Origin of the sequence: Chromobacterium sp. IRSSSOUMB001, from assembly GCF_023507765.1 — a bacterium.
In the GTDB taxonomy this organism is placed as follows: Bacteria; Pseudomonadota; Gammaproteobacteria; order Burkholderiales; family Chromobacteriaceae; genus Chromobacterium; species Chromobacterium haemolyticum.
Genome location: NZ_JALCYU010000002.1, coordinates 1 through 113037 on the forward strand (window position 1 = coordinate 1; position 113037 = coordinate 113037).

Consider the following 113037-nt stretch of genomic DNA (forward strand, 5'->3'; position numbering starts at 1 on the left):
CGAATATCCATAAAGGGTATTTACCAACTCCTACCCCATGACCCGACTATCCATAAAAAACGGGCCAAAGCTTAGCTTCGACCCGTGTTCGACTCCATCCTAAAGGATGGAAGTCACGGCAAAACCGGCAGCCTTTCCAAAGCCTGGACCAACTCCACCTCGCTCAGACACCAATCACTGCCTTTATCCATTACCTTGCCCAGGGAAAGCTGAAAATGCTTGCCCTTGGCCGTCATGTAGAACTCTTTGCCCAATACATATAGAGAGAGTGGTAGCAGCAAAGCATTGACCACCTTGCCAGAACGCTGGCAAGGGACGAACAAGGCGATATGACCTGCCAGCCAAACCTGCTCAGGAGGCAGCGTCGGATCAATCAATCTCACATCGGTTGGTCGCAATGAAGCCGCCACAGGTCTTCGACTCAGGGTTTCAACCCCCAGATAGATCTGATCCGTCGAGTTCCGCTTCACCCGGCGCACTACGCCGAGACTCCAACCGTCCACCGATTTCTCGCGAAAACCGATCAGCGCACCCAACCCCACCCATTCATTTCCCATCGCACCAAGGGTGACGCCAAGCCCGGTTTGGCTGACATTGTCTACCTCCCAACGCGAAAACTCCTCTTTGGCCGGCTGAGAAACCCCCTCCCCGCCCGAGGCCAGCCCTGGCATGGGTACCCCCTTGTCCCGCTTCCTCGTGGTCACGAAGCCATAAATACGTATATTGGCTGCGTCATCGAAGTTGCCATCTTCTAGCGCGCCTGTTTGCTTGGCCTCGTCTACCCCCCGAATCAAACGGTGCAGCACCGGTAGGCGATACGCCACTTCTATGCTCTGCCCGGAGACAGGCACCCGTTCAGCCCTCTCGAAACGCATTTGCTGGGGAGACCACTCACGCATCAAAGCACGCAGAGTATTGGCATCAATGCCAGGCTCCATCATCCTTTTGATTTCGGGCGGCACTCTGCCGGCATCTAGCACGATACTCCAGCCGTGCAGGATCTCGACCAAGTCCGTCGTCCCCCAGTAGCGGGCCGCCTCGTCCACCAAACCGCCTGTCGCCCTCGTCGCGGGATGGGGTCCTTTTAAAGAAACCACAAAACTCGAATATTCCGCGCATGCTCGTGTCAAAGACATACGGTTACTCAGCACCTGCAGCAGTTGATAGGCAAAGTGCAACTGTCTGGCGCTGAGATTGCCCCCGGTCAATACGGCGAGCATGTGCAAGATGAGAAATTGATCCTGAACCGTGGTGGCCGGCTGGCCATCGCCGAATAAAAACACCGGCACGGAATCGCAACCATGATGCTCTGCAAACCAATAGAGTTGGTTCACCCCCAGCCAAAAAGCCTCCTCCGGATTAAAGCTCCGGATCCAGTGCCAGCGCGCATGTTCGCCAAGGTAGAACATCATTCGCGACAACACGATGGGCAACAGGGTCAGCACCTTGGCGCCTTCGACCGAGTCGGCGTCGACCGTCAGCACATGCTGATAGCTGTCGATAAAACATTTTCCGTAGGCCAGTATCTGGCTTCTCAGCTGCGCTTCCAGCGCTTTGGGCATGCGCGTATTCAGCAAGTATTGCGCGCAGAGGTTTTCATGCAGCGACTCCGTCTCTTGGTTGAGAGCCAGCAGCGCTTCGACGCGATCCACTGAAATATTGTGCCAATCCAACTCCAATGGCGACAGCAATGCCACCACGCGCTCATGCGCGGCCGCACCGTGCTCCTTCTTCAAAGCCGCCACAAACTCCCTGGCCGCTTCCGCGCTAGCCAATGGGTCGGAGCGACCTTTAGCCCCTCTTGAAAAAAAATCCAGCATAGCCGCCCACTCTCAAGACAATGTCAGCACATTTCAATCACTATACGAAACAGCTTGAACGCTACATCCATTTATAGCAAGCCTCAAGCCGGACCGCTGGCCGTCAGACAAAGAAAAAGCGCCCATGACAGGCGCTTTTGAAATTCATTGCAAACCCGCAGTTTGCTTAGATAGCCAGTGCTTCCAGCGCTTTGCCGCTGGAGATCCACTCTTGTACCCACACCGGCTTGCGGCCGCGCCCGGTCCAAGTCAGTTCCGGGCTAACCGGGTGACGGTACTTGGCTTCCACCGGCTTGCGCACGCCGCCGGTTTTGCCCAGCACTTCTTCCACGCTCAGGCCGTAAGCGCGAGCAAGCTCAATGATTTGTTTCTTGGCTTTGGACTTTTCTTCGCTTTCGCGGCGCTTGATTTCAGCTTCGACATCGGCGCGCAGAGCCACCAGCTGGGTAAAATCCAATTTCGACAGTTCCATTAGCATGTTCCCAAATATATTGTAAGAGTAGTGGTGCATTACAGATGATAATGTAGCCAAGCCTTTCTACTCAAGTCAAGGAAACAAAACAGAAATTATCAATTAATTCTCAAGCCCCTCATTCAAGGAATAGGGCAGGTCCAGTTGCAGAAGCCTTATTGTATAGGCCTCGTCAGCATAAATACCCTCTTCCCAAGCTTGAAATTGAACAACGGCCAAACCTTCATATTGTTCCGGAGCCACTTGGCAAACCGCCGACAACATGCCAATCGACTGACCCGCTACAGATGGGCTATAGAGTTTAGCGCCGATGGCAAGCGGCTGTTTAAATGCTACTTTGAACAAACGACGCTTCAATTTTCCCAAATACTGCGATCTGGCGACGATTTCCTGCCCCGGGTAGCAGCCTTTCTTAAAGCTCACCCCTCCAATCAACTCCATATTCGCCATCTGCGGCACAAATTGCTCCTGAGTCGCCAGATGGACCCAAGGAATACCCGCGTCAATATCCCGCCATTCCCAAACACCGGAAGAAATCAGGCTGGCGTCGTCCGTCAGCTTTTCCCCCACCCACTCTGCGCCTGCCTCGTCCACAACCAGCACCCAGCCTGTCCCAGGCAAGCCTATCAACAGGCCCGGCTCAACCCGCACCATCTCTCGCGGCCCTGGTGTTGACGCCAATGCGGACTCGATCGTCAGCGCCGCCAAGGCCGCCTTGCCCGCAAGGCCTATCAAGGTCAGGTTATCCGCAATCGATACCTTCACCTTGGAGCGCAGCACAAACATGCTCAAGCGCTTGGCCACGTAATCGGCCAAATCCGCAGATACCGCCAGGTAATAAGTTTCATCGCAACGCCAAACCAGAAAACTGGCTAGCATCCTTCCTTTGGCCGTAGAGTAACTGCTGTACTGAGCGCGGTTTTCATCCGACAACTCACGCACATCGCTAGAGAGTTGCCCTTGTAAAAAGGCCTCTGCATCCTCTCCCGCCACCTGGATGATTTTGTGCTTATCCAAAATCGATATTGCGACACCGGTGCGCAATGAGTCCAACTGCCGCAGATGAACATTCATTTCCACCGCATCTTTATTCGCCCGCTGCGCGCGCGCATCCAGCGCGAGCTTCCCGTCCAGATTCATTTAACCCACCTCAAAAACGCGGCTATTCCCGCATGGTCAACAAACGAAATTTTAACGCGCCGCAGCCCCCCTTCGCCAGCGATGAATTGCCGGCGCACGCCCCTCCTTCGCGCCGCTTGGCGGGCCCAAGCGATTTTCAACCGCGCAAGTGTTGACAGCCCGACAGGCTGAAGCTATAGTTCGCCCTCACTCAAATCCCTGATAGCTCAGTTGGTAGAGCGACGGACTGTTAATCCGCAGGTCGCAGGTTCGAGCCCTGCTCGGGGAGCCATTACGGCCCTGTTTGAGAATTGCTTGTTTTCCATTCCCTGATAGCTCAGTTGGTAGAGCGACGGACTGTTAATCCGCAGGTCGCAGGTTCGAGCCCTGCTCGGGGAGCCAAAACAAGACAGCATCACTGAATGATGATCCCTGATAGCTCAGTTGGTAGAGCGACGGACTGTTAATCCGCAGGTCGCAGGTTCGAGCCCTGCTCGGGGAGCCAAGTTTCCAAAAGCCACAATCGCCGGATTGTGGCTTTTTCCATTTCTGCTTCCGTTTTACAATCGGCCCACCTTCCCCATTGGAATAATAATGATTTCCAGACCGATTGCTTTTGCCGGCGGCGCTATCTTGCTATGGGCTTCGCTGGCCACGCTTGGCACCCAAACCCGCTCGCTTCCCCCATTTTTTGTGGTTGGCGTCTGCCTGTTGATCGGCAGCCTGCTCAGTATCCGCCATTGCCGCGACTGGAAAGTGCCGCCGCGCACCTTACTGGTCGGAATCTATGGCTTGTTCGGCTACCATTTCTTGCTGTTCTTCGCATTTCGGCACGCGCCGGCCATGGAAGCCAATCTGCTGAATTATCTATGGCCCCTGTTGATTGTGATACTCTCGCCCATCCTGGTTCCCGGCACCATACTGCACGGCCGTCACATTCTGGCCGGCGCGCTGGGTTTCAGTGGAGCGGCGCTGATTGTCAGCGGAGGCAAGCTCGCCTTGTCCAGCAACTATCTTGTCGGTTATCTGCTGGCCATCGGCGCCGCCGTTGTGTGGTCGACTTTTAGCCTGCTGACGCGCAGGCTGCCCAGCTTCCCCAATAGCGCGGTCGGCGGGTTCTGCCTGCTGTCCGGCTTGCTTTCCCTACTATGCCACTTCCTGTTCGAACCCAACGTCGCCCCCAGCGCTGGTCAATGGCTGGCCTTGATCCTGCTGGGCATCGGCCCGATGGGCGGCGCCTTCTTCCTATGGGACCGCGCGCTAAAGGAGGGGGACCCCAGACAGATAGGCTCCTTGTCCTATGCCACGCCCTTGCTGTCCACCCTGCTGCTGATAGGCACCGGACAAGGGCAATTGAACGCTATTGCAATAACCGCCATCGTGCTGATTCTTGGCGGCGCCCTGCTTGGCAGCCTGCCTGTTCGTCCACGTTCGCTTGCTTGAAAATGCACTTGAGGTGGAGTGCAGCCAATTGAATACTCTATAATCGTTAACGCTATTTAAACAGAGGTTAACCATGTCCATTATCAAAGAATTCAAAGAATTTGCCATGAAAGGCAATGTCATCGACCTGGCGGTCGGCGTGGTTATCGGCGGTGCCTTCGGCGCCATCGTCAAATCGCTGGTTGACGATGTGATCATGCCCCCCATCGGCTTGCTGGTAGGCAATGTTGATTTCTCCAATATGTTCTTCGTACTAAAAGAAGGCAGCAAGCAGCTTGGACCTTATGTGTCGGTGGCCGCGGCCAAGCAAGCTGGCGCCGTCACACTGAATATCGGCTTGTTCATCAACGCCATGGTCAGCTTCACCATAGTGGCCTTCGCTATTTTCATGCTGGTCAAGGCCATCAATCGACTGAAGCGCGAAGAGCCTGCCGCCGCCGCGCCGGCTCCCGCCACCAAAGAGTGCCCATTCTGCGCATCCAATATTCCGGAAAAGGCTTCTCGCTGCCCTCAGTGCACATCTCAACTCTAAGAGCCTGTTCAATGTCTGCTGCGCTTTAGCGATACGCAGCAGATCGTAAACAGGTTCCAAGCCCGCCGATTGCCCCGCTACGCCAACTGATTTAGAATCGGCTAGATCTGGGGGAGTAGCCTCGGCGCGGTTTTCAGCGCCGGCATGCATCAACAAGCTTGGCCGTCACGGCCATGGTGCATGCGACGAAAACTTCCGTTTGGCAAGACCCATGACATGTCTGCGCAATGCGGGGCTGCGGCGCGGGCTTGTCATGGCGTATGCGCAGCCCCCGGAGTCTTCATGGAAGCCTTTCTCATTTCCACCGGAATCGTCGCCCTGGCTGAAATCGGCGACAAAACTCAATTGCTCGCACTGATGCTGGCCGGCCGCTACCGCAAGCCGGTTCCCATCGTTTTCGGCATCTTCGTCGCCACTTTGCTCAATCATTTCGCCGCCGCAGCGGTGGGTCACTGGCTAATGAGCAAAATTGGCCCGGATCTCATGCGTTGGGGGCTGGGCCTTTCCTTTCTCGCCATGGCGGGCTGGATGCTGATTCCGGACAAGCTGGATGAAGATAGCCGGCTCCTAGAGCGGTTTGGCGTTTTCGGCACCACCTGTATCGCTTTCTTTATCGCGGAAATGGGCGATAAGACACAGTTGGCCACCGTCGCCTTGTCCGCGCGCTTTCCCGACGCCTTGCTGCTGGTGGTGGCCGGCACCACTTTGGGCATGATGCTAGCGAATGTGCCCGCGGTGCTCTTGGGCGAGGTGGCCGCGAAGAAGTTGCCGCAAAAAATGGTGCACACTATTGCCGCGCTGCTGTTTGCCGGCCTGGGCGTCGTCACTCTACTGACCCCCCTGCAAATTTGAAGCACAGCTCAAAACAAAACGGAGGCCGCGGCCTCCGTTTTGTTTTGCTTCCACCCGGCAACATATCAGTTCCGGCCGGCTCCGCGTCCAAGCGATTCCAGCAGTTCCTCCGGGTTGAAGCCCAGTCGGAAGCCGCCCCAATGCTTGCCTGACAGCATGATGGGCAGCACCACCTCCGACAACACTTCTCCAGTATCGCGGGTGTACGTCTGCAACAGGAAGGATTGTGTGCTGCGAGCCGCCCGCAGGCCGGCGACGTCGGCAAACTTGCGCTTGTCTCGGCTATTGATCAAGTCCTTGGCCGGATCCCCGCTCAAGGGCTGGCTATACCAACTATTGTGAGTCGGCGCGTAGCCATTGGTATCCACCGCCAGACAGAACACGCCGCCTGGCACGGACTTGGCGGCGCGGTCGTACACTGGCTGCATCAGCTTTTCCAGTTTGGCGTCGTACTGCGTGCGGAACTTGGCAGGCTTGGCGCCAGCGATGGGCTGGTAGTTTTGATCGAACAGCGGTACGCCCGCGGCCAGCTGCGCGGTCATGATGGCTTGCAACTCATCCCGCGCCCCCCTGGCCGTCTGCATGATCTGGTCGAACTCGCCCTCGCCCAAAATGAAGCGCGCCACTAACTGCTGCACCTGCTCCGCAGCGCCGGACAGCTTGGTGGCCGACTCTTCCGTATGGTTCAGGCGGTCCGTCACCTGATGACCTAGCTCGTGAATTTCCGCCACATGAAGATTGACCTGTCCATTAGAAGCGACGAACTCCGACATGGTGGCGGCGATCTGACTGAGACTATTCGCCGTTGTTTCAAAGTCTCCCATCATCTTGCTGAAATGCTCCGACGCCTTGGAGACGATTTCGCGAGCAGACTTGGTGTCCTCGGTGATCTGGGCGGTTTCCACCTGGGTTTCCGACACCAGCCCCAGCATATCGTCGATATTATGCGAAATCTCGTCCGTCGCTTTTTTGACTCGCTCCGCCAGCTTGCGCACTTCATCGGCCACCACGGCGAAACCGCGTCCGCTCTCGCCGGCCCGCGCCGCTTCGATCGCCGCGTTCAAAGCCAACAAATTGGTCTGATCCGACACATCCTTGATCAGATCCACAATGGTCTTGATGCTGGACGAGCGCTGGCTCAAATCATCCACAGTGTGGTTGAAATGGCCCACCTTCTGATTAATGCCGTAAATGCTCTCAGCCACGGACTTGAGCTCGGCGTAGGACTCCCGCGCCACGTCCAGGTTGGCCAGGGTGGTGGATGAAATCGCCTGGGTCTGCTCTGTGACCTGGCCCACGCCCTCGGTGCTCTGATCACTGGCGGCCCGGACTTGCGTCGCCAACTGATCCTGTTTGCGCGCCCCCTCCAGCGACTCAACCACATTCTTTCGGGTGCGCGCCGAATCCATCGCGATCCGCACCGTCATCAACCTCACATTGCTAATGATTTCGCGCATTTTCAGCAGAAAACGGTTATACGACAGCGACAGTTCGCGGATTTCGTCATGGGTGATGGTGGGAATGTCTCTGGACAGATCGCCCTCGCCGGCGCCTATTTCATTGAAAATCCGGATAATCATTTTTAGAGGCCGGACAATCAAAAAACGAAGATACCAGACCATAAAGGCAATGAAGACGAAGCTGATCATCCACAGCGCCATCGTCCAAAACAGGGCTCCGTCTATGCTGGACTCGATGCCCGCCAACACTTGGGGCGAAGCGACTTGCCCTTTCAGCAGGCTCCGAATGTCTTCCAGAACATAATAAACATAAGCCACCATGCCCAACTGAAACAGGCTGATAAAAAAGAAACTGCACAATTTCTTGGTCAACGTATCCCAGAAAGTCTTTTCCACCAGGGTATACACGCGCCAGAACCACTGCATGACTTCTCCTCTTGCTCCGCAATCCTGTTCAGCGCCTGATTCAGGCCCCGCGCCATCCGGCGCTTTGGACCTGATTGCCGCTGTTATCTAGAATTATTGTTGTTTATTGACTTCAGTCAGCCATCCTAAGCGATGGCGGCCTTGTTTTTGGAATAGTTGGCGGACTATTGATTATCATCAAATAGGCAATGCCAATGTATTACAAATCTTCGCTTCCGTGTTGCCTTCTCCACACCATCCAGAACTCCTGACCGCCAAATACCGGCACGCCGTCCTCCTGCGGCTGACAGCTCTCCAACGCGAAAGCCGGCTCCAGCAAAGCGCTTAAGGCCGACATGCTCAGGCCGAACGGCGGGCCGCGCGAGGTGTCCGCGATGAAGAACACGCCCGCCAGCGTGCCGCCGGGGCGCAGCAAACGAGCCATGTGCTCCGCATAGCGTGTATGCAGGCGGGGCGGCAGCGCGCAGAGAAAGGCACGCTCAAACACCGCGTCGAAAGGCGGCTCGTGCTCGACGGCGAAAAAATCCGCCTGCTGGATATGAGCGGCCGCCTGCGGCCATTGCGCGCGCGCGATCGCCACGGCCTGCTCGCTGAAATCGATGGCCAACACCTGATGGCCGCAGTCCAGCAACAAGGGTAAATCTCCGGCGCTGCCGCAGCCTGGAAGCAGGATTCGGCTGGCCGGCTGACGCTGAAAAAACGCCAAGGCCTCCGGACTGGTTTGCGCACCCTCCCAAGGGGTCACGCCATCGCGATAACGCACATCCCAAAACTCGGTCAAAGAACTATCCTGCGCCATCTCTCCTCCTAGTGATGCTCAGCCCCTGCCTGCTCTCTCAGGAAGGCGGCAACCTGCGCCGGGCTCCAGCCGGCGCAATCCCGCTGGCAAACCGCACCTTCCCTCTCTCGCCAAAACAGGCAGTCTCCATCCATGCGGAACCATAAGGACAGGCAAGGCACGCTCATCCACTCGCCGTCCTCAACTTGGTGAAGCTCCGGCAGGCAAGTGAAGACCGCGGCGATCTTCAACCCTCGCTGGCGCAGCGGCAGTTGCAACCAGACCCGTTCCCGCTCCTCCGCGTCCATAAAACACCAATTCGAGATTTCATCAAAGCTGCGCGCGCAGCCGCGGCAGATATCGTCGCCCACCGCGGTGGAACACACAGCGATGCAAGGCGAGTCAGGCCGTTCTGTCGTCATACCCGCCCCTTGAAACAATAATGTCATATTTCTTGACGCACCAAACTAAAGTGTCAGATAAATGAATAGTCATAAAAATAAAATATCCGCTGTCATGACCCGCAACGAAACCTTGATTTTCCGCACGCTGCGCCTGCTGCAGACCATGCACATCCAGTACCTGGACGAACACAAACTGTTTCTAGCGCTCTCTCGCGAATCCGGCGGCGAATACAGCGCGGACGACGTTCACGAGCATCTAGTCTACATGGAGCAAAACGGCTTGCTCAAACCCATCCGCACCGCGGACAACCATACCGCCTACGCGCGGGATTGGGGCGGCTACGATTATCTGGACCCCTCCTGAAAAGCAAAAAGGCAGCGCGAAGGCTGCCCATGATCCGCAACGCGTCAGCGCCGGTTCATAAATAATCCCGCATCCGGAAATAAGCCATGCCCAGCACCAAGGCCGGCGTGCGCAACCAGCGGCCGCCGGGAAAGTGATTATGACGAATCTTGGCGAACAGGTCGAAACGCGAAGCGTCGCCGGCCACCGCCTCCGCCACCACCTTGCCGGCCAAACCGGTGATGTTGACGCCGTGTCCGGAAAAACCCTGAAGGTAATAGATATTACCGTCCAAGCGTCCAAAATCAGGGGCACGGTTTGCCGTGATATCGCAGAATCCGCCCCAAGCGTAGTCGATCTTGACGTCTGCCAGTTGCGGGAACACCCGCAACATGTCGCTGCGCATGCCTGCGGCTAGATTGGTCGGCTCGCGTCCGGAATAGCTGACCTTCCCGCCGAACAACAAACGGTGGTCGGAGGACAAGCGATAGTAATCCAGCACGAAATTGGTGTCGCACACCGCCATGTCGTTGGCGATCAGAGCCTCGGCCCGCTCCTTGCCCAAGGGTTCGGTGGCAATTACATAGGTGCCGGCCGGCATGATCCGCCGCTCCAATTCCGGCACCAGCGCGCCAATATAGGAGTTGCAAGCCAACACCACCTGGGTGCAATTGACCACGCCCTGCTCAGTCGCCACTTGCGGCCGCGCGTCGCGGGTCAGGCGCAATGCCGGGCTTTGCTCGTAAATGGCGACGCCCGCCTCGCGCGCGGCTCGAGCCAGCCCCAGCGCATAGTTCAAGGGATGCAGATGACCCGAGCGCGGATCGTAAAGGCCTCCCTGATAGCGCTCGCTGGCTAGCCGCCTTCTGAGTTCGGCCTTATCCCACAGCTGCATGCCGCTGTAGTCATAGGTCTGCGCCGCCTCTCGCTGCCAGTCCTCCAATTCCTGCATATGCCGCGGCTTGACCGCCACGCTGACATAGCCGCGTCGCCAATCGCAGTCGATGCGGTGCTGGCTCACCCGCTGCTCAATGATCTCCACCGCCTCCACCGACATATTCCACATCTGCTTTGCCAGGCTGTCGCCCAGCTGCGCGCGCAACGTGTCAATGCCGCAGGCGAACCCGGCAATCACCTGTCCGCCGTTGCGCCCAGAAGCGCCAAAGCCTATCTGCGCGCCTTCCAACAAGACGACGGAAAATCCTCGCTCCCGCAGATTCAACGCCGCCGACAAACCCGCCAGCCCGCCGCCCACCACACAGACATCGCAGTCGACCGCACCTTGCAACGCCGCCCCGGGCTCCCAAGGCCGAGCGGTGGCGGCGTAATAGGATGGCGCATGGGCTTGATGGGCAAAACGAAGCATGGAAACCTCTCATGAAGACAAATGATGCGGCGGCAGGATCAAGGGATGGACAAACGCGTCAAAGCCTTCCCTTTCGCGATGGAAGATGAACAAAGTGGATGCCCGGCCGCGGGCATCCACTTGCGGGCAGTTCTTACCGGGTCAAAACCACTGGAACATCCTGCCGCCAGCTGACGAACACCGCGTCGCCCCAGGTTGGCGCGGTTTCGCCCGCGTCGTACCAGCGCGAAGACGGCACCACCGATTTGACGACCTTACCGCTGGCCAGTTTCACGTGATAGATGGAATAACTGCCCAGATAGGCAATGTCTTCCACCACGCCGGCTGCGACATTAGGCCCCGCCGGCAGCGGTTTGATGTCCAGCCGCACATCTTCCGGGCGAATGCTGGCCCAAACACGCATGCCCTTGGGGCCGGTAATCCCGTGATCGATGCGGATGTCCCCGCCCAGCTCCGGCGAGCGGACTTCCACTAGGTCCGGCTCGTCCACCACCACCGCGCCCTCGAAAATATTACTCTCGCCAATGAACTCCGCGGTGAAGCGGCAGTTGGGGTAATCGTAAATTTCAGACGGCGTGCCCACTTGCAACAAAGAGCCCTCGCTCATGATGCCGATGCGGCTGGCCATGGTCATCGCCTCTTCCTGATCATGAGTCACCATGATGCAGGTCACCCCCACCTGTTCTATGGTATTGACCAGTTCCAGCTGGGTTTGTTGGCGCAGTTTCTTGTCCAGAGCGCCCAAAGGCTCGTCCAGCAGCAGCAGCTTGGGGCGCTTGACCAGGCTGCGCGCCAGCGCCACGCGTTGCTGCTGACCGCCCGACAACTGATGCGGCTTGCGGTTGGCGTACTTGCGCATCTGCACTAGGTCCAGCATCTTGCCCACCCGCTCCGCGATCTCGTCCCGGGACACCTTATCCTGCTTCAAACCAAAGGCCACGTTCTGCTCCACCGTCATATGCGGAAACAGCGCGTAGCTCTGGAACATCATGTTAACCGGCCGCTCGTACGGCTGCAGGCCCTGCATGTCTTCCCCGTCGAGGATGATGCGGCCCGAAGTCGGCGCCTCCATCCCCGCCAACATGCGCAACAGCGTGGACTTGCCGCAGCCGGAACTGCCGAGCAAGGCGAAAATTTCATTTCTGCGGATATCCAGATCGACATGATCCACCGCGACATGATCGCCGAACTTTTTCAGCACGCCGGCAATGCGCAGATAAGCCTTGTCAGCGTCGGTTTGCGCCTCGGCGGCTTGGGCGTTGTGGGCGGAAAAAGCGGCTTGGGCCGGTTTGGCGGCAACAGCTTGCGTCATTGAGTCGTTCCCTCTATTGCAGTCCCGCAGCGGCGCGAGCCGGCTGCGTCCGCCGCGCGGCTCTCGTCTCGAGGCGGCGCGGCAGCAATCGAATGTCTTGCTTGATGGTCGCGCCGGCCGAGGCCCGCGCGCATGGATTCAAGAGTCCGTCCGGCTTCCCGCGCCGGCCGGCGGTCCCGCCGCGAGCGCGCGCGGCCATGCCGCCACCGCCTTGTCCGTTGCCAACATGATGTCTCCTCTGTGCGGCGCCGACGGCGGCCACGGCCGGGCGGCCGCGACGACGGCGGGCGCCTTTGTCGTTTTAGTCTTGAACAGAAGCCTATGCCACGTTTAATAAATTTGACAACATCTAGTGCAAGCGCTCTCGAAAAATTATCGCCGCTGTGGCGCGCGCGCCTCACCCCGACGGACCGTCCAGACCTGTCAATCCGGCCGGTGCGCGCAAGAGCGCCGGCCACCGGCGTTCAATCTTCATTGTTTAATTCGTCAAACACTTTACCCTTATTCAGGACTTGCCGGCCGACCGCGCCGGTCGCGCGTCGGCGCGGCCCCTTCCTCTTGCGCCCGCGTCGTCAGCAAATTGCCCCGCAAGCGCCGGCGCGCTCTAGAATGAAGCATGCATGTTGACGTCGCCCAACGCCTGACCAAAGGAAAAACGCCATGCCCTATGCCGAAATTTCCGGACACAATGTTTATTACGAACTCAGCGGGCAGGGCGCCCAAGTGTTGGTGCTATTCAACGGCATCACCATGTCCACCGCGGCCTGGGCTCTGCTCCAGCCTCAGTTGGAGCCGCATTTCCAGCTGTTGCGCTTCGATTTCCTCGGCCAGGGCCAAAGCGACCATCCCGGCGGCGACAAATATCCGCTCAACGAACAAGCCGACCTCGCCGCCGGTCTGTTGAATCATTTGGGCATTGCCGAGGTCTATCTCACCGGCTTGTCTTACGGCGGCATGGTGGCGCAGCACTTCGCACACCGTCATCCCAACCTCGTGTCGCGGCTGCTGTTGGCCGCTACGCTGGCTTGGGCCGACAGCGTCAACAATCACATCAGCGACAGCTGGATCGCGGCCAATCAAAGCGGCGGGCTGGACCTGCGCTACGCGGTCAGCGTCCCCTGGCTGTTTTCCAGCCGTTTTCTCGCCAGCAACGCCGCCATGCTGGACGATATGAAGTTGATTGCCGGCATGGTGGACTGGGATGCGGTGATCCGGCTGATCGCCGGCGTCACCGAGCACGACGCGCGCACCTGGCTGCACGAGCTGGCCATGCCCTGCCATATACTGGTTGGCGACGAAGACCGCCTGACGCCCTTGTATCAGGCCGAATTGCTGCGCGAACGCCTGCCCGGCGCGCAGCTGGAAATCCTGCCGGGCGCCGGCCATGTATTGCATATCGAGGCCGCGGACGCCTTTGTCCGCAGCATTATCCGTTTTGGCCACAGCTAAAACGCCCATTGTCAGAACAAGGAGAACCGAATGACCGTCGAGTCCGTTTTGCTTGCCGTTGATCCAAAGGGAATCGCCACCATCACCCTCAACCGCGCCGAACTGCTGAACGCGCTGGACGACAACAGCGTCGGCCTGCTGACCGCGATGCTGGAAACCCTGGCCGAAGACGCGAGCGTACGCGCCGTGGTGCTGACCGGCAGCGGCATCAGCTTTTCCGCCGGGCACGATATCGACTGGATGCGGCGGATGGCCGATTTCGGACGTGAAGAGCTGGAACGCCACGCCCGCCTTCTGGCCAAGCTGCTGCGCACGCTGGACACCTTGCCCAAGCCCACCATCGCCAAAATTCAGGGATCCGCTTTCGGCCTGGGCGCAGGGCTGGTCGCCTGCTGCGACGTGTCCATCGCCAGCTCGGAAGCGCTGTTCAGCTTTTCCGAAGTCAAACTGGGGGTCATCCCCGCGCTGGTTGCGCCCTATATGGTCCGCGCCATCGGCGAGCGATCGACGCGCCGCTACTTCATGACCGCGGAGCGCTTCAACGCCGGCAAGGCCAAGCGTCTGGGGCTGGTGCACCAAGTGGTGGAAAGCGACGAGCTGGACATGGCGGTGGACTTCCTGATCAACCATCTGCTGATCAATAGCCCGGCGGCCATGCTGGAAGCCAAACGCTTGCTGGCCGACATCGCGGGCCTGGGCGAGGGGGAAGACAGCATGGAAATCTGCATCCAGCGCATAGTCGCCATCCGTCTGAGCGAAGAGGGACGCGAAGGCATCCAGGCCATGCTGGAAACACGCAAACCCTCATGGATGGATTGAGCGCCGCGGACGCACGAGAACGGCGCGGCTGGCCCCGCCGCCCCGATGGATGCGACAATGCGGCCAACTTCACCGCATTGTTGCCGCCATGTCCAATCACAGCTTCTTTTGGCACGATTACGAAACCTTCGGCGCCGTGCCCCGCCAGGACCGCCCGTCGCAGTTCGCCGGCATCCGCACCGACGCCGATCTCAATGAAATCGGCGAGCCGGTCATGCTCTACGCCCGGCCGGCGCCCGATTACCTGCCGTCTCCGGTGGCCTGCCTGCTGACCGGCATCACCCCACAGTGGTGCTTGCAGCATGGCGTGGCCGAGCACGAATTCGCTGGCGTGATCGAACGCGAACTGGCGACGCCGGGCACGATCGGAGTTGGTTACAACTCAATCCGCTTCGACGACGAAGTCACCCGCTTTCTGTTCTGGCGCAATCTGATGGACCCCTACGCGCGCGAATGGCAGAACCAATGCGGCCGCTGGGATCTGCTGGACCTGGTGCGCGCCACCTTCGCGCTGCGCCCGGACGGCATTCAATGGCCGCAGCACGAAGACGGACGCCCCAGCTTCAAACTGGAACATCTAAGCGCCGCCAACGGCCTGGCCCACGAAGCCGCCCACGATGCGCTCTCCGATGTGCGCGCCACCATTGCGCTGGCGCGTCTGATCAAACGGAACCAACCCAAGCTGTTCGACTTCTACTTGTCGCTGCGCAAGAAAGACGCGGTCAAGGTCCAGCTCAGCCTTCACGACCCCAAACCCGTGCTGCACGTTTCCGGCATGTATGGCGCGGAGCGCGGCAATATGGCCGTGGTCTGGCCGCTGGCGGCTCATCCGTACAACGCCAACGAGGTCATCGTCTGGGATTTGTCCCACGACCCTCGCGAATTGCAGGGCCTGGGCCCGGACGACATTCGCGAACGCTTGTACACTCGCAGCGAAGACCTGCCGGAAGGCGTGCAGCGCTTGCCTCTCAAGACCGTGCACGTCAATAAATCGCCGTTCGTGGTCGCCAATCTCAAGGTGCTGAGCGCCGAACGCGCCGCGCACTGGGGGCTGGACATGGAGCAAGTCCATCGCCACGCCGACTACGCCGGCGCGCTGCCGGACCTGACCCCGGTCTGGCGCAAGGTCTACAAGCGCGAGGCTGGCGAGCCGCGCGACGTCGACGAGAACCTCTACGGCGGCTTCGTTTCCAACAACGACCGCAAAGTGCTGACCAAGCTGCGCCGCATGTCGGCCGACCAGCTCGCTGGTGAAATGGCTTTCTTCGAGGACCCGCAACTGGCCGAACTCTTGTTCCGTTACCGCGCGCGCAACTTCCCGCGTTCCCTGTCCGGCGCGGAGCAACAGCGCTGGCAGACATGGCGCCAAGCCAAGCTCAACGGCGGCCCCGGCCGGGATGTCCAGCAATTCCGCCAAGAAATGGCTGAAGCCCGCGCCGGCGAACTAAGCGAACAGGCACAAGGGGTGTTGGCCCAGCTGGAGGCCTACGCCGCGCAGCTGTGAAGCGGGTTCCAAGCCTGGAAGCAAGGGCGAGACCAGCCCTTGCGGCTGAGAACCTGTTTACGATCTGCTGCGCGTCGGCGATACGGCGTTGAAAACCACTTCGAAATGCTCATGTACCGTGTGTACACTCCGGTTTCTCAGTAGTTTTTGCCTTGTCTCACCTTAGCTCGCGAGATCGTAAACACGTTCTGAGAAAACGGAACGCGCGCTGCGGGCTTTTGCCTTCAGACCTATAGCGTCCTCACATAACGCCTGGCGACGAACAAAGCCGCCAGGCTCAAACTCACGATCACAACCATCGCCAGCGTGGATGCGCCTTCATAACCCCAATACCCGGACATGCCCTTCTCCTTAGAGCCTGTTCATAATCTGCTGCGCTGCGGCGATACGGCGTTGAAAACAACTTCGAAATGCTCATGTACCACTTGTACATTCCGCTTTCTCAGCCGTTTTCGCCTTGTCTCGCTCTTGCTCGCGAGATTTTGAACAGGCTCTGAGAACCTGTTTACGATCTGCTGCGCGTCGATAGAGCGATTGTGCGATGGGCGCCGGCTTCGAAACGCTGATGTACCACCTGTGCATTCCGCTTTCTCAACCGTTTTCGCCTTGCCTCGCTCTTGTCGGCGAGGCCGCCAACCGCTTCTCAGGCCAAACCGGTCTGGCGCATGCGCTCCAGCCCGAAATCGCTGACGCGATAGTTGAACAGCAGACGCGCCCCCTCTTCCTGCCAGCGCTCGCACAACGCCACCACCAGGCCGCTAGCGCTCAAATCCGCCAGGCAGGCCCGCACCATGCCCAGCCAATAGTCGTCTTCCGGCTTGCGGTACTCTCGGCAGATGCGTCGGGCCAGCTCGACATCCCACAAGCCCGGCTGCCCGGCCAGGGTCTGCAGAATGAACCCCTTGATATGCACCTTCATGCCTCCCCCCCCACATTGCGCACCGCGCCCGGATGGCGCTCGCTGTCCGACACCATGACGAAGCCGCCCAGAATCACCAGGGCCAGACCAATCAGAAAATGCCACTCAGGAAAGTTCAAGGTAAACGCCGCGGTGAACAGCGTCGCGAACAGCGCGTAGAAGGCGCCGATCGCCTGGCCGCGCCCAACACCGATCAAGGGGAAGGATTTGTACCAGGCCACCGCGCAGAAAGCGAAACTGAGCCCCCCCACCCCCAGGTAGAGCATAGGCCGCCACGACCATAGCTCGCCGGCCAGCGAATACACCGGCAAGGGGGTCAACCAGGCCAGAGCCGGCAAAATCAGCAGCACCCAATACAGGGCCTCGGCCAAATAACGGATCGCCACCCCGCAATCGGGATCGGTCACATCCATCGCCCGTCCAACGATGGCCCCCTCCAATCCCCAGCCCAGCGCAGCCAGCGCGCCGCCTAAATAGCCCAGCCAGCGCGCGGCGCCCTCTCCGGCCAGATCGCCAGACAGGCCAGGCGCGTAAATCGCCGCCCCTCCCAGCACGATCACCGCGATGCCCAGCGCCGCGCGGCGGCCTATCCGCTCGCGATACCACAGGCGCGCCAGCGCCGCGCCCACCACCGGGTACAACAGGCCAGCCACTGCGGCGAACACCGCGCCCACATAGCCCATCGCCAGGTAGGAGCCGAAGTTAGCCATCAAGCCGCCCAATACCGCAGCCAGGAAATACCACTTGGAAATGCCGCCGAAACGCCATAGCGTGCGAAAGAAGTCGGCCAGCTTGCCCAAGGCCGCCAGCCACAACAATTGAAACGCCGCCACTAGGCAGGCGTGAAAAGCCGTCAACACCGCGGCCGCCATCAGAAACTGCTCGGGCCGCCCTTGCGCCAGCCCGGCCAGCGGCGCCTCGTGCCACACCGCGGCGCCCGGCACATACCATGCGCCCCACAACACCGCCGCGCAAAGCGCCCAGCCATAACCCCAGCGGGTCCGGCGGCGGAGATACTGCTGTCTGTGCATGCTGTTCATAGCGCGTCAGCTCCGGTTATCGGACGCCGCTCACACTCTCCGCGACGCCTACTCTGGGTTCAAACGCAACAAGACTCTATCCATCTGCCTTGCCAGACGAGGCATAAAAATTACCATAAGTTAATTTTTTTACCAATAGTAAATCACAATACCGCCACCAACGCGTGACCGCAAAGCGGGCGCAAAAAAGCCCGCCGACAAGCGGCGGGCTCCGTGCCCCCCTTGGCAAACCGCCGGAATCAACGCGGTCCCAAGGCCCCTATCAAGCGATCCACAGCGCCGCCGCTTCCCCGCTGCGCCACCAAGGACAACACCAGCGGCAAAGTCTTGCCGCCTTCGGCATGCCACAGCACATCCAGCTGCGCGCGGCTGGAAATATTGAATATCGCCTCTAGGCTGTCCAACCAACCCTGCCTTGACGCGATGCGCAAGCCATCCAGAAAGCGTTGTTCAGCGGCGTCCTCCAAGGCCTCTCCGAACAGCAGCCGCGCAGCCTGCGGCGACAAGCGCAACCGCCCGGCGGCAAGGTCCCACTCCCAGCTCGCCATGCCTATGGACTGCAGCGCCAGTTCGCTGCGGCTCCGGGCCTCCTCCAGCGCGCGGCGCGCGGCGCGACGCTCGGCTACCTCCTCCACTACAGCAATCAAATGCCATGGCTCGCCGCTGACGGGATGACGGCTCAGCGAGACGCTGACATTCACCCAGACATGGCCGCCCTGTTTGCGCAGCAAACGCTTCTCCAGCGAAAAGCTGGCCACTTCCCCGCTCAGCAGCCTATCCAACCTCAATAGATTGTCTTCCAGATCCTCGGGATGGGTCAGTTGCTGAAAGCTCATCCCCTCCATCTCCTGCGGCGGATAACCGGCCATCTCGGCCAGGCGCCGGTTCACTTTGAGCCAACATCCGTCCAGACCCAGATGCGCCAACCCCAGCGCCGCCTGTTCGAAAATCTCCCGAAAGCGCTCCTCGCTCTCGCTGTAGGCCAGCGCGGCCTGTCGGGTGTCCGTCACGTCTTGAGTGGCGCCTATCATCGCCTCCGCCCGCCCTTCCCCGTACAAGACCTCGCCCTCCTCATGGATATGCCGGCGACGGCCGTCAGGCAGCAAGATGCTGTACTCCACGCAATAGGGTTGGCGCTCGTCTATCGCCCGTCGGATGGCCTGATCAATGCGCCCTCGGTCCTCCGGCACCATCGCGGCGAAGTAGCGCTCCATCGTTACTTTGAAGGCCTGCGGTTGCCAACCGAAAATCCGGTAGGCCTCGTCCGACCAGATACAGTCGTCCTTGCGCACGTCCCAAAACCAGCTTCCCAGATGGGCGATGGACTGCGCCTTGTCCAGAATGGCCTGGTTCTGGCGCAACGCCTGTTCCGCCAGGCAGCGCTGGGAGATGTCGAAGCTGACGCCTATCATCTTCACCGGCCGGCGGTCCGCGTCCGGCACGCAAGTGGCGCGCGAGGCGATCCAACGCGTTTCACCCGTCGGCCAGCGCACGCGGAACTCCGCCTCGTAAGCAAGGCCGGAACTTAAGCATGTCTCCAGTTTGGCGCGCAGCGCTGGCGCGTCGGCCGGCTCCAGGGCTAGCCAGAAATCCGTCAGCTCGCGGACGGGGCGGCCGAACAGCTGTTCCGCGTTGGCGGAATAGGCCACCGCATCGCTCAGGATGTTCCATTCCCAAGTCACAATGCCGGACACCTCCTGCGCAAACTTCATCCGCGCTTCGCTTTCCATGATCTCGGCCAGATGCTTGCGACGGATCTCCGTCAATTGCGCGTCCGTCGTTGCCGCCGTGGCGAGATCCAGCACCGCTTGTTCGCCGTAGCGCAGCCATATCCAGTTCACGCCTAGAAAGTCCGCCAATACCCGCAACTTGCGGTATTCGATCTCCCCCCCGCGTGTCCATTTGTGAACGGCCGCGGACGACACGCCCAGGGCTTCCGCCACTTGTTTGAGCATGACGCGCTTGCGTCCCAGCACGTCTTTCAGACGAACGGCGAAGGTTTCATCCCCGGCGGGAACTGCGGCTTGACTGAGTTGATTTGACGACACGGAACTGGTAGCGGCGGCGGGCCGCGCCTCCTGGGTAATTGAATGCGAACGGGACGCGGCGATGCGCGCGCGCCACAGCCTGCGGCTGTCGACCCGCCATGTTAACCCAGGCTGGAAAAATCCCGAAGCGGACAAAATAACCCGGCGCAGCCAAACCTCAGCGGGCCTCCGCCCTGGCGGAAACGCGAGCGATATAGCCAAAGCAAATCAAGCCATCGCCACCATAGCCGGATCTAGATTGCAGTCCATGGCTAATCGACACTACAATTAAACCAAAGGTAAATTAATTTACCAATAGTTAATTTTACAATCTGTGCGAGGCTGCCATGATCTCAACCCAGCTCTTCATCGATGGCCAATGGCGCGACGCCGCCAATAGGCAAACCCGTCCGATTCTCAACCCCTGCGATGAAAGCGTGATCGCCGCCGCCGCGGACGGCGGCCTCGCCGACACCCGAGCCGCCATCGCCGCAGCGCGCGCGGCTTTCGATCACGGCCCCTGGCGCTCCAGCACTCAGCGACAACGCAGCCGTCTGCTGCTGGACATCGCCCAACGGGTGGAACGCGAGAGCGAAAGCCTCGCCGCCTTGGAGACGCTGAACACCGGCAAGACCTTAAGCGAGAGCCGCACCGACATGGGCGACATCGCCGCCACCTTCCGTTATTTCGCTGGCCTGGCGGCCACCGAAAGCGGCCAGGTCAATTCCGCTCCTGAGCACGTGATCAGCCGAAGCTTGCACGAGCCGGTGGGCGTCTGCGGCCTGATCACTCCCTGGAACTACCCTTTGCTGCAAGCGGCCTGGAAGATCGCGCCGGCCCTGGGCGCCGGCAATTGCGTGGTGCTCAAGCCCAGCAGCCTGACCCCGCTCAGCAGCTGGCGCTTCACTCAGTTGCTGACAGAGCTGGACTTGCCTCCCGGCGTGTTCAACCTGGTCAGCGGCAGTTCCGAGGTAGGGGCTGAATTGGCGGAGCATGCCGATGTCGACCTGCTGTCCTTCACCGGCGGCGCCCAGGCGGGGGCCAGCATCATGCGCGCCGCCAGCGGCAACTTCAAACGCATCGCCCTGGAGCTGGGCGGCAAGAACCCCAACATCGTCTGCGCCGACGCCGATCTGGACGCCGCCGTCGACTACGCGCTGAACGCCGCCTTCTTTCACGCCGGCCAGGTCTGCTCGGCCGGTTCGCGGCTGCTGCTGCAAGACGAGATTCACGACGACTTCGTGAAGCGGCTGGCGGAACGGCTTCCGCGCATCGTCGTCGGCCCCGGCCAGCAGCCGGACACACAAATGGGACCAGTGCAGTCGGCCCAACAGCACGACAAAATCCTGAGTCTGATCGCCGCAGGAGTGAAAGAAGGCGCCCGTTTGGTCTACGGCGGCGGCCGCCCGGAAGGCGAGCGCTACAGCAAGGGCTACTGGCTGCAACCCACGCTACTGGTCGACGTCCACGCGGACATGCACATCGCCAAGGAAGAGATCTTCGGCCCGGTCATCACCGTGGAGCGCTTTCGCGACGAAGCCAAGGCGCTGCGGCTGGCCAACGACACCCCTTACGGCCTGGCGGCGGCGGTGTGGACCCAAGACCTGGCGCGCGCCAACCGCATGAGCCGCGCGCTGCGCTTCGGCACGGTTTGGGTCAACGACTACCACCCCTACTTCCCGGAAGCGCCGTGGGGCGGCTTCAAATCCAGCGGCATAGGCCGCGAGCTTTCGCGCATCGGCCTGGACGAATACACCGAGCTGAAGCACAGCTACATCAATCTGGCGCCCAAGCCCATGGGGTGGTTCGGCGCTTGAACCTCCCATCGCCCGGCCCCCGCCTTCGTTCACGTCCGAGGAGAATCAAGATGAGCACCACTCAGGAATACGACTACATCATCGTCGGCGCCGGCTCCGCCGGCGGCGTGCTGGCGGCGCGGCTGAGCGAGGACAGCGACGTCAGCGTGCTATTGCTGGAGGCGGGCGGCCCGGATTGGCGGCTGGACTGGCGTACCCAAATGCCGGCGGCGCTGGCTTATCCCTTGCAAGGCACCACCTATAACTGGGCCTATATGACCGAACCAGAGCCGCATATGGGCGGACGACGCATGGCCCAGGCGCGCGGCAAGGGGCTGGGCGGCTCCTCTCTGATCAACGGCATGGTCTATATCCGCGGCAATGCGCTGGATTATCAGGGCTGGGCCGAGCTGCCGGGTCTTGGCGACTGGAGCTACGCCGATTGCCTGCCTTATTTCCGCAAGGCGGAAACCTACGACAAGGGCACCAACGACTATCACGGCGGCGATGGGCCGCTTCACGTGACCACGCCCAAGGCCGGTATCAGCCCTCTGTTCGAAGCCTTCATCGAGGCCGGCGAGCAAGCCGGCTACCGCCGCACCGACGATCTCAACGGTTACCGCCAGGAGGGCTTCGGCCCGATGGACCGCACCACCACCACACAGGGACGGCGCTGCAGCGTGTCTCTGGCCTATCTGGACGCCGCCCGCGACCGCGCCAACCTTTCGGTAAAAACCCGTGCGCTGGCGGACCGCGTCTTGTTCGACGGCGCGCGCGCCGTCGGCGTGCAATATCTGCAGGGCGAACGCAGCCAACGCGCCCGCGCCTTGCGCGAAGTCATCGTCTGCAACGGCGCGATCGCCTCGCCGCAGCTACTGCTGCGCTCCGGCGTCGGCGACGCCGCCGAGCTCGGCCGCCACGACATCGCCGTGGTCGCCCACCTGCCCGGGGTCGGCGCCAACTTGCAGGACCATCTGGAAATGTATCTTCAGTATGAATGCCTGAAGCCGGTGTCGCTGTACCCGTCGCTGAACTGGTGGAACAAGGCCCGCATCGGCACCCAGTGGTATCTGAACGGCAGCGGCCTGGGCGCAAGCAATCACTTCGAAGCCGGCGGCTTCATCCGCAGCGACGAGAGCTTCGCCTTCCCCAATCTGCAATACCATTTCTTGCCGCTGGCGGTGAATTACGACGGCAGCCACGCTGTCAAGATGCACGGTTTCCAATGCCACGTCGGCTCAATGCGCTCTCCCAGCGTCGGCCACGTCAAGCTGGCCAGCCGCGACCCGCGCGACCCGCCTCAACTTCAATTCAATTACATGGCCCACGACACCGACTGGCGGGAGTTCCGCGCCGCGGTGCGGCTCACGCGCGAGATCATCGGCCAACGCGCGCTTTCCGCCTTCCGCGGCCGGGAAATCCAACCCGGCGCGCGGGTAAGCAGCGACAGCGAAATCGATCACTTCGTCAAAACCCACGCCGAAACCGCGCTGCATCCGTCCGGCACCTGCAAGATGGGCAGCGCCGACGACCCGACGGCGGTGGTCGACCATCAAGGCCGCGTGCACGGCTTGTCCGGCCTGCGCGTGGTGGACGCGTCCATCATGCCGCGCATCGTTACCGGCAATCTGAACGCGCCCACTATCATGATGGCGGAGAAGATCGCCGATCAGATCCGCCAACTGCCGCCGTTGCCGCGCTCGAACGCGCCGTTCTACCAGGCCGCCCGCAAGCAAGCCTCCGCGACGGACGATGCGCAAGCGCTTCCCCTATAGCCGTTTTCCCAGGAGCTTCGCCATGTACGACCTCATCGGCCTGGTCGGCGTCATCAGCTATCTGGGCGCTTACCTGGGCAGCCAGCTATTCGGCTTGCGCACATCGGATCTTCGCTATTTCGTCCTGAATCTGCTGGGTCCGGTCTGTATCCTGGTATCGCTGTCCAACCACTTCAACCTGGCGTCCTTCGTCAACCAGTGCATGTGGTTCCTCATCACCCTGGGCGGCTGGTGGCGCGCCAGCCGCCGCCGGGCGCTGCCGGCGCCCGAATCCGGCTCTTGAGAACGTGAACAGGCTTTAAGAACGTGTTTACGATCTCGGGAGCTAGGGCGAGACAAGGCGAAAACGAGCGAAAAAACAGATCGCAAACCGGTTCTGGATCATGGGCGGCGCTGTCCGCCCATGATCCACTTATGCGACAATTCGCCGATTGAACCGCAAGACCCGCTCATGAACGACATCCCGCACGCCATCCTGCTGATGGGCCCCACCGCCTCCGGAAAAACCGGCTTGGCGCTGGAATTGGCTCGACATTTTCCGGTGGAGATCATCAGCGTGGACTCCGCGCTGGTCTATCGCGACATGGACATCGGTACCGCCAAGCCCAGCGCGGCGGAAATGGCGCAATGCCCGCATCACCTGATCGACATCATCAGCCCGCTGCAAAGCTATTCCGCCGCTCAGTTCCACGCCGACGCCAACCAGCTGATCCGCGAGATCAACGCCCGCGGGCGGCTGCCCTTGCTGGTGGGCGGCACCATGCTTTACTACAAGGCCTTGCTGGAAGGCTTGTCCGACCTGCCGCGCGCCGACGCCGCGCTGCGCGCGCAATTGGACGCCGACGCCGCGCAAGCCGGCTGGCCGGCGATGCACGCGCGGCTGGCGCAGCTGGACCCGGACACCGCCGCCCGCCTCAACCCCAATGATTCGCAACGCATCCACCGCGCGCTGGAAGTCTGCCTGCTCAGCGGCGAGCCGATGTCGCGCTTGCTGGCTCGCGGCAAGGAAGCCGCGGCGGATTTCCGCCTGCTGTCGCTGGGTCTGGTGCCTGCGGAACGCGGCTGGCTGCACCAACGTATCGCACAACGCTTCGAACTGATGCTGGAACAAGATTTCCTGGCCGAAGTGCGGTGCCTGCGCGCCGATTATCCGGCGCTGACGCTGGAGCTGCCGTCGATGCGTTGCGTCGGCTATCGCCAGGCCTGGGAATATCTGGACGGCGCCGGCGATGAGCAAACCTTCATCGACAAGGGCGTCGCCGCTACCCGCCAGTTGGCCAAGCGCCAGCTGACCTGGATGCGCAGCCTGGACCTTGTGCCGGTCAACGCCCAGCGGGCCGACTTGGCCGAAGAGCTGGGCGCCGCCGTCGCCGCCTTCCAGGCCGGCGAGCCCATGCCCGCCGGCCTGCGTTTCAACGGCGTGTATTAATTGCTCACCAGGGCCGGCTGGCCGACGCGCACAGCGGCACCACCGGTCCGTTGCTTCCTGTGTCGAGGAAGCCGTCGCTGATCCAATCGCCTCCGCGGGTGCGGTTCCACACATCGGTGCGGCCCCATACGCCCTCCACCGCTTCGGCGCGCACATGGCACTGCAAAGCGACGCTCTCTCCACGATTGACCGTGCCGGTGACGCCGGCGCTCAGGCTAGGCGCGCTACGCAGATTCACCCTCCCCTCGCCCTGCGCCGGCGTCGCCACTCCACTGGCGCCCGCGGGCGCGCCGCCGCCGTAGTTGTTCAGCAGGCCGCCTACATTGACCCGCGTCCCGTTGCGCAAAGCGTACCCTTGGTAAGCGCGGTTGCCGGCGAAGAACTGCCAGCCGCCGAACAGCTTACCGTTCACCGGCTCGGCCCGGCCCTGATACAACAAGGAAAAATGCACATGCGGGCCGGTGGTGCTGCCGCCGCAAGGCAGGCCATTGCCGATGGTGCCCAGATAAGCGCCCGGATTGACCCGCGTCCCGTCCGCCAGCGTGTTCAGATTGATCATATGGTAGTAAGTGGACGAGAAGCCGTTGTCGTGCACCAGCTTGACCAAGCCGCTACCGCCGCGCACGCAGCTCTTGTAGATCACCCCTGCCTGCGGCGCGAGCACCCTGCCGTCTCCGCCGGCGAAATCGATGGAATCGTAAGGCTGGCTTTCGCCGCTATAGCCGTGCGGGCCGCCGGTCATGCGCCAGGCCGCGCCCTGCCGCCACGGCAGGCCCAGACCGGTGGCGTTGGGCGCGAACGGCAAGCCCGGCCTGGCCGACTGGCTGCCCCAGGCGCGGCGCTCGTCCGCGTTGAGCCAATCGGCCGGCGCCAGGCTCAGCATCGCGGCGAAGCCCGGGCTGCCTTCCAGTTCCAGCGTCCAGCCCTGCGCGTCGCGGCGCGCCAGGAACAGCCTGGACACCGGCACATGATCCATCGCCGCGATCGTGGTCATCGTCGGCAGGGGCTGGGTTACCGACCCCAGCACCCAGCCTCCGTCCTCGCTGTCGCGGTTGACCTCCACCAGCATATCCAGCGCCTCCCCCTTGGCCAGCGGCAACAAGGGCTGCAAGGCCTTGGCCGCCGCCTGACGCAACAGCGGGTCCGGCTGCTTCGATTCCGCCTGCGCGCCGCCGGCCAAGCTTGCCAATACCGCCATCATTAGAGCTGCTTGTTTCATTTTGGGCTCCATTCCTGGTTGGGAAAAACCAAAGCGACGCAATGCCAATGACATTACGCCGCGAACCATAGGGTTATAGAAAGACCCGTTCTTATTTCCTGCTGGCCTTTGGCCCAGCAGACAGCCTACAAAAATCAATAAAAAAGCCCACGTCGCATGACGTGGGCGGTGGCGGCGGCAAGGGCCTCTTAGAACCTGTTTACGATCTGCTGCGCGTCGGCGGGATGGATAGAAAGGGTCATGAAATCGGCCTCGAAATGCTCATCTAACGCGCGTACATTCCGCTTTGTCAGCCGCTTTCGCCTTGTCTCGCCTTAGCTCGCGAGATCGTAAACACGTTCTTAGCGTGCGGCCACCAGCTTGATTTCCACTTTCCAGGCCGGATTGGCCAGCTTGGCTTCCACCGTGGCGCGCGCAGGCACGCTTCCAGCCGGCACCCAGGCGTCCCAGGCGGCGTTCATCGCATCGTAATCGGCCAGGCTGGCCAAGAAGATGGTGACGTCGACGATCTTGCTCTTGTCCGAATCCAGCTCCGCCAACAGCGCGTCGATCTGGCCCAGCACGTTTTCTGTTTGCGCCTTGGCGTCGGCGCCGGTGTTTTCCGGCACCTGGCCAGCCAGGAAGATCAGGCCGTTGGTGACCACGGCTTCTGCCAGACGCGCGCCTTGCTTGTGACGATAAATGCTCATGCGGATTCCCCTTGGTGAGTCGGATCAAGACAAAGATTCTAACCCGGCCGCGCAGGCTATTGCCATGCCTGACGCAAGTCCTCGATCAGCGCAGCCTCGCCCTCGATGCCCACCGACAAACGGATCAGATTATCGGCAATGCCCAGCTCGCGCCGACGTTCAAGCGGAATCGACGCATGCGTCATCGCCGCCGGCAGGCACACCAGGCTCTCCACTCCGCCCAGGCTTTCCGCCAGCGTGAACAACTTCAAACGCGCCAGCACCCGCCGCGTTTCTTCGGCGTCGCCTTTCAAATAGAAAGACACCACGCCGCCGAAACCCTGCATCTGCCTGCGCGCCAGCTCATGTTGCGGATGGCTGGCCAGGCCCGGATACAATACCCGCTCCACCTGCGGCTGGGCTTCCAGCCAGCGCGCCACCGCCAGCGCGTTGCTGTTGTGGCGCTCCACCCGCAAGGCCAGCGTGCGCAAGCCGCGCAACACCAAGAAACTGGCGAACGGGTCCAGCACCGCGCCGACGGCGTTGTGCAGGAAAGCCAGCTGCTCGGCCAGCTCAGGCCGCCGCCGGCTCACCACCGCCGCGCCGGCGATCACGTCGGAATGACCGTTCAGATATTTAGTGGCGGAATGGACGACGATGTTGAAACCGAAAGCCAGCGGCCGTTGCACCACCGGCGAGGCGAAGGTGTTATCCGCCACCGTGATCAGGCCGTGCCGCCGTCCCAGCTCGGCCACCGCCGCCAAATCCACCAGCTGGTTCAGCGGATTGGACGGGGTTTCCACCCAAATCATGCGGGTGTTCGGTCGGATCGCCGCCTGCAAGGCCTCTAAGTCCTCCGACGCCACATAGCTAATCTCCAGCTGAGCGCTTTGCTTGCGCACCTGCTCGAACAACCGATAAGTACCGCCGTACAGATCGTTGACCGCGATCAGGTGGCTGCCCGCCGGCAGCAGCTCCAGCACCGTGGCGATGGCCGCCAGGCCGGAGGGAAAGGCGTAGCCGCGCACGCCGTCTTCCAGCTCCGCCAAAGCGCGCTCCAAGGCTTCGCGCGTCGGGTTCTGCGAACGTGAATACTCGTAGCCGCTGTGTTCGCCCGGCGCGTACTGCCGGTAAGTGGAGGTGGCGTAGATGGGCGGAATCACCGCGCCGAAGGCGTCCTGATGCAGTCCGGCGGTGATGGATAAAGTGTTGAAATCGGTCATGGCGTTTACTTTCAATACGGATGGCCGGTCCCGTTCGGACCGGCGCTTAATTAGGACTAAACGGAGCGCGAGCGCGGCTGACGGCGCCAGAAAGCCAGCAGGTCGGCCTGAGTGATCAGGCCCAGATAGCGCTCGCCGTCCACCATCAAGGCAACGTGGCCGTCGTTGAAAATATGCAGCAGATCCTGCAAAGAAGCCCGCGGCGACAGGGTGCGCACCTCGCTGGTCATCGCGCTGCGCACGTTCTGACGGAAGTTTTCCGGCTCGCCGTGCACTGACAGCAGCAAATCCCACTCGTCCAGAATGCCGACCACCTTGTCGTCGGCCAGCACCGGCAACTGCGACACATCGTGCAGGCGCATGCGTTGATACACCACGTTCAAGGGCTCGTCCGGGTGGCAGGAAACGGTGCTGCCGTCGGCATGGCGGCGCACGATCAAGTCGGTCAGATCGCCCAGCCGCGGCAGCTCCACCAAGCCGTTGTCCACCAGCCAATCGTCGTTGTACATCTTGGACAGATACTTGTTGCCGCTGTCGCACACCAGCGTCACCACCCGCTTGGGCTCGCTTTGGGCGCGGCAATAACGCAAGGCCGCCGCCAGCAGCGCTCCGGACGAGGATCCGGCCAGAATGCCCTCCTGGCTCAGCAAAAGGCGGGCGCTGTCGAAGCTTTCCTGATCGCTGATGCGATAAGCGCGCTTGACCAGGCTGAAATCGGTTTGCGGCGGGATGAAGTCCTCGCCTATCCCTTCGATCAGCCAGCTGCCGGCCTCGCCGTGCCGCCCGGTTTCAACATGGTCGGCCAATACCGAGCCCACCGGATCCGCCAGCACCAGTTCCACCTGCGGCGCCTCGCGGCTGAAAAAGCGCGTCAGGCCAGTCAGCGTGCCGCTGGAGCCCACGCCCACCACCACCGCGTCCAGCTCGTGGCGCATCTGTTCCCAGATCTCCGGACCGGTGCCGGTTTCATGCGCCAGCGGATTGGCCGGGTTGTTGAACTGGTCGATGTAATAAGCGTCCGGCGTTTCCTTGGCGATACGCGCGGCCAAGTCCTGGTAATACTCCGGATGCCCCTTGCCCACGTCGGACCGGGTCAGCACCACTTCCGCGCCCAAGGCCTGCAGATGCAGAATCTTCTCTCGGCTCATCTTGTCCGGCACCACCAGCACCAGCCGATAGCCTTTTTGCGAAGCCACCAGCGCCAACCCCAAACCGGTGTTGCCGGCGGTGGCCTCGACAATGGTTCCGCCCGGTTTCAGCTTGCCTTCGCGCTCGGCCGCGGCAATCATCGACAACGCCACCCGGTCCTTGATCGAACCGCCCGGATTGTGGCTTTCCAGTTTCAAATACAGCTCGCACAGGCCGGTGTCCAGATGCGCCACCTTTACCAGCGGCGTATTGCCGATCAAGGACAAAACGGATTGGTCTTGCATATTGAAATCTCCTAGCTACCGCATATAAATATTATTTTTAAAAACTTTTAGTTATATAGAGAGTAAAAAAACCGCCGCTTCACACCACGGCGGTGGCTTGCAGAAAACTATAGAAAAACACCAGTTCCGGATTGCTGCGCAATTGGCGCAGTTCCCGCGTCATCGCCGCCACCAGCGCGGCGTCCACTCGTCCGGCCTCGATCAGTTGATCCGCGGCCGACAACAACAGCTCGGTCCAATAGTCCAGCACTTGCTGTCGGCGGTGCGGGTCGCGGCTGTCCAGATGCCAGGTCTTGACCTGGGTTTCGACATGGCGGAAACCCAGCCGCAGCAGCATATTGCCCAGCTTGGCGCCAACGAAGGGATCCCCTCCTACCGCCAGTTGATGATCATTGAAAGCCAGCCAGTATTGCTGCAGATGGGAGGAATAAGGCGACAGGAAGAAAGAGGCGTTCATCGCCTCGGTGGCGTAGAGCCGAGCGCCAGGCTTCAAGACTCTACGCACCTCGGCCAACACCCGCTCCGGCGACAATACATGCTCCAGCACCCAGCACAGGAAGGCGGCGTCGAAGCTGGCCGGCTGGAAGTCCAAATCCTCGGCATCCATATGCAGCAGCCGAGCACGGTCCTGCCATGGGCTGCCTTGCAGACGCTGGCGGGCCACAGCCAATTGACGCTGGCTGAAGTCGACGCCGGTCACCTCCAGATCAGGATAGCGCCGCAGCAGAATCTCGGTCTGCGCACCGACGCCGCACCCTACTTCCAGCAATTGGCCGACGCCGGAGAAATCGATGTCCCGGTACACGACGGATTCTGAGAAGCGCGCCTGGCGCACCAAACGCGCCTGCTCGGTAGCGGAAAAACCATGAATATAGGGCAGCTCGCTCGCCCCGTCGGTCAGTTGCAGTGTAGCCATGTCCATCTCGCATAGTTGCATCAAGATGGTCCATTATATTTCCAAATATTATTACAAATATAAATTTTATTTCTTATTTTTATATAAAAAACAAATCTAATTGGCATGCAAAAAGCATAGTTGCCAACCCGCGCGGACGCAAAAAAACCCGCAGCACGCTGCGGGTTTTTATCGAATCAAACCGGCTTAAACCATTGCGGCCTGCCGCAAGCTTATCGAGAAACGCTGCAAGGCGGCGATGCCCGAAGCCTCGGCGCGGGTGCACCAGTCCTGCAGCTCCTTGAGCAGCTGTTCGCGGCTCAGCGTGGAGCGCTCCCACAAGCGGGTCAGCTCCTGACGCATCGAATACACCGTGGCCAGCACCTGGCTGTGTTCCATCAAAGCGGCCAACTGCATGCGCTCGGTTTCCGGCGTGTCCTTGGCGTCCTGCTTCAACCACACTTTCATCTTGCGGCTCAGCTTGCTGCCGGAAAAGTCCGGCAGATTGATCTTGTCCAACTCGCTGCGATACACCTCCTTCAACTCACGCGCGTAACGGGAAGCGATGGCGTAGCGGTTGGAAATGATGGCCTGCAAATGTTCAAGATCCAATTGCGGACGCGAAGCGTCCTCGGCCAAGCGCGGCGCCACCTTGCGCACCTTGGCCAGACCCAGGATTTCCAGAATGCGGATATACATCCAGCCGATGTCGAACTCGTACCATTTATACGACAGCTTGGCCGAGGTGCCGAAGGTATGGTGGTTATTGTGCAACTCTTCGCCCCCCACCAGGATGCCCCAGGGGAAGATATTGGTGGACGCGTCCTCGTTCTCGAAGTTGCGGTAGCCCCAGAAGTGGCCAATGCCGTTGATGACGCCGGCCGCCCAGAACGGGATCCAGATCATCTGCACCGCCCAGATCGTCAGCCCAATAGGCCCGAACAACACCAGATTGATCAGCAGCATCAGCACGATGCCCTTGGCGCTGTGACGAGTGTAGACATTGCGTTCCAGCCAATCGTCCGGGGTGCCGTGGCCGAACTTGTCCATGATGGCCTGATCCTTGCAGGCGCCGCGGTACAGTTCCGCGCCCTCCCACAATACCTTCTTGATGCCCAAGACCTGCGGGCTGTGCGGGTCATCCGCAGTCTCGCACTTGGCGTGATGCTTGCGATGGATGGCGGCCCACTGTTTGGTGACCATGCCGGTGGTCAGCCACAACCAGAAGCGGAAGAAGTGGCTGGGAATGGGGTGCAAATCGAGCGCGCGGTGCGCTTGGTGACGATGCAGAAAGATGGTGACCGCTGCGATGGTGACGTGGGTCAGCGCCAAAGCGACCACGATATAGCCCCACCAGGGGAGGTCAAGCACGCCGTTTATCCAATTCATGTACTAATCGCGCCTCGTAAATCAAACTAGAAGAAAGACTCTATTCTATACAAGCGGTCCGCCAATGTCAGACCGTTTTGCGTTTTCGCCGATTATCCATCCGCCGCAAACGCGAGTTTGGACCCCGCCAGCGCCCTTGGGTTCACTCGCCGGCAGTAACGCAAGCGGCGGACGATGGTGTACCATAGGGCCTCATTCCATCCTAGTTAAGAAAAAGCGCTAGTGTTGCCAAATCGTCGTCTGATCATTGCCGGCGCCACCCTCGGTGGCCTGTTCGTTCTGTATGGAGGCGCAACCCTGTGGGCCGGCGTCAAGGCGGAGCAGACCTTGCAGGAACAGCACAAGATGCTGGCCGACCTGCCGCTGTTCAAAGTCAAATCCCACAGCTACCAACGCGGTTGGTTCTCCTCCACGGAAACCACAGAACTGGTGTTCAACCGCCACTTGTCCGGCCCGTATGAAAACATGCTGCCCGACAATGTGAAGCCCTTGTTGAACGCCACCATCAAGTTCACCAACCACGTCAAGCACGGCCCCCTTCCCGGCATCGGCGATTTCGACTTCCGGCCCGGCCGTGCGCTGGTGCGCACGGAGTTCGCGATGAGCGACTCCACCCGCAAGACGCTGGCCAGCTTCTTCGGCGACAAGGAACCCATCACCATCTTCAACCGTCTGGGCTTCGGCGGCGGCGGCGAACTGGACGTCAAGGTTCCGGCCTTCGACTATGAGGAAGCGCTGTCCGGCGTGAAGATGAAATGGAAGGGCTTTGACCTGAAGCTCGACTACGCCAACGGCTACAAGGAATACAAGACCGAGGCGCTGTCGCCCGGCTTCCTGCTGGAAGCCGCCAGCAAGGGAACCGTCGCCTTCGACGGCGTGCGCTACGTTTCCGACATCCGCCCGGGCAGCACCGGCGTCAAGCTGGGCACCAGCGAGCTGACCGTGGGCAATGTCCGGCTCAACTCGCGCGAAAGCGTGCCCTACAGCATCAAGCTCAATGAGCTGGTCTATCTGATGACCCGCGTGCGCGTCGGCGAATTCATCAACCCCTCCGGCGAATTCAAGCCGTCCGCGGTGACTCTGAAGGATTTCCGCTACCAGATCGTCACCAGCGAGCAGGACGACTACGTCAACACCCGCGGCAAGTTGAACTTTGCCGAGTTCAACTTCAACGACCACCGCTACGGTCCGATGCGCCTGGACATTTCGGCCAACCATCTGCACGGCCCGACGCTGGTCAAGCTGGACCAGGCCATCGGTCAGATCCCCTTCGAAGGCGTGGACCCGGCGCTGCTGCGCAAGCAATACATCGACACCATCAAGAAGAACGGGATTCCGCTGCTGCAGAACGACCCCAAACTGGTGATCAACGAGTTCTACCTGAAAATGCCCAACGGCGAAGCCAAGCTGGAAGGCAGCCTGGGCGTCAAGGGCCTGCAGCCGGCCGATCTCAACGACGCCGCGCAGTTCATCAGGCGCTTCGAAGTGGACGCCAAGCTCAGCCTGCCGCGCCAGACGCTGGAAGACCTAGTGATCGCCCAGGCGCGCACCCTGTTCACCGTCGACCAGAGCGCCGAAGACCAGCCCAATATGAAGGAAGTGGAAGACCTGGCCAAGAACCTGCTGGACAGCCAGTTGGCGCAGTGGAAGAGCGAACAGTACCTCGTGGAGGACAAAGGCCAGCTCAACACCGAACTCAATTACGGCGGCGGCGTGCTGACCATCAATAAAAAGAAAGTGGCCCTGCCTTGGGAGGAAGCCGAGGTGGAACCCCCACGTGACGCTTCCCAGCCCAGCGCCGACAAGAATACGGACAAAAAGAAATAAGGCGGCGGACGCCGCGCGCAAAAAGGGCTGTCTTGCGACAGCCCTTTTTCTTTTCCGACCCGGTCGAAACCTGGCCGCGTTTAATCGTCGTGCATCTGGCTTTGCAGGTAGTTCTGCAGTCCCACGCTTTCAATCAAGCCCAGCTGCGTCTCCAGCCAGTCCACATGCTCTTCCTCGCTCTCCAGAATGTCTTCCAGCAAGTCGCGGGTCACATAGTCCTTGGCGCTTTCACAGTAGGCAATGGCTTCGCGCAAAACCGGCAGCGCGTCCATTTCCAGCTTCAAGTCGCATTCCAGCATTTCCTTCGGATTCTCGCCGATATGCAACTTGCCCAGATCCTGCAGATTCGGCAAACCTTCCAGAAACAGCACGCGCTCGATCAACGCGTCGGCATGCTTCATCTCATCGATGGACTCGTGGTATTCGTGCTCGTTCAGTTTCTTCAAACCCCAGTTCTTGTACATGCGGGCATGCAAAAAGTACTGGTTGATCGCGGTCAGTTCGTTCTTGAGGATCTGGTTCAGATACTTGATAACTTTTTTATCGCCTTGCATCGCGCTCTCCGGGAAGAAATGATTCTTCCATTATGACATAGCGCGCGCCAGTCTCAAGTTGTCAAAGCCAAAATAAGGGACTTCGCCCCGCTTGATGCGGTGCGTGGGGGATTTGCAGTTCGCCCGGCCTTGGCCGAGACTAAGCAACAGGCGGGGGTCAGGAATTAAGCGGCGCTGCGCGCGGTCGAAGCCGGACCAAGCGCGTGGACAGCCTCCTTGCGAAGTTGGTTAGCCATGCAGGCGCATTTGCCGCAATCGGTCGCCACCCCAAGCTCGCGGCTCAGATCGCACATGCGGGTCGCGCCGTTGTGCACCGCTTCGCGGATTTGCTTGTCAGTTACGGCGTGGCAGAGGCAAACGTACATGGCAGTTCCGGTGGTGAATTAACTCGTGATTGAGTTAAAGTAATCGAGAATCGTTATCAAGAATATAGATTCAAACAAGAATCATTGTCAACAAGAAAGCGCAGACCATGACGCAGTGGAAACCAAATGCGACAGTTGCGGCAGTCATTGAGCTGGACGGGCGCTACCTGATGGTGGAGGAGCTGACCAGCGACGGCATCTGCTTCAACCAGCCCGCCGGCCATCTGGAATACGGCGAAACGCTGGAAGACGCGGTGAAGCGCGAAGTGCTGGAGGAAACCGGCTGGCACTTCCGGCCCTTGGGCCTGGTGGGCATTTACCTGGTGGACCGTCCCAACAGCGACATCACCTATCTGCGCTTCGCCTTCTACGGCCACCCCTTGCGCCGCGAGGACTATCCGCGGCTGGACGAGGGCATCCTGTCCGCGCAATGGCTGAGCCACGAGGACATCGTCGCGCTGCGCGGCCAGCATCGCAGCCCAGTGGTGCAGCAATGCCTGGACGACTACCGCGCCGGCAAGCGCCACCCCTTGTCGCTGATCCACCATCTGGGCCGTTAGCGGCCGCCTCAGCCCACCGCCCGGAGCCGGCATGTCCTTGAGATCATTGTCTTTCCTATTGGCTCTGCTGGCCGCCTTCCCATGGGCCGCGCAAGCCAGCGCCATCAATATCTGCTACCATTACGGCTGTTCCAGACATGCCTACGTAGACATCTCCGCCGAGGCCGACGCCTGGCTGGCCGCCCGCCTGTCCGCCGCCGACAGCCCGGAAACCGAACGTTCCGCCGTCAGCGACGCCGTCACCGCGCTTTACCACATCGCCGCGCGCACGCTGCCGATCTGGCAGGACAAGGGCGGCAATTTCCGCGACGGGCCCGCCGAAGGCCGCATGGACTGCGTGGACCACAGCAGCAACGTCACCACCTTCCTCACCTATCTGCAGGATCACGGCTGGCTGCAATACCACACGGTGGGCAAACCGGCCTGGCGCGCGCCGCGCCTGCTCGACCTGCATTACACCGCGGTGCTGCGCGACATGCTCTCCGGCCAGAACTGGGCGGTGGACAGCTGGTTCAAGGACTTTGGGCAAGCCCCGGTGGTGCTTGCCCTCGATATTTGGATGGAAGGATATTCCCCGTGACGGGTAAGAAAAGAATTGTCGTCGGCATGTCCGGCGGCGTGGACTCCTCGGTGACCGCCTCGCTGCTGAAGCAGCAGGGGCACGAGGTGATCGGCGTCTTCATGCAGAACTGGGAAGACGACAACGACGACGAGTACTGCTCGATCAAACAGGACGCGCTGGACGCGATGAGCGTGGCCGACATCGTCGGCATCGACATGGAAATCGTCAACTTCGCCAAGGAGTACAAGGACCGCGTGTTCTCCTACTTCTTGAAGGAGTACTCCGCCGGCCGCACGCCCAATCCCGACGTGCTGTGCAACGCCGAAATCAAGTTCAAGGCCTTCCTCGACTACGCGATGGAACTGGGCGCCGACTGCATCGCCACCGGCCACTACGCGCGCAAGCTGGAACAGGACGGCACCCACTACCTGATGAAGGCGGTGGACCACACCAAGGATCAGAGCTACTTCCTGTACCGGCTGCAGCAACATCAGCTGGCCAAGGCCATTTTCCCGCTAGGCGACATCCGCAAGACCGAGGTGCGCAAGCTGGCCGAGGAAGCCGGCCTGCCCACCGCGGCCAAGAAGGACTCCACCGGCATCTGCTTCATCGGCGAGCGGCCGTTCCGCGAGTTCCTGAAACGCTATCTGCCCACCAAGCCCGGCGAGATGATCCTGCCGGACGGCAAGGTGGTGGGCGAGCACATCGGCCTGATGTATTACACCCTGGGCCAGCGCAAGGGGCTGAACATAGGCGGCGCACGCGACGGCACCGGCGAACCGTGGTTCGTCGCCGGCAAGGACATTCTCGGCAACAAGCTGATCGTGGTGCAAGGCCATGACCACCCGCTGCTGCTGAAGCCCGCCTTGGCGATGGCTGACCTGAGCTGGACGCTGCCGGCGCCGCCGGCGGCAGGCGAATACGCCGCCAAGAACCGCTACCGCATGGCCGACGCCAGTTGCAATCTATCCGCCATCGTCGACGGCCAGGCCACGCTGACCTTCCGCGACAAGCAATGGGCGGTCACCCCCGGCCAGTCCGCGGTCCTGTACGACGGCGATGTCTGCTTGGGCGGCGGCATCATCCAATAAGAAGCGGTTCAAAGTCCGCTGCGTGCCGACTGCACAATGAAAAAGCCCTGTGCCAAGCCGCAGGGCTTTTTCTTTCAGGCTCAAGGTTGCGGCAAGGGCTGCAGCCGCCTCAAGCCCAGGCTGATCGCCAGCATCGCCGCCAGGCTGGCCGCCAGCACCGCGGCAACGCCTTGCCAACCGCCCCTCCCCCACATCAGGCCGGACAAAGACCCCACCAAGCTGGAGCCCAGATAGTAGGCGCTCAGATAAATGGCCGAGGCCAGCGCCCGCCCCTGCCGCGCCCGCAGCCCCACCCAGCTGCTGGCCACCGAATGACCCGCGAAAAAACCGAAGGTGAACAAGGCGATGCCGGCTACCAGCAGCGTCACGCGGTCGCTCAGGGTCAAGCCCAGCCCCAGCAACATGGACAGGACCATCAGCCACAGCACATTGCGCCGGCCCAGGCGGTCCGACAACTTGCCTACCCAGGCCGATGACCAGACGCCGACGATATACAGCGAAAACACCAGCCCCAACAAGCTCTGGCTCATATTGAACGGCGCGGCCAGCAGACGAAAACCCAAATAGTTGTACAAGCTGACGAAACAACCGGACAACAAAAAGGCGCTGACGAACAACCAGGGCAGTCCTGGATCGCGGAACAAGCCCTTGGCTTCCCGCCACATGCGGCCGAAATCATGCCTGCGCGGCTGGAAATGACGCGACGGGGGCAGATTGCGCCAGAACAAGCAAGCCCCCGCCACGCCAAGCAAGGCCAGCGTCAGCAACGCCCAGCGCCAGCCTAGATGATCGGCCAGCAAGGAAGCGATGAAACGGCCGCTCATCCCGCCCAGCGCATTGCCGGCGATATACAGGCCCATAGAGTGGCCCAGTGACTTGGCGTCCACCTCTTCGCTCAAATAGGTCATCGCCACCGCAGGCAAGCCGGCCAGAGCCACCCCGAACGCCGCGCGCAGCCACAGCAGATGCTGGAAGCTGTCCGCCAGCGCAGACAGCAACATCAGCAGCGCGCCCAGCGCCAGCGCCGCGTTCATCAAGGGGCGCCGGCCCAGGCGATCCGCCAGCAGGCCGGCGGGAATCAGGCTCAGGGCCAGACTGCCGGTGGCCAGCGACACCACGCCGCTGGAGGCGGCCGGCGACAGGGTGAACTCCTGAGCGAACATCGGCATCAGCGGCTGCGCGCCGTAAAGCATGGCGAAGGTGCAATAGCCGCCGACAAACATGGCTCGCGCGGTGGCGCGAAATTCTGGGGTGCCTGCATGCAATTTGGCCGGGGGAAAGCTGGGTTCGGACGGTGGCGGCGCAAGGGCGCGAAGGCAAGGAGACGGCGAATCGGCGGACATGAAAAGCTTTCAATACGAAATATGGCTTTGAGCTTACGTCTTGGCCGAAAACGCAGTCCAATATATATTTAAATATCATTTGATACTTTTAAAATATCAATCATGGAACTACGCCATCTACGCTACTTCGTTGCGGTTGCCGAGGAGCTCCACTTCACCCGCGCGGCCCAGCGCCTGCACATTGGCCAGCCTCCGCTCAGCCAGCAGATCCAGGCCCTGGAGTCCGAACTGGGCGTGCGGCTGCTGCGCCGCCACCAGCGCAAGGTGGAGCTGACCGAGGCCGGCCGCCAATTCCTGGGCCGCGCCCAACGCATTCTGGCCGACGCGGAACTGGCCGCGATGGAAGCCCGGCGTGCCGCGCGCGGCGAAATCGGAGAGTTGAGCATAGGCTTCACCTCCTCTTTGCCGCTGTCCCCCATCCTTCACACCGGCTTGCACGATTATCGCCAGCGCTTTCCGGAGGTGCGGCTCAAACTGCGCGAGATGTTCACCACAGACCAATACCAAGCCTTGCAACAACGGCGACTGGACATCGGCTTCGTGCGCTTCAACGGTCTGGAGCCCATGGCGGACATCGCGATGGTGGAATTGCAGCGGGACGCTTTGCGGGTGGTGATCAGCGCCGATCATCCGCTGGCGGGCCTGCCGGCGCTGCGGCTCGAGCAATTGCGCGGGGAGAGCCTGATCGGCTATCCCCAGGAGGCCGGCACCGGCTTGAATACGGTGCTGCGCGAACTGGCGCGCCGCCAAGGCATGGACTGGCGGCCGCGACAGGAGGCGGGCGAGGCGATCACCCAAATCGGCCTGGTGGCCGCCGGACTCGGCATCGCCATCCTGCCCTCTCCGCTGGAATGCGTGCGGCTCCCCGGCGTGCGCTATGTGCCGCTGTTGGACGAGGGCGCTTATCTGGCGATGGGCTTGGCCACCCGTCTGGACGAAGATTCGCCGCTGGTGGCCCAGTTTTTCAATTTGATGCGCGAGCGCTGGCTCAACGACCGCCGCTGACGTCCAGCAAGCTGCCTGTACAGAAAGAGCTGGCGTCGGACAACAGCCAGACAATGGCGGCGGCCACCTCCTCGACCGCGCCGCCACGCCCCATCGGCACGCTGCCGGCCAGGCGCTCCACCCGGCCGGGCTCGCCGCTGGCGGCATGAATGCCGGTATGGATCAGCCCCGGCCGCACGGCGTTGACGCGAATGCCTTCGGCGGCCACCTCCCCCGCCAGGCCCAGGGTCAGGGTATCGATGGCCCCCTTGCTGGCGGCGTAATCGACATACTCTCCGGCCGAGCCCAGCCGCGACGCGGCGGAAGAGACGTTGACGATGGCGCCGCCAACGCCGCCATGGCGGGTGGACATCCGGCGCACCGCCTCGCGACAACAGAGAACGGGACCCAACACATTGCTGCGCAAGACTTGCTCCACCCGTTGCGCCGAGTAATCCTCCAGCCGGCCAATCGGCGCGGTGACGCCGGCATTGTTGACCAGCGCGTCCAGGCGGCCAAAATGCGCCGCCACCGCGTTGAACAAGCCCACGATGTCCGCCTCGAGCGAGACATCTGCGCAAAACGCTTCGGCGTCCGCGCCCGCTTGCCGCAGCTCGGCCACAACCGCCTCCGCTCCGGTTTGGTCAAGGCGGTAATTGACTGCAACGCGCCAGCCCTCCACTGCCGCCAGACGCGCGGTCGCCGCGCCTATGCCGCGCGAAGCGCCGGTAATCAACACCACTTTGACGCCCATCTTCACCCCTTGCGCATGAATTGCTGATGCCAGCGCGTGCGCGCGCCGCGCGCCGCGCCGAAACGCTCCGCCAAGCGCTCTCCGTCCCCCGCCGCCAGCATTTGACGCAATTGGTCCAAACCGGCGCGGTAGCGGTCGAGTTCCTCAAGCAAGGCGTCTCGGTTGGCCAGGCTGATGTCGGTCCACATTTCCGGATGGCTGCCGGCAATGCGGGTGAAATCGCGAAAACCAGTGGCGGCGAAATCAAAGCAGCGCTCGGCATCGGCCTTGCCCGCCACCATGTCGACATAGGCGAAGGCCAGCAAGTGCGGCAGGTGGCTGACGGTGGCGAACACCGCGTCGTGCTCCTGCGCCGTCATGCAGTGGATTTCCGCGCCGCAGGCGCGCCATAGCGCCGCCACTCGCTCGGCGACGGAAGGCAGGGTCTCCGGCAACGGCGTCAGCACGACTTTGCGGTTTTCGTACAAGCCGTACTGCGCGGCGGCGGCCCCGGATAGATCGGAGCCGGCAATAGGATGCGCCGGCACGCAATGCGCCAACTGGTCCGGCAAATGTCGGCGGTACAACTCCACCACGTCGCCCTTGGTGCTGCCGGCGTCGGTAACGACCGTCTCTGGACGCAGCCGCGGCGCCATCGCCGCCATCAGCGCGCCCATCTGCCCCACCGGCGAGGCCAGCAACACCAGATCGGCACGCCCGGCCACCTCGGCCAAATCCTGGCTGATTTCGTCCACCACGCCCAGTTCCAGCGCCCGTTCCAGGTTTTCCCGGGTGCGGCCGACGCCGATCACATGCCGCGCCATCCCGGCGCGCTTCAGCGACAGGGCGAACGAACCGCCAATCAGGCCCACGCCCACCACCACCAGGGTATCCATCCCTTGCTGCACCGCTTCTCCTCTATCCATCGCCTTGGAACCTAGAACGGCTATCATACCTGCCTAGTGTTGGCTGACAACCACTCCGTTGCGACGCATCAAGCGCGCGCCCTGCATAGGACACCCGATGAGCTACAGTTTTTATTGCTATTTCAAGGTCGACACGGACAACGCGCCCCTGCTTGCGCGGCTGCGGGCGCTGCAAGCCGGCGTCCTGGCCCGCGCTGGCGTCGCCGGCCGCCTACTGCGTCGACGCGACGACGCCGGCACCTGGATGGAAGTTTATGAGGAGATAGCCGACGCGGACGCTTTCCGCCGCATCTGGCAGGAGGTCAGCGCCGAATGCGGACTTGCGGCCTTAAGCCGCCATGAGGAGTGGTTTCAGCCGCTGGATTAAGGAGCTGTTCACGATCCGCTGCGCGTTGTGGAGCGTGACACGGTGAGTATCCCTTCGAAATGCACATGCACCGTGTCAGCCGTTTTCAAGGCGATATCGCCGAAGCACAGCAGACTTTGAACTGGTTCTAAGAGCCTGTTCACGATCTCGCGGGCAAGAGCGAGGCAAGGCGAAAACGAGCGAAAAAGCGGAATGTACACGTGGTACATGAGCATTTTGAGCTTGTTTTTAACGCCGTATCGCCGCAGCGCAGCAGATCGTGAACAGGTTCTAAGAAATCGGCCAGCTCAGGGTATCTGCCGGCCGCGCCAAGTGAAATCCCTGGACAAAGTCGCAACCGGCGGCGCGGGCGATGTCCAGTTGCATCTCGCTTTCTATGCCCTCGCCCACCACCTTGGCCCCGTGCAGCTTCAGGATGGCCACCAACTCGGCCAATTTGTCTCGCAACGCCGGCCGCATCAAAGCCCGCCGCATCAGCACCTTGTCCAACTTGACGTAATCAGGCTCCAGCAGCCACACCCGTTCCAGATTGGACGCGCCCTGGCCAAAGTCGTCCAGAGAAATCAGGAAGCCCAGATCGCGGTAGCGTTGCACCGCGCCATGCAGCCGCACCGGATCGCTGACCGCATCCTCGACAATCTCCAGGCACACATGGCTAGGCTGCACGCCCAGCAGTTGCAAGACCTCGGCGAAAAACTGCCCATGCGCCTCGCTGACATTCACCAAGTGCTGGGCATTGACGTTTAGCGACAGCACCAGGCCCGGCGGCGGCGCTTGCAACAAGAAATTGAGCAGATGCAGACAGCGCAGCTGTCGGTCCACATACACGGTGCGGCGCGGCGTGGTTTCCGCGGCGAACAGCACCGTGGGGATCAGCTGGCCGCCAAAACGGTCCGACACCCGCGCCAGCGCCTCCACCGACCACAACTTCGGCTCGCCGTCCTGCAAACGGAACACCGGCTGGAAGACGCTGCGAAAGCGCCAGTCCTCGTGCTGTCCGCGCACGCGCTCATCACGCCAGGACAAGGGCTCCGCCTCGAAGCCGTGCCTCGCCAGCATCTGATTCAGCTGCGGCAAGGCCGCCTGCACGCGCTGCGCGCCCAGATCCCAAACCGCCGCCTCACACTCCGCCATCGCCGACATCGCGCCTCCCGGCATGCGCCAAGAAAACCAAAACAAGAAAAAGGGCCGAACATCGTTCGGCCCAAACAGGATACGAGAGAAACCTGCATGCGGTTCCGTTGAACCGGCAAACAGAAAGAGGCCGGCTTCCCGGCGACAGCGCCGCCGAAGCCGCCAGCGCTCTACTGCGCCAGAAAGACCCGCTCAATATACATGGCGCTCTTTATCTCTAAAAATAATTAAATGCTCGTTGTATAGTTCACATAAATCTATGAGTCGAATTCAGGCTTGCTGCGAAGCCGGCTTGGCTTCCGTCTCATCCGTCTCCCCCGCCGGCCTTCCCATGATGCGGTCCAGCCACAACGCGATCACGCCGTCGCCGGTGACGTTGCAGGCGGTGCCGAAACTATCCTGCGCCAAATAGAGCGCAATCATCAGGGCCAGGCTGGCCTCGGGGAAATGCAACATGCTGGCCAGGATGCCCAGCGCCGACATCACCGCGCCGCCCGGCGCGCCCGGCGCCGCCACCATGGTCACGCCCAAGAGCAGGATGAAGGGGAACATCACATCCCAGCTAGGCACATCCAGGCCGGCCGTCATCAACATCACCGCGGTGGCGCAAGTCACCAGTGTGATGGTGGAACCGCACAGGTGGATCGTGGCGCACAGCGGCATTACGAAATCCGCCACCGGGCCGGAGACTTTCATCTGCTTGGCCGAGCGCAGCGCCACCGGAATCGTCGCCGCCGACGACATGGTACCCAATGCGGTCAGGTAGGCCGGCAGCATATTGCGGATCAAAGACCAAGGGTTGCGGCCGCTGGCGAGGCCCGTCACGGTGTACAGCAGGGTCAGCCAGATCCAATGCATGGCGATGGCCAGCACCAGTACCACGCCAAAGGTCTTCAGCGTGGAGAACACGGAGCCGTCGGCCGCCATCTCCGCGAAAACGCAGGCGATATAGGCAGGCAACAACGGAATCAGCACTTTTGCCAACACCAGTTCGACGATGTCCTTGCCTTGATCCACCACTTCCTTGAGGCGCTGCGCGCGGGTGACGGCGATGCCCAGGCCAAACACGAAGGCCAGCATCAAGGCGGTCATCACGTCGAACAGCGGCTTGATCTCCAGCGTGAACAAGGCCTTGATCGCCGCCGGCTTATCGGTGGCGTGCACGCCCTGAGCAATCAGCGACGGCAGCACGCCGGAGGAGACGGCGAAGGCCGCCAAACCGGACAGAATAGTGGAGCAATAGGCCAGCCCCACGGTCCAGCCCAGCATCTTGCCGGAGTTGGACTCCAACGCGGCGATGCCGCTCATGATGTAAAACACGATAATCAGCGGAATCATAAAGCCGATGAACTGCCCGAACAGGGCTTTGAAAGTCATCAGCAAGGCCAGCGGCCCATCCGGGGCCCATAGCCCCAGCGCCAGGCCAACCGCCATGCCGGCCAGTAGTTTAAGGATCAATTTCACGGCAACCTCTCTGAGCTTGGTCTTAATGTTGTTCGCGATCCGCGCATGCGCTTGCCGCCATGCCCGGTCCGGACACGGCGCGCCAGTCGGAAGAATGGAATCCGCCCGGCAAGGGCGGCTTGGACAAGAAAGCAGACGCGGTCTGGGCAGGCCTGCCGACAACGCCGGGAACTGCCCTCCCGGCGCCAGGCTTCAACCTTCAGGCTTGAAGCGACAGGCTGTGTTGCAGGGCGCTCAGCAGCGGATGAGGTGTCCAGCTGCGCTCGCCCAAGCGGGTAATCTGCCAGATACCCATCAGGCTATTGGAGAGAAACACCGCATCGGCGTCAATCAAGCGCGACGTGGAAAGTCGCGTTTCAGTAAAAGAGCGTCCGATATCCAAACAATACGCGGTCAACCAATCCCGCACCGCTCCGTTCACACCGCAACGGTCCAGCCTCGGCGTGACGATCGCTTCGCCTTCCAGCACGTAGACATTGCTCATCGTGCCCTCGGCCACCCAACCCTCCATGTCCAGCATCAGGCCCTCGGCGACGGCGGGATCTTGCCACTCAGAACGCGCCAGCACGTTCTCCAGCCGGTTTAGGTGCTTGATGCCGGCCAAAGCCGGCTGCAAGGCCAAGCGGGTTTCGCACCAGCGCGCCGTCACGCCCTGTTCAGATCGCTCCGGCGGATAGCCGTTCCAGGCCGCGGCGCTGACGATGCGAGTGCAGGACGGGGCCTCCGGCATCGCATAACCACGCGCGCCTGCGCCGCGGGTCAGCACAATCTTGGCCGCAGCGCGCGGCAGGCCGTCTCCCGCCGCGGCCAGTTCCGCCAGCAGCAAGCTTTCCTCCGGCGGGGGCAGGCGCAGCCTGCGCGCGTCGTCGCACAAACGCGCGTATTGCCACGCCCACAACCTGGGCTTGCCCTCTCTCAGCTCCAGCGTCCGAAACACGCCGTCGCCGTAGGCCAGGCCGCGATCCGCAGCGGCGATCCTCTCGTCGGACTGGCCGTTGATCAGCATCGCCATCAGGCCTGCTCCACGCCCAGCGCCCGCAGCAGGCCGCGCGCCTTGTGGCGGGTTTCCTGCAGTTCGCGCTCGGGATCGGAATCGGCGACGATGCCGCCGCCGGCGCGAAAACGCAGCGAGGCGCCCTCCTGCATGAAAGTGCGGATCAAGATGTTCAAGTCCATGCTGCCGTCGCGGTTGAGGTAGCCAAGGCTGCCGGTATAGGCGCGCCTAGCGCTGTTTTCCAGTTCGCGAATAATTTGCATGGTGCGCACCTTGGGGCAGCCGGTGATGGTGCCACCGGGAAACAACGCACGCAGCGTGTCAGCCGGACCCACCCCGGAACGCAGGCGGCCTCGAACATTGGATTCGATGTGATGGACATAAGCGTAGCTTGCCACGGCCATCAATTCGTTGACCTCAACGCTGCCGGGCAGGCAAATACGCCCCAGATCGTTGCGCTCCAGATCGATCAGCATCACATGCTCCGCCCTCTCCTTGACGCTGGAAATCAACCGTTGCTTCAAGGCGGCGTCTTCCACCGGGTCCAGCGAGCGCGGATGGGTGCCGGCGATCGGCCGCGTTTCCGCCCATCCCTCGCTCACCCGCACAAGTCTCTCCGGCGAAGAGCTGACGATCTGCGCGTCGCCAAAGTCCGCCAAGGCGGAAAACGGCGCCGGGTTGGCGCGGCGCAGAGCGGAGAACAGATCGACGGCGGCCACGCCGGCTTCCAGCTCGGCGCGCCAACCGCGCGAAATATTCACCTGGAACACATCGCCTTCGTAGATGTAGCGCTTGAGACGGACGACCGCGTCGGTGTACCACTGCGGCGGATCTTCCTCCAAACCTCGCAGAGCCACCGGACGCGGCGCGAACACCGGCGCAGCTTGGACCAGGCTCAACGCCCGCTGCCACAGTTCGGCGCTTTCCGCCACGATCCAGCCGCAGCCCTCGCGGCGATCCACCAGCACCGCGGCCGGGGTGCGCGCCAACGCCGCCAGCGGGAAGCTGTCCGGCAACGCTTCGGGCACGCTGGGCTCGAACTCGGACAGCAGATCGTAGCCCAGGTAAAGAAAATGCCCGCCGACAAAAGGCAGTTGGTGGCGGTTATCGACCTCTTGCGGCTTGAACTCCGCCAAGCGGCGCAGGAAATCGCCGCCTTCGCCCGCGTAAAACAGCTCGCGCCCGTCTTCCAGCAACAAAAGATCCCAGCCGGTGTCACCGGAGGACATCATCAAGTAGGGAAAGGTTTGCGGATCCGCCGCATGCATCGCCAGCAGGTCCGGCGCAAAATCCAGTTTCTGAGTGAACATCGAGAAAGTCCCGGGCCGGCAGCCCGGCGCAGCTTGCCGCCCGCTTTGACCCGGACGGCGTGAAAACAAAGAAAAACCGCTGCGAGTGTAGCGCAGCGGTTCGGGCTGTCAATCGACAAGACTACGATCAGACGCGCTTGAACACCAGCGTGCCGTTGGTGCCGCCAAAACCGAAGGAGTTGGAGATGCCGATGTCGATCTTCATCTCGCGAGCGGTATTGGCCACGTAGTCCAGATCACAGCCGGCCTCCACATCCTGATCGTGCAGGTTGATGGTGGGCGGCGAAACCTGGTTGTGCACCGCCAAAATGGTGTAGATCGCCTCCACGCCGCCAGCGCCGCCCAGCAAGTGGCCGGTCATCGACTTGGTGGAGTTGACCACCAGCTTCTTGGCGTGGTCGCCAAAGGCCAGTTTGAGCGCCGTGGTTTCATTGGCGTCGCCCAAAGGCGTGGACGTGCCGTGAGCGTTCACGTACTGCACTTGGTCGGCGTTGATGCCGGCGTCGCGCAGCGCGTTGCTTATGCCGCGCGCGGGCCCCTCGGCGCTGGGCGCCGTGATGTGGTGGGCGTCCGAACTCATGCCGAAGCCGATCAACTCGGCGTAGATCTTGGCGCCGCGTTTGACCGCGTGCTCATAGTCTTCCAGCACCAGCACGCCGGCGCCCTCGCCCATGACGAAGCCGTCCCGGCCCTTGTCCCAGGGACGGGAAGCCGTGGCCGGGTCGTCGTTGCGCGTGGACAAGGCCTTCATCGCGGCGAAACCGCCGATGCCCAGGCGGGAAACCGCGCCTTCGGCGCCGCCGGCCACCATGACGTCTGCGTCACCGTACTGGATCATCCGCGCCGCGTCGCCGATGCAATGCGCGCCGGTGGTGCAAGCGGACACGATGCCGTAGGTCGGACCCTGATAGCCTTTCAGGATGGATACCTGGCCGGCGATCAAATTGATCAGCGAGCCCGGAATGAAGAACGGGCCGATCTTGCGCGGGCCGCCTTCCTGCAAGGCCACGCCGGTTTCCTCGATCAGCGGCAAGCCGCCGATGCCGGAGCCGATGTTGACCCCGACCCGGGTCTTGTCCAGGCCCGGAATATCATCCAGCCCAGCGTCCGCCACCGCCTGCAAGGCGGCGGCGATGCCGTAATGGATGAACAGGTCGTTGCGGCGGGCTTCCTTCGGCGAGATATAGTCGCTGATCTCAAAGCCCTTCACTTCGCCCGCGATCTGGCAAGCCATGTCGCTGGCGTCGAAACGGGTAATCTTGGCGATGCCGCTGTGGCCGGCCAGCAAATTGGCCCAACCGGTGGCGACGTCGTTGCCGACCGGGGACACATGGCCCAGGCCGGTTACTACAACTCTGCGTTTTGACACGAAGAATCTCCGTGAGAGATGGGAGGGCAGTCTCCCGACGAGACCGTCCACGCATTACGATGCCCTACGGTTTGGCAGGGATCAAACGCGCGTTTGGCATCCTCTTGGCAAAAGACCTCTGCGAAGAGACCAGAAGGCTCCGGGCAGAGGTCCTAATACCCCTCGAAAGGGAAGGAATTACTTGTTCAAGTGAGCAGTGACGTAGTCGACGGCTTGCTGAACGGTGGTGATCTTCTCGGCCTCTTCATCCGGAATTTCGCACTCGAACTCTTCTTCCAGAGCCATTACCAGCTCAACGGTGTCGAGGGAGTCGGCGCCCAGATCGTCCACGAACGAAGATTCGATTTTCACTTCGGCTTCGTTCACGCCCAGTTGCTCGGCAACGATCTTCTTAACGCGCGCTTCGATGTTTTCCATTTGTTTAAACCCTTGACCTTTCTGATTCGGGATAACAAAACCCCGGTATTCTACAAAAAAAAATTAGAGCAGCCTACCTAAATCTCCAGGCGGGCCGCAAGCTCGTTCACGGCATCAACATGCCGCCATTGACATGCAGCGTCTGGCCGGTGATATAGCCAGCGCGATCCGACGCCAAAAACGCGGTGGCGTCGGCGATATCCTTGGCGTCGCCCAGGCGGCCCAGGGCAATCTGCTCGACCAGCGCCGCGCGTTGCGCTTCCGGCAGCGCGCGGGTCATGTCGGTGTCTATGAAGCCGGGCGCCACGCAATTGACGGTGATGTTGCGGCTGCCCACTTCGCGCGCCATCGACTTGGTGAAGCCGATGATGCCGGCCTTGGCCGCCGAATAGTTGGTCTGGCCCGGATTGCCGGACACGCCCACTACCGAGGCGATATTGATGATGCGGCCGAAGCGCGCCTTCATCATGCCCCGCAGCACAGCCTTGGACGCCTTGAACACCGATTTCAAATTGGTGTCCATGATGTCGTCCCAGTCTTCGTCCTTCATCCGCATCAGCAAGCCGTCGCGAGTGATGCCGGCATTATTGACCAGGATCGCGATTGCGCCGAACTCTTTCTCGATGGATTCGACCAGCGCGTCGATCGCGCCGGCCTCGGTCACATTCAGCACCCTGCCGGCGCCGCCCTGTGCGGACAGACGCTCATGGATGCTCGCTGCGCCGGCCTCGCTGGTTGCGGTGCCGATCACCACGGCGCCTTCGGCGGCCAGCGCCGCGGCGATCGCCGCGCCGATGCCGCGCGATGCGCCGGTGACCAATGCCACTTTGCCTTGCAGGCTCATTGCAGTCTCCTTATCGTTATTCCCGGCCCCGTCTTGGCGAGGCCGCATTGCATTCAGTTCAGTTCGCCGCGAGCGGCTTCCAGCGCCGCCACATCAGTCAGCGCCAGGCATTTGACGTTGCCGTCGATGCGCTTCGCCAAGCCGGCCAATACCCTGCCCGGCCCGCATTCCGCCATCTGCGTCACGCCATCGGCGGCCAGCTTCTGGATGGTCTCGGTCCAACGCACCGGCATGTACAACTGGCGCGTCAGCGCGTCGCGAATCTGCGCCGGCTCGGTGTAGCTGGCGACGTCTGCGTTGTGCAGCACCGGAATGGCCGGAGCGCTGATGTCCGCCTGTTCCAGCGCCGCGGCAAGCTGCTCCGCCGCGGGCCGCATCAGCGCGCAATGCGAGGGCACGGACACCGGCAAGGGCAGCGCGCGCTTGGCGCCGCGGGCCTTGCACTGCTCCATGGCCCGTTCCACCGCGCCTTTATGTCCGGCGATCACCACCTGGCCCGGCGAATTGAAATTGACCGCTTCCACCACTTCGCCCTGAGCCGCTTCCGCACAAGCGGCGCGGATGTCCTCGTCGGACAAGTTCAGGATGGCGGCCATCGCGCCGACGCCCACGGGCACCGCGGATTGCATCGCCTCGGCGCGCAGGCGCACCAGTTTCACCGCTTCGGCGAAGGGTAGTGCCGCCGCCGCCACCAAGGCGGTGTACTCGCCCAGGCTGTGACCGGCCACCAGCGTCGGCTGCCGGCCGTTCAACTCCTGCCAGGCCAGGTAAGTGGCGTAGCCGGCGGCCAGCATGATGGGCTGGGTGTTGACGGTGGCGTTGATCTCGTCGGCCGAGTCCGCCTGCAGCATCGCCCACAGGTCGACGCTCAAGGCGTCCGATGCTTCGTCAAAAGTGTGTTTCACCACGGGCAAATCGGCAAAGCCATCCATCATTTTCAAGCTTTGCGAGCCTTGGCCCGGGAACAGAAATGCAAACGCCATAGTCGACTCCTGAGAATTCGACGCAAGAATGACGCAAACCGGCGACGTCTGCCAAGCCTAACGATCAAATATCGCTCAGACTAGTGACCTCACGGTCAGCCGTCGGCGGCTTGCGCGCCAATGTTTGGATCAGATCTTCAACAATACAGCGCCCCAGGCGAAACCGCCGCCTATACCTTCAAGCAACACGGTCTGGCCTCGGCGAATGCGCCCGTCGCGCACCGCGCTGTCCAAGGCCAGCGGAATCGATGCGGCGGAAGTATTTCCCTGTTGCGGCAATGTGACGATCACGCGGTCCATCGGCAAGCCCAAATGCTTGGCGGTGGATTCGATGATGCGCAAATTGGCCTGATGCGGCACCAGCCAGTCCACTTCGCTCTTGTCGACGCCGGCTTCCGCCAGCGTCTTGACGGCGATGTCGGACAAGGCCTTGACCGCGAATTTGAACACAGCCGGGCCATCCATGTGCAGATAGGGCATGCCCTGGATCTTGCCGCCTGAAATCTGGGCCGGGGTGTTGAGAATGTCCTTGTAGCGCCCATCCGCGGCCAGCTTGGCATGCAGGATGCCCGGCTCGTCGGAATCGCCGAGAATCACCGCGCCGGCGCCGTCGCCGAACAGCACACAGGTGCGGCGATCGTCCCAATCCAGCACCCGCGACATGATTTCCGCGCCCACCACCAAGGCGCGACGGGCCATGCCGCTCTTGATGTAGTTGTTGGCGGTCACCAAGGCGAACATGAAGCCGGCGCATACCGCCTGCACGTCAAACGCCGCGCAGCCGGGAATGCCCAGTTTTTCCTGCAGCAAACAGGCGGTGCTGGGGAAGACCATGTCGGGAGTGGTGGTGGCGACGATGATCAGATCGATCTCGTGTTTGTCGATGCCCGCGCTCTGGATCGCGGCTTCCGCCGCCTTGAGCGCGAGATCGCTGGTTTTGTGTTCCTCTGCCGCAATATGGCGCGCGTGGATGCCAGTGCGCGAGACTATCCACTCGTCGCTGGTATCCACGCGTTCGGCCAACTGCGCATTGGTGAGCACCTGCTCGGGCAGAAAGCTGCCGGTGCCTAGAATGCGGGAATAGCCCATGGTTGTCAGTTCGCTTCCGCCTCGGACTGCTTGAGATTATTTAATTGGTGAGCAATCCGGTCGGCGATGTGACCAATCACGTCGGAGCCGGCTTCCTCGCAAGCCTGCTCCAGCGCGTAACGGAATCCTGTGACATCGGTCCCGCCGTGGCTTTTCACCACGATGCCGCGCAGCCCCAGCAAGCTGGCGCCGTTGTAGCGGCGAGGATCAATGCGTTTCTTGAAGAGCTTGAGCACCGGCAGCGCGGCCAGCGCGCACAAGCGCGTCCACCAACTGCGGCCAAACTCTTCTCTCAGGAACACGGCGAACATGTGAGCCAGCCCCTCAGCTGTCTTCAAAGCCACATTGCCGGTGAAACCGTCGCAGACTACCACATCCACCGTGCCTTTACAGATGTCGTCGCCCTCCACGTTGCCGTGGAAATTGAGTTCGGACTGGCGCAGCAGTTCAGCGGTCTTCTTGATATTGTCGTTGCCCTTGATCTCTTCCGAGCCGATGTTCAGCAGGCCCACGCTAGGAGTGGCGATGCCGCTAAGGCACACCACCAGTTCGGACCCCATGATGCCGAACTGCAACAGTTGTTCTGGAGTGCAATCGACGTTGGCGCCCAAGTCCAACACACAAGACAAGCCCTTGACGGTGGGCAGCATCTTGGCGATGGCGGGCCGGTCGATGCCGGGAATGGTCTTGAGCACGAAACGCGCGGTCGCCATTAGGGCGCCGGTATTGCCGGCGGACACGGCGGCCTGAGCCTCGCCTTCTTTGACCAGATTGATGGCCACCCGCATCGACGAGTCTTTCTTGTTTTTCAAGGCGAGCTGAGGCGCCTCATCCATGCCCACCACTTGGGTAGCGTGCTGGATGCGGATGCGTTCACGCGCGACGCCTTGGTGCGCGTCCAGTTCCGCCTCAAGGGCAGGCTGGTCGCCAACAAGAATCAAACGGGTGTCGGGATGGTTCTGCAGGAATTGGATCGATGCAGGGACGGTAACCTTGAGGCCAACGTCACCGCCCATTGCATCAACCGCGACGGTGATAGTCATCAACGAGTGCGGTAATAGTGCTGCCTAATCAGTGAGGAAAGTAGGAAAACGGGGAGATTACTCGCCCTTGGTCTTCACAACTTTGCGGCCGCGGTAAAAACCGTTCGGGCTGATGTGGTGGCGCAGGTGTGCTTCACCGGTGCTGGCTTCTACGGCCAATGCCGGGGCGGTCAGAAAATCGTGTGCACGATGCATGCCGCGCTTGGACGGGGACTTTTTGTTCTGTTGAACAGCCATGGTCGACTCCTAAGAAATTCAAGTAGATTCGGTTCGAATCCGGGTTTTACTCGGACTTGGGTCTCTTAAGCGCCGCCAGCACCGCAAACGGATTGGGCTTGTCAGCCTTGGCGAGCGAGAGAGTTTCCCTGCCGCAATCGTCGTGTTTCGGCGACAACGGCAAGCCCATAATGATTTCGTCTTCGATCAGCGCAGTCAGGTTCAGTTCCGGTTCGGCGATGATCGCGTCCAGCTCTTCGTCTTGCTCGCAAGCTTCTTCCAGCTTGTCCGGATCGGTAAACAAGGTGACCACCGAATCGGTGTCCAGGCTGTACGGCATGCTTTCCATGCAGCGCTGGCAAGTCACTTTGAGTTCCGCCGACAAATGAAGACGCAGCGACAAACGGTTCAACCGGTCGCGAAAACCGTCCAGGGCGTATTTTACTTCCCCGGAGGCGTCGGACAGGTCGCTGTGCACACGCTCATCCAGCTCGCCAACCGGCAGTTTGCCGGCTTGCGAACGCCCTTCCCGGGCGAACTTGAGCGGATCGATCAAAATCGGTTTAGACATAAACCTCGCATGGTACAATCCATTCCCCTGATTTGTCAAAAGAAACAAGGAGCCCTTCGCGCGCGCCGCCAGGCCGCCCCGGCTCCGCAACAAGCGACGTCCACATCATGCAGATCGTACTGGCCTCCACCTCCCGCTATCGCCAAGAAATCATCGCCCGTCTGGGCCTGCCCTTCCACGCCGAACCGCCGGTGTGCGACGAAACCCCGCTGCCGGGCGAAACCGCGCTGGAAACCGCGCTGAGACTGGCGCGCGCCAAGGCGCAATCGCTGGCGGAGAAGCATCCGCAAGCGCTGATTATAGGTTCCGACCAAGTGGCTTTGCTTGACGGACAGCAGATAGGCAAGCCAGGATCGTTTGAAAACGGCGTCAAGATGTTGCAATGGATGAGCGGCCGTACCGTGGTGTTCCACTCGGCGCTGGCCTTGTACAACAGCGCCGAAGGCCGCCTGCAGGAAACGGTGGGCATCACCCGCGTTACCTTGCGCGAACTGAGCGAAGCGCAAATCCGCAACTACCTGGAACGCGAACCGGACGCGCTGCACTGTGCCGGCAGCGCCAAGAGCGAAGGCCTGGGCGGCGCGCTGCTGGAACGCGTGGAATCCGACGACCCCAACGCGTTGATCGGCGTGCCCTTGTTCAAATTGATTACGATGCTGGCCAACGAAGGCGTGGAGATTTTGCGATGAGCGGCACCCTGTTTCTAATCCCCGCCCCCTTGGGCGACGAATCCATCGCCTGGCTGCCCGAAACCGAGCGCGCCAAGGTGCTGCACCTGACCCGCTTTGTGGTGGAAGCCGAAAAAACCGCGCGCAAGCATCTGAAGGCGCTGGGCGTCAGCGCGCCAATCCGCGAACTCGCCATGAGCACGCTGAACGAGCACACCCCGGCCGCCGACGTGGCCGCCTTGCTCCAACCGCTGCTGGACGGCCACGACCTCGGCCTGATTTCCGAAGCCGGCTGCCCGGCGGTGGCCGACCCCGGCGCGCAACTGGTGGCGCTGGCGCACGAACGCGGCTTGCGAGTGGAGCCCTTGATCGGCCCCTCCTCCATCCTGCTGGCGCTGATGGCCAGCGGCGCCAACGGACAGTGCTTCGCCTTCCACGGCTATCTGCCGGTGGACGCAGCGGACAAGGCCAAAATCGTCAAGGAACTGGAGCTGCGTTCGCGCCAGCGCAACGAAACTCAAGTCTTCATCGAAACGCCGTACCGCAACAATGCCTTGCTGCAACAGCTGCGGGACACGCTGTCCCCCGCCACCCGGCTGGCAGTGGCTTGCGACCTGACTTTGCCGAGCCAGACCATCGTCAGTCGCCGGGTCAAGGACTGGCCCAAAGACGCGCCGGATCTACACAAACGTCCGGCCATTTTCATCATTCACGCCGCCTGAGCCCGCCCATGGCCAAAATTCCGCCGCTGATCCACTCCCTGCTGGACACCGATCTTTACAAGTTCACCATGCTGCAAGTGGTGCTGCACCAATTCCCCGCCTCCCACGGCGAATACGAGTTCAAGTGCCGCAACCGTCCAGACATGCCGCTGACCCAGCTGAAGAAGGAGTTGGAAGCGCAACTGGACTGGCTGTGCCAGTTGCACTTCACCCAGGAAGAACTGGCCCACCTGCGCACGTTACGCTTCATCAAGAGCGATTTCGTCGATTACCTGGAACTGTTCCACCTGCAGCGGCGCTTCATCACGGTGTCCTGCCAAGACGAGGAACTGGTGATTCGCATCAAGGGCCCGCTGGTGCAAGCGATGTTCTTTGAAATCTTCGTGCTCGCCATCGTCAACGAACTGTATTTCCGCCGCCTCGATTCAGCCGAGGTCCGCGCCGAAGGCCTCCGCCGGCTGGAAGCCAAGATTGCCGTGCTGGAACGCTTCCGCGACAGCGAGGCCGAACAGCAACGCTTCCCCTTGCTGATCGCCGATTTCGGAACCCGCCGCCGCTTCAGCCGGGAATGGCAGCAGCACGTGGTGGAACGCCTGAACAACGCGCTGCCTGACATTTTCCGCGGCACCAGCAATGTCTACCTGGCCTGGAAACTGGGCATCACGCCGATAGGCACCATGGCTCATGAGTTTTTCCAAGCCTTTCAGGCGCTGGGGGTGCGGCTGCGCGACTTCCAGAAGGCGGCATTGGAATCCTGGGTGCAGGAATATCGCGGCGACCTCGGCATCGCGCTGACCGACGTAGTGGGCATGGACGCTTTCCTGGCGGACTTCGACCTTTATTTCGCCAAGCTGTTCGACGGCCTGCGCCATGATAGCGGCGACCCCTATCAATGGGGCGAAAAGGCGATCGCACATTACCGCAAGCTACGCATCGACCCGGCCACCAAAATGCTGACCTTCAGCGACGGCCTGAGCGTGGACAGCGCGCTGGACCTGCACCGCCACTTCAGCCCCAACATACAAGTCAGCTTCGGCATCGGCACTCATTTCACCAACGACATGGGGCTTGAGCCGCTGCAAATTGTCCTCAAATTGGTCAGCTGCAACGGCCAGCCGGTGGCCAAGCTGTCCGACAGCCCGGGCAAGACCATGTGCAGCGACGAAACCTTCCTCGCCTATCTGCGCCAGGTGTTCAAGGTGGCGCTGCCAACCTGAGAGCGTACTCAAAGTCCGCTGCGCGTCGGAAGGGAAATTGTGCGATGAGCGCCGGCTTCGAAATGCTCATGTACCATGCGTACATTCCGCTTTCTCAGCCGTTTTCGCCTGTCTCGCCCTGGCTCGCGAGACCTTGAACAGGCTCGGAGCCCTCCTCGAACGCCAGCGCGCTTAGCACTTGCCGGCGCGCCGGTTCTGGCAACCCTTCGCCGGCCAGCGCGACCGTCTGTCTGCCCAAGGCTTGATAGACGGCGCGCAACTCGCCATCGTCCATCGCCTGCAAATGCAGGGCCACCGTCGACGCGTCGCCCCGCGCGATCGGCCCGGTCAAGGCCGCTTGCGGCCCTAGCGCCAGCGCGTTCTCCAAGGTCTGCCGCATCAGACCGCCCAGCAAGGGCGTAATCAATTCTTCCGGCACACCGCCCTGCCCGGCCAAGTGCCGCGCGATGGCGGTCAGCGTCACCAGATAATTGGACGCCACCGACAAGGCCGCGTGATAGGCCGGCTTGCCGCCGTTGGTTAGTTCAAACGGCCGCCCGCCTATGGCCTGCGCCAGCGCCCGCAAAGCGACGCACGCCTCGGCGTCGCCCTCCAGCGCGCACAGCACGTCGGAAAACCCTTCAAGCGCGACAGCGGGATCGGCGAAGGAAAACGCCGGATGCAGGCTGCCGATATACGCGCCGCGCGCCGCCGTCGCCCGCAATAATTCGGACCCGCTAACGCCGCTGGCATGAAACACCACAGCGCCGGACGGCACGCCGGCCGCGGCCAGCCGCTGGGCGCAATCGGCGATCGCCGCATCCGGCACCGCCAGCAGATAAAGATCGGCGGCGGCCAAATCCACCCACTCCGTCACCGGCCGGCCCATGCCGATGAAGGCGCAGGCGGCGGCGGCGGAGCCCATATTGCGCGTCATCACGTCCTGCACGCTGTAGCGGCCGGAACGCCGCGCCAACGCCGCCAAGGTCTTGCCCAGGCGCCCCGCGCCTATGATGTTGATCCGAATCACGCTTCCCCCTGAACATCTCAACCGCCTGGGCGAGACCCGACCCGGGCGCAGACAAAAAAACATCGTTGCACGATAATGCGGTGCATGGTCGCCGCGCATCGGCGACGCCTGCCTCCGGAGAGATCCCACCATGAAGCTCGCCGTTTTTCTCGGCGTCATCGCCGCCGTCTTTCTCTACCTGATCACGCTATACAACGCGCTGATCAATTTGAAGCACCAGTTGACGCAAAGCTGGGCCAATATTGATGTCATCCTCAAACAGCGACACGACGAGTTGCCTAAGCTGGTGGAGGTGTGCCGGCAATACGCCCAGTTCGAACAGGAAACCCTGACACAGGTCATGGCCGCCCGCGGCGCGGTGGCCGACTCCGCCCGGGCCCGGGATCCGGAAGCCCTCGGCGCAGCGGAAGGCCGCCTGCACGGTCTGATCAGCCAGTTGTACGCGGTGGTCGAAGCCTACCCGGCGCTGCAGGCGGATCAGCAATTCTCGCAATTAAGCGCGCGCATCAGCCAACTGGAAGAAGCGTTGGCGGATCGCCGCGAACTTTACAATGAGGCGGTCAAACTCCACAACGCCCGCATCGAACAGTTCCCCGATGTGCTGCTGGCCCGATTATTTCACTTCCCGCCGGCCCGGCCGCTGCGTTTTGCCGCCGCGGAAACCCGCGACGTGGACATGAAAGCGCTGTTCGCGCGCGACTGACATGCCGGCGCTCCCCTCTGTGCTGCAAGTCCTGGGGCTGACCCTGTATCTGCTGGCCGCAGCCATATCACTCCTTGGCGGAGAAGCCCGCCACGGCCTGCTGATCGCGGCCATCGTCGGGCTGATAAGCTGGCGCATGAACTACCGTCATTATCGCCAGGTGGCGGACACGCCCACCTCCAGGCTGGGCAGCGCGGCGTTGGGTCAGGTCGAATTATGCGGCCGGGCCCGCTGCCATCCCGGCGCGCCCAACTACAGCCCCTTAAGCGGCCGGCGCTGCGCCTGGTATCGCTGCTGGCGCATAGACGAGCGCCGCAAGCTGGACTGGGATGACTGGCTGGCCTGGGCCTTGCAACGCTCCAACCGAATGGCAACCAGTACCAACCCGCCGGAAATCAGCAGCGACGACAGCTTCCTGCTAGTGGACGGCGACGCGGAAGCCACCATCCTCCCCGGCGCAGCGCAAGTGGTCGCCCGCCACCGGCGCCGCTGGCACGAGGATGGCATGCTGCTGATAGAGGAATGGATAGACGAAGACGAGGCCATCTATGTCCGCGGCCAGTTGCGACGCCTGGATTCTCGCGCCACCGCTCTGGACTTGCGCCTGGACATCGGCGCCAAACTGGCGGAATGGAAAAACGACAAGGAAGACCTGTTGCGACGCTTCGACCTGGATGGAGACGGCCAACTCAGCGGGCAGGAATGGTCGCTGGCGCGCGCGGCGGCTCAACGCGAAGTCATCGCCCTGCAGCAGGAACTGGCGCGACAGCCGGCCTCCTTGCTGCTGAGTGGCGATGAGCAAAGCGGGCCGCTCATCATCACCACCTTGTCGCCGGAACAAAGCGCGCGATGGTTCCGCCGCCGCGCCTGGCTCCACGCCGCCGTGGCGTTCGCCTGCGTATTGGGCTGGCTCAAGCTGGCTCGGCTCTAAATCACTATACTGAAGCCAGAGCACTCGCCACTTGGCAGGAGCGCACATGATCCGCTTGATCTACAGCAGTGCAGCCCACCACCCGGTTTCCGCCGAAACCATGCACAACCGCATCCGCCGTTTTCGCGACTACAACCAAAGCCAGGGCATCGCAAGCGTGCTGCTGATGCTGAACGACGACTTCCTGCAAATACTGGAAGGACCGGAAGAAAACATCGACGCGCTCTATCAACGCATCGCGCGCGACCCGCTGCACCATCAACTGACCTTGCTGTCGCGCGAGGAGATCGACCACCCCATGCTGGCGAACCATCCGCTGGAGTACCTTGCCCCTTCACCGCAAGCAGACGGCAAACCGCTGTCCGCGGCCGCCATCGCCCGAGACGCCGGCTGGACCCTGCACGGCAAGGTCCAGCAAGTAATCCAAAGCTTTCTCGACGGCAAATGGCATCACCACCTGCCCAACGGCATGAATCCGCAAGTACTGCGCCGCGGCTGAGAACCTGTTCACGATCTGCTTCGCATCCGAAACGCGACACGGCGAGCACGGCGTCGAAATACTCATGCTCCCTCAGCTCATTCCTCTTTCTCAATCGTAAACAAGTTCCAACCAAGGCTTAAGACGCGGCAGCCGCCAGCGCCTGGTCGACATCGGCCAGGATGTCGTCGATGTGTTCGATGCCTATCGACAAACGCACCATTTCCGGCCGCACCCCGGCGCGCAATTGCTCGTCGGCCGACAACTGGCGATGGGTGGTGGTGGCGGGGTGGCAGGCCAGCGACTTGGCGTCGCCGATATTCACCAGCCGGGTCACCAACTGCAAAGCGTCGATAAAGCGCCCGCCTGCCGCCGCGCCGCCCCGGATGCCGAAGGACAGTACGCCGGAAGCCTTGCCGCCGAAGTAACGCCGCGCCAGCCCGTGGTTCGGGTGATCCTCCAGCCCGGCGTATTCAACCCACTCCACCGCAGGATGAGCTCGCAGATGCTCGGCCACTTGCTGCGCGTTGGCGCAGATTCGGTCCATGCGCAACGCCAGTGTCTCTATGCCTTGCAAAATCAGAAAGGCGTTGAACGGCGCCAGCGCCGCTCCCATATTGCGCAAGGGCACCACTCGCGCCCGCGCGATATAGGCAGCCGCGCCCAGCGCCTCCACATAGTTGACGCCGTGATAGCTGACGTCCGGCGTGTTCAAGCGCGCGAAGCGCTCGGCGTGCTCCGCCCAGGGAAAGCGGCCGCTGTCGACGATGGCGCCGCCTATGCTGTTGCCGTGCCCGCCCAGATACTTGGTCAGGCTGTGCACCACGATATCGGCGCCGTGCTCGAACGGCCGGCATAGATAAGGAGACGGTACCGTGTTGTCGACGATCAGGGGCAGACCATGACGATGCGCCTGCTCGGCGAAGGCGGCGAAATCGACCACATTGCCTAGCGGATTGCCGATGGACTCGCAGAACACCGCTTTGGTGCGCGCGTCCACCAACTCCGTGATCTGCTCCGGCCGGCGATAGTCGACGAAGCGCACCTCGATGCCCAGTTGCGGCAAGGTGTGGGCGAACAGATTATAAGTGCCGCCATACAAGGTGCTGGTCGCGATGATGTTGTCGCCGGCCTCGGCGATGGTTTGTATCGCATAGGCGATCGCCGCCATGCCGGAAGCCACCGCCAAGGCGCCAATCCCGCCCTCCAGCGCCGCCACCCGCTTTTCCAGCACGTCGGTGGTCGGGTTCATGATGCGGGTGTAGATATTGCCCTGCACCTTGAGATCGAACAGATCCGCGCCGTGCTGGGTGCTATCGAAAGCGTAGCTGGTCGTTTGGTACAAAGGCACCGCCACCGCCTTGGTTGTCGGATCCGGCGCGTAGCCGGCATGCACCGCCAGGGTTTCCAGTTTCATCTCGTCAGTCCTTCCTTCTATAAAGTGAGTCGCGCGGCGTCCGCCCATGCCACCCGCCCACCTTAACCGGGAACCGAAACCAACAAAAGAAGCGAAACCTAAAACCGCCAAACCAAACAATCTATGCGGAAGCGAGCACAGACAATAGCCGAGACATTGATCATCAACCAGACCAAACAAATCAAATTATGTTTTTGCAAACAAGGAGTTGCCGCTCACACACGAAATCACAGCGATGCGTAAAAACGTCGGACCTCAAGCTATTTACATAGCCAATGCTTTCTATTATGATTCAGATACGAATTCATTTTGATGTGCTTCTTGCAGCATCGTGAATTCTCTTCAAGTCACGTTGATTTTTGAGCCCGCCTTCCGCGGGCTCATTTTTTTTCACTCCACACACTGCTCTCCTCTCGTCCAAACCCCGGCATACCCGCCCGTCATCACGCTTTCCGCTTGATAGTGTTTTTTTACAACAGTGACCGCCAATGAGTGAATTTCATAATTTCCCCATTTGCTTCATTGGCTTATGCAGACATTCGCATGTAAAACCACACATACAAAGCAACAATTGGTTGTTGATTTGCAACACAGCGTTTACCGAAAAGTTGCATTTAAACAACTTAGCCAATAGCATTTGCTCACATTCCTAAACCCATATAAAAGGATGACTTGACCATGAAAAAGAGTCTGATCGCCCTGCTGGTAGCTACTCTGCCGGCTGCAGCTTTCGCTGACGTGACCATCTACGGCAAAATCAAAGGCGGCGTTGAATACGTTGACGATGGTTCCACCAAGATCACCAACATCGACGACCTGGGTTCCCGTATCGGCTTCAAAGGCAAGGAAGACCTGGGCAACGGTCTGAAGGCTATCTGGCAAGTTGAAACCGGCTTCAGCGTTGACGGCGCTTCCAAGTCCAACTCCTCCACCGGCACCTTCGCTAACCGTAACTCCTTCGTAGGCCTGCAGAGCGATCTGGGCACCCTGCGTCTGGGCAACGTGTCCAACTTCCTGGACAGCGATATGGGCATCGTCGACAGCTGGGAATACGGTAGCGACGCACTGGGTCTGGGCGTGTTCACTCGTGACGGCACCCGTCTGAAGAACTCCGTACGCTACGACCTGCCGAGCATCGCTGGCTTCAGCGCTGCCCTGCAATACGGCACCAAAGAAGACAAGAGCAAGGACACCCAAGCTCGTGAAAGCGCTATCGTTGGCATCGGCTACGAAAACAGCGGCTTCTTCGGTAAGTACGCGTACATCCACGAGAGCAAAGCTCAGTCCGCCTACAACATCTATTTCGATGCTAACAACAAGTACTCCGTAGGCAAAGCTGCTGGCACAGGCCTGACTGCCGTTACTTCGGTTAACAGCACCGCCAATGACAAGCATCGTCTGGAAGTTGGCTACAACGCCAACAACCTGCTGGTTGCCTTCGGTTACCAGCAGCAAAAAGGTGGCCTGGACATCGTTGGCAGCACTTGGGCTAACGCAGTCATCAACGGCGTGCCGGCTTCCGATCTGAACAATGCTGGTCTGAACGACAAGTACAAGACTCGCGAGTACTCGTTGACCGCTGCCTACACCCTGGGCGCTTTCACCCCGAAATTCAGCTACGCCCACGGCGACAAGGTTGAGCTGGGTGGCAAGAAACTGGGTAACAGCGGCTACAACCAGTACGTACTGGGTGTTGACTACGCGATCTCCAAGCGCACCACCTTCGGTGCCCAGTTCGGTGTGTTCGACGTTAAGAGCGGCGACAACGCCATCAAAAACAACGACCTGAAGGCCGTTGGCGTGAACATGATCCACGCATTCTAATTTGTCGGTTCGACGCAAGAACCCACGAACAGAATGAGAAAAAGGCCCGCGCAAGCGGGCCTTTTTCATTGCGTCAAAAGCTCCCCAGCCGCCTACACCTGCGGCAAGCAAAGTGGAGACAGTCCCGGAAAAAGGATAAGAAGATCAACGCGAATACAGCTACAGCGGCGCACCCTCGCATCCATTTCACCATGTGGAGCAATGCTTGCTCCCACTCTTTAGCCCACCCAAAGCCTCATAAGCAAAAGCGCCGCCAAACCTTGCGGCGGAAGAAGAGGCACACACAACGCACGGGCATTCTTGACGACAGGCTCAACGCCCTAGCCCCCATCCCGCCACGGCGCAGCGGACATAGGACAGGCTCTTCGCCCCAAGTTGCAGGATGCGTGATCTGCGCCCTCCCGGCCCTCCCATGCATGCGGGCGCAAAAAAAGGGCAAGCTTGGCTTGCCCCCGATCTAAGACCTACCGAAACACCCTCAAGCCGAAGCGGCCTCGAACGCCCAGGTGTCCTCCAGCCCGAACTCCGCCCAGCACTCGCCGTTAGACCTGGCCTGCTGGCCAAAGGCGCGCAAACGCAGATCGCCATGCTGCAACAGGTATTCCCAGCGGTCGCCCAGATACATCGATGCGATCAGGCGCGCCGGCAGGCTGTTGCCGCCGGGCTCGTCCTGCACCCGCAGCCGCTCCAGCCGGATCACCGCCTCCGCCTGCTGCCCCACCTGCAATGCCTGCCGCGCGGTGGCTCGCAGCTGCCAGCCCTCGCCCTGCAGGGTCACGCTGTCGCCGTCCCGGGCCGCCACCTTGGCTTGCAGCGTGTTGTTGGCGCCCATGAATTGCGCGGTATAAAGGGAAGCCGGCGCGGAATACAGCTCGGTGGGACTGCCGGCCTGCTCGATGCGGCCGTTCTTCAACAACAAAATCTGGTCCGACATCGCCATCGCCTCGCCCTGATCGTGAGTGACGCACAAGGCGGACAAATTCATCGACACGATCAATTCGCGCAGCCAGGCGCGCGCCTCTTCGCGCAGCTTGGCGTCCAGATTGGACAAGGGCTCGTCCAGCAGAATCACCGGCGGGTTGTAGACCAGCGCGCGGGCGATGGCCACGCGCTGCTGCTGGCCGCCGGACAGTTGATGCGGATAGCGCTCGGCCAAATGCCCGAGCCCGAGCTTGTCCAGAATCTGCCTCACTCGCACGGCGATTTCCGCCGACGGAGTCTGACGCAGCTTCAAGCCGTAGCCGACGTTCTGCGCCACGGTGCGATGCGGCCACAAGGCGTAAGACTGGAACACCAGTCCCAGCGAGCGTTGCTCCACCGCCAGATTGCAGCCGGCGGACGCGTCGTACAAGGGGCGGCCGTCCAGCAGGATTTGGCCGGCCGACGGCTGCTCCAGCCCGGCGATGGCGCGCAGCAAGGTGGTCTTGCCGCTGCCGGAAGCGCCGAGCAGGGATACAACCTGGCCGGCGGCCAGATCAAAGGAAACGCCCTTCAAGATTGGATTCTGCTCGTAATTCAGATGCAGATCGCGCACGCTCAGCTTAGTCATGAAGTTTCACTCCCAGACGCAAGGCCAGCGCCAAGCCGGCGCCCACCATCAAGATATTGATCACAGACAGCGCCGCCACTTGGTCCACCGCGCCGGTGGCCCACAGGGACACCAGCAGGGAACCGATCACCTCGGTGCCCGGCGACAGCAAATACACCGCGGTCGAATACTCCCGCTCGAAAATCATGAAGATCAGCAGCCAGCTGGACAGCAGGCCGAAACGGATCAAGGGCAGCGTCACGTCCAGGCTGGTCCGCCGCTGGCTGGCCCCCGCGGTGCGGGCGGCCTCCTCCAGCTCCGGCCCCACCTGCAGCAAGGCGCTCTGCACCAGGCGCATGCCGTAGGCCAGCCAGACCACGGTGTAGGCCAGCCAGATCGACAGCATGCTGTTCTTGGCGCCCTGCAAGCCGGGCACGAACAGGAACACCCACAGGAAGGCCAGACCAGCCAGGATGCCCGGCACGGCGCGCGGCAACAGCACCAGATAGTCCAGCAGACGCGCGCCCCAATCGTGGCGGCGGTGGCCGGCGAACCCGACCAGGGTGTAGAAGCCCACCGCCAGCGCGCCGCCTATGATGCCGACGCCCAGGGTGTTGACGATGGCGCGGACGATGTTGTCCTCCTCGAACACCAGCGCGTAATGATCCAGCGTCAGCGTTTCCAGCAAGGACACGCCCTCGCCCCAGTGGCTGACCACGGAGCGCAGCGCGATGCCGGAAATCGGCACCACCACGGTGAGGAACAGCCACAGCAGCACGATGGCCAACGCCAGATAGCGCCACGGCCCCAGCGACAAGGGGTGCTGACGGCCGGCCTTGCCCTTGAGCGCGACGAAACGCTGGGCGCTGCGCAACAGCCGGCGCTGCAACAAGACCAGCGGAAAGGTGATCGCGATCAGACATACCGCCACCGCCGCCATCAGGTGATAGGACGGCACCCCCAGTTTATTGGTCAGCTTGTACAGATAGGTGGCCAACACCAGATGCCCTTCCGGGTCGCCCAGCACCAGCGGCAGGCCGAACACCTCGAAACCGAGGAACACCACCAGCACGCCGGCGAACAGCATCGACGGCATCACCATGGGCAAGCTGACGTCGCGCGCCACGCGGAAGGGGCTGGCGCCGGCCACCCGCGCCGCCTCCTCAACGTCCGAGCCCAGATTGCGCAGCGCCGCCGACGCGTACAGATAGACATGCGGCACATGGGTCAGGCCCGCCACCACCGCGATGCTGATCAGGGAATAAATATTCCAAGGCACCTCTTCCACGCCGAACCACTGCTTGAACCACAAGGAGTAAAAGCCCACCGGACCGGCCGCCACCACATAGCCGAAAGCCAGCACCATCGGCGACACGAACACCGGCGTCAGCAGCAAGGGCTCCAGCCAGCGACGGCCGGGCAAATCGGTGCGCGCCATCACAAACGCCAGCACGCCGCCCAACGGGATGGCGATCAAGGCCATGCCGGCGGCGATCACCAGCGAGTTGCCGAGCGCGGACCAAAAATCGGGGTCGGCGAACACAAAGCGGTAAGCGGCCAGCCCCATGCTCTTGTCCGCCATGAAGAAAGGCTGATCCAGCAGGCTTTGGTAGATCACCAGCGATAGCGGGGCCAGCACCAGCAGGGCCAGCGCGCCCAAGACCAGCCAGCGGCCGGCGGCGCTCCAACCCGGCCGGCCGCCGTGCGCGGCGGCGTCGGCGGCCGCGGCGAGGGCTGTCGGATTAATGGAGGAATTCATGCTTGCTCCCAGGCCTGCGCGCAGGCCTCTGCGCCGTCCGCGCGCGGCGGACGGCTGATTGAGTCATCGGAAACGACGGCCGCGGCGGCCGGAGGGAGTCGCTACTTCTTCAGCGCCTGCTGCCAGCTGCGCATGAAGTCCAGCCGCTTGGCCTGGTCCAGATAGACCAGCAGGCCGGTGCCCACCTGAATGGGCTTGGCGCTGCCGCCCAATTGCTGGTTCAAGGCGGCAATGGAAGTCGCGCCGCTCACATCGCTGCGCAGCGAGAACAGATCCGACTGGTTAGCCAGCACGGTCTGGCCGCGCTTGGACAATAGATAGTCCAGCCACAGTCGCGCCGCGCTGGGATTGCGCGCTTTCTTGGAGATGATGGCCAGCCGGCTGACCACCTGGGTGTAGTCCTTGGGATAGACGTAGCCGATGGCCGGGTCTTTCTTCGCCTTGGCGTAAGCGTAGGAGCCGAGGATGTTGTAGCCGATCAGGTTTTCGCCCGAGGAGATCCGCTCCATCATCGCCCCGGTGGACGTTTGCAGCTTGACGCCGCTGGCGCCCAGCATACGCGCCAATTCCCAGGCGCCGTTGGCGTTGTGACGCACGTCCTGGGTCAGGAAGTTGAAACCGACGCCGGACTTCTCCACATCGTAGGTGGTGACCTTGCCCTTGAAGCGGGCCGGGTTCGCCTTGAGGATGCGCACCAGGTCGGCGCGGGTCTGCGGGATTTCTTCCGGCTTCAGCAAGCGCTTGTTGTAGACGATGGCCACCGGCTCGTAGGTGGTGCCGTAGGCCTGCTGCTGATAATGCGCCCAGGACGGCAGATTGGCCGCCTCTGGTGAAGCATAGCTGGCGGCGTAGCCGTCATTGACGAACTTCACCTGCAGATCCATCGCCGAACTCCACACCACGTCGGCGCTGGCGCTGTTGGCCGCGTTCTCGCTGATGAAGCGGTTGTAGATCTCGGTGCTGTTCATATCGTGGTATTCCACTTTGACGCTGGGATACAAGGCCTGGAAGTCCTTGATCAGGGGCCGCGCTGCGGCGCTGTCGGTGGCCGAATACACCACCACCTTGCCTTCCTTGACGGCGGCGTCCACCAGGTTCTGGTAACTGGCGGGATAGCCGGCGGGCAATGCAGCCCAAACGGCGGCGGAACCCAGCGCACAGCACAGCGCGGACAGGCTTCTGACTCTATTCATGGTGTTGCTCCTAGGTAGATGAAGATGTTGGCGACATCTTTCGAATCGCGCAGCTCTATTGGCTTCGCTTGCCCAGCCATGATATTAGAGTAAAGCTTTCAATCCGCTTTCAGTGACTCAACCATGCGCCTGCTCTTGGTGGAAGACAATCCGGCCTTGTCCGAATCGCTGGCCCAGGCCTTGCGACAGGCCGGTTTCGCGGTGGACTGTATGCTCAACGGCAGCGACGCCGATCATGTGCTCCGCACGCAAGACTACGCGCTGGCCATCCTTGACTTGGACCTGCCCAAACTCAACGGCTGGGAAGTCCTGCGCCGGCTGCGCGGCCGCAAGCAAACGCTGCCGGTGCTGATACTGACCGCGCACGGCTCGGTGGAGGAGCGGGTGCGCGGCCTGGACCTGGGCGCCGACGACTATCTGGCCAAGCCCTTCGATCTCAACGAACTGGAAGCTCGGGTGCGCGCGCTGATCCGCCGCAGCCACGGCCGAGAGAGCCCTCTGCTGGAATTAGGCCCCCTCAGCTACGACAGCGTCGGACGCCAGTTTCAACTGAGCGGCGACGCGCTGCACCTGACCCCGCGCGAGCACGCGGTGCTGGAAGTGCTGATGCTGCAAGGCGGCAAGGCTATCGGCAAGAGCCAGCTATCGGAAAAGATTTTCGGCCTGGATGAAACCGGCAGCGCCGAAGCCATCGAAATCTATGTGCACCGCCTGCGCAAGAAACTGGCCGGCCAGCCGGTTTCCATCGTGACCCTGCGCGGGCTGGGCTATCTGTTGACCACTCCGTAAATGCGAACCGCCCTCTCCCGTTTCAAACCCGCCAGCTTGCGCAAGCAATTGCTGCTCGGGCTGTCCGCTCCACTGCTGCTGATGCTGGCGCTGGACGGCTGGATGACTTACAACCGCGCCTTGCAGGCGGCCAATACCGCCTTCGACCGCATGTTGCTCAGCTCCGGCCGCGCCATCGCCGACGGCGTCGCCGCCCATGACGGCGCCGTCAGCGTGGACATCCCCTATTTCGCCCTGCAGATGTTCGAGTCCAACGCTTCCGGCAAGGTGTTCTATCGCGTCAGCCGCGCGGACGGCGCGCTGCTCACCGGCTACGACGATTTACCGCTGCCGCCGCCGCGCCGGCGCGAGGGCATCCGCTACCAACCCGATTACATGGACATCCCCTATCACGGCGAAACGCTGCGCCTGCTGACCTTGCGGCTATCGGTGCGCGACATGAGCACGCTGCGCAGCCAGGACGTGTGGATACAGGTGGCGGAAACGCCTGAATCGCGAGAGCAACTGGCACGTACCTTGCTCATCGGATCCCTAGCGCAGGAAACGCTGCTCGGCATCCTCATGCTTGCCATCGTGCTGCTGGCGGTTGGCCATAGCCTGCGCCCTTTGCGTCGTCTGTCCCGTAATGTGGTGGCGCGCAAGGAAACCGATCTCAGCCCCCTGCCCAGCCGCGAGTTGCCCACCGAGTTGACGCCCTTGGTGGAGGCGCTGAACCAGCAAGGCGTGCGCTGGCATAAATTGCAGGCGGCGCGCCGCCGCTTCATCGACGACGCCGCCCATCAGCTGAAAACGCCGCTGGCAGTGATGCGGACGCAAGCGGAGTTGGCGCGTCGCCAAGCGCTCGAGCCCTCATTGCGCCAGCAATTGGACAAACTGCTCGCCTCTCTGGACAGCGCCAGCCACGGCGTGCACCAGCTATTGCAACTGGCGCGAGTGGAGCCGGACAACGGCCAAGCTATCGAACTGCACGACATGGACCTGGCAGCCTGGGTCAGGGAGTGGGCTCTGGAGCAAGCGCCCTGGGCGCACGGCCAAGGCGCGGATCTGGGTTACGAAGGGGAGGATACGGTGCGGATACGCGGCAACGCCGGTCTGCTGCGGGAATTGCTGGCCAACCTACTGGACAACGCCATCCGCTACCACCCCAGGGACCGGGACGCGCAAATCACGATCGCGGCCGGCGCGTTGCCGACGCCGTGGCTGCGTGTCGACGACAACGGCCACGGCATCGCAGAAACGGAACAAGACAAGGTATGGCTGCGTTTTTATCGCATCGCCGGCGCAGCCAGTAGCGGCAGCGGCCTGGGCTTGGCCATTGTCAGGGAGATCGCCCACCGGCACGGAGCGGCGGTGGAGTTGAGCCGCAACGCCGGGGGCGGGCTCTGCGTCAAACTGCAGTTCCCCCCGGCTGACAACGAAGCGGTTTAGAACGGGAGCTGGTACAACGGGTTACGGCTATCGGCGCCTTCCGCGCGGATGCGCTCCAGTTCGGTGCGCAAGGCGGTCAGCAACCACTGTTCGCGCATTTTGTCCCCTTCCGGATGCTCGTTCAGCATTCGGTACAAAGCCATGCCGTGGAAGGTAGTCATCATGGTCAGTAAAGTGGCGAAGAAGCCGGTAGAGATCGCGTAACGCGGAAACAGCGACGCCATCATCGCGACGAATCGATCGCGGAAGTAGTTGCTGGAGCTGGCCAGGAAAATTTCCCGCAGGTCGGCGGTGGTTCGCGCCGCCATCAGCAGTTCCATCAACACGATGTGGCGCGGCGACAGCACCAAGGCCTTCATCAGCGCGACGATTCTCTCCTCTTCCGGCATCGTCCCGGGCATTTCCGCCGCCAGCTTGAGGCCGGCCTCGAAAATATCGTCGACCACCTTGCGCCCCACCGGCAGCATCAGTTCGTTCTTGGTGGCGAAATGGCGGAATAAGGCCCCCTGGGAGACGCCGGCCCGGCTGCAGATCAACTGCACGCTGGTACCGTGATAGCCAAACTCCAGCAGACACTCGATGGCCGCTTCCACCAGTTTCCCTATGGTGGACTCCCTACGACTTTGTTGTGTTCGTCTAGTTTGCATTATATTCTTATGTCATGTTTATCCCAACCAAGGTTTGATGATACGCGAAACTTTTGCCATAAGCGAGGGTGAGCGCACGCTAAATAGGCCAGTGAGTAGTTTCAACTAGATACGACGGGGAAAATGATGTTCTTTTTAAGATTACTTCCCAATAACACTTAAAAAGAGAGCGCAAAAATTAGAATAATTATTATTAAATTGCGTAGTCCTGATGATTTGGAACATTTTGCATGGCAGACTGTCTTCCCTGCCGTATCCACGGGAGCCTGGCTGCCGGCGTGGCATCCGCGCAACGCGGTAAAATAGCGGCAAGATCGCCGCGGATATGGGAAAAACACTGCCACTGCCAAGACAATGGCTCTCACCGGCCTTTGGCTGCTCAGTCCTCTATCCACTCGTTCTCAGAGTACTAGGCTTCTTCCCAAGATAACAAGCACGCACTCAAGCAATGTCATCTTTAGGAAGCAGACAGTTTCTAATCGAAAAAATAAATACGCCAAAACAACATTTCAACAAAAATACGATGCTCAATTACTTGATACGGGAAAATATTCACTTATAGGTTCACATCCGAACATTACTCGGAGTCTAGCCCCCCGTGCTGACAAAACCTGACGGACCAGCCTCAAACAGCCAGTCCACCGGGCTCAATTCAACTGCGCTCGCCCAAAGTCCACACGTCCAAACGGGCTAACTGCATAGCCGCTCAAACTCTTGCTTGCCAATGCGTAAGCGGTTGGGTGCGCCAACGGCAGCCACAAGGCTTGTTCCTGGATCAACTTTTGCGCCGCCAGATACAGTTTGGCGCGCTGCGCGAAGTCGCTGCTCTTCTTGCCATCGCTGATGAACTTGTCCAGCTTGACGTCGCAGAAACGCGCGAAATTGGTGCCGGACTGCACCGCCGAGCAGGAGAATTGCGGTGTCAGAAAATTGTCCGGGTCGCCATTATCGCCAGCCCACCCCATGAACAATAGCTCATGCTCTCCGGCTTTGGCGCGCTTGATCAGCTCCCCCCACTCGATCACCTTGATCTGCACCTTAACGCCGATCTTGGCCAGATCCGACTGCAACAGTTCGGCGCCGGCCTTGGGATTGGGGTTCAGCGTGCTGCCGCTGGGTCGCACCCATACCGTGGTTTCGAAACCGTCTGGATAGCCTGCCTGGGCCAGCAGCTTCTTGGCTCGCGCCGTATCGTAGGGATAGGGCTTCACGCCCTTGTTATAACTCCACGTATTGGGCGGATAAGGCAGGTCCGCCGCGGTGGCGGTGTTGTCGAATACCGTTTTCAGGTAGCTGCTCTTATCGAAAGCCAGGTTGAGCGCCTGCCGCACCAAGGGGTTGTTCAGCGGCTTTTTCTGGCTGTTGAAGGCGATGAAGGCCGTCATGAAAGCAGGGGTCTGCAACACCTGCAGCTTGGAATCGACCTTGGCCGCCAACACATCCTGCGGCTTGGGTGACAAGGCTAGCTGGCACTCTCCCGCCTTCAATTTCTGCGCCCTCACCGCCGAATCAGGAGTGATAGCGTAGATCAACGCGCCGACCTTGGGTTTGGCGCCCCAATAGGCGAGGTTTGGCGCGTAGCGCACCACCGCGTCCTTCTGGAAGCTACGGAAGACAAAAGGGCCGGTACCGATGGGCTTGGCGTTCAAGTCAGCCTGACGACCGGCCGCCAGCAACTGCCCGGCGTATTCAGCCGAGTAGATCGACGCGAAACCCATCGTCAGGCTGGACAGAAAGGTGGCTTCCGGATAGTTCAGCTCGAAACGCACGGTATTGGCATCGACCTTCTGCACGGCCTTGATCAGCTTGGGAAACTGCATCGACTGCGCGTGCGGATAACCGTTCGGCGCGCTCTTGTACCAAGGGTGCGCGGGGTTGAGCATGCGTTCGAAGGTGAACACTACGTCGTCGGCCGTCAGCTTGCGGCCAGGCTTGAAATAATCGGTGGCGTGAAACGCGACATTGGGACGCAGCTTGAAGGTATAGCTGAGGCCGTCCTCGCTGACCTGCCAGCTTGCGGCCAGCCCCGGGGTCACTTTGCGAGTAGCCGGATCGTATTCGACCAAGCGGTTCATCAGCACGTCCGCCGACGCATTGGTGGTGACGAGGGAGTTGTACTGCACCACGTCGAAACCTTCCGGATTGGCGTCCGTGCACACGGTCAACGGGCGCGCAGCCAGTGCCAGGGTCGGCGCCAGGGCCAAAGCCAACATCGTCAATTGCTTGTTCATCGGCATTTCCTTATCAAACTGCATGGCATCTTCGGTATCAGAAACGAAGGTTAAGCGAATAAGCGCAAAAAACAAACCATCGATTATGCATATCCATATTCGCACCGCGGGCCAGACCGAAATTTGAGCCCTGCGCAAATTGCCGCTACAGTCAAAGCGAACAGCCAGAATACAAAGCGCCATCGACATGACCCGCCGCCACTGCCTGCTTGCTCTGCTTTTGACCTGCCTTGCCGCCACGCAACCGCGGGCCGCGCCAAACCCCACGCTGGACATCCTCACTGAGGATGATCCGCCTCTGACGTTTGAGCAAGACGGCAAGGCCTCCGGCCTAGTGGTGGAGGTGGTTCAAGGCATACAGCGCCGCGTCGGCAACCACGACCCCATCTCCGTTGTGCCTTGGGCGCGCGGCTACCGCCAAGCTCAACAGCAGCCGAACACCGTGCTGTTCAACACCAACCGCACCCCAGAACGGGAACGCATGTTCAAGTGGGTGGGCCCGGTTACCGAAACCCTGGGCTGCCTGTTCGTGCGGCGGGACAGCCCGATCAAGCTGCAGACGCTGGACGACGCCCGCAAACTGCCGCAGATCATGGTGGTTCGGGACTGGTATCTGCAACAGCTGCTAAGCGCGCAGAACTTCTCCAATCTGGCCACCGTGGCCACGCCGGACCAGTTGCTGAACATGTTGATGCGCAAGCGCGCCGACGTCATCGTTAGCGAAAACACCACCCTGCCCCACCAGCTGCGGCAACAGGGCTTCGACCCGTCCCAGGTGCGCAAGGCGCTGACCTTCTCCCACACTTACGGCTACATCGCCTTTTCCCGTCAGACGCCGGACGCGGTGATCAAGGCTTGGCAGCAGGCGCTGGATGAGATGAAGCGCGACGGCAGCTTCGCCGCGCTGTACCGGCACTGGCTGCCCGGCGAGGCGGTACCCGGCATTAACCCGCCTGCCCCCTGATCACTCGAAGCGGCTGCGCCACCAGGCCACCAGCTCCTCGGCCGGCAAAGATCGCGAATAGAGATAACCCTGACCGCTATGGCAGCCGCGCGCCAACAGCAAGGCGTGCTGGGACTCGGTTTCCACCCCTTCGGCCAGCACTTGCAGACCCAGGCTTTCCGCCATCGACACGATGGCCGCCACCATCGCCAGGTCGCGCTCGTCGCTATCCAGCCGGATGATGAAGCTGCGGTCTATCTTCAATTCATCAATGGGCAGCCGCTTGAGGTAGGACAATGAGGAAAAGCCGGTCCCGAAGTCATCCACGCTGACGTGAAAGCCCATGCGCTTGAGCATAGGCAGCGCCTTCATTGCGCTATCCGCGTCCATCAAGGTGCCCTCGGTGATCTCCAAGCACAGTTGCTCTGGCGGCGCCCCGCTTTCTTCTGCGATCACGCGCAAGCGCGACACGGCGTCCGGCAAACCGAAGAAGCGCGCCGACAGATTGACGCTGACTCGCCAGGGCGGCAGCCCCTGCCCTCGCCAGGCCACGACCTGCTTGCAGACATTGCGGAACACGTATTCGTCGATATCGATGATCAAGCCTGTTTTTTCAGCGATGGCGATGAACTCGGCCGGCGATTGCCTGCGCCCATCCAACTCCCAGCGCAACAAGGCCTCCACCCCCAGCATGTCCTGGCTGCGCAACGTCAGTTGCGGCTGGTACTCAAGCCTCAGTTCCTGCCGCTGCAGAGCCTGGCGCAGACCGGTTTCAATCTGCAGGCGCTGACGCACGCCGTCGGCCATATCCTCGGAGAAGAAACAATAGCCGTTCTTGCCCGCGTACTTGGCGCGGTACATCGCCATATCGGCGTCGCGCATCAAACCCTCCGGCGTGTCGGCGTCGCAGGGGCAGCAGCTAACCCCGATGCTGGCGGACAAAAAATAACGGTGATCTCCGTCCTGGCACGGCGTCGCCAGCGCCGCCAGCATCTGTTCGGCCAAGTGCTCGGCGTCGCCGTCCGCGGCGTTTTCGGCCAAAGCCACAAACTCGTCGCCTCCGATGCGAAACAAAAGATCATGCCCGCGCACGCAAGCGCGCAGCCGTTCTGCCACGATACGCAATAGGCGGTCTCCCACCTCATGTCCCAAGTTATCGTTGATAAGGCGAAAATCGTCCAAATCCACCAACAGCAGATACAAGCGCCGCCCCGAACGCTGATGATTCCTCAAGCTCCATTGCAGCCGCTCATTCAACTGCACACGGTTGGGCAGCTGAGTCAGACTGTCATGCTTGGCGAGAAACTCGATATCTAGCTGCGAACGCTTCAAGGTGGATACGTCTCGGGCAAAACCCATGGCGCGCCGCGGCCGTCCCTGCTCGTCTCGCCACAGGCTTGCGCTCACCTGCATCCATACCTGCCCCTGCTCCGGCGTGGCGATGCGAAACTGACATTCGTGCAGACTCTCTCCAGCCTCCGCCGGCAAAGCCAGCCACCGCCGGCGCAGCTCATCCAGATCCTCCGCATGGATTTGCCCCAGCAAAGCGTCCAGGCTGTCATGGCGATAATCCTCGGCCCGCCCGAAAATGCGCCCCACCGGCCCCTCCTCATGCAAGACGTCGTCGACCAGATCCAACTCCCAGGCAATCTGCTCCGCCGCGTACAACGCTTGCTTCAGGCGCATCGCCGAGCGGCGCCGCTCTCCAATCAATCGCCCCACCCGCGCCAGCAACTCCGCCACGGAAAACGGCTTGAACAAAAACTCCTGCACTCTGTTCTGCAGCATCCGCAGCCGCAGCGAGTCGTCGGCCCTCGCTGACAGCATCACCACTGGAATGTCCTCGGTCTGTCGATTGCCGCGCAGCGCCGACACCAGCTCTTCGCCGCCCATGCCCGGCATCATCAGATCGCTAATAATCAAGTCCGGCTGCTCGCTCAAGGCCAATTGCAAACCGCGGCCGCCCTCCGGCGCCGTCATGACTCGATAATGTTTGCCCAGCGCGCCGGCGATGAAGGCGCTCATATCGCGGTTGTCCTCCACCAACAGCACCAGCGCTTGGCCGTTTTTGTCCGGCAAGGCCGCGGTCTCGCCCAGTTGCGGCGCGGGCAAAGGCACCGCGCCGCCGGCCAGCAGATCGTCCAGCCGCAAGTATTCCGACACCACCGGCGTCCCCGCCGGCGCCTCCAAGGGCAGGCTCAGTTGGAACAAGGCGCCGCCGCCCTCCGCCGCGGACAAACACACTTCGCCATGGTGCAGTTCGATAAACTCCTTGACGATGGCCAGGCCCAGCCCGGTACCGCCATGGCGACCGTAATCGCCGTCCTCCACTTGCACGAAGCGCTCAAAAACCTTGTCGCGCATCTCGGCCGGCACCCCCGGCCCATTGTCACGCACCCGAATGTCGGCTTGCCGCCCTCGCAGTTCCAGCGCGATCTGAATATGACCGCCGTCCGGCGTAAATTTGAAGGCATTGGACAGCAGGTTCAACAAAACCCGCTGCAACTTGATCGCATCGACCTGAGCCGGGGCCGTTGTCGGTGCGGCCACTTGGTAATCGATGCGTCTGTCGCTGGCCAGAGAAGCAAAATAAGAGGCGACATGGCGCACCAACTCGGCCAGATCCAGCTGCACATAACGCAGCTTCAGCTCCCCCGCGTCCAGCTTGGCCACGTCCAGCAAATCGTTCACCTGCTGCAACAACATGCGCGCCTGCCTCTGGATCAAGGATAGATTGGGCGCCTCCCCCGGCTCGGCTTGCCCGGACAGGAAGCGTTCGACCTGCCCCAGAATCAGCGTCAGCGGGGTGCGCAGTTCATGACTGACATTGGCGAAAAATCGCGTCTTCATCTGGTCCAGCTCCCGCATTTGCTGATTCAAGCGGGCCAGTTCGCTATTCGATTCCTTCAAGTCGGTGTTGGCGCGAGCGATCAGCGCGTGCTGATTCACCATTTCGGCTTCTAAGACCGCCGCATTATTCTTCAACCATTCGACGGAAAAATCCCTCACCGCGCTCTCGCCGCGCAAGCGCACAAACTCGCTGACATCCTGAACGCTGTGGATGATGCAGCTGACGCTGCCGTCGGCGCGCTTCACCGGCCAATTTGTCGGGCTCCAGTAGCGCTCCTCGAAGCTCCCGTCCGGTCGGGGAATATCGTATTTCTGCATCGCCATGCTGTCCTCAACCCCGGTGGACAGCACACGCTGCAAAGAAATGCGCAGATTGCGCGAGCCCTCGCCTTCCGGGTCGTCGGGATTGACCGGAAAGATATCGAACAGATTGCGCCCCAGGATGGACTCGCGCCGGGTCAGCGTCGTCTGCAGATAAATATCGCTGGCGGCGACGACATTGAAATCGGTGTCCAGCACCAAGTACAGCCCTGGCGACCGTTCGAACAACAGCTGAAAATCCGGCGCGGCAACCGCAGCCGGCACGCTCAACGCCAACGCAGCCTCCTAATTGATAGGGTTTACATACCAACGGCAAGCAGCCTGCCGTCATATCCTCCATTAAATATGATAGTCGTATATTCACTCAACTCCAGTGTCAGATGGCCGCGTCTACACGCAAAAAAGCCCCGGCCAAGGCCGGGGCTGCTTTACGCTTGCCTGCGCGAATCAGGCGTAGCTGTCGGTGGACGGGCAACTGCACACCAGATTGCGGTCCCCGTAAACATCGTCGATGCGGTTGACGCTGGGCCAGAACTTGTTTTCCAGCACATAGGGCAGCGGGAACAAGCCGGTTTCACGGCTGTACGGACGCTGCCACTCGCCTGCGATGTCCGCCTTGCTGTGCGGCGCGTTGCACAGCGGATTGTCGTCCGCAGGCCACACGCCGTTCTGCACTTTGTCGATTTCCTGACGGATCGCCGCCATCGCCGCGATGAAACGATCCAGTTCCGCCTTGGGCTCGGACTCGGTCGGCTCAATCATCAGCGTGCCCGGCACCGGGAAGCTCATGGTCGGCGCGTGGAAGCCGTAATCCATCAGCCGCTTGGCTACGTCCACCTCGGTCACACCGCTGGCGGCCTTGAGCGGGCGCAAGTCGATGATGCACTCATGAGCCACCCGGCCGTTGGCGCCGGTGTACAGCACCGGAAAGTGCTCGGCCAATCGCGTCGCCACATAGTTGGCGGACAACAAGGCGTTCTCGGTGGCCTGCTTCATGCCCTCCGCGCCCATCATCGCGATGTACATATAGGAGATAGGCAAAATGGAGGCCGAACCGAAGGGCGCAGCCGACACCGCGGTCTGACCGGGCAGGGCGGTGGGCACCGACGCCACCACGTGGTTGGCGATGAACGGGGCCAAATGCGCCTTCAAACCAATCGGGCCCATGCCCGGGCCGCCGCCGCCGTGCGGGATGCAGAAGGTCTTGTGCAGGTTCATGTGCGACACGTCAGCGCCGATGTCGGCCGGACGGCACAAGCCCACCTGGGCGTTGAGGTTGGCGCCGTCCATATACACTTGGCCGCCGTGTTGATGGATGATCGCGCAGATTTCGCGAATGGGCTGCTCAAATACGCCGTGGGTGGACGGGTAGGTAATCATCAAGGCCGCCAGCTGCGCAGAATGCAGCTCGGCTTTCGCCTTCAGATCGGCAACGTCGACGTTGCCCGCCTCGTCGCAGTCCACCACCACCACCTGCATATTCATCATCTGCGCCGTGGCCGGGTTGGTGCCGTGAGCGGAACGCGGAATCAGACAGATATTGCGCTGGCCGTCACCGCGCGACTCGTGGTAGCGGCTGATTGCCAACAGGCCGGCGTACTCGCCCTGGGCGCCGGAGTTGGGCTGCATCGAGATGATGTCGAAGCCGGTGATCGCGCGCAGCTGCGTTTCCAGACCGGCGATCATTTCCAGATAACCCACTGTCTGTTCGCGGGGCGCGAACGGATGCATATTGGCGAACTCCGGCCAGGTGATCGGAATCATTTCGCTGGTGGCGTTCAGCTTCATCGTGCAACTGCCCAGCGAGATCATCGAATGATTCATCGCCAGGTCGCGGCTTTCCAGTTTCTTCATATAGCGCAGCATCTCGTGCTCGCTATGATGGGTGTTGAACACCGGGTGGCTCATGAAAGCGGATTCGCGCTTCAACCCGGCCGGAATCGCATCGGCAGCCGCGGCGTCCAAGGCGGCGATATCGGCGCTCTTGCCTGTGAAGATTTCAATCAGACGCGCCAGATCGGTTTCAGTGGCCGCCTCGTGGAAAGCCACGCCCAACACATTGCCGCCTGCGCGGCGCAGATTGTAGCCGGCGGCCAACGCCGCCTGATACACCGCGTCGGCCTTGGGAGCGTCAACTTGCACCGTGTCGAAGAAACGATCGAACACCAGCTTGCCGCCATCGGCCTTGACCGCGTGCGCGAAAATGGCGGCCAGACGGTGGATGCGGGCCGCGATGCGCTTGACGCCCTCCGGGCCGTGATACACCGCGTACATGCCGGCGATATTGGCCAGAAGCACCTGGCTGGTGCAGATATTGGAGTTGGCTTTTTCGCGGCGGATGTGCTGCTCGCGGGTCTGCAGCGCCATGCGCAGCGCGGTCTTGCCTTTGGCGTCCACGGACACGCCGATGATGCGGCCAGGCGCCGAGCGCTTCATTTCGTCCTTGAACGCGAAATAGGCGGCGTGCGGTCCGCCGAAGCCCATTGGCACGCCAAAGCGCTGAGTGTTGCCGATGGCGACGTCCGCGCCCATCTCGCCCGGAGATTTCAACGCCACCAAGGCCATGATGTCGGCGGCCACCACCGCCACCGCGCCCTTGGCCTTGACCGCGGCGATGTGCGGGGTCAGGTCGATCAAGTCGCCGGCCTCGCCCGGATACTGGAACAAGGCGCCGAAGTATTCGCCCTTGCCCGCCTCTTCCGGGTGGCCCAGTACCAGCTCAAAGCCGAAATACTTGGCGCGGGTCCGCATCACGTCCAGGGTTTGCGGCAGCACGCGGCTGTCCACGAAGAACTGGCCGGACTTGGCCTTGGACACCCGGCGCGCCATCGCCATCGCCTCGGCGGCGGCGGTGGCCTCGTCCAGCAAGGACGCGTTAGCCAGTTCCAGGCCGGTCAGGTCGATCACCATTTGCTGGAAATTCAGCAAGGCTTCGAGACGGCCTTGGGCGATCTCCGCCTGGTACGGGGTGTAAGCGGTATACCAGCCCGGGTTTTCCAGCAGGTTGCGCAAGATCACCGTTGGGGTCAGCACCGGGTAATAACCCTGGCCGATGAAGGATTTGTTGACCACATTCTTGGCGGCGACAGCCTTCAGCGCTGCCAGCGCCTCGGCTTCCGGCATGGGGTCCGGCAGCTCCAACTTGCGGTTCAGGCGGATGTCGGCCGGCAGCGTCTGCGCCACCAGTTCGTCAATGGAGGCCACGCCGATAGCGGCCAGCATTTGCTCGCGCTCTGCGTCGGACGGGCCGATGTGGCGGGAGATGAATTCTTTGCGGTTGAAAAGTTCGGAGAGAGACATGAGTACGAGACCTTCTGTGCTTGCCGTCCGCGCCGCGGCTTTCGCGGCCAATCGGGTGTTGCTGGATATCCGGGCGAAAAAAACGCCTCGCGGCCAATCAGGACTGCGAGGCGGTTTTCACCATCAGGCGCCAATTTCCTTGGCGTAGGCGGCGGCGTCCATCAGGGCGTCCAGGTCCGCCGGATTCGCCGGCTTGATCTTGAAGAACCAGCCCGCCCCGTAGGGTTCGCTATTGGCCAGTTCCGGTTCGGCTTCCAGTTCCTCGTTGATGGCCAGCACTTCGCCGGCAACCGGACAGTAAATGTCGGAAGCGGCCTTCACCGACTCCACCACGCCGGCCTGCTCTTCCTTGGCCAGCTTGGCGCCCACTTTCGGCAGTTCGACGAAAACGATGTCGCCCAGCAATTCTTGCGCATGCTCGGTAATGCCCACGGTCACGGAACCGTCAGCTTCCAGACGCAGCCATTCGTGGCTTTCAACGTATTTGAGTTCGGCGGGGATGTTGCTCATGAGTGTCTCCAGTCAAATCCAGGTCTTAACGATTATTCCCGGCCGCGTCGCGCGGCCTGCCTGAGCGATCGGCTCAGGCGAAAACTTTCTTGCCGTTGCGCACGAAAGGCATCTTGACCACGCGCACTTCGGTCAAGGTGCCGCGCAGGTCCACCAGCGCCTTGTCGCCTGTGCCTGCCGGCACGCGCGCGATCGCGATGGAATGCTTGAGCGTGGGCGAGAAGGTGCCGCTGGTGATCACCCCTTCGCCCACCCCTTCCACCACCACTTTCAGACCTTCGCGCAGCACGCCGCGCCCTTCCAGTACCAGGCCCACTTGCTTGGTCTTCACGCCGGCGGCTTTCTGCGCCTCTAGCGCCTTGCGGCCGATGAAGTCGCGCTCTGCCGGTTCCCAGGCGATGGTCCAACCCATGCCGGCTTCCAGCGGGGAAACGGTTTCGTCCATATCGTGGCCGTACAGATTCATGCCGGCCTCCAGCCGCAGGGTGTCGCGCGCGCCCAGACCGATGGGCGCCACGCCGGCAGCCTGCAATTGTTGGAAGAAAGCGGCGGCTTCAACGCCGGGCAGCATCACTTCCAGGCCGTCTTCGCCGGTATAGCCGGTGCGGGCATAGAACCAGTCTCCTGCCGGCTGGCCTTGAAACGGCTTCAAGTTCTGGATGACGGCGGCGAGTTCGGGCTTGACCGAACAGACCTTGGCAATGGCTTGCGGGCCTTGCACCGCCAAGATGGACAGATCGCGTCTTACTTTGATGTCGACGTTGAAGTCCGCCTTGTGCCCTTCCATCCAGGCCAGATCCTTGTCGGTGGTGCCGGCGTTGACCACCATGCGATAGCCGTAGGAGGTCAGGTAGACGATCAGATCGTCCACCACGGTGCCGTCGGGCGTGAGCATGCCGGAATACAGCGCCTTGCCTTCGAAGCCCAGCTTGGCCACGTCGTTGGCGATCAGCCGCTGGAGCCAGGCCTTGGCGTCCGGCCCGCTGATGTCCAGCACCGTCATATGGGAAACGTCGAACATGCCGGCGTCGTTGCGCACAATTTCATGTTCTTTTAGTTGGGAGCCGTAATGGATGGGCATTTCCCAGCCGGCGAAATCGACCATCTTGGCGCCGGCGGCGATGTGGGACTCAAACAGGGGGGTGCGTTTCGGGGCCGTCATTGGTGCGTCCTTAGCAAAAGCGTGTAGTGTTGCTCTATTCCCTACACCCCTCTGTCCCTGCACCTGAGATTTTCCGGCCTTGCGACCGTTAGCCCCTTCGGTGGGCATCCGTGGACGCCGCTCTCCAGATTCGGCGAACTGGCTGCGGCCAGTCCGATAATGCAGTCCTTTTGCCTGAGCGATTGCGGGTGCGCTTGCGCCTTCGGCGGTGGCGCGGACGGCCACTCTCTCCTGCATGACGTGCCAGATTATGGTTGCTGGACCGGGCCTTGGCAAGCCGTGTTTATCTTCAACTTAAACAATGACTTAAAATATTCGAAACCGCAAATCATTGAACGGATATTGCTTCGTTTAAGATCGATTACGAACACATTTCACTTCGTTATCGATCACGCAATCGACAAACTCCCCCTCCAAGCAAAGCTGATCGTAAGATGACATCCATCTTTACCCAGCACGAGCTCTATCCGATATGGAAAGGAAACCGCGATGCGAAAACTAATCAACGATCCGCGCCATGTGGCGCGGGAAATGCTGGAAGGGCTGGCCGACACCCTGCCCGGCCTGGCCCTGCTCGAAGAGGAAAACGTCTTGCTGCGCGCGGATCTTCCGGCTGACGGTCAGCTCGACAAAGTGGCGCTGATCTCCGGCGGCGGCAGCGGCCACGAGCCCGCCCACGCCGGCTACATCGGCCACGGCATGCTGGACGCCGCCGCAGTGGGCGACGTATTCACGTCGCCCAGCGTAGACACCGTGCTGGCGGCGATCCGCGCCGTCGCCGGCCCTAAAGGCGTACTGCTCATCATCAAAAACTACACCGGCGACCGGCTGAACTTTGGCCTGGCGGCGGAGCTGGCCCGTGCCGAGGGCATTGCCGTCGACAGCGTGGTGGTGGCCGACGATGTAGCGCTTCGCGACACCGTGGAGCCGGCGCGCCGTCGCGGCATCGCCGGCACCGTCCTGGTGCACAAGATTGCCGGCGCGGTTGCCGCCAGCGGCGCCAGCCTGGCCGAGGTCGCCGCCGCGGCGCGGCAGGCGGCGGAACAGGTAGCCACCATGGGCGTGGCGCTGGGAGCCTGCACCGTGCCGGCGACCGGCCGCCCCGGCTTTCAACTGGACGACGACGAAGTAGAGTTGGGCCTGGGCATTCACGGCGAAGCCGGCGTACGCCGCGTGCCGCGCCAATCCGCCGACGCCTTGTGCGCGACGCTGCTCGACGCCATTGTCAGGGACCGCGGTTGGCAGGCCGGCCAACGGGTGGCAATGCTGGTCAACGGCCTGGGCGGCACTCCGCCGATGGAGCTCGCCATCGTGGCGCGCAGCGCGCTGGCCTCGGCGCGACGGCTCGGCTTGCATGTGGAACGGCTATGGAGCGGTAATTTCATGACCGCGCTGGAAATGCCGGGCTGCTCGCTGTCGCTGCTGGCGCTGGATGAGCAGCGCCTCGGCTGGCTGGATCAAGCCACCCAGGCTCCGGCTTGGCCCGGCTCCGGCCTTCTGCCGGCGCGACGCCAGCTGCGGCCGGCGCCGCCGCGCGCGGCAGCAGGAGCCCTCTCCATCGCCAAAGCCGACCCCAAGCTGCGCGCCGTGGCTTGGGCCGCGGCCAAGGCGCTGGACGCCGCCGAACCGCTGTTGACCGAACTGGACGGAGCGGCAGGCGACGGCGATCTGGGCGTCAGCATGCAGCGCGGCGCGGCGGCGATCCGCGCCTTGCCGGACAGCGCCTGGAGCGATCCGGCCACGGCGCTGCGCACCGTCAGCCAGGCCTTGCGCCAGGCCATCGCCGGTAGCTCCGGCCCGTTCTACTCGACAGCCCTGCTGCGCGCGGCGCGGCGACTGGACTCATCGAACGCGCCCAACCCGCTCGACTGGGCCGCGGCGTTCAAGGACGGCGTTGCCGCCATTGCGGAACTGGGCGGCGCGCAGGTGGGCGACCGCACCATGCTGGATACCTTAACGCCAGCCGCCAACGCTTTCGAAGCCGCTCTGAACGACGGCCAAAGTCCAAACGAGGCGTGGCATTCCGCGCTGAAGGCGGCGGAACGCGGCTGCGCGGCCACCGCCGCCATGCGGCCGCGCTTGGGACGGGCCAGCTATCTGGGCGAACGAGCGCTAGGCGTGCCCGACGCGGGAGCCAGCGCCGCGCTGGTCTGGTTGAAGGCGCTGGCCGGCTAACGCTTGACGATGCGGCCACCGCAAGCACGCGGCGGCCGCGTCAAATCAGGACGGCTCCAGTTCCATGGACGGGTAAACCCAGTCCACGCCCAAAGCCTGCCCCCACAGGCAGTCGCCCAAGTCGTAATGCCACCATTCCTCGGCATAGTTGCTGAAACCGGACTGTTTCATCAGATTGAACAAGACGCGGCGATTGTGACGCACCGCCAACCATCGTTCGGACGAAAAGCCCTGCGCGGGATCGTGCGGCGCTTCGAAGTAGTCGGTGCGCGACGCCGGCTCGGCCGCGTCGAAAGCGGTGCCGAAATCGCAGATCTCCCCGGTATCCCGCCGGCAAATCGCCAGATCAATCGCGCCGCCCGAATTGTGCGGCAGCACCGCGAAACGAGCGGTATCGTCGGGATGGGCGGCAAACAAGCGAGCCTGCCGCTCCACCGCCGCCGCGTCCCAATCCGGATGCGCGGCGCGCACCTCGTCCAACACCATTTGAAATAGATCGGCCTGAGTCTCGCGGCTGCGGTAAGCGTCGAACAACAACAGGCCGTAATCCGGGGCCAGCCGCGCCGCCGCCTCGCGCAAGCGGCGCGCAACAAAGGCCCGTGCCGACATTCGCTCGGCGCAGCCTTTGCGGCCGGCGAGGTAATAGCTGTTTTCCGGAAACAAACCGTCCGCGCGCTCCAGCGCGCAAGGCTCGTTTTCCTCCCGCATCCGCGCCAGCGTTAAAGCGTCCGGCATCGGGTAAGCGAAATCGATGGCGACAAGCAGGCTATCGACGGCGGCTATCCTCATGGCAACTCCCAGTCTGAAACCAAAGCGCCCTAGTAAGCCACCAGCCAGCGGCATAGGCAAGTCCATTTCGCCATGACGACAGCCTTGATCCCAAAGAAAACGCGGCCGAGGCCGCGTGTTGGATCCTGCGCCGCCTCGCTCACGAAGGGTCGGCGTAACGTTCCTTCACTTGCCAGACATAAACCGGCAGGCCCAGCAGCAGCAGGATCATGCCCCACATCACGATGTCGGCACCGGAGCCGTATAAAGCCCACACCGAATAGGCGAAGCCCACACCGGCGAAGCACAGCGGCGCCAGGTAGTCCTTGCGCTGGAACTGCTGGGGGCGCATCAGCATGATGGCCAGCAACGCCATCGAGCAAAACGCGTAAGGCAGCAAGGTAGTGGCGGTGGCCAGCAGAATAATGAACTCGAAAATTTTGACGCCGCCGTCGCCCCCCGCGTATTTCATCGCCATCAGCACCGTCACCAAGCCGCTGGACAACACCAGGCCGAAAATAGGCACGCCTTGCGGGTTCATCTGAGCAAAGCGGCGGGGAAACAGGCCGTCGTGCGCGGCGGCGGCCGGCACATGCGCCTGCATCAAGCTCCAGCCGTTCAGCGCGCCGAAGCAGGAGACAATGGCGCCGAAACCCACCAGATAGTAGCCCCAATCGCCCCACATCAGCCTGGCTGCGTCGGCGAACGGCGCCTGCGAGGCCGCCAGCATCGCCGGCGGCATCAAGCCCATCAAGGCCACCGTGGACAAGATGTAGAGCACCGTGGCGATCAGGGTGCCCAGCACCGTGGCGCGCGGAATGGTTTTTTCCGGCGCGATCACGTCGCCCGCCGGCACCGACGCCGACTCCAGCCCCAGAAAAGCCCACAGGGTCAGCGCCATGGTGGCGGACACCGAACTGAGCAGGGGCTTGTCGTGAGGGTTGAATACGATGTTGTCGGGCTGCAAATGGAAAAACCCGATGAAAGTGACAGCGGCCAACGGCAACAGCTTGAGCAAGGTGGTCGTCACCGCCACTAGGCCGGAACTGCGCGCGCCGCGGCTGTTGATCCAGGTGACAATCCAGATCAGGCTGATGGCGAATACGCCGGCCAGCAGATTATCGTGCCCCAACACCGGAAAGAAGACCTGCATATAACTGGTGGCGGCCACCGCCAGCGCCGCGTTGCCGGCCCACAGCGCAATCCAGTAACCCCAGGCGATCCAGAAGCCGGCAAAGCCGCCGAAGGCTTCATGAATATACGCGTAGGGCCCGCCCTCCTTGGGCAGAATGGCCGCCAGCCGCGCAAACACCAAGGCCAGGCAGATCGCGCCGGCGGCGGTGAGCAGCCAGCCTATCATCGACACGCCGCCGAACGGCGCCAGCGACGCCGGCAACAGGAACACGCCGGAACCGATCATATTGCCCACCACCAGGGCGGTGCACATCCATACCCCCAGCGCCCGGGTCTTGGTCTTGCTGTCTAAATTGGTATTGCTCAAGGCTTGGTCTCCATCGGGCCTGCCGATTGACGGGCGCGCCGCGCGCGCGTGTTTCTACGATCATGCGATGGCGCCGGCGGAACGGGCTTGGCCGATTCCGTTCGCATTCAGACTGATACGGCTGAAAAAGCGCCCATGATAGAGGGCCGCACCCACAAGCTGGGCATGCTTTCTTTAAGCCGCTTGACCGGAGTCAACTGAAGCGGGACTTTGCGCCAGTGCGCGCGCATGAAAAAAAGGCGGCATTAGAACACAAATTCGACATAAAAACATGTCGCATTTTCCGTATGTCAACGAGAAGGCGATGGCAATCCGCTTGTCGCGGCCGATGATGCGCAACAAGCGCGTGCGCAGATGCCAATATAGGTCAGCAGGCAGGGAAAAAAACACGTCAAATGCATAGTTTTGGCATAAAAGGGCGCAATTCAGGCGACCACCACCGGCCCTGCCGGCACCCGCGCCAGCGACCAGTGAGTGCGCGCCCACTGCCACAACTCGGCTAAACCGTCGCACTCCTCCGGCGGCGCATGCCCCAGACGGCTCAAGGCCAAACGCAGTGAAGCGGCGGCGTCCTCCGCCGCCACCGCCGGCGCCAGCGTCTGCTTGGACAGTTTCTCCCCCGCGGCGTTAACCAGCACCGGCAAATGACAATAAGCCGGCGTATTCGCGCCCAGCGCGCGCTGTACCGCTACCTGGCGCGGCGTGGACACCAGCAGGTCGGCGCCGCGCACCACATCGCTCACCCCTTGCTCCGCATCGTCCACTACCACGGCCAATTGATAAGCCCAGTAGCCGTCCGCGCGCAGCAAGACAAAATCGCCGATATCGGCCGCAAGGTTCTGTCGGTACGCTCCTTGCAGGCGGTCATCCACCACGGTCTCGCCGGGTTCCACCCGCAGGCGCCAGGCTCGCCCCCCCTCCTCCGGACGCCTCAGCCGGCAATGGCCGGGATAAACGTAACCGTCCAGCCCGCGCCTCGCGGTCTCCGCGATTTTCTTGCGCGTGCAATTACACGGATAAGCGTGGCCGGAGACGATCAATTGCTCCAACGCCTGCCGATACAAGTCGTGGCGACGGCTTTGGTACACCACTTCGCCATCCCACTCGAAGCCATAGGCTTCCAAGGTGCGCAGAATGGCGTCTGCGGCGCCGGCCACCTCGCGCGGCGGGTCCAGGTCCTCCATCCGCAGCAGCCATTCGCCTCCGCGCGCGCGCGCCTCCAGATAACTGCCGACGGCGGTGCACAGGGAGCCGGCATGCAACAAACCGGTGGGACTGGGGGCAAAACGCCCGCGATAGGGAGAAGCGTTCATGACAGATAGGAAATTTACGGCGGCAATGCGTTGTGAAGGGAATTTCTGGCTAATAATGTTGACTGATACGCTCAAATCATCGCCCAGAGGCCGCGCCAAACGGCGCAGCCGGCTTTCGACGACCAAGGAGCCAATATGGCCTACGTTGTAACCGATGCCTGCATCAAATGCAAATACACCGATTGCGTCGATGTCTGCCCGGTGGACTGCTTTCACGAAGGCCCCAACTTCCTGGCGATTGACCCGGAGGAATGCATAGACTGCACGCTATGCGTGGCGGAGTGCCCAGTGAACGCGATCTACGCGGAGGACGACGTGCCGCCCGGACAAGAAGGCTTTGTCGCGCTCAACGCCGAGCTTTCCAAGCTCTGGCCCACTATCACCGAAAAGAAGGATCCGCTGCCGGACCACGAGGACTGGGCGGCGGTCGAAGGCAAGCTGCAACACCTGGAGCGCTGAGAACCGGTTCAAAGTCTCGCGAGCAAGAGCGAGGCAAGGCGAAAACCGCTGAGAAAGCGGAATGTACACGTGGTACATGAGCATTTCGAAGCGGTTTTTAACGCCGTATCGCCGATGCGCAGCAGACATTGAACAGGTTCTGAGAACCGGTTCAAATGAACAGTTCTATATCCCCGGACTTGCCGGCCACCTCCGGCTGCATCACCTGCTGGCGATAGCGGTTCTCCTCGGTGATCACGGTGCGGCTGCGCTTGAGCTTCTTGACCAGCACCTTGCCGCTGTCGGTGAAGAAGTACACTTTGCGCGCGCAGTCGCCCAGCAGGTCTTCGGCCAGGATGGGAATCCTTTCCGCATCCAGATAAGCGTGGATGAAGCGGCGGTTGCGCTCGCCCACGTTCATCACCGACATGCCGTCCAGCACGTTGCCCCCGCCAAACACCTTGGCCTCCATGCGGTGTCGCATCGCGCCCAGCTTCTGCATCTCGGTGATCATCAATTCCATCGCGTGAACGCCAAAGCGCGCGGCGGATGCGCCCTCACCCACCTCGATGCTGCCTTCCGGCAGCAGGAAATGGTTCATGCCCGCGACATTGGCCGCACGGTCCAACATGCACACCGCCACGCACGACCCCAGCAGTGTTACCAACAGCTGCGGCTGGCTGGTAACGTAGAAGCCGCCGGGAAACACTTTCACCGCCTGGCTTTGAAAATGCTTGTCGAAATAGGAATGGCTGCTGAAATGCACCGCGCCGCTGTTCATAACATCGCCTTTTCCGCCCTGCCGTACAGGCAGGCCAAGATTTTGGGGGCCAGCGCTTCCAGTGGCCACTCTTGTTGCACGCCGCCGGCCTTCATCGCCTCGCGCGGCATGCCGTACACCACGCAACTGGCCTCGTTCTGGCCGAATGTGACGGCGCCGGCGTCGCGCATCTTGCGCAGGCCATCCGCTCCGTCCCGCCCCATTCCTGTCAGGATGACGCCGATGGCGCGCTTGCCCAGGCCGCGCGCGGCGGAGTCGAACAGCACATCCACCGACGGCCGGTGCCGGTTCACCCTCTCGCTCTGGTCCAACTCAATGCGGAAACCGCCTGCGGCGGCCTGCACCCGCATATGCCAATTGCCTGGCGCGATATAGGCAACGCCCGTCTTGATCGGCTCGCCGGCTTCCGCTTCCTTCACTCTCATCGGGCAGTAACTGTTCAGCCGTGCGGCGAAACTGCCGGTAAAATACTCGGGCATGTGCTGAGCAATCAGGATGGGCGGCCCGTCGGCCGGCAAGCCGCTCAATAGGGTTCGGATCGCCTCGGTGCCGCCGGTGGAAGCGCCCACAAAAATCATCGCTTGCTGGGCGCTAGCGCCCAGAAAAGGCGTCTGCGGCGCCAAGGCCTCGGCCGTGCGATGAAAGCGGTGCGGCGCACGCACCCTGGCTGCCGCCACCGTCCGGATTTTGTCTCTGATCTCGTGGGCGTAATCGCCCATCCGTCTGGCGATATCGTGCGCCGGCTTGGACATAAAGTCGATCGCGCCCAGCTCCAGCGCCGTCAGCGTCGCCTCCGATCCTTGCCGCGTCAGCGAGGAAATCATCAGCACCGGCGTCGGCCGCAAGCGCATCAAACGACGAAGAAATTCCAGGCCGTCCATGCGCGGCATTTCGACATCCAGCGTGATGACGTCAGGGTCCAGCTCGCGGATGCGCTCGCGAGCGATGAATGGATCGGAGGCGGTAGCCACCACCTCCATGTCTTGCGCCTCGTTGATGATGGAGGTCAGCAGATTGCGGATCAAAGCGGAGTCGTCTACCACCACCACGCGAATTTTCTTGTCGAACCCCATCCACGCTCCCGAATCGATAAAAGGGCGGACACGCCGGCTAGGCCAGCCGATAGCTGGTTTTGCCGCAAGGCAGGAAGGCGTCGCTCAGATGCAGGATGTTTTCCGAATGCCCCAGCAATAGCAAACCGTCCGGGGCCAGATGCCGCGCCATATGATTGAGTATGGCCGCCTGTGTCGGCTTATCAAAATAGATCAACACATTGCGGCAAAAAATGACGTCGAACTCCCCCAGCGGCGGCCACTCATCCGCCACCAGATTCATCTGGAAAAAGGTCACCGCTTCGCGCAAGTGTTTCTTCAAGCGCACCTTGCCGTCGTTGGCACCCACGCCCTTATCGAAAAAACGGCGCAATTGCGGCTCCGGCAACTGGCTGACGCGCTCGCGAAGATAGACGCCGTACATCGCCTGCTCCAATACATGAGTATCAATATCGGACGCCAGCAATTCACAGGGGAATGGCCGTAAAGACTCCGCCAATTCCGCCATGGTCATGGCGATGGAGTAAGGCTCCTCGCCCGTCGAAGACGCCGCGCTCCAGACCCGGTACGGCCGGCCGCGCTTCCGCCAGCGCTCGGCGTGCGCGCGCAGCATGCTGAAATGATGCGGCTCCCGAAAAAACGAAGTCAGATTCGTGGTCAGCGCATTGACAAAGTTCTGCCACTCCCCCGATAAGGCGTCCTGATCCAGCCGGTCCAAGTACTCGGCGAAACTTTTCAGTCCCAAAGCCCGCACTCGCTTGGCCAGCCGCGCGTAGGCCATATGGGTCTTGCTGTCGTTAAGAGCGATGCCGACTCGCCGGTAAACCATGCCGCGGATGCGGCGAAAATCCTCTGGCGTGAACTTGATGTCCAGTTCCAGCCCCATCAACTCGGCCCCCTCGGCTCCACGCTCATCCTAGCCTGCGTCAAAACTCTTCCCACTCGCCGTCCGTCAGATTCACTTGTGGCCGCAGTCGCTCCGGCACCACGATCTTGCCGGCTGGTTTGAGCGGCACGGTCTTGGCTCCGGCGACATGAGCAACGACATGCTCCGCCGTCTGCGCGACGTGCGCCTGCATGGGCCGCAAACGCTGCCCCGGCTCCCCCAGTTTGAATACCTGGACCGCGTCGTCCAAATAACGCGCTTGCTCTTCCAGCGACTCCGCGGCCGCCGCGGCCTGCTCCACCAGCGCGGCATTCTTCTGAGTGTTTTCGTCCATCTGCGTTACCGCCAGATTGACCTGTTCGATGCCCGAGCTCTGCTCAATCGACGCGGCGGAGATGTCGCTCATGATGTCGGCGACGCGGCGGATGGAAATCACAATCTCGTCCATGGTGCTGCCAGCCTCGTCCACCAGCTTGGAGCCGGACTCGACCTTAGCCACCGAGTTGCCAATCAAGCCCTTGATTTCCTTGGCGGCGGCAGCGGAGCGCTGCGCCAGGTTGCGCACCTCGCTGGCCACTACGGCGAAGCCCCTCCCCTGCTCACCCGCCCGCGCGGCCTCCACTGCGGCGTTGAGCGCCAGGATATTAGTCTGGAAGGCGATGCCGTCAATCACGCTGATGATATCGACGATCTTGCGCGCGCTGTCGTTGATCTCGTTCATGGTGGCCACCACATCTCCCACCACTTTGCCGCCGCGCGCAGCGATATCGGAAGCGCCGGTGGCCAGCGTGTTAGCCTTTTTGGCGTTCTCCGCGTTCTGCCGCACTGTACTGGTGATTTCCTCCATGCTGGAAGCGGTTTCCTCCAGGCTGGCCGCTTGTTGCTCGGTGCGGCTGGACAAGTTGGCGTTGCCGGAGGCGATCTCACGCGCGGCGGTGTTGATCGCGTCGGTGGACTCCTTGATATTGGAGACGATTTCCTTCAAGCGCTCCACCGTGGTGTTGGTATCGTTCTGCAACTGGCTGAACAGGCCTTGGTAGTCGCCCTTGATCGCATGGGTGAGATCGCCCTTGGCCAAGGCCGCCAGCACGGTGGCGATATCGCCCAGGCCCTGGCTGGTCACCGCCAGCAGTTGATTGACGCTTTCGCCCAACTGTCGGAAAAAGCCGTCCTTGCCTTCCAGATTGATGCGCCGGTCGAAATCGCCGGCCGCGGCCGCCGAGATGATGCCAGCCACCTCTTTCTCGATCTCAACTTCCCCGGTGCGATCCTTCCACTCCACCACCGTGCCCAGCCGCGAGCCGTCTGTGCCGAATACCGGATTGGCCACCAAGCCGAAAATACGCTCGCCAATATTGATCTGCGCGCGATAAGTGGAGCGCAGGTTGGCCAACAGGTCGCGCTGATGCGCCGGATTGCTGTGGAACACATCCATATTGGTGCCCAGCAAGGCGCGCGCGTCGAAATTGGGCAAGGCTTTGCGCATATCCGCTTCGGCGCGGCGCATCATCTCCAGCACGCTGTGATTGGTGTAGATGATGTTGCGATCATTGTCGGCGATCATCACATTGGTGGAGGCGTTGTCCAGAGCATTGCGCACTCTGATGTTTTCAACCGCCTTCTCGGCCAGCAAACTCATCGACGCGAACAGACTATGCTTATCGCCCGATTTGACCTTGATCTCAGAACGTACCTGGCCCTCGGTCAACTCCCGCATCACCTTGACCAGCTCCGCAGGCTCGCCGCCCAACTGGCGCATCAGCGAACGGATGATGAAGACGCCAAAGCCGATGCCGATCGCCAGCGCCAACAAAGTAAAGCCAAACAGCAGCTTGTAAGCCTGTTGGGAATTGTCGCTGGCATCCTGTCCCGCCTTGCGCATCAGCCCCTCCTCAAACGCGATGTAGCGGTCGATCGAGGTCATGTATTTAAGCTGGGTATCGCGCAGGGTCACGAACAAGTAATCGCGAGCCTGGGCATCCCGTCCCTGCGCTTGCATGCGTCGGAACACATTCAGTTCAGAGCGGAAACTGGCTTCATCGGAGCGCATCGCCTCGAACAGCGGCCGCCCGGCGTTGCCGACATTCGGCTCCAAGGCCGCCATTCGCTGCGTCAGATTGACCAGGCTCTCGTCAATCTGCTGGTTGAGCTCCTTGGTAAGCTGGACATCCTTGGTCAACAACAGATTACGCACGTCCCGCGACGCCAGGTCGACATTGGCAGCAATCTTGTGCGCGGCGCTAACCTGCGGGATATGCACGCTGGAGATATTGACCAGATCGCCGGCCAGGCCCTGCAGTTGTCTGACCGCCAGCGTCATCGCCACCGCCAGCAACAGAATCAACAGGCCGAAGCCCAACATCAGCCGATGGATCACTTTCATATTATTCATGCTTCGCCCCCTCAAAACAGGCTTGCGGCCGCGTTTATACGCGGCCCGCGGTGTCAGTCAACGCCATTTCCTCGCTACCCATCAAACGCTCGATATCGACTACGATGATCATGCGCTCGTCCAGCGTGCCCAGTCCTTCGATATAGGCGGTGTCCACCACCGCGCCAAACTCCGGCGCGGCTCGCAGAGCCTCCCGCTCCAGTTGAATCACATCCGACACCCCGTCCACTACCGCGCCGATGACACGCCCGCACACATTCAACACGATCACCACGGTGAACTCGTTGTACACCGGCTCCCCGATGCCGAATTTCAAACGCAAATCCACGATAGGCACGATATGACCGCGCAAATTGACCACGCCCTTGATGAAGTCTGGCGCGTTGGCGATGCGGGTCACCGCGTCGTAGCCGCGGATTTCCTGCACCTTCAGAATATCAATGCCGTACTCTTCCGCTCCCAGCGTGAACACCAGCAGCTCATTGCCCGAACGCCTGTGCGCCAACCCCGGGTCGTTCCGTTCCGCCACCATTTTTTTTCCTTGTTGTTTCATGCGTCCAGCGTCATCCGCTGGTTGTGCCGCGCAATCGCGGCGATATCCAGGATCATGGCCACCTGGCCGTCTCCGAGAATAGTGGCGCCGGAAATGCCGTCCACCTTGCGGTAATTCGTTTCAAGGTTTTTCACCACAAACTGCTGCTGGCCGATCAAATCGTCCACTAACAGCGCCAGCCTGCTGTTGCCGGCCTCCACGATCACCAGGATCGCCTCGCTCGGGGTCTGTTTCGCTTCGGGGATGGAAAAAAAACGTCCCAACGGCACAATCGGCAGGTATTCGCCGCGAATGCCCACCACCTGGCCGCGCGCGGCCACCGTTTTGATTTCATTCGGTGCAGGCTGCAGCGACTCCAATACCGCCCCCAAGGGCATCACATAGGTTTCCGCGCCGATGCGCACCGACATGCCGTCCATGATCGCCAGCGTCAACGGCAAATGAATGCTGATGGTGGTGCCAATGTCGGCCATGGAGTCAATCTCCACACGGCCGCCCATGCTCTGGATATTGCGCTTGACCACATCCATGCCCACGCCGCGGCCGGAGACCTCGGTCACCTCCGCCGCCGTGGAGAAGCCGGCCTCGAAAATCAGGTTCCAAACTTCAGCGTCGCTTAGCGAATCCGGCGCAGCCAAACCGCTCTGTCTCGCCTTGGCCAATATCCGTTCCCGATTCAGCCCGGCGCCGTCATCGCTGACTTCGATGACGATATTGCTGCCTTGGTGGAAAGCCCGCAGCGTAAGACGCCCCACCGGGCCCTTGCCGCCCGCCAGCCTCGCTTCCGGGGATTCGATGCCATGATCCAGGCTGTTTCGCACCAGGTGGGTCAACGGGTCGGACAATTTCTCGATGAAGCCTTTGTCCAGCTCGGTACTTTCGCCCATCATCGTGAGCTCCACCTTTTTGCCCAAGCGACCGGCCAGGTCCCTCACCACGCGCGGAAAGCGGTTGAACACAAAGGCGATGGGCGTCATCCGGATCGACATCACCGCCTCCTGCAACTCCCTCGCATTGCGTTGCAAAGCGCCGATGCCACCAAGCAGGCGCTCATGCGCCACCGGATCCAGGCCGGCCCCGGATTGTGTCAGCATGGACTGGGTGATCACCAACTCGCCCACTAGGTTGAGCAGCAAATCCACCTTGTCGATATTGACCCGGATAGAATTCTCGCTCGCCGCGCCTCCGCGCGCCGCAGGCTTGGCCGCGTCGAACTCCGGCGCCAGCGCCGGAACTTCGTCCCGCTCCGCCGCCTCGGCAGGCGGGGGCTCGAACAGGCCGAATCCGTCTCCTTCCAGCCATACTGAAGTGTCCGGTTCCGGAGCCGCATCGAGGAACAAGCCGAAACTGCCCTCCTCCTCGACGCCATGATCGACATTGATGCGGAAATGCTCCTGCGGCACGGAAAATGCCAGCGACTCAGCCACCTCCCCGGCGTCCAGCGGCGAAGTGAACACGGCAACCCAGGGCAGCTTGTCAAGCTCTTCGCCGCGCTGCACCACGCTCAAGTCGCCGTGCTCGGCCAGCGACTCCAGCAAGGCGTCGATGTCGACGCCGTCCACCACGTCGATTTCCAGATACAGCGTCCAGTGCCGCGTCTCCTCCGGCGCCCGGCGCGCCTCGGGCTCAGCCGGAGCGGCCGCCAGCGCCTCCAACTGCGCCTTTAGCTGAGCGGCTTGCGCGGCGTCGACATCGCCTTTGCCCTTGTGCGCCGCCAGCATCCCGTACAACACGTCTTTAGCTCGCAGCACCAAGTCCACAAGATCCGAACTCAAGACGCGCGCGCCGCGCCTCACCTCATCCAACAGCGCTTCCAGCACATGAGTCAAATCCGCCATATCGGCGAAACCGAACGTGGCCGCACCGCCCTTGATCGAATGCGCGGCGCGGAACACCGCATGCAAATCCTCCGGCTGCGGACAGGACTGATCCATGCCCAGCAACAGGCTCTCCATGTTGGACAAATGCTCATCCGCTTCATCAAAAAACACCTGATGAAACTGCGACATGTCGATTGCCAAAAGCTCGCTCCTCGTCGTGCCCAAGATCAGCAGATTCAGCCGATCACGCGCTTGACCACATCCAGCAGCTTCTGCGGATCAAAAGGCTTGACCAACCAGCCCGTGGCCCCGGCCGCGCGGCCAAGCGCCTTCATTTGATCGCTAGATTCCGTGGTCAGCATCAGAATAGGCGTCGTTGAATACGCCGGCAGTTTGCGCAAGGAGCGGATCAAGGTCAGGCCATCCATGCCCGGCATGTTTTGGTCGGTCAGCACCAGATTGAACTGGCCTCCCTGCGCCTTGGCCAGGCCGGCGTTGCCGTCCCCGGCCTCCACCACCTCGTAACCAGCGCTTTTCAAGGTGAATGACACCATCTGTCGAATCGAAGCGGAATCGTCAACCGTCAGTATTTTTTTGTGCATAACATCCCCGTTTCAGGAAACCTCCCTGCGTTCGGTCGCCTGACGCGGCTCTTCGCTCGTCGTCAGTCCGACACCGTTTGCGTTGGGTCCGTTTCCCATTCTTTACCTTGCTCGCTCGTCATCACGTTCCGCAACGGCGAGACGACAGATCCGCCCAAGCGCGAAAATTCGCGCAGATATTAATGATTGATCAACTAAAAAGCCCGCCGATTCAAGCCTGAATCCGCGCTGCGCCTACGCATGCGGCCAAGAAACGTCGTTAAACCGGCCGCGGCGACACCGACACGGCGAAAGCCAACGACGACATGTCGTCATTGTATGGGCTGCTGAAGCCTAGCGGAATTGACGGCAAGGGGCCATAGCCGTACGCGTCGGCCGAGGAAACGCTGGACAAGCGCAACAGACGCGACAGCAGGTACGGCAGATCCGACTCTTCCATGCCATCGCTGTGCGCCAGGAAATGCTGGCCCTCCGCCCAAGGCAACGCCAGCGGCGGCTGCAATTCGATGTCGGCGCGCAAGCCAAGCGGACTGCACATGGAGGAAAAACGCCGCTCAAGCCTGGTGGACAGAAACAGCAAGATATCCGGCATGCCGGCATTGACCAGTCGCACCTCGCGAGCTCCCCAGTCAATTTCCAGCAAAGCGCTGCCGACATAGCGCCCGTCGGCCACATGGCGATGCATGAAGGCATTGAGTTCGCGCAACGTCGGCAAGGACAAAGGCTGCCCCAGCAGCACCCGCGACGCCCCCAGCGCCAGCAGTGCGGCGTCCAGCGCCGATCCTTGTCCGTGACCGGACGCGTCCCCAAGGATCAGCAAGGTTCGTTCCGGCAAATCCGCGCGTAACACCACGTCGCCGCCCACCGCCTCTACCGGCTTGACGGACACTTCCAAGGGAAACATGCGGACAGCCGCCTGTTTCGACGGCCTATACAGGGACATGGCGCCGTTTATGATGTCGAACGCCGCCGCGCCGAATAAACACGGGCAAAGCGCATGTTGCTGCCAATGCCAGGCCAGCAGCCGGTTGCGCAGCAAGTCCGCGTCGAAGTCTCCGCGCAGAAAGTGAATATTGGGCGTGGCCAGCCAGGGCGCAGGACGCCCTGACGAAAACACCCACAAGGGCTTGTCGCCCTCCCACTGCTCGAACAGCTCGGCGGGAGCGTCCGCCAGATTCGTCAGCCAAAGGTCCTGCTTGCCGCCCACTGCGAAGTCGGCGCCACCGCAAAACCACCAATCCAGCGCTGACAACCAAGGATCGCCACGAACCCGTGCCTCGGCATCAGCGGACAACCAGGCCCGGATGCGCACAGACGCTCCAATGCTTGAACTTACTTAATGGTGAACATCTTGTTGAAGCAGGCGATTTCAAACACCTGCATCACCGCCTCGCGACAATTGATCAAGGTCATGCTCTTTTTCTGCCCAGCCGCACGCTCCTTCAGCAACAGCAGCATTCCAAGCGCGGAACTATCCAGAAACGGCACCTGATCGAAATCAATCTCAATCTCTTGCACCTCCGGATTGTCCAGCAGTTCCTGGCTGGCCTGACGGAATTCCCGGTGCAGGTTGAAATCGAACTGTCCGATCAGGATCATCTTCCCAACTCTGCCCTCTACTTTGACAATGGGTCTCATGCGGCGTCCTCGGCTTTCTTCTGAATAAACGGCACATCCATCACGGTTGCATCATCGGAAGGCTAAGCTCGAAACAGGCTCCGCCCTCCCCCTTGTTGAAACAACGCACTTGTCCGCCCAGCTCGTCCACCACTTTCTTGACGATGGCCAAGCCCAAGCCTGTACCACCGGGGCGGGTTGTGAAGAACGGTTCAAACATCTTCTCCAACTCCTCGGGATTGAACCCGGGGCCCGAGTCCTCCACCCGAAACAGTAAAGCGGTCTCACCCTCCTCCACCGATAGTCGCACCACATCCCCGCTTGCGGAGAAGTGCCAGGCGTTCTCCAACAGATTCACCAAGGCCCCCTGCAAGGCTTTGCGGTCCACCAAGACCTTTATGGCAGATGACACCACTACATTGCAATCAAAAAGCACGCCTTTTTCATGACATTGTGGTTGCATGACCGCGCGTAAATCCTCCAGCAGCCCCTCCAGATCCAAAGGCTCCAGCGTCGTTACCTGACCACGGACAAAACTCAGCATGTTCTGGATCAAACTCTCCAGCGCCCGCATCCGCGCCAGGCTCTTGTCAACGAAACGAGCGCGGTCTTCCGCCCGCGGAATATCCTGCTTCAAGTTCGCCGTATACAACATCGCCGTGGCCAACGGCGTGCGCAGCTGATGCGCCAATGCCGCCGCCATGCCTCCCATGGACGCCAACTTCTGCTGGCGGGCCAATTCTCCGGTCAATTGATGCAAACGAGATACATCGTGAATAAGCACAATCTGCCCACCGACAGATGGCAGGTCCTGGCATTGCATCGTCAACACCAAACCCGGCTCCCCATGCAGATGGCAATAAGTGTCGTCCAGCTCCGAACGTACAAGCCCTGCAAGCATGTCTCGCCATAAAGCCCCTACAGAACAACCATTTAGCATCCGGCTGGCCGCGGGATTCACCGCCGAGACCACGCCTTCGGCCGAGACTTGGACCACGCCCGCGGGCAGCGCCTCCAGCAGCAAGCCCAAGCGCTCGGCCAGCATCGCGTTCTCATCCCGCTGTTTGCGCAGCTGATTATTGGCTTCGTCCAATTGCGCATTGAGAACTGTCACTTGGCTCTCAAGTTGTCTATATGCATCAATAAGTTGGCCGGATACCGCATTGAATTGCTCGAACGCGGCTTCTAGCTGCTGCTGATCTTTGAGGCTTGAAACCATATGCCGAATCGCTTGCGAGTTATTTGTAAAAACCACTTAAACAGTATGATAATGAATGGGTATCGCTGAGCCAACCTGTTATCTGGCATGAGGCTCAGCAAAAAAAACCGGGCAAAACCGATATCTGGCGTATAAAGGGTAGTAGTACGCCACTTCAAAAGAATGCAGCGGAGGTTTCTGTGTCAGAGCTTCTCAAAAAAATCGACGCCAGGACGAAACTGGCCGGCACCAACAAGCTGGAAATCCTCCTGTTCTCGTTGGGCCAGGATCAGCGCACGGGGCGCAAGGAAATCTTCGGGATCAACGTGTTCAAAGTGCGCGAAGTCATGCGCACGCCGGAAATCACCTCCGCGCCCGAAATGCCCTCCTCGGTGGAAGGCATGGTCAGCCTGCGTGGTGCGCTGGTGCCGGTCATCGACTTGGCCAAATACACCGGCGTGGTGACCAGCAACAAACCGGAAATCATGATCGTCACCGAGTACAACGCCCACACTCAAGGCTTCCTGGTAGAGGCGGTGGACACCATCCTGCGTCTGGACTGGTCCGCAATGCGCGTGCCACCGGAAATGATCACCAACCGCATGGCCGGCCTGGTGACCGCCGTCACCGAACTGGACAATGGCACACTGGTCATGATGATGGACGTGGAAAAAGTACTGGCGGAAACCACCATCATCGACGACGGCCACACCTTCCTCGGAATCGAGCCGGTCAAGGAACCACGCCGGATTTTCTTCGCCGACGACTCCGCCGTGGCGCGCAAGCAGATTGAACGCACGCTGGAAGCAATGAACATCCAGTACACCTCCGCCATCAATGGCATGCGCGGATGGGAAGAATTGCAGAAAATGGCCAATCAGGCCGACCTTGCCGGCAAAAAACTGTCGGATTCGCTGCACTTAGTGCTGACCGACGTGGAAATGCCGGAAATGGACGGCTATATGCTGACCAAGATGATCAAGAGCGATCCGCGTTTCAACGGCATTCCGGTGTTGATGCACTCCTCCCTTTCCGGTTCCTCGAATCAGAAGCTGGGCGAATCGGTCGGCGTGGATTCCTACGTCGCCAAATTCGAACCGCAGAAACTGTCGATGAAACTGCGCCAGATGCTGAATCTGGAACCCAAAGACTAAGATCAAGTAAGCAAAAGCATTAAGGGAGAGGGACAGATATGGCAGCCACAGACGCCTCCTTGCTTGCAACCGTTGACGCCAGGACCAAACTGGCGGGTTCCAACAAAATGGAGATTCTGCTGTTTTCGCTTGGGACGCGGGAAACCTTCGGCATCAATGTTTTCAAAGTGCGCGAGGTGTCGCAGACGCCCGCCATCACCAAAACGCCGAACATGCCTTTTGGCGTGGAAGGCGTGCTGTCGCTACGCGGCAATATCATCCCGGTCATTTCGCTTGGCAAATTCATCGGCGCCGACCAGACCCGCAGCTACGAAACCATGATCGTCACCGAATTCAACAAGAGCACCCAGGCCTTTCTGGTTGACTCGGTGGACCGCATCATCCGCGTTGATTGGGACAAGGTGCGCGCGCCGGAAAACATGATGGCGGCCAGCGGCACCAATCAGAATCTGATCACCGCGATTACCGAACTGGAAAACGGCAAACTGGTGTCCATTCTGGACGTGGAGCAAATCTTGGCCAGCGTGGTCGGCGAGCCGCGCCTGCCCGACGTTCCCACCGCTCAATTGGAAAACGATCAGTACATCTTCTTCGTCGACGACTCTGTCGTAGCCCGCAAGGAAATCACCGGCGTGCTGGAAAAGATGGGCATCAAATTCCAGCAGGCCACCAACGGCCGCGAGGCATGGGACCGGCTGCAAACGCTGGCCAACCGCAACTTCGGCGAGGACGAGTGCCTGCACGACCACCTGAAGATCATCCTCGTGGACGCCGAAATGCCGGAAATGGACGGCTATGTGCTGACCAAGCTGATCAAATCCGATCAGCGCTTCCGCGGCATCCCGGTCGTGATGCACTCCTCGCTGTCCTCCAACGCCAACCGCGCGATGGGCTCCAGCGTGGGCGTGGATGCCTATGTCGCCAAGTTCGACCCCGGCGTACTGGCTGAAACTTTGATTCCATTCCTGCAGAGGTAGTCGCTACAATATGCGGCTCGATGAATTTCAGATAAATCAGGACACACCTCAATGGCAGACAAGAATATTCGCTTCCTAGTCGTAGACGACTTCTCCACCATGCGGAGAATCGTGCGCAACCTTTTGAAAGAGCTAGGATTCACCAATGTCGACGAAGCCGAAGACGGCATGGTTGCGCTGCACAAGTTGAAGACTCAGCATTTCGACTTCATCGTTTCCGACTGGAACATGCCCAATATGACCGGCATCGAACTGCTCAAGGCAGTCCGCGCCGACGCCCAGCTCAAACACCTGCCCTTCATGATGATTACCGCGGAAGCCAAACGCGAAAATATCATCGAAGCGGCCATGGCCGGAGCCAGCGGTTACATCGTGAAGCCCTTCACTGCCGCCACCATGGAAGAGAAAATGAGCAAGATCTTCCAGAACATGAATAAACCAGCCTGAGTGCCGAAAAAAAACGGTCTGCGTCAGTATTGAGGAGGATTTACCGTGTCCAATCACATCATGGAAAGCGGGGATAACCCGGAGCTTGAGGCTCTGTTCGACAGCATCTCGATGCAGCAGAGCGAAGCCCCTCCGGTGTCGGAACCCGCCGCGCCCGAAGCCGCGGCAGCCGTTCCGCAGCCAGCCGGGACTGCCGGCAGTCCTACCTCGATGTATGAACAAATTGGTCAGTTAACCCGCAAAATGCATGATGCGCTACGCGATCTAGGCTACGACAAATCTCTGGAAAAAATGGCGGATGCGATTCCAGACGCCAAGGACAGGCTGACTTACATCGCCACCCTGACGGAAAATTCGGCCGAACGCGTGCTCAACGCCACTGATCTGGCCAAACCGTATCAGGATCAGTTGGAAAGCAAGGCGCTGGAATTGTCCTCGCGCTGGGAACGTCTGTACGCCAACCTGTTGACCGTGGAAGAGTTCCAGCAACTTGCGGCCGACACGCGCAGCTACTTAAATGAAGTGCCGGCCCAGACCCAGGCCACCAGCACCCAGTTGCTGGAAATCGTCATGGCCCAGGACTTTCAGGATCTGACCGGTCAAGTCATCAAAAAGATGATGGGCATGGTCAAACTGCTGGAAAGCGAGCTGGTCAATTTCCTGATCGAGTTCTCGCCCGAGGCGAAAAAAGAAGAGCTGGGCATGGGCACCAATCTGCTGAACGGCCCCGTGATCAACCCGGAAGGGCGCACTGATGTGGTCAGCAGCCAGCAACAGGTCGACGACCTGCTGGAAAGCCTGGGCTTCTAACGAACAACACGCAGAACAGAGCACGCGAGCAAGGCGTGGCGGGAGTGGAAAATGAGCGAATTCGCCGGCATGGAAGAGCTGCTGCAAGACTTCTTGATGGAGTCTACGGATCTCCTTTCCGATGTAGACAATAAACTGGTCGAACTGGAAAAGCGTCCGGAAGATAAGGCACTGCTGAACGACATTTTCAGAGGCTTCCACACCATCAAGGGCGGTGCAGGCTTTCTCAACGTCGGCCCGATGATCAATCTATGCCATCGCACCGAAAACCTGTTCGACAAACTCCGCAACGGTCAACTGCACATCACCGCCGGTATCATGGACGTGATTCTTGACGCCACAGGTATCGTCCGCGACATGTTCGGCACCATGGGCCAGGGCCTGATGCCCAGCGAAGCCGACCCGCGCATCCTGGCGGCTTTGGACGCCGCACTGGCGGGAGAGGCCTTGTCCGAAGAAGCACCTACCGTCGAACCAGCTCCGGCCGCAGCCCCCGCTCCGGCGCCGGCGACAGCCCCCTCGGCTCCGACACCCGCCGCCGGCAACGGTCAAGGTCCGGACTGGAACCAGCTATACCAAGCCGTCGCTCCGGGCGGCGCGCCCGCGCCGACGCCGGCGGCTACGCCTGCCCCCGCGCCTCAAGCCGCTGCGGCAGCCCCGGCTGCGCCTGCGCCCGCGCCGGTTGCAGCCGCTCCCGCGACCCCCAAACCGGCGGCTAAACCGGCTCCGAGCAAGCCGGCCGCCAGCGCGCCCAGCAGCAGCGGCCCCCAGGAAAACACTATCCGCATCGATACCGTGCGTCTAGACATGGTGCTCAACCTGTCCGGCGAAATCGGCCTGACCAAGAACCGCCTGACCACGCTGCGCACCGAGATCCTGCAAGGCAACCGCGATACCAACACACTACGCTCCCTGGATGAAGCGATCAGCCAACTGGACCTGCTGGTAGGAGATCTGCAAAACGCGGTGATGAAAACCCGCATGCAGCCGATTGGCCGCCTGTTCCAGAAATACCCGCGCTTGGCGCGCGACCTAGCCCGTCAGTTGGGCAAGGAAGTTGAGTTGGTGCTGTCCGGCGAAGAAACCGAGCTGGACAAGACCATGATTGAGGATTTGAATGATCCTCTGGTCCACTTGGTGCGCAACGCAGTCGACCACGGCATCGAACAGCCTGAAGACCGCATCGCCGCCGGCAAGAAGCCGCAGGCGCTGGTGCAGCTGACCGCGGAACAAGTAGGCGATCACATCCTGATCGAGATCACCGACGACGGCAAAGGCATGAACGCCGACGCCCTGCGCCGCAAGGCGATCGAAAAAGGTCTTATTGATCAGGAAAGCGCCAACTCTCTGGATGAAAAACAGTGCCTGCAGCTGATCTTCCTGCCCGGCTTCTCCACCAAGGACCAGATTTCCAGCGTGTCCGGTCGCGGCGTGGGCATGGACGTGGTGCGCACCAATATCCAGAAACTGAACGGCCGCATCGATATCAACTCGGTGCCGGGCGAAGGCACCCGCATCAGCATCTCGCTGCCGCTGACACTGGCCATCCTTCCCGTGCTGGTGGTGCGCGCTTGCAACCAACCGTTCGCCGTGCCTCTTGCGATGGTGCGTGAAATCATCACCATCGACCCGAACGCGATCCAGGAAGTGTCGGGCAAACCCACCATCGTGGTGCGCGACGAAATCCTGCCGCTGAAAACTCTGGCCGGCCTGCTAGGCTGGGAGCCGACGCAGAAACCCTACTTCGGCGTATTGATGCAGTCCGCGGAAAAGTCCTTCATCCTGGCGATCGACTCTTTCGTCGGCCGCGACGACGTTGTGATCAAGCCGCTGCAGAACATTCGTCCGAAAGGCGTGGCCGGCGCCACCCTGTCCGGCGACGGCTCGGTCGTACTGGTACTAGACATGGAAGATTTACTCTCCTCCAGCGAAGCCAGCAACAGCGTCACTCGATCCGCGGACCTGATCGCCACCTGAGCAAAGGCATACCGGGACAATGACCTCGACTAGCGCCTTCATAGGCAGGCAGGCCGTTCTCAATCGCAACCAGCAGCTCATTGGCTATGAGCTGCTTTTTCGTCCTAGCGGCGAGGCCTCAGGCGTCGGCAAGCATACAGAACTGCAAGCCGACACTCAGGTGCTGGTCAACACCCTCAATAATATGGGCACCAGCTGGCTGATCGGCAGCAAGCTGGCCTTCATCAACATCGGCGAAGCCATGCTCAGCAGCGAGTTTCTTGAGCTGCTGCCGCCGCGCCGCGTCATTCTCGACATCTCGCCGCGCATCGTGCCCTCCAACGAACTGCTGTCGCGCGCGCGGCACCTTCGCTCGCTGGGTTTCGGCATTTCTCTGGACGACTTCAGCTTCGAATCGCCGGCTGCGGCCTTTCTGGAACTGGCCAACTACGTCAAGCTGGACATCCAGCACCAAGACACAAACCGCTTCCAGATGCTGGCGTCCCGCTTGCGCAGCTATCCGGTGATCCGCATCGCCGAACGCGTGGAAACCCACGCTCAGTTCCATCTCTGCAAGGAACTGGGCATGGACGGTTTTCAGGGCTTCTACTTCGCCCAGCCGGAAACGCTGTCCGCCAAGGTCATCCACCCATCTTTTCGCAACACCCTGGAGCTGCTCAACCTGCTGCGGCTGGACGCCGACATCCGCGACGTCGAGCAGGTTCTCAAACGCGACCTGGCCCTGTCTTACAAGCTGCTGCGCTACGTAAACTCCGCGGCCGCCGGCCTGAACACCAGCATCAGCTCCTTCTCTCACGCAGTCACCGTACTGGGATACCAAAAGCTCTACCGCTGGCTGACCCTATTACTGGTCACAGCCTCCGATGAAGGCCACGCGCCCCCAGCGCTGCAAAAAACCGCGGTCACACGCGGCCGCTTCATGGAGTTGCTGGGCAAAGCCCACGGCGAGCGTCACGATACCTGCGACAATCTGTTCATCATCGGCATGTTCAGCCTGCTGGACGTGCTGTTCGACATGCCGATGGCCAACATCATCGAGCACCTGCAGCTGCCGGAAACCATCACCGAAGCCCTGTTGCACGAAAAAGGCACGATGAGCCGCTTCCTCAAACTGGTCAAAGCCTGCGAGGACGGCCAACTCACCGGCGTGCCAGAACTCTGCGCCCAATTGAACCTCAGCAGCGAACAGTTCAACCAGGCCCATGTCTCCGCGCTCGCCTGGGTGGAAGAACTCGGCTTATAATTCGCAGTCTTGCAGTACGCGCTTAAGCTTGAGACCGAATTCCCCGATGAAATTGCTTGCCATTGATTGCTCCACCTCGTTTCTATCCCTAGCCATTGACAACGGCTCGCGTATTTTCTCCTTCCACGAGAAAGTCGAGCAAAAGCACGCGGAACGCGCGCTGCCGGAATTGGCTTGCCTACTGGAACAGGCGGAATTGCGCCTGGAGCAACTCGACGCCATCGCCTTCGGCCAGGGCCCCGGCTCCTTCACCGGCCTACGCATCGCCTGCGGCCTGGCTCAAGGGCTGGCTTTCTCCGCCGGCATTCCGGTTATCGGCATTCCAACGCTGGACAACGTCGCTCAACAAGCCAGCACTGGCACGGTGCTGGTCTGTCTCGACGCCAGGATGCAGCAGGTTTACAGCGCCTGCTATCGAGTCGCCGAAGGTGCCGCGCCGGAACGGCTGGACCCGATAAGCGTCGGCGCGCCGGAAGCCGTGCTTTGGCCGGAGCGAGTCGATATTGCCGCTGGCGACGGCTTTGAACGCTACCCCTGTCTGCAAGACAATGCCGGCGTCGCCATCGTCCGCGCGGATCTGCTGCCCAACGCCATCGCCTACTTCTCGTTGGCGCGCAGCGGCCGTTATCCGCAAACTCACCCGCGCGAAGCGGAACTGCTTTACGTGCGTAATAAAGTCGCCCTGACCGCACAGGAACAGCAGCAGGCACGCCAGAAATGACCCCGTACTACCACACTTTCCAGCCCGACGACACGAGGCAGCTGGCCGAGCTAGAGAGCCGCGCCTGCGCACACGGCTGGTCCGCCGCCCAATACCGGGACTCCGTGCGCTGCGGTCACCAGTTTCACGGCATGTTCGCCTCGAACCAACTACGGGGCTTCGCCGTTACCCAAACCGTGCTGGACGAAGCGGAACTGCTCAACATCGTGATAGATCCACAATGGCAAGGCCAGGGCTTGGGCAAACAACTACTGCGAGAACTAAGCGCCACTCTGGCCGCGAGCGGTGCAAGGCGCCTATTCCTGGAAGTACGGGCCGGCAACGCCGTTGCCCGCAGCCTGTACGCAAGCCAAGGTTTCGTTGAAAACGGCCGACGCAAGAACTACTACCCCTGCGCCGACGGCCGCGAAGACGCGGTCCTGATGGAGGCCACGCTATGAGCCGCGCCGCGCTGATTCAAAGCGTGATAGGACTGGGCCCATCCTGGGAAGCTCGCCCCGGTTGGTTCGAGCAGCATCCTGCGACGCTAAGCCGCCCACAGGAAACACTGGTGGAAACCGATATGGAGCCGGAGGAGTGCCCGGCGCCGCCGCGCGAGGAGGCCGTCACGCCGGCCCAGCCGGCCGTACTGCTTGCCCCCTCGCCTGCAGCCGACATCGCCCCACCCGTCGCGTCTCCCGCACCTCAAGCCCACGCCTCACCTTTGCTAGAGTGGGACGCGCTCGAACGCACGGTACGCGATTGCCGCGACTGCCGCCTTTGCCAAACCCGCACTCAAACCGTTTTCGGTCGCGGCAACAAGCAGGCGCGCTGGCTGTTGATCGGCGAAGCGCCGGGCGAACAAGAGGACAGACAAGGCCAGCCCTTCGTCGGCCGCGCCGGCCAGTTGCTGGACAACATGCTGAGCGCGACCGGACTGGACCGCGACCGCGATGTATATATCGCCAACGTGCTCAAATGCCGCCCGCCCGGCAACCGCAATCCTAGCGGCGATGAAATTGCCTCCTGTCAGAACTATCTGATCCAGCAAATTCAGCACATCCAGCCCACATTGATTCTGGCGCTTGGCCGTTTTGCCGCCCAAACTCTGCTGCAAACAGAAAAAGGCATTGGTCAATTGCGCGGCAAGCTGCACAGCTACCAGGACATCCCTTTGATCGTCAGCTATCACCCGGCCTACCTGTTGCGCAATCAGCCGGACAAACAAAAAGCCTGGCAAGACTTGGTGTTCGCCAAAAAGACTTTCGGCCGCCTAAGCGCCGATTAAACGCAAAACCCCGCCAAGCATGCTTGACGGGGTTTTTTAGTCCCAAACCATAAAGAAAAAAACCCTTCTCCGTGCACCAGAGAAGGGCTCTTTACTTTCGCGTTCCCGCGGAAACCGGCTTATTTCAGCTTGGTTTCTTTGTACAGAACGTGTTTGCGAGCAACGGGATCAAATTTCTTGATCTCCATTTTTTCCGGCATCGTACGCTTGTTCTTCGTAGTCGTGTAGAAGTGGCCGGTGCCAGCAGTGGACTCAAGCTTGATTTTATCGCGCATGTTATTACCTCAGTAGCTTTCTGGTTGACCGCAATCAGATCTCGCCGCGAGCGCGCAGATCAGCCAGCACTACATCGATGCCAACCTTGTCGATGGTACGCAGTGCCGCGTTGGATACGCGCAGACGCACCCAGCGGTTTTCGCTCTCAACCCAGAACTTGCGATATTGCAGGTTGGGCAGGAAACGACGTTTAGTCTTATTGTTGGCGTGGGAAACATTGTTCCCGGTCATCGGACGCTTGCCGGTGACTTTGCAAACACGCGCCATGTTAAACACTCCCAAAACCGGTAAAAGCTGGCTTTATATCATAGATAAAGCCAGACACTCAAGCAGAAAACGCACCCTTTCACTGCATGGGCGCGATCGTGTATGAAACAGTCGGCGGCAATTGTACCGTATTCGCCACAGAGATGCGAGCACTTCTTTGCCAAGCCGCGCGACGCGACCGGCGGCTGCTCGGGGTGTCGGCGCGACTTGCAACAACATGGTTCGAAGCGATTCAAATCGCAACGATTTCAGGGTAGAATCCCGGATTCCCATAGAGCCGTAATCTCATGACCAAGTACATCTTCGTAACCGGCGGTGTGGTGTCCTCCCTGGGTAAGGGCATTGCCGCTGCGTCCATCGCCGCCATCCTCGAGTCTCGCGGGCTGAAAGTCACCATGCTGAAGCTCGACCCCTACATCAACGTCGATCCGGGCACAATGAGCCCTTTCCAGCATGGCGAGGTGTTCGTCACCGAAGACGGCGCGGAAACCGACCTTGATCTGGGCCACTACGAGCGCTTCATCCACGCGAAGATGAAGAAAAGCAACAACTTCACCACCGGTCAGGTATACGAGTCCGTGATCACCAAGGAGCGCCGCGGCGACTACCTGGGCGGCACCGTGCAAGTGATCCCGCACATCACCGACGAAATCAAGCTGAAGATGCACGAAGGCGCGGCCGACGCGGACGTCGCCATCGTCGAGATCGGCGGCACCGTGGGCGACATCGAATCGCTGCCGTTCCTGGAGGCCATCCGCCAGATGCGCTCCAATCTGGGCCGCAAGAACACCCTGTACGTGCACCTGTCCTATGTGCCTTACATCGCCACCGCCGGCGAGATCAAGACCAAACCGACCCAGCACTCGGTAAAAGAATTGCGCGAGATCGGCATTCAGCCGGACATCCTGCTCTGCCGGATGGACCGCGAACTGCCGGAAGACGAAAAGCGCAAGATCGCGCTGTTCTGCAATGTGGAAGAAAACGCCGTTATCGGCTGTTACGACTCCGACTCCATCTACAAAGTGCCGGCCATGCTCCACAACCAGGGCATCGACGAGATCATCGCCGAGCAGCTGCAGCTGGACCTGCCCAAGGCGGATCTGTCGGTATGGGGCCGCATCATCGACGCGATCGAGCACCCGGACCACAGCATCAACATCGCCATGGTCGGCAAATACGTTGACTTGACCGAGTCCTACAAATCGCTGACCGAAGCGCTGAAACACGCCGGCATCCACACCCGCACCAACGTCAACATTATCTACGTGGACTCCGAGGAAATCGAACGCGACGGCGCCGATTCGCTGAAGGACATGGACGCGATCCTGGTGCCGGGCGGCTTTGGCAAGCGCGGCGTGGAAGGCAAGATCAAAGCGGTCAAATTCGCCCGCGAAAACGACATCCCCTACATGGGCATCTGCCTGGGCATGCAGATCGCGCTGATCGAATACGCTCGCGACGTGGCGGGCATGGCCGGCGCCAACTCCACTGAATTCGACCTCGACACCAACTTCCCCGTGGTGGCGCTGATCGACGAATGGGTCAACCACGACGGCAAGGTGGAAAAGCGCGACGAAAACTCCAACCTGGGCGGCACCATGCGCCTGGGCGGCCAGCAGTGCGACCTGGTTCCGAACTCCCTGGCGGCGAACATCTACGGCGACAGCGAGATCGTCGAGCGCCATCGCCACCGCTATGAAGTGAACAACTACTACATTCCGCGCCTGGAACAGGCCGGCCTGATCATCAGCGGCCGCTCCGCCGGTCATGAGAAGCTGGTCGAAACCATCGAGCTGGCTAACCACCGCTGGTTCTTCGCCTGCCAGTTCCATCCGGAATTCACCTCGACTCCGCGCGACGGCCACCCGCTGTTCATCTCCTACGTGAAAGCGGCGCTGCAATACCAAGCGGACAAGCAAGGACCCAAGGCATGAAACTGTGCGGATTCGAAGTCGGCCTCAACCAGCCGCTGTTCCTGATCGCGGGCCCCTGCGTGATCGAGAGCGAACAGATGGCGCTGGACACCGCCGGTCAGCTCAAGGAAATCACCTCTGAACTGGGCATCAACTTCATCTACAAATCGAGCTACGACAAGGCCAACCGTTCCTCCGGTTCCTCCTTCCGCGGCTTCGGCATCGATGAAGGCCTGCGCATCCTCTCGGAAGTGAAACGCCAGATTGGCGTGCCCGTGCTGACCGACGTGCACAGCGAAAATGAAATCGTGCAAGTCGCCAGCGTGGTCGACGTGCTGCAAACGCCCGCCTTCCTGTGCCGCCAAACCGACTTCATCCGCGCAGTCGCCCAGTGCGGCAAACCGGTAAACATCAAGAAGGGCCAGTTTCTGGCCCCTGGTGACATGAAGAACGTGATCGACAAGGCCCGCGCCGCCGCGCAAGAAGCCAACCTCGAACCAGACAGCTTCATGGCTTGCGAACGCGGCGTGTCCTTCGGCTACAACAACCTCGTATCCGACATGCGTTCGCTGATGATCATGCGCGACACCCAGTGCCCGGTGGTTTACGACGCCACCCACTCGGTGCAGCTGCCCGGCGGCCAAGGCACTTCTTCCGGCGGCCAGCGCGAATTCGTGCCGGTGCTGGCGCGCGCCGCGGTGGCGTCCGGCATCGCCGGCATCTTCATGGAAACCCATCCGGACCCGGCCTGCGCAATGTCCGACGGCCCCAATGCCTGGCCCTTGCCGCGCATGAAGGAACTGCTGACTACGCTCAAGGCGCTGGACGAGTTAGTCAAGCACAATCCCTGGCCGGAACACACCCTGTAAACCGGCAGGCGCAGATCGCAACCGGCTCCGGCCGGTTGCTTGCCCTCCGCCCGAACACAACCAGCCTTTGAAGGAAATGTAAATGAGTTCGATCATCGATGTGGTAGCTCGTGAGATTCTGGATTCGCGCGGCAATCCGACCGTGGAAGCAGACGTATTGCTGGAGTCCGGCGTCATGGGTCGCGCGGCGGTGCCCAGCGGCGCCTCCACCGGCGAAAAAGAAGCGCTGGAACTGCGCGACGGCGATAAAAGCCGCTATCTGGGCAAGGGCGTGTTGAAGGCGGTGGAAAACATCAACACTGAAATCTGCGAAGCCATCATCGGCCTCGACGCCAGCGACCAGGCCTTCATCGACAAGACCCTGATCGAACTGGACGGCACCGAAACCAAATCCCGCCTCGGCGCCAACGCGCTGCTGGCCGTGTCCATGGCGGTGGCCCGCGCCGCAGCCGAAGACGCAGGCCTGCCTCTCTACCGCTACCTGGGCGGCGCCGGTCCGATGGCCCTGCCGGTTCCGATGATGAACGTCATCAACGGCGGCGCTCACGCCAACAACACCCTGGACATCCAGGAATTCATGATCATGCCGGTGGGCGCGCAAACCTTCCGCGAAGCGCTGCGCTGCGGCGCCGAAATCTTCCACAGCCTGAAGAAGATTTGCGATCAAAAAGGCTACGCTACCACCGTGGGCGACGAAGGCGGCTTCGCGCCCAACCTGAAGAGCCATGAAGACGCGATCAAACTGATCCTGGAAGCCATCGACGCCGCCGGCTACGTGGCCGGCCAGGACGTGATGCTGGCGCTGGACTGCGCCTCCTCCGAGTTCTACAAGGACGGCAAGTACCACCTGACCGCCGAAGGCCTGCAGCTCACTTCCGAGCAGTTCGCCGACTACCTGGAAACCCTGGTCAACAACTACCCGATTCTGTCGATCGAAGACGGCATGAGCGAGCACGACTGGGACGGCTGGAAGCTGCTGACCGAGCGCCTGGGCTCCCGCGTGCAGATCGTCGGCGACGACTTGTTCGTCACCAACCCCAAGATTCTGGCCAAGGGCATCGAAGGCGGCCTCGCCAACTCGCTGCTAGTCAAGGTCAACCAGATCGGCACACTGTCGGAAACGCTGAAAGCGGTTGATCTCGCGAAGCGTTCCCGCTATACCAGCGTTATGAGCCATCGCTCCGGCGAAACCGAAGACAGCACCATCGCGGATCTGGCCGTTGCCACCAACTGCATGCAGATCAAAACCGGCTCGCTGTCCCGCTCCGACCGCATGGCGAAATACAACCAGTTGCTGCGCATCGAAGAAGAACTGGGCGATGCGGCCTACTACCCGGGCAAAGCTGCCTTTTACCACCTGAAGTAATCGTATGCGCTGGCTGACCCTGACTCTGGTGACAGTAATACTGGCCCTGCAATGGCCGTTGTGGTTTGGAAAAGGTAGCTGGCTCAGAGTCTGGCAGCTGGACAAGCAACTACAGGAACAGCGGGCGACCACCCAAAAGCTGGTGGCCCGCAACGCCGCGCTGGACGCGGAAGTGCGTGATTTAAAACAGGGGACGGACGCCATTGAGGAGAGAGCCCGCAATGAACTTGGCATGATTCGGAATGGTGAAGTTTTTTTCCAATTGCTGGATCCGGTGAAGCCAACGCCTCGCTAAATATCCGCCCGGACCGCACTGTAGAGCTGAACAGACAACAAGAATGACGTCCGGTCTAAAAAAGTCCAAGGTTTGGGCAATGACAACACAAAACCCCATCGAAGTCGCACGAGAAACGCTCAAACAGCTGACGGTGCGCAAGCTGTTGCCGACGCCGGAAAACTTTGAGCGGGTCTATCACGAGCTGACGCAAACGCCGGTCGACCGCGACAACAAGCTTGCCGTGTTGCTGCTGCGCGCACTGGAAACCCTGCCCCAGGAAAGCGTGCAGGCCAAAGTCACTCTTACCCGCCTCAAGCAAGTCTGCGACGAAAATCGCTGGGAACAAGCCCCGCAACTGATCATCGACTTTCTGCGCGCCTCTCTCAGCGCCAGCCAGCAACAACACAGCTGGGGCATGCTGATCCAAAATCTGATCCGAAACTGGGACCTTCGGCTGCCCAATATGCCGCAGCACCACAAGCAGTCCACGCTGGAACGGGTGCTGATCAATTACGGCAACCAGCCGGACGAACTGAACCAGAAACTGGCCACGCTGATTCAGAACTGGACCCAGTCCATGCCCCCGTCCAATGGCAACGGCGCGGCAAGCTCCGACACCCCCGCTCCGGTAGCCGGCCTCGATGAAGACGGGGCCGACGCGCCCAGCAACAGCTGGCTGGCCTGGCAGCGCACGCTGAGCTTCGCCCTTAAGCACGGCCTGGAGCCTCGCCTGATCAACTACCCGGAATTGGTGGATGCGCTGGAGGCGCTGCTGGGCGAACTGAATCAAGTGGCCGACGACGCCACGCTCAACGCCTACATGCCCAAGCTGCGGGCCTTCATGATCAAGCTGGAGCTGCAATCGCAGCAAGACGACCGCCTGGTGTCGGCGATGACCAACCTGCTGCGCCTGCTGCTGGAGAACATCGCCGAGCTCAACCACACGGACACCTACCTGGTGGGGCAGGTTCATTCGCTGCAAGACATCCTTAGCCATGAGCCGCTGTCCATGCAGCAGGTCTACCAGATGGAGTCCAGCCTCAAGGACGTGATCCGCAAGCAAGGCCAACTGAAAACCTCGCTGGACGAGGCGGCAAGCTCGCTGCGCTCCTTGCTGGACCGCTTCATCTCGCGGCTGGCGATGATGACGGACAGTACCGACGACTTCCAGAACAAGATCAAGGACCACAGCACTCGCATCAAACAGTCGCAGAACGTCGAGGAGCTGGGCAGCATCATCGGCTCCTTGATGGAAGATACCTCGCTGATGCAACTGGACCTGACTCGCTCCCGCGATGAGCTGCTGTCCGCCAAGGAGCAAGTGGAAGCCGCCGAACAAAGAATCGCCGAACTGGAAACCGCGCTGGAAGCCGCCAGTGCCAAGGTGCGCGAAGATCAGTTGACCGGCGCTTTCAACCGCCGCGGCCTGGCAGAGCATTTCCAGCGCGAAATCAGCCGCGCGGAGCGCACCGGCGCGCCACTGTCCGTCGCCCTGCTCGACGTGGACAACTTCAAGCAACTGAACGACAAATACGGCCACCTAGCCGGCGACGATGCCCTGAAATACCTGGTGGACACGATCAAGCACAGCCTGCGCCCAGCCGATATCGTCGCCCGCTTCGGCGGTGAGGAATTCGTGATCCTGATGCCGGACACCCCGGAAGAAGAAGCCGTCGCCACCGTGCAGCGGCTGCAGCGCGAACTAACCAAAACGTTTTTCTTGGCCAACAACGACCGCCTGCTGATCACCTTCAGCGCCGGCGTCGCCAAATGGCATTTGGGCGAACAAGAAGCCGACGTGCTGGAGCGCGCCGACCAGGCAATGTATCAAGCCAAACTCAACGGCAAGAACCGCGTGCACTCGGCGGAGGAGCAGCCACCCTCACTGATGTCGCCCCAGCTATAAACAACGCTTGGACATCCTCTCGGCGGCGGCTAGTTCCCGCCGCCTTTTTTCATCTGTTTTCCAGCCTCGGCGCGTTGACGCCGCACCGTCTTGGGGTCCGCGATCAAGGGTCGGTAAATCTCCACCCTGTCATGCTCGCGCAGCGGCGCGTCGTCTTTCACCGCCTTGCCGAATACGCCCAGC

General features: G+C 61.3%; 103 protein-coding genes, 3 tRNA genes and 3 riboswitches (1 of these 109 only partly in view). Of the genes, 46 read left to right on the plus strand and 60 right to left on the minus strand.

All coding sequences use genetic code 11. From position 1 onward, the window contains the following. Positions 1–113: 113 nt before the first annotated feature. From MOV80_RS02045 to MOV80_RS02055, 3 genes are all read right to left on the minus strand, one after another. Positions 114–1820, minus strand: coding sequence for a hypothetical protein (locus MOV80_RS02045; RefSeq protein ID WP_107732667.1), 1707 nt, complete (start codon positions 1818–1820; stop codon positions 114–116). Positions 1821–1986: 166 nt separating this feature from the next. Then, positions 1987–2292 carry an H-NS histone family protein gene (locus tag MOV80_RS02050; protein ID WP_019103433.1) on the minus strand — a complete coding sequence of 102 codons (306 nt, stop codon included), beginning with the start codon at positions 2290–2292 and terminating at the stop codon, positions 1987–1989. A gap of 102 nt (positions 2293–2394) precedes the next feature. Further along, positions 2395–3432, minus strand: coding sequence for a folate-binding protein YgfZ (locus tag MOV80_RS02055; protein ID WP_107732668.1), 1038 nt, complete (start codon positions 3430–3432; stop codon positions 2395–2397). Positions 3433–3627: 195 nt separating this feature from the next. Between MOV80_RS02055 and MOV80_RS02060 the strand changes: the two genes are divergently transcribed. The 6 genes from MOV80_RS02060 (at position 3628) to MOV80_RS02085 (ending at position 6238) form a co-directional block, all read left to right on the plus strand. After that, positions 3628–3703: transfer RNA gene (locus MOV80_RS02060), tRNA-Asn, on the plus strand. A 34-nt stretch (positions 3704–3737) separates the two neighbouring features. Beyond that, positions 3738–3813: transfer RNA gene (locus MOV80_RS02065), tRNA-Asn, on the plus strand. Between the two features lie 27 nt (positions 3814–3840). Continuing rightward, positions 3841–3916 (plus strand) — tRNA-Asn (locus MOV80_RS02070). Positions 3917–4005: 89 nt separating this feature from the next. Next, positions 4006–4854: a DMT family transporter gene (locus MOV80_RS02075; protein WP_019104145.1), complete on the plus strand. Its 849-nt coding sequence runs from the start codon at positions 4006–4008 to the stop codon at positions 4852–4854. A 73-nt stretch (positions 4855–4927) separates the two neighbouring features. Beyond that, positions 4928–5386, plus strand: coding sequence for a large conductance mechanosensitive channel protein MscL (mscL, locus tag MOV80_RS02080; protein WP_019104144.1), 459 nt, complete (start codon positions 4928–4930; stop codon positions 5384–5386). Between the two features lie 110 nt (positions 5387–5496). Further along, a riboswitch (yybP-ykoY riboswitch) is annotated at positions 5497–5666 on the plus strand. Positions 5667–5668: 2 nt separating this feature from the next. Further along, on the plus strand, positions 5669–6238 hold the full coding sequence (locus tag MOV80_RS02085) for a TMEM165/GDT1 family protein (protein ID WP_019104143.1): 570 nt from the start codon (positions 5669–5671) through the stop codon (positions 6236–6238). 65 nt (positions 6239–6303) lie between these two features. Here MOV80_RS02085 and MOV80_RS02090 read toward each other — a convergent pair whose 3' ends face one another. The 3 genes from MOV80_RS02090 to MOV80_RS02100 all read right to left on the minus strand — a co-directional run bounded on the left by MOV80_RS02090 (position 6304) and on the right by MOV80_RS02100 (position 9324). Then, entirely contained in the window at positions 6304–8124 is a 1821-nt protein-coding gene (locus tag MOV80_RS02090; RefSeq protein WP_118266741.1) for a methyl-accepting chemotaxis protein, read from the minus strand. Positions 8125–8323: 199 nt separating this feature from the next. Next, a complete protein-coding gene (locus tag MOV80_RS02095; RefSeq protein ID WP_019104141.1) occupies positions 8324–8923 on the minus strand; it encodes a methyltransferase domain-containing protein in 600 nt (199 codons plus the stop codon). 8 nt (positions 8924–8931) lie between these two features. Further along, the gene (locus MOV80_RS02100; protein WP_196783792.1) at positions 8932–9324 is read right to left on the minus strand and encodes a DUF1289 domain-containing protein; all 393 of its coding nucleotides are present in this window, start codon (positions 9322–9324) and stop codon (positions 8932–8934) included. Positions 9325–9418: 94 nt separating this feature from the next. On the opposite strand from MOV80_RS02100, the gene MOV80_RS02105 reads away from it, so the two are divergent. Next, positions 9419–9670 (plus strand): hypothetical protein, encoded by a 252-nt coding sequence (locus tag MOV80_RS02105; protein ID WP_118266739.1) that lies wholly within the window; start codon positions 9419–9421, stop codon positions 9668–9670. Positions 9671–9725: 55 nt separating this feature from the next. Here the strand turns inward: MOV80_RS02105 and MOV80_RS02110 are convergent, their stop codons facing one another. Together MOV80_RS02110 and potA are read right to left on the minus strand one after the other, a co-directional pair. Next, positions 9726–11015 (minus strand): FAD-binding oxidoreductase, encoded by a 1290-nt coding sequence (locus tag MOV80_RS02110; RefSeq protein WP_019104138.1) that lies wholly within the window; start codon positions 11013–11015, stop codon positions 9726–9728. A gap of 133 nt (positions 11016–11148) precedes the next feature. After that, positions 11149–12327, minus strand: coding sequence for a polyamine ABC transporter ATP-binding protein (gene potA / locus MOV80_RS02115; RefSeq protein WP_019104137.1), 1179 nt, complete (start codon positions 12325–12327; stop codon positions 11149–11151). A gap of 660 nt (positions 12328–12987) precedes the next feature. Here potA and MOV80_RS02120 point away from each other — a divergent pair. The 3 genes from MOV80_RS02120 (at position 12988) to sbcB (ending at position 16099) form a co-directional block, all read left to right on the plus strand. Next, positions 12988–13776 (plus strand): alpha/beta hydrolase, encoded by a 789-nt coding sequence (locus MOV80_RS02120; RefSeq protein WP_019104135.1) that lies wholly within the window; start codon positions 12988–12990, stop codon positions 13774–13776. Between the two features lie 30 nt (positions 13777–13806). Next, a complete protein-coding gene (locus MOV80_RS02125; protein WP_019104134.1) occupies positions 13807–14595 on the plus strand; it encodes an enoyl-CoA hydratase-related protein in 789 nt (262 codons plus the stop codon). A gap of 88 nt (positions 14596–14683) precedes the next feature. Then, the gene (gene sbcB, locus MOV80_RS02130; protein ID WP_019104133.1) at positions 14684–16099 is read left to right on the plus strand and encodes an exodeoxyribonuclease I; all 1416 of its coding nucleotides are present in this window, start codon (positions 14684–14686) and stop codon (positions 16097–16099) included. Between the two features lie 643 nt (positions 16100–16742). Here sbcB and MOV80_RS02135 read toward each other — a convergent pair. The 3 genes from MOV80_RS02135 to MOV80_RS02145 all read right to left on the minus strand — a co-directional run bounded on the left by MOV80_RS02135 (position 16743) and on the right by MOV80_RS02145 (position 20106). After that, entirely contained in the window at positions 16743–17018 is a 276-nt protein-coding gene (locus MOV80_RS02135; protein WP_019103458.1) for a hypothetical protein, read from the minus strand. Then, the gene (locus MOV80_RS02140; protein ID WP_019103459.1) at positions 17015–18058 is read right to left on the minus strand and encodes a DMT family transporter; all 1044 of its coding nucleotides are present in this window, start codon (positions 18056–18058) and stop codon (positions 17015–17017) included. Before MOV80_RS02140 ends, MOV80_RS02135 begins: the two co-directional genes overlap by 4 nt. 239 nt (positions 18059–18297) lie before the next feature. Further along, positions 18298–20106, minus strand: a complete 1809-nt coding sequence (locus tag MOV80_RS02145; RefSeq protein ID WP_162897010.1) for a PAS domain-containing protein — start codon at positions 20104–20106, stop codon at positions 18298–18300. A 326-nt stretch (positions 20107–20432) separates the two neighbouring features. Between MOV80_RS02145 and MOV80_RS02150 the strand changes: the two genes are divergently transcribed. The 4 genes from MOV80_RS02150 (at position 20433) to miaA (ending at position 25085) form a co-directional block, all read left to right on the plus strand. Continuing rightward, positions 20433–21902, plus strand: a complete 1470-nt coding sequence (locus tag MOV80_RS02150; protein WP_118266731.1) for an aldehyde dehydrogenase family protein — start codon at positions 20433–20435, stop codon at positions 21900–21902. 50 nt (positions 21903–21952) lie between these two features. After that, positions 21953–23656, plus strand: a complete 1704-nt coding sequence (gene betA / locus MOV80_RS02155) for a choline dehydrogenase (RefSeq protein WP_249604794.1) — start codon at positions 21953–21955, stop codon at positions 23654–23656. Between the two features lie 22 nt (positions 23657–23678). Beyond that, positions 23679–23939 (plus strand): cyclic nucleotide-binding protein, encoded by a 261-nt coding sequence (locus MOV80_RS02160; RefSeq protein WP_118266726.1) that lies wholly within the window; start codon positions 23679–23681, stop codon positions 23937–23939. Between the two features lie 168 nt (positions 23940–24107). Continuing rightward, complete coding sequence (gene miaA / locus MOV80_RS02165; protein ID WP_118268594.1) at positions 24108–25085, plus strand: tRNA (adenosine(37)-N6)-dimethylallyltransferase MiaA; 978 nt, start codon at positions 24108–24110, stop codon at positions 25083–25085. Positions 25086–25089: 4 nt separating this feature from the next. Here miaA and MOV80_RS02170 read toward each other — a convergent pair whose 3' ends face one another. The 6 genes from MOV80_RS02170 to MOV80_RS02195 all read right to left on the minus strand — a co-directional run bounded on the left by MOV80_RS02170 (position 25090) and on the right by MOV80_RS02195 (position 31894). Beyond that, positions 25090–26304, minus strand: a complete 1215-nt coding sequence (locus MOV80_RS02170) for a M23 family metallopeptidase (RefSeq protein ID WP_141113244.1) — start codon at positions 26302–26304, stop codon at positions 25090–25092. Between the two features lie 341 nt (positions 26305–26645). Beyond that, positions 26646–26993 carry a RidA family protein gene (locus MOV80_RS02175; protein WP_081575707.1) on the minus strand — a complete coding sequence of 116 codons (348 nt, stop codon included), beginning with the start codon at positions 26991–26993 and terminating at the stop codon, positions 26646–26648. 56 nt (positions 26994–27049) lie between these two features. Next, a complete protein-coding gene (locus tag MOV80_RS02180; protein ID WP_249604795.1) occupies positions 27050–28195 on the minus strand; it encodes a PLP-dependent aspartate aminotransferase family protein in 1146 nt (381 codons plus the stop codon). Between the two features lie 56 nt (positions 28196–28251). Further along, a complete protein-coding gene (locus MOV80_RS02185) occupies positions 28252–29628 on the minus strand; it encodes a cystathionine beta-synthase (RefSeq protein ID WP_118266724.1) in 1377 nt (458 codons plus the stop codon). Positions 29629–29707: 79 nt separating this feature from the next. Next, positions 29708–30544, minus strand: coding sequence for a class I SAM-dependent methyltransferase (locus tag MOV80_RS02190; protein WP_043592034.1), 837 nt, complete (start codon positions 30542–30544; stop codon positions 29708–29710). Between the two features lie 186 nt (positions 30545–30730). Further along, entirely contained in the window at positions 30731–31894 is a 1164-nt protein-coding gene (locus tag MOV80_RS02195) for a fatty acid desaturase (protein ID WP_233423324.1), read from the minus strand. A gap of 240 nt (positions 31895–32134) precedes the next feature. Between MOV80_RS02195 and MOV80_RS02200 the strand changes: the two genes are divergently transcribed. Then, complete coding sequence (locus MOV80_RS02200) at positions 32135–33739, plus strand: YdgA family protein (protein WP_107732673.1); 1605 nt, start codon at positions 32135–32137, stop codon at positions 33737–33739. Positions 33740–33819: 80 nt separating this feature from the next. On the opposite strand, the gene bfr is transcribed toward MOV80_RS02200, so the two are convergent. After that, positions 33820–34293 carry a bacterioferritin gene (gene bfr / locus MOV80_RS02205; protein ID WP_019103979.1) on the minus strand — a complete coding sequence of 158 codons (474 nt, stop codon included), beginning with the start codon at positions 34291–34293 and terminating at the stop codon, positions 33820–33822. A gap of 472 nt (positions 34294–34765) precedes the next feature. On the opposite strand from bfr, the gene MOV80_RS02210 reads away from it, so the two are divergent. Genes MOV80_RS02210 through mnmA form a run of 3 tightly spaced genes read left to right on the plus strand, consistent with a single transcriptional unit; the run spans position 34766 to position 36871 of the window. Further along, entirely contained in the window at positions 34766–35218 is a 453-nt protein-coding gene (locus MOV80_RS02210; RefSeq protein ID WP_039756447.1) for an NUDIX hydrolase, read from the plus strand. A 31-nt stretch (positions 35219–35249) separates the two neighbouring features. Beyond that, the gene (locus tag MOV80_RS02215) at positions 35250–35798 is read left to right on the plus strand and encodes a hypothetical protein (protein WP_232060522.1); all 549 of its coding nucleotides are present in this window, start codon (positions 35250–35252) and stop codon (positions 35796–35798) included. Next, a complete protein-coding gene (mnmA, locus tag MOV80_RS02220; RefSeq protein ID WP_345944375.1) occupies positions 35795–36871 on the plus strand; it encodes a tRNA 2-thiouridine(34) synthase MnmA in 1077 nt (358 codons plus the stop codon). The genes MOV80_RS02215 and mnmA overlap by 4 nt, the downstream gene beginning before the upstream one ends. Before the next feature lie 80 nt (positions 36872–36951). On the opposite strand, the gene MOV80_RS02225 is transcribed toward mnmA, so the two are convergent. Next, positions 36952–38094, minus strand: a complete 1143-nt coding sequence (locus MOV80_RS02225; RefSeq protein ID WP_240315026.1) for an MFS transporter — start codon at positions 38092–38094, stop codon at positions 36952–36954. A 222-nt stretch (positions 38095–38316) separates the two neighbouring features. On the opposite strand from MOV80_RS02225, the gene MOV80_RS02230 reads away from it, so the two are divergent. Then, positions 38317–39219 (plus strand): LysR family transcriptional regulator, encoded by a 903-nt coding sequence (locus MOV80_RS02230; RefSeq protein WP_249604796.1) that lies wholly within the window; start codon positions 38317–38319, stop codon positions 39217–39219. Here the strand turns inward: MOV80_RS02230 and MOV80_RS02235 are convergent. Both MOV80_RS02235 and MOV80_RS02240 read right to left on the minus strand, forming a co-directional pair. Beyond that, positions 39203–39952, minus strand: a complete 750-nt coding sequence (locus MOV80_RS02235; RefSeq protein WP_039756362.1) for an SDR family oxidoreductase — start codon at positions 39950–39952, stop codon at positions 39203–39205. The two genes, MOV80_RS02230 and MOV80_RS02235, sit on opposite strands and share 17 nt — an antisense overlap. Positions 39953–39954: 2 nt before the next feature. Further along, entirely contained in the window at positions 39955–40884 is a 930-nt protein-coding gene (locus tag MOV80_RS02240) for a prephenate dehydrogenase/arogenate dehydrogenase family protein (RefSeq protein WP_231138232.1), read from the minus strand. A 70-nt stretch (positions 40885–40954) separates the two neighbouring features. Between MOV80_RS02240 and MOV80_RS02245 the strand changes: the two genes are divergently transcribed. Next, positions 40955–41224 carry a DUF4936 family protein gene (locus tag MOV80_RS02245; RefSeq protein WP_019103882.1) on the plus strand — a complete coding sequence of 90 codons (270 nt, stop codon included), beginning with the start codon at positions 40955–40957 and terminating at the stop codon, positions 41222–41224. Between the two features lie 270 nt (positions 41225–41494). On the opposite strand, the gene MOV80_RS02250 is transcribed toward MOV80_RS02245, so the two are convergent. The 12 genes from MOV80_RS02250 to MOV80_RS02305 form a co-directional block, all read right to left on the minus strand. Then, entirely contained in the window at positions 41495–42367 is an 873-nt protein-coding gene (locus tag MOV80_RS02250; protein ID WP_249604797.1) for an EAL domain-containing protein, read from the minus strand. 261 nt (positions 42368–42628) lie between these two features. Next, entirely contained in the window at positions 42629–43822 is a 1194-nt protein-coding gene (locus tag MOV80_RS02255) for a dicarboxylate/amino acid:cation symporter (protein WP_039756358.1), read from the minus strand. Between the two features lie 199 nt (positions 43823–44021). Next, a complete protein-coding gene (gene pabC / locus MOV80_RS02260) occupies positions 44022–44834 on the minus strand; it encodes an aminodeoxychorismate lyase (RefSeq protein ID WP_019103879.1) in 813 nt (270 codons plus the stop codon). Beyond that, a complete protein-coding gene (locus tag MOV80_RS02265; RefSeq protein WP_118266721.1) occupies positions 44834–46126 on the minus strand; it encodes an aminodeoxychorismate synthase component I in 1293 nt (430 codons plus the stop codon). Before MOV80_RS02265 ends, pabC begins: the two co-directional genes overlap by 1 nt. A gap of 127 nt (positions 46127–46253) precedes the next feature. Beyond that, entirely contained in the window at positions 46254–47495 is a 1242-nt protein-coding gene (gene fabF / locus MOV80_RS02270) for a beta-ketoacyl-ACP synthase II (protein WP_039756356.1), read from the minus strand. Positions 47496–47672: 177 nt separating this feature from the next. Then, positions 47673–47912, minus strand: a complete 240-nt coding sequence (gene acpP / locus MOV80_RS02275; protein ID WP_019103041.1) for an acyl carrier protein — start codon at positions 47910–47912, stop codon at positions 47673–47675. Between the two features lie 106 nt (positions 47913–48018). Beyond that, positions 48019–48756, minus strand: coding sequence for a 3-oxoacyl-ACP reductase FabG (fabG, locus tag MOV80_RS02280; RefSeq protein WP_019103321.1), 738 nt, complete (start codon positions 48754–48756; stop codon positions 48019–48021). 53 nt (positions 48757–48809) lie between these two features. Further along, complete coding sequence (gene fabD, locus MOV80_RS02285) at positions 48810–49739, minus strand: ACP S-malonyltransferase (RefSeq protein WP_019103320.1); 930 nt, start codon at positions 49737–49739, stop codon at positions 48810–48812. A 129-nt stretch (positions 49740–49868) separates the two neighbouring features. Next, a complete protein-coding gene (locus MOV80_RS02290) occupies positions 49869–50828 on the minus strand; it encodes a beta-ketoacyl-ACP synthase III (RefSeq protein ID WP_019103319.1) in 960 nt (319 codons plus the stop codon). Between the two features lie 5 nt (positions 50829–50833). Then, the gene (plsX, locus tag MOV80_RS02295) at positions 50834–51871 is read right to left on the minus strand and encodes a phosphate acyltransferase PlsX (RefSeq protein WP_039756064.1); all 1038 of its coding nucleotides are present in this window, start codon (positions 51869–51871) and stop codon (positions 50834–50836) included. Positions 51872–51928: 57 nt separating this feature from the next. Continuing rightward, positions 51929–52108: a 50S ribosomal protein L32 gene (gene rpmF / locus MOV80_RS02300; protein ID WP_011136965.1), complete on the minus strand. Its 180-nt coding sequence runs from the start codon at positions 52106–52108 to the stop codon at positions 51929–51931. A 46-nt stretch (positions 52109–52154) separates the two neighbouring features. Further along, positions 52155–52658, minus strand: a complete 504-nt coding sequence (locus MOV80_RS02305; protein ID WP_043591833.1) for a YceD family protein — start codon at positions 52656–52658, stop codon at positions 52155–52157. A 107-nt stretch (positions 52659–52765) separates the two neighbouring features. Between MOV80_RS02305 and MOV80_RS02310 the strand changes: the two genes are divergently transcribed. The 3 genes from MOV80_RS02310 to pncB are packed head-to-tail and all read left to right on the plus strand — an operon-like array spanning position 52766 to position 55265. Then, entirely contained in the window at positions 52766–53347 is a 582-nt protein-coding gene (locus tag MOV80_RS02310; protein ID WP_043591835.1) for a Maf family nucleotide pyrophosphatase, read from the plus strand. Next, complete coding sequence (locus tag MOV80_RS02315; protein WP_081575713.1) at positions 53344–54048, plus strand: SAM-dependent methyltransferase; 705 nt, start codon at positions 53344–53346, stop codon at positions 54046–54048. The genes MOV80_RS02310 and MOV80_RS02315 overlap by 4 nt, the downstream gene beginning before the upstream one ends. Positions 54049–54065: 17 nt before the next feature. After that, positions 54066–55265 carry a nicotinate phosphoribosyltransferase gene (gene pncB, locus MOV80_RS02320; RefSeq protein WP_039756072.1) on the plus strand — a complete coding sequence of 400 codons (1200 nt, stop codon included), beginning with the start codon at positions 54066–54068 and terminating at the stop codon, positions 55263–55265. Between the two features lie 94 nt (positions 55266–55359). On the opposite strand, the gene MOV80_RS02325 is transcribed toward pncB, so the two are convergent. Beyond that, a complete protein-coding gene (locus tag MOV80_RS02325; protein WP_081950340.1) occupies positions 55360–56274 on the minus strand; it encodes a Rossmann-like and DUF2520 domain-containing protein in 915 nt (304 codons plus the stop codon). 130 nt (positions 56275–56404) lie between these two features. Between MOV80_RS02325 and MOV80_RS02330 the strand changes: the two genes are divergently transcribed. The 3 genes from MOV80_RS02330 to MOV80_RS02340 are packed head-to-tail and all read left to right on the plus strand — an operon-like array spanning position 56405 to position 58407. Next, positions 56405–56977, plus strand: a complete 573-nt coding sequence (locus tag MOV80_RS02330; RefSeq protein ID WP_043591836.1) for a LemA family protein — start codon at positions 56405–56407, stop codon at positions 56975–56977. A gap of 1 nt (position 56978) precedes the next feature. Further along, positions 56979–57908 carry a hypothetical protein gene (locus MOV80_RS02335; protein ID WP_019103311.1) on the plus strand — a complete coding sequence of 310 codons (930 nt, stop codon included), beginning with the start codon at positions 56979–56981 and terminating at the stop codon, positions 57906–57908. Positions 57909–57954: 46 nt separating this feature from the next. Next, positions 57955–58407, plus strand: a complete 453-nt coding sequence (locus tag MOV80_RS02340) for a BLUF domain-containing protein (RefSeq protein WP_019103310.1) — start codon at positions 57955–57957, stop codon at positions 58405–58407. A gap of 118 nt (positions 58408–58525) precedes the next feature. On the opposite strand, the gene MOV80_RS02345 is transcribed toward MOV80_RS02340, so the two are convergent. Then, complete coding sequence (locus MOV80_RS02345) at positions 58526–59803, minus strand: aminotransferase class I/II-fold pyridoxal phosphate-dependent enzyme (RefSeq protein ID WP_161523332.1); 1278 nt, start codon at positions 59801–59803, stop codon at positions 58526–58528. Positions 59804–60481: 678 nt separating this feature from the next. Between MOV80_RS02345 and MOV80_RS02350 the strand changes: the two genes are divergently transcribed. Beyond that, complete coding sequence (locus MOV80_RS02350; protein ID WP_249604798.1) at positions 60482–61627, plus strand: porin; 1146 nt, start codon at positions 60482–60484, stop codon at positions 61625–61627. Between the two features lie 478 nt (positions 61628–62105). Here MOV80_RS02350 and MOV80_RS02355 read toward each other — a convergent pair whose 3' ends face one another. The 3 genes from MOV80_RS02355 to MOV80_RS02365 all read right to left on the minus strand — a co-directional run bounded on the left by MOV80_RS02355 (position 62106) and on the right by MOV80_RS02365 (position 66107). Then, entirely contained in the window at positions 62106–63176 is a 1071-nt protein-coding gene (locus tag MOV80_RS02355) for an ABC transporter ATP-binding protein (protein WP_249604799.1), read from the minus strand. Continuing rightward, on the minus strand, positions 63169–64914 hold the full coding sequence (locus MOV80_RS02360; protein WP_043591840.1) for an iron ABC transporter permease: 1746 nt from the start codon (positions 64912–64914) through the stop codon (positions 63169–63171). Before MOV80_RS02360 ends, MOV80_RS02355 begins: the two co-directional genes overlap by 8 nt. Positions 64915–65015: 101 nt before the next feature. Next, entirely contained in the window at positions 65016–66107 is a 1092-nt protein-coding gene (locus MOV80_RS02365) for an ABC transporter substrate-binding protein (RefSeq protein ID WP_118266715.1), read from the minus strand. Between the two features lie 123 nt (positions 66108–66230). On the opposite strand from MOV80_RS02365, the gene MOV80_RS02370 reads away from it, so the two are divergent. Together MOV80_RS02370 and MOV80_RS02375 are read left to right on the plus strand one after the other, a co-directional pair. Beyond that, positions 66231–66896, plus strand: coding sequence for a response regulator (locus MOV80_RS02370; protein WP_019103304.1), 666 nt, complete (start codon positions 66231–66233; stop codon positions 66894–66896). Then, complete coding sequence (locus tag MOV80_RS02375) at positions 66897–68324, plus strand: sensor histidine kinase (RefSeq protein ID WP_249604800.1); 1428 nt, start codon at positions 66897–66899, stop codon at positions 68322–68324. Here the strand turns inward: MOV80_RS02375 and MOV80_RS02380 are convergent. Then, entirely contained in the window at positions 68321–68971 is a 651-nt protein-coding gene (locus MOV80_RS02380) for a TetR/AcrR family transcriptional regulator (protein ID WP_081546138.1), read from the minus strand. The two genes, MOV80_RS02375 and MOV80_RS02380, sit on opposite strands and share 4 nt — an antisense overlap. 647 nt (positions 68972–69618) lie before the next feature. Further along, complete coding sequence (locus MOV80_RS02385) at positions 69619–71202, minus strand: ABC transporter substrate-binding protein (protein ID WP_043591844.1); 1584 nt, start codon at positions 71200–71202, stop codon at positions 69619–69621. A 187-nt stretch (positions 71203–71389) separates the two neighbouring features. Here MOV80_RS02385 and MOV80_RS02390 point away from each other — a divergent pair, with 187 nt between their 5' ends. After that, positions 71390–72166 (plus strand): ABC transporter substrate-binding protein, encoded by a 777-nt coding sequence (locus tag MOV80_RS02390; protein ID WP_043591845.1) that lies wholly within the window; start codon positions 71390–71392, stop codon positions 72164–72166. Here MOV80_RS02390 and MOV80_RS02395 read toward each other — a convergent pair whose 3' ends face one another. From MOV80_RS02395 to gcvT, 4 genes are all read right to left on the minus strand, one after another. After that, positions 72167–75592: an EAL domain-containing protein gene (locus MOV80_RS02395; RefSeq protein WP_249604801.1), complete on the minus strand. Its 3426-nt coding sequence runs from the start codon at positions 75590–75592 to the stop codon at positions 72167–72169. A 171-nt stretch (positions 75593–75763) separates the two neighbouring features. Beyond that, positions 75764–78616 (minus strand): aminomethyl-transferring glycine dehydrogenase, encoded by a 2853-nt coding sequence (gene gcvP, locus MOV80_RS02400; RefSeq protein WP_107732686.1) that lies wholly within the window; start codon positions 78614–78616, stop codon positions 75764–75766. A gap of 123 nt (positions 78617–78739) precedes the next feature. After that, the gene (gene gcvH, locus MOV80_RS02405; protein WP_019103296.1) at positions 78740–79126 is read right to left on the minus strand and encodes a glycine cleavage system protein GcvH; all 387 of its coding nucleotides are present in this window, start codon (positions 79124–79126) and stop codon (positions 78740–78742) included. A 73-nt stretch (positions 79127–79199) separates the two neighbouring features. Beyond that, a complete protein-coding gene (gcvT, locus tag MOV80_RS02410) occupies positions 79200–80288 on the minus strand; it encodes a glycine cleavage system aminomethyltransferase GcvT (RefSeq protein ID WP_043591851.1) in 1089 nt (362 codons plus the stop codon). A 41-nt stretch (positions 80289–80329) separates the two neighbouring features. Beyond that, positions 80330–80426, minus strand: a riboswitch (glycine riboswitch). A gap of 14 nt (positions 80427–80440) precedes the next feature. After that, a riboswitch (glycine riboswitch) is annotated at positions 80441–80532 on the minus strand. Positions 80533–80777: 245 nt separating this feature from the next. Between gcvT and MOV80_RS02415 the strand changes: the two genes are divergently transcribed. Then, a complete protein-coding gene (locus MOV80_RS02415) occupies positions 80778–82463 on the plus strand; it encodes a dihydroxyacetone kinase family protein (protein ID WP_043591853.1) in 1686 nt (561 codons plus the stop codon). A 45-nt stretch (positions 82464–82508) separates the two neighbouring features. On the opposite strand, the gene MOV80_RS02420 is transcribed toward MOV80_RS02415, so the two are convergent. The 3 genes from MOV80_RS02420 to gluQRS all read right to left on the minus strand — a co-directional run bounded on the left by MOV80_RS02420 (position 82509) and on the right by gluQRS (position 86045). Next, complete coding sequence (locus MOV80_RS02420) at positions 82509–83252, minus strand: M15 family metallopeptidase (protein WP_019103293.1); 744 nt, start codon at positions 83250–83252, stop codon at positions 82509–82511. A 139-nt stretch (positions 83253–83391) separates the two neighbouring features. Continuing rightward, positions 83392–84732, minus strand: a complete 1341-nt coding sequence (locus tag MOV80_RS02425) for an amino acid permease (RefSeq protein WP_019103292.1) — start codon at positions 84730–84732, stop codon at positions 83392–83394. Between the two features lie 425 nt (positions 84733–85157). Continuing rightward, entirely contained in the window at positions 85158–86045 is an 888-nt protein-coding gene (gene gluQRS / locus MOV80_RS02430) for a tRNA glutamyl-Q(34) synthetase GluQRS (protein WP_043591856.1), read from the minus strand. Between the two features lie 135 nt (positions 86046–86180). Here gluQRS and fdxA point away from each other — a divergent pair, with 135 nt between their 5' ends. Then, positions 86181–86504, plus strand: coding sequence for a ferredoxin FdxA (fdxA, locus tag MOV80_RS02435; protein ID WP_019103290.1), 324 nt, complete (start codon positions 86181–86183; stop codon positions 86502–86504). 151 nt (positions 86505–86655) lie between these two features. Here the strand turns inward: fdxA and cheD are convergent, their stop codons facing one another. The 10 genes from cheD to MOV80_RS02490 form a co-directional block, all read right to left on the minus strand. Beyond that, positions 86656–87264 carry a chemoreceptor glutamine deamidase CheD gene (cheD, locus tag MOV80_RS02440; RefSeq protein WP_019101361.1) on the minus strand — a complete coding sequence of 203 codons (609 nt, stop codon included), beginning with the start codon at positions 87262–87264 and terminating at the stop codon, positions 86656–86658. Beyond that, entirely contained in the window at positions 87261–88337 is a 1077-nt protein-coding gene (locus MOV80_RS02445) for a chemotaxis response regulator protein-glutamate methylesterase (RefSeq protein ID WP_249604802.1), read from the minus strand. Before MOV80_RS02445 ends, cheD begins: the two co-directional genes overlap by 4 nt. Before the next feature lie 37 nt (positions 88338–88374). Continuing rightward, the gene (locus MOV80_RS02450; protein WP_043591860.1) at positions 88375–89202 is read right to left on the minus strand and encodes a CheR family methyltransferase; all 828 of its coding nucleotides are present in this window, start codon (positions 89200–89202) and stop codon (positions 88375–88377) included. 40 nt (positions 89203–89242) lie between these two features. Beyond that, positions 89243–91594 carry a methyl-accepting chemotaxis protein gene (locus MOV80_RS23540; protein WP_198001641.1) on the minus strand — a complete coding sequence of 784 codons (2352 nt, stop codon included), beginning with the start codon at positions 91592–91594 and terminating at the stop codon, positions 89243–89245. Between the two features lie 34 nt (positions 91595–91628). Then, complete coding sequence (locus MOV80_RS02465) at positions 91629–92147, minus strand: chemotaxis protein CheW (RefSeq protein ID WP_232060519.1); 519 nt, start codon at positions 92145–92147, stop codon at positions 91629–91631. Next, complete coding sequence (locus tag MOV80_RS02470; RefSeq protein ID WP_019101356.1) at positions 92144–94156, minus strand: chemotaxis protein CheW; 2013 nt, start codon at positions 94154–94156, stop codon at positions 92144–92146. Before MOV80_RS02470 ends, MOV80_RS02465 begins: the two co-directional genes overlap by 4 nt. A 47-nt stretch (positions 94157–94203) precedes the next feature. Next, the gene (locus tag MOV80_RS02475) at positions 94204–94569 is read right to left on the minus strand and encodes a response regulator (protein ID WP_019101355.1); all 366 of its coding nucleotides are present in this window, start codon (positions 94567–94569) and stop codon (positions 94204–94206) included. 259 nt (positions 94570–94828) lie between these two features. Then, complete coding sequence (locus tag MOV80_RS02480) at positions 94829–95821, minus strand: SpoIIE family protein phosphatase (RefSeq protein ID WP_019101354.1); 993 nt, start codon at positions 95819–95821, stop codon at positions 94829–94831. A gap of 80 nt (positions 95822–95901) precedes the next feature. Next, positions 95902–96207, minus strand: a complete 306-nt coding sequence (locus MOV80_RS02485; protein WP_039754785.1) for an STAS domain-containing protein — start codon at positions 96205–96207, stop codon at positions 95902–95904. Between the two features lie 40 nt (positions 96208–96247). Next, positions 96248–97405, minus strand: a complete 1158-nt coding sequence (locus MOV80_RS02490; RefSeq protein ID WP_043591864.1) for a PAS domain-containing sensor histidine kinase — start codon at positions 97403–97405, stop codon at positions 96248–96250. Positions 97406–97584: 179 nt separating this feature from the next. Between MOV80_RS02490 and MOV80_RS02495 the strand changes: the two genes are divergently transcribed. The 9 genes from MOV80_RS02495 to MOV80_RS02535 are packed head-to-tail and all read left to right on the plus strand — an operon-like array spanning position 97585 to position 105980. Then, positions 97585–98538, plus strand: a complete 954-nt coding sequence (locus MOV80_RS02495) for a chemotaxis protein (protein ID WP_019103159.1) — start codon at positions 97585–97587, stop codon at positions 98536–98538. A 38-nt stretch (positions 98539–98576) separates the two neighbouring features. Continuing rightward, a complete protein-coding gene (locus MOV80_RS02500) occupies positions 98577–99515 on the plus strand; it encodes a chemotaxis protein (protein ID WP_019103158.1) in 939 nt (312 codons plus the stop codon). Between the two features lie 51 nt (positions 99516–99566). Then, positions 99567–99962, plus strand: a complete 396-nt coding sequence (gene cheY, locus MOV80_RS02505) for a chemotaxis response regulator CheY (protein ID WP_019103157.1) — start codon at positions 99567–99569, stop codon at positions 99960–99962. Positions 99963–100007: 45 nt separating this feature from the next. Next, positions 100008–100772: a protein phosphatase CheZ gene (gene cheZ / locus MOV80_RS02510; protein ID WP_043591867.1), complete on the plus strand. Its 765-nt coding sequence runs from the start codon at positions 100008–100010 to the stop codon at positions 100770–100772. 51 nt (positions 100773–100823) lie between these two features. Continuing rightward, positions 100824–102749, plus strand: a complete 1926-nt coding sequence (locus tag MOV80_RS02515; protein WP_019101424.1) for a chemotaxis protein CheA — start codon at positions 100824–100826, stop codon at positions 102747–102749. Positions 102750–102768: 19 nt separating this feature from the next. After that, positions 102769–103992 (plus strand): EAL domain-containing protein, encoded by a 1224-nt coding sequence (locus MOV80_RS02520; protein WP_019101425.1) that lies wholly within the window; start codon positions 102769–102771, stop codon positions 103990–103992. Between the two features lie 46 nt (positions 103993–104038). Next, a complete protein-coding gene (gene tsaB, locus MOV80_RS02525) occupies positions 104039–104713 on the plus strand; it encodes a tRNA (adenosine(37)-N6)-threonylcarbamoyltransferase complex dimerization subunit type 1 TsaB (RefSeq protein ID WP_107732690.1) in 675 nt (224 codons plus the stop codon). Next, positions 104710–105153, plus strand: a complete 444-nt coding sequence (gene rimI / locus MOV80_RS02530) for a ribosomal protein S18-alanine N-acetyltransferase (protein ID WP_107732691.1) — start codon at positions 104710–104712, stop codon at positions 105151–105153. The genes tsaB and rimI overlap by 4 nt, the downstream gene beginning before the upstream one ends. Continuing rightward, the gene (locus MOV80_RS02535; protein ID WP_107732692.1) at positions 105150–105980 is read left to right on the plus strand and encodes a uracil-DNA glycosylase; all 831 of its coding nucleotides are present in this window, start codon (positions 105150–105152) and stop codon (positions 105978–105980) included. Before rimI ends, MOV80_RS02535 begins: the two co-directional genes overlap by 4 nt. Positions 105981–106099: 119 nt before the next feature. On the opposite strand, the gene rpmG is transcribed toward MOV80_RS02535, so the two are convergent. Both rpmG and rpmB read right to left on the minus strand, forming a co-directional pair. Beyond that, positions 106100–106255, minus strand: a complete 156-nt coding sequence (rpmG, locus tag MOV80_RS02540; RefSeq protein WP_017506994.1) for a 50S ribosomal protein L33 — start codon at positions 106253–106255, stop codon at positions 106100–106102. A gap of 34 nt (positions 106256–106289) precedes the next feature. Further along, positions 106290–106523 (minus strand): 50S ribosomal protein L28, encoded by a 234-nt coding sequence (rpmB, locus tag MOV80_RS02545; RefSeq protein ID WP_011137003.1) that lies wholly within the window; start codon positions 106521–106523, stop codon positions 106290–106292. A 287-nt stretch (positions 106524–106810) separates the two neighbouring features. Here rpmB and MOV80_RS02550 point away from each other — a divergent pair, with 287 nt between their 5' ends. From MOV80_RS02550 to MOV80_RS02570, 5 genes are all read left to right on the plus strand, one after another. Then, positions 106811–108457: a CTP synthase gene (locus tag MOV80_RS02550; RefSeq protein WP_019103549.1), complete on the plus strand. Its 1647-nt coding sequence runs from the start codon at positions 106811–106813 to the stop codon at positions 108455–108457. Continuing rightward, the gene (kdsA, locus tag MOV80_RS02555; RefSeq protein WP_019103548.1) at positions 108454–109305 is read left to right on the plus strand and encodes a 3-deoxy-8-phosphooctulonate synthase; all 852 of its coding nucleotides are present in this window, start codon (positions 108454–108456) and stop codon (positions 109303–109305) included. The genes MOV80_RS02550 and kdsA overlap by 4 nt, the downstream gene beginning before the upstream one ends. An 82-nt stretch (positions 109306–109387) precedes the next feature. Further along, positions 109388–110671 (plus strand): phosphopyruvate hydratase, encoded by a 1284-nt coding sequence (eno, locus tag MOV80_RS02560; RefSeq protein ID WP_043635974.1) that lies wholly within the window; start codon positions 109388–109390, stop codon positions 110669–110671. A 4-nt stretch (positions 110672–110675) separates the two neighbouring features. Then, a complete protein-coding gene (gene ftsB, locus MOV80_RS02565; protein WP_019103546.1) occupies positions 110676–110966 on the plus strand; it encodes a cell division protein FtsB in 291 nt (96 codons plus the stop codon). A 79-nt stretch (positions 110967–111045) separates the two neighbouring features. Then, positions 111046–112854 (plus strand): GGDEF domain-containing protein, encoded by a 1809-nt coding sequence (locus MOV80_RS02570; RefSeq protein WP_019103545.1) that lies wholly within the window; start codon positions 111046–111048, stop codon positions 112852–112854. A gap of 29 nt (positions 112855–112883) precedes the next feature. Here MOV80_RS02570 and MOV80_RS02575 read toward each other — a convergent pair whose 3' ends face one another. Continuing rightward, positions 112884–113037 carry the final stretch of an RnfH family protein gene (locus MOV80_RS02575; RefSeq protein WP_019103544.1) on the minus strand. Its footprint extends 155 nt past the window's final position, so only the last 154 of its 309 coding nucleotides appear in the window; its start codon lies beyond the right edge, outside the window — the gene reads right to left on this strand; it ends in the stop codon at positions 112884–112886.

Excerpts from the sequence above, each read along its gene's own strand:
- MOV80_RS02075 (WP_019104145.1), top strand. The coding sequence starts at position 4,006 with ATGATTTCCAGACCGATTGCTTTTGCCGGCGGCGCTATCTTGCTATGG.
- MOV80_RS02190 (WP_043592034.1), bottom strand. The coding sequence starts at position 30,544 with ATGGCTACACTGCAACTGACCGACGGGGCGAGCGAGCTGCCCTATATT.
- MOV80_RS02085 (WP_019104143.1), top strand. The coding sequence starts at position 5,669 with ATGGAAGCCTTTCTCATTTCCACCGGAATCGTCGCCCTGGCTGAAATC.
- MOV80_RS02310 (WP_043591835.1), top strand. The coding sequence starts at position 52,766 with ATGCAGATCGTACTGGCCTCCACCTCCCGCTATCGCCAAGAAATCATC.
- fdxA (WP_019103290.1), top strand. The coding sequence starts at position 86,181 with ATGGCCTACGTTGTAACCGATGCCTGCATCAAATGCAAATACACCGAT.
- kdsA (WP_019103548.1), top strand. The coding sequence starts at position 108,454 with ATGAAACTGTGCGGATTCGAAGTCGGCCTCAACCAGCCGCTGTTCCTG.
- MOV80_RS02385 (WP_043591844.1), bottom strand. The coding sequence starts at position 71,202 with ATGAACAAGCAATTGACGATGTTGGCTTTGGCCCTGGCGCCGACCCTG.
- MOV80_RS02335 (WP_019103311.1), top strand. The coding sequence starts at position 56,979 with ATGCCGGCGCTCCCCTCTGTGCTGCAAGTCCTGGGGCTGACCCTGTAT.
- MOV80_RS02250 (WP_249604797.1), bottom strand. The coding sequence starts at position 42,367 with ATGTCGGCGATGGCGGAGTGTGAGGCGGCGGTTTGGGATCTGGGCGCG.
- MOV80_RS02490 (WP_043591864.1), bottom strand. The coding sequence starts at position 97,405 with ATGGTTTCAAGCCTCAAAGATCAGCAGCAGCTAGAAGCCGCGTTCGAG.
- MOV80_RS02055 (WP_107732668.1), bottom strand. The coding sequence starts at position 3,432 with ATGAATCTGGACGGGAAGCTCGCGCTGGATGCGCGCGCGCAGCGGGCG.
- MOV80_RS02135 (WP_019103458.1), bottom strand. The coding sequence starts at position 17,018 with ATGAAGGTGCATATCAAGGGGTTCATTCTGCAGACCCTGGCCGGGCAG.
- MOV80_RS02170 (WP_141113244.1), bottom strand. The coding sequence starts at position 26,304 with ATGAAACAAGCAGCTCTAATGATGGCGGTATTGGCAAGCTTGGCCGGC.
- MOV80_RS02045 (WP_107732667.1), bottom strand. The coding sequence starts at position 1,820 with ATGCTGGATTTTTTTTCAAGAGGGGCTAAAGGTCGCTCCGACCCATTG.
- gcvP (WP_107732686.1), bottom strand. The coding sequence starts at position 78,616 with ATGTCTCTCTCCGAACTTTTCAACCGCAAAGAATTCATCTCCCGCCAC.
- MOV80_RS02140 (WP_019103459.1), bottom strand. The coding sequence starts at position 18,058 with ATGAACAGCATGCACAGACAGCAGTATCTCCGCCGCCGGACCCGCTGG.
- MOV80_RS02240 (WP_231138232.1), bottom strand. The coding sequence starts at position 40,884 with ATGATAGCCGTTCTAGGTTCCAAGGCGATGGATAGAGGAGAAGCGGTG.
- MOV80_RS02370 (WP_019103304.1), top strand. The coding sequence starts at position 66,231 with ATGCGCCTGCTCTTGGTGGAAGACAATCCGGCCTTGTCCGAATCGCTG.
- gcvH (WP_019103296.1), bottom strand. The coding sequence starts at position 79,126 with ATGAGCAACATCCCCGCCGAACTCAAATACGTTGAAAGCCACGAATGG.
- MOV80_RS02090 (WP_118266741.1), bottom strand. The coding sequence starts at position 8,124 with ATGCAGTGGTTCTGGCGCGTGTATACCCTGGTGGAAAAGACTTTCTGG.
- MOV80_RS02105 (WP_118266739.1), top strand. The coding sequence starts at position 9,419 with ATGACCCGCAACGAAACCTTGATTTTCCGCACGCTGCGCCTGCTGCAG.
- MOV80_RS02305 (WP_043591833.1), bottom strand. The coding sequence starts at position 52,658 with ATGTCTAAACCGATTTTGATCGATCCGCTCAAGTTCGCCCGGGAAGGG.
- potA (WP_019104137.1), bottom strand. The coding sequence starts at position 12,327 with ATGACGCAAGCTGTTGCCGCCAAACCGGCCCAAGCCGCTTTTTCCGCC.
- rpmG (WP_017506994.1), bottom strand. The coding sequence starts at position 106,255 with ATGCGCGATAAAATCAAGCTTGAGTCCACTGCTGGCACCGGCCACTTC.
- betA (WP_249604794.1), top strand. The coding sequence starts at position 21,953 with ATGAGCACCACTCAGGAATACGACTACATCATCGTCGGCGCCGGCTCC.
- MOV80_RS02175 (WP_081575707.1), bottom strand. The coding sequence starts at position 26,993 with ATGAGCATTTATCGTCACAAGCAAGGCGCGCGTCTGGCAGAAGCCGTG.
- MOV80_RS02185 (WP_118266724.1), bottom strand. The coding sequence starts at position 29,628 with ATGCAAGACCAATCCGTTTTGTCCTTGATCGGCAATACGCCGCTGGTA.
- MOV80_RS02125 (WP_019104134.1), top strand. The coding sequence starts at position 13,807 with ATGACCGTCGAGTCCGTTTTGCTTGCCGTTGATCCAAAGGGAATCGCC.
- MOV80_RS23540 (WP_198001641.1), bottom strand. The coding sequence starts at position 91,594 with ATGAATAATATGAAAGTGATCCATCGGCTGATGTTGGGCTTCGGCCTG.
- MOV80_RS02485 (WP_039754785.1), bottom strand. The coding sequence starts at position 96,207 with ATGAGACCCATTGTCAAAGTAGAGGGCAGAGTTGGGAAGATGATCCTG.
- bfr (WP_019103979.1), bottom strand. The coding sequence starts at position 34,293 with ATGCAAGGCGATAAAAAAGTTATCAAGTATCTGAACCAGATCCTCAAG.
- MOV80_RS02345 (WP_161523332.1), bottom strand. The coding sequence starts at position 59,803 with ATGAAACTGGAAACCCTGGCGGTGCATGCCGGCTACGCGCCGGATCCG.
- sbcB (WP_019104133.1), top strand. The coding sequence starts at position 14,684 with ATGTCCAATCACAGCTTCTTTTGGCACGATTACGAAACCTTCGGCGCC.
- rpmF (WP_011136965.1), bottom strand. The coding sequence starts at position 52,108 with ATGGCTGTTCAACAGAACAAAAAGTCCCCGTCCAAGCGCGGCATGCAT.
- plsX (WP_039756064.1), bottom strand. The coding sequence starts at position 51,871 with ATGACTATCACCGTCGCGGTTGATGCAATGGGCGGTGACGTTGGCCTC.
- MOV80_RS02330 (WP_043591836.1), top strand. The coding sequence starts at position 56,405 with ATGAAGCTCGCCGTTTTTCTCGGCGTCATCGCCGCCGTCTTTCTCTAC.
- ftsB (WP_019103546.1), top strand. The coding sequence starts at position 110,676 with ATGCGCTGGCTGACCCTGACTCTGGTGACAGTAATACTGGCCCTGCAA.
- MOV80_RS02315 (WP_081575713.1), top strand. The coding sequence starts at position 53,344 with ATGAGCGGCACCCTGTTTCTAATCCCCGCCCCCTTGGGCGACGAATCC.
- MOV80_RS02375 (WP_249604800.1), top strand. The coding sequence starts at position 66,897 with ATGCGAACCGCCCTCTCCCGTTTCAAACCCGCCAGCTTGCGCAAGCAA.
- MOV80_RS02225 (WP_240315026.1), bottom strand. The coding sequence starts at position 38,094 with ATGTTTGTCGGCGGCTATTGCACCTTCGCCATGCTTTACGGCGCGCAG.
- MOV80_RS02235 (WP_039756362.1), bottom strand. The coding sequence starts at position 39,952 with ATGGGCGTCAAAGTGGTGTTGATTACCGGCGCTTCGCGCGGCATAGGC.
- gcvT (WP_043591851.1), bottom strand. The coding sequence starts at position 80,288 with ATGACGGCCCCGAAACGCACCCCCCTGTTTGAGTCCCACATCGCCGCC.
- gluQRS (WP_043591856.1), bottom strand. The coding sequence starts at position 86,045 with ATGAACGCTTCTCCCTATCGCGGGCGTTTTGCCCCCAGTCCCACCGGT.
- MOV80_RS02150 (WP_118266731.1), top strand. The coding sequence starts at position 20,433 with ATGATCTCAACCCAGCTCTTCATCGATGGCCAATGGCGCGACGCCGCC.
- MOV80_RS02570 (WP_019103545.1), top strand. The coding sequence starts at position 111,046 with ATGACAACACAAAACCCCATCGAAGTCGCACGAGAAACGCTCAAACAG.
- MOV80_RS02515 (WP_019101424.1), top strand. The coding sequence starts at position 100,824 with ATGAGCGAATTCGCCGGCATGGAAGAGCTGCTGCAAGACTTCTTGATG.
- MOV80_RS02230 (WP_249604796.1), top strand. The coding sequence starts at position 38,317 with ATGGAACTACGCCATCTACGCTACTTCGTTGCGGTTGCCGAGGAGCTC.
- MOV80_RS02535 (WP_107732692.1), top strand. The coding sequence starts at position 105,150 with ATGAGCCGCGCCGCGCTGATTCAAAGCGTGATAGGACTGGGCCCATCC.
- MOV80_RS02340 (WP_019103310.1), top strand. The coding sequence starts at position 57,955 with ATGATCCGCTTGATCTACAGCAGTGCAGCCCACCACCCGGTTTCCGCC.
- MOV80_RS02415 (WP_043591853.1), top strand. The coding sequence starts at position 80,778 with ATGCGAAAACTAATCAACGATCCGCGCCATGTGGCGCGGGAAATGCTG.
- MOV80_RS02120 (WP_019104135.1), top strand. The coding sequence starts at position 12,988 with ATGCCCTATGCCGAAATTTCCGGACACAATGTTTATTACGAACTCAGC.
- MOV80_RS02465 (WP_232060519.1), bottom strand. The coding sequence starts at position 92,147 with ATGAAACAACAAGGAAAAAAAATGGTGGCGGAACGGAACGACCCGGGG.
- MOV80_RS02520 (WP_019101425.1), top strand. The coding sequence starts at position 102,769 with ATGACCTCGACTAGCGCCTTCATAGGCAGGCAGGCCGTTCTCAATCGC.
- MOV80_RS02550 (WP_019103549.1), top strand. The coding sequence starts at position 106,811 with ATGACCAAGTACATCTTCGTAACCGGCGGTGTGGTGTCCTCCCTGGGT.
- MOV80_RS02470 (WP_019101356.1), bottom strand. The coding sequence starts at position 94,156 with ATGTCGCAGTTTCATCAGGTGTTTTTTGATGAAGCGGATGAGCATTTG.
- MOV80_RS02160 (WP_118266726.1), top strand. The coding sequence starts at position 23,679 with ATGTACGACCTCATCGGCCTGGTCGGCGTCATCAGCTATCTGGGCGCT.
- MOV80_RS02380 (WP_081546138.1), bottom strand. The coding sequence starts at position 68,971 with ATGCAAACTAGACGAACACAACAAAGTCGTAGGGAGTCCACCATAGGG.
- MOV80_RS02475 (WP_019101355.1), bottom strand. The coding sequence starts at position 94,569 with ATGCACAAAAAAATACTGACGGTTGACGATTCCGCTTCGATTCGACAG.
- MOV80_RS02390 (WP_043591845.1), top strand. The coding sequence starts at position 71,390 with ATGACCCGCCGCCACTGCCTGCTTGCTCTGCTTTTGACCTGCCTTGCC.
- tsaB (WP_107732690.1), top strand. The coding sequence starts at position 104,039 with ATGAAATTGCTTGCCATTGATTGCTCCACCTCGTTTCTATCCCTAGCC.
- mscL (WP_019104144.1), top strand. The coding sequence starts at position 4,928 with ATGTCCATTATCAAAGAATTCAAAGAATTTGCCATGAAAGGCAATGTC.
- fabG (WP_019103321.1), bottom strand. The coding sequence starts at position 48,756 with ATGAGCCTGCAAGGCAAAGTGGCATTGGTCACCGGCGCATCGCGCGGC.
- MOV80_RS02290 (WP_019103319.1), bottom strand. The coding sequence starts at position 50,828 with ATGGGCTATTCCCGCATTCTAGGCACCGGCAGCTTTCTGCCCGAGCAG.
- pabC (WP_019103879.1), bottom strand. The coding sequence starts at position 44,834 with ATGGCGATGCTGATCAACGGCCAGTCCGACGAGAGGATCGCCGCTGCG.
- MOV80_RS02110 (WP_019104138.1), bottom strand. The coding sequence starts at position 11,015 with ATGCTTCGTTTTGCCCATCAAGCCCATGCGCCATCCTATTACGCCGCC.
- acpP (WP_019103041.1), bottom strand. The coding sequence starts at position 47,912 with ATGGAAAACATCGAAGCGCGCGTTAAGAAGATCGTTGCCGAGCAACTG.
- MOV80_RS02500 (WP_019103158.1), top strand. The coding sequence starts at position 98,577 with ATGGCAGCCACAGACGCCTCCTTGCTTGCAACCGTTGACGCCAGGACC.
- MOV80_RS02350 (WP_249604798.1), top strand. The coding sequence starts at position 60,482 with ATGAAAAAGAGTCTGATCGCCCTGCTGGTAGCTACTCTGCCGGCTGCA.
- MOV80_RS02095 (WP_019104141.1), bottom strand. The coding sequence starts at position 8,923 with ATGGCGCAGGATAGTTCTTTGACCGAGTTTTGGGATGTGCGTTATCGC.
- MOV80_RS02245 (WP_019103882.1), top strand. The coding sequence starts at position 40,955 with ATGAGCTACAGTTTTTATTGCTATTTCAAGGTCGACACGGACAACGCG.
- MOV80_RS02100 (WP_196783792.1), bottom strand. The coding sequence starts at position 9,324 with ATGACGACAGAACGGCCTGACTCGCCTTGCATCGCTGTGTGTTCCACC.
- MOV80_RS02180 (WP_249604795.1), bottom strand. The coding sequence starts at position 28,195 with ATGACCGATTTCAACACTTTATCCATCACCGCCGGACTGCATCAGGAC.
- MOV80_RS02355 (WP_249604799.1), bottom strand. The coding sequence starts at position 63,176 with ATGACTAAGCTGAGCGTGCGCGATCTGCATCTGAATTACGAGCAGAAT.
- MOV80_RS02215 (WP_232060522.1), top strand. The coding sequence starts at position 35,250 with ATGTCCTTGAGATCATTGTCTTTCCTATTGGCTCTGCTGGCCGCCTTC.
- MOV80_RS02265 (WP_118266721.1), bottom strand. The coding sequence starts at position 46,126 with ATGTTCACTCAGAAACTGGATTTTGCGCCGGACCTGCTGGCGATGCAT.
- rimI (WP_107732691.1), top strand. The coding sequence starts at position 104,710 with ATGACCCCGTACTACCACACTTTCCAGCCCGACGACACGAGGCAGCTG.
- cheD (WP_019101361.1), bottom strand. The coding sequence starts at position 87,264 with ATGAACAGCGGCGCGGTGCATTTCAGCAGCCATTCCTATTTCGACAAG.
- MOV80_RS02450 (WP_043591860.1), bottom strand. The coding sequence starts at position 89,202 with ATGGGGCTGGAACTGGACATCAAGTTCACGCCAGAGGATTTTCGCCGC.
- rpmB (WP_011137003.1), bottom strand. The coding sequence starts at position 106,523 with ATGGCGCGTGTTTGCAAAGTCACCGGCAAGCGTCCGATGACCGGGAAC.
- fabD (WP_019103320.1), bottom strand. The coding sequence starts at position 49,739 with ATGGCGTTTGCATTTCTGTTCCCGGGCCAAGGCTCGCAAAGCTTGAAA.
- MOV80_RS02360 (WP_043591840.1), bottom strand. The coding sequence starts at position 64,914 with ATGAATTCCTCCATTAATCCGACAGCCCTCGCCGCGGCCGCCGACGCC.
- cheY (WP_019103157.1), top strand. The coding sequence starts at position 99,567 with ATGGCAGACAAGAATATTCGCTTCCTAGTCGTAGACGACTTCTCCACC.
- MOV80_RS02050 (WP_019103433.1), bottom strand. The coding sequence starts at position 2,292 with ATGGAACTGTCGAAATTGGATTTTACCCAGCTGGTGGCTCTGCGCGCC.
- MOV80_RS02420 (WP_019103293.1), bottom strand. The coding sequence starts at position 83,252 with ATGAGGATAGCCGCCGTCGATAGCCTGCTTGTCGCCATCGATTTCGCT.
- MOV80_RS02365 (WP_118266715.1), bottom strand. The coding sequence starts at position 66,107 with ATGAATAGAGTCAGAAGCCTGTCCGCGCTGTGCTGTGCGCTGGGTTCC.
- MOV80_RS02445 (WP_249604802.1), bottom strand. The coding sequence starts at position 88,337 with ATGGGGTTCGACAAGAAAATTCGCGTGGTGGTGGTAGACGACTCCGCT.
- MOV80_RS02210 (WP_039756447.1), top strand. The coding sequence starts at position 34,766 with ATGACGCAGTGGAAACCAAATGCGACAGTTGCGGCAGTCATTGAGCTG.
- eno (WP_043635974.1), top strand. The coding sequence starts at position 109,388 with ATGAGTTCGATCATCGATGTGGTAGCTCGTGAGATTCTGGATTCGCGC.
- miaA (WP_118268594.1), top strand. The coding sequence starts at position 24,108 with ATGAACGACATCCCGCACGCCATCCTGCTGATGGGCCCCACCGCCTCC.